Annotated in this window: 93 protein-coding genes and 12 tRNA genes (2 of these 105 only partly in view); 81 read left to right on the forward strand and 24 right to left on the reverse strand. The window is 65.1% G+C overall.

Annotated elements, in window-relative coordinates:
• Window positions 1-176 carry the 3' end of a DEAD/DEAH box helicase gene (locus CHB99_RS15865; RefSeq protein ID WP_042122350.1) on the forward strand. The gene continues 1,492 nt to the left of window position 1, outside the view, so 176 of the gene's 1,668 nt are visible here — the last part of the coding sequence; the start codon falls outside the window, past its left edge; the stop codon is at window positions 174-176.
• 88 nt (window positions 177-264) lie between these two features.
• Here CHB99_RS15865 and CHB99_RS15870 read toward each other — a convergent pair whose 3' ends face one another.
• Window positions 265-1,032 carry a DODA-type extradiol aromatic ring-opening family dioxygenase gene (locus CHB99_RS15870; protein ID WP_042122558.1) on the reverse strand — a complete coding sequence of 256 codons (768 nt, stop codon included), beginning with the start codon at window positions 1,030-1,032 and terminating at the stop codon, window positions 265-267.
• A gap of 104 nt (window positions 1,033-1,136) precedes the next feature.
• On the opposite strand from CHB99_RS15870, the gene CHB99_RS15875 reads away from it, so the two are divergent.
• Window positions 1,137-1,790, forward strand: a complete 654-nt coding sequence (locus CHB99_RS15875) for a thiopurine S-methyltransferase (RefSeq protein ID WP_042122556.1) — start codon at window positions 1,137-1,139, stop codon at window positions 1,788-1,790.
• A gap of 78 nt (window positions 1,791-1,868) precedes the next feature.
• On the opposite strand, the gene htpX is transcribed toward CHB99_RS15875, so the two are convergent.
• Window positions 1,869-2,756, reverse strand: coding sequence for a protease HtpX (gene htpX, locus CHB99_RS15880; RefSeq protein ID WP_042122348.1), 888 nt, complete (start codon window positions 2,754-2,756; stop codon window positions 1,869-1,871).
• 213 nt (window positions 2,757-2,969) lie between these two features.
• Window positions 2,970-4,181, reverse strand: a complete 1,212-nt coding sequence (locus CHB99_RS15885) for a pyridoxal phosphate-dependent aminotransferase (protein WP_042122346.1) — start codon at window positions 4,179-4,181, stop codon at window positions 2,970-2,972.
• A 167-nt stretch (window positions 4,182-4,348) separates the two neighbouring features.
• On the opposite strand from CHB99_RS15885, the gene msrB reads away from it, so the two are divergent.
• Complete coding sequence (msrB, locus tag CHB99_RS15890) at window positions 4,349-4,741, forward strand: peptide-methionine (R)-S-oxide reductase MsrB (RefSeq protein WP_042122342.1); 393 nt, start codon at window positions 4,349-4,351, stop codon at window positions 4,739-4,741.
• A 32-nt stretch (window positions 4,742-4,773) separates the two neighbouring features.
• A complete protein-coding gene (locus CHB99_RS15895; RefSeq protein WP_042122340.1) occupies window positions 4,774-5,262 on the forward strand; it encodes a glutathione peroxidase in 489 nt (162 codons plus the stop codon).
• On the opposite strand, the gene CHB99_RS15900 is transcribed toward CHB99_RS15895, so the two are convergent.
• The gene (locus CHB99_RS15900) at window positions 5,252-7,570 is read right to left on the reverse strand and encodes a response regulator (RefSeq protein ID WP_042122338.1); all 2,319 of its coding nucleotides are present in this window, start codon (window positions 7,568-7,570) and stop codon (window positions 5,252-5,254) included. The genes CHB99_RS15895 and CHB99_RS15900 overlap by 11 nt on opposite strands.
• Before the next feature lie 124 nt (window positions 7,571-7,694).
• Between CHB99_RS15900 and CHB99_RS15905 the strand changes: the two genes are divergently transcribed.
• Entirely contained in the window at window positions 7,695-8,585 is an 891-nt protein-coding gene (locus tag CHB99_RS15905; RefSeq protein ID WP_042122337.1) for an ATP-binding protein, read from the forward strand.
• Window positions 8,582-9,064 (forward strand): GAF domain-containing protein, encoded by a 483-nt coding sequence (locus CHB99_RS15910; RefSeq protein WP_042122335.1) that lies wholly within the window; start codon window positions 8,582-8,584, stop codon window positions 9,062-9,064. Before CHB99_RS15905 ends, CHB99_RS15910 begins: the two co-directional genes overlap by 4 nt.
• Before the next feature lie 135 nt (window positions 9,065-9,199).
• On the opposite strand, the gene CHB99_RS15915 is transcribed toward CHB99_RS15910, so the two are convergent.
• Window positions 9,200-9,967, reverse strand: a complete 768-nt coding sequence (locus tag CHB99_RS15915) for a hypothetical protein (protein ID WP_042122333.1) — start codon at window positions 9,965-9,967, stop codon at window positions 9,200-9,202.
• Window positions 9,968-10,300: 333 nt separating this feature from the next.
• Here CHB99_RS15915 and CHB99_RS15920 point away from each other — a divergent pair.
• The 4 genes from CHB99_RS15920 to CHB99_RS15935 all read left to right on the forward strand — a co-directional run bounded on the left by CHB99_RS15920 (window position 10,301) and on the right by CHB99_RS15935 (window position 10,715).
• Window positions 10,301-10,376, forward strand: a tRNA-Glu gene (locus tag CHB99_RS15920).
• Window positions 10,377-10,378: 2 nt separating this feature from the next.
• Window positions 10,379-10,454 (forward strand) — tRNA-Gly (locus CHB99_RS15925).
• A gap of 105 nt (window positions 10,455-10,559) precedes the next feature.
• Window positions 10,560-10,635 (forward strand) — tRNA-Glu (locus CHB99_RS15930).
• A 4-nt stretch (window positions 10,636-10,639) separates the two neighbouring features.
• Window positions 10,640-10,715: transfer RNA gene (locus CHB99_RS15935), tRNA-Gly, on the forward strand.
• A gap of 126 nt (window positions 10,716-10,841) precedes the next feature.
• Here the strand turns inward: CHB99_RS15935 and CHB99_RS15940 are convergent.
• Entirely contained in the window at window positions 10,842-11,252 is a 411-nt protein-coding gene (locus CHB99_RS15940; RefSeq protein ID WP_042122331.1) for a PA2817 family protein, read from the reverse strand.
• Window positions 11,253-11,326: 74 nt separating this feature from the next.
• Window positions 11,327-13,774, reverse strand: coding sequence for an acyl-CoA dehydrogenase (locus tag CHB99_RS15945; protein WP_042122329.1), 2,448 nt, complete (start codon window positions 13,772-13,774; stop codon window positions 11,327-11,329).
• Between the two features lie 176 nt (window positions 13,775-13,950).
• Between CHB99_RS15945 and CHB99_RS15950 the strand changes: the two genes are divergently transcribed.
• From CHB99_RS15950 to CHB99_RS15960, 3 genes are all read left to right on the forward strand, one after another.
• On the forward strand, window positions 13,951-14,574 hold the full coding sequence (locus CHB99_RS15950) for a glutathione S-transferase family protein (protein WP_042122327.1): 624 nt from the start codon (window positions 13,951-13,953) through the stop codon (window positions 14,572-14,574).
• Between the two features lie 145 nt (window positions 14,575-14,719).
• Window positions 14,720-15,652, forward strand: a complete 933-nt coding sequence (locus CHB99_RS15955; protein WP_042122325.1) for an ABC transporter ATP-binding protein — start codon at window positions 14,720-14,722, stop codon at window positions 15,650-15,652.
• The gene (locus CHB99_RS15960; protein ID WP_042122323.1) at window positions 15,649-16,428 is read left to right on the forward strand and encodes an ABC transporter permease; all 780 of its coding nucleotides are present in this window, start codon (window positions 15,649-15,651) and stop codon (window positions 16,426-16,428) included. Before CHB99_RS15955 ends, CHB99_RS15960 begins: the two co-directional genes overlap by 4 nt.
• On the opposite strand, the gene CHB99_RS15965 is transcribed toward CHB99_RS15960, so the two are convergent.
• On the reverse strand, window positions 16,396-16,935 hold the full coding sequence (locus tag CHB99_RS15965) for a DUF2062 domain-containing protein (protein ID WP_042122320.1): 540 nt from the start codon (window positions 16,933-16,935) through the stop codon (window positions 16,396-16,398). The genes CHB99_RS15960 and CHB99_RS15965 overlap by 33 nt on opposite strands.
• A gap of 156 nt (window positions 16,936-17,091) precedes the next feature.
• Here CHB99_RS15965 and CHB99_RS15970 point away from each other — a divergent pair, with 156 nt between their 5' ends.
• The 8 genes from CHB99_RS15970 (at window position 17,092) to murB (ending at window position 23,897) form a co-directional block, all read left to right on the forward strand.
• A complete protein-coding gene (locus CHB99_RS15970) occupies window positions 17,092-19,293 on the forward strand; it encodes a DNA internalization-related competence protein ComEC/Rec2 (protein ID WP_084702580.1) in 2,202 nt (733 codons plus the stop codon).
• A 63-nt stretch (window positions 19,294-19,356) separates the two neighbouring features.
• Window positions 19,357-19,992 (forward strand): MotA/TolQ/ExbB proton channel family protein, encoded by a 636-nt coding sequence (locus CHB99_RS15975; protein WP_042122316.1) that lies wholly within the window; start codon window positions 19,357-19,359, stop codon window positions 19,990-19,992.
• The gene (locus CHB99_RS15980) at window positions 19,989-20,420 is read left to right on the forward strand and encodes an ExbD/TolR family protein (RefSeq protein WP_042122314.1); all 432 of its coding nucleotides are present in this window, start codon (window positions 19,989-19,991) and stop codon (window positions 20,418-20,420) included. Before CHB99_RS15975 ends, CHB99_RS15980 begins: the two co-directional genes overlap by 4 nt.
• Complete coding sequence (lpxK, locus tag CHB99_RS15985; RefSeq protein ID WP_042122312.1) at window positions 20,420-21,430, forward strand: tetraacyldisaccharide 4'-kinase; 1,011 nt, start codon at window positions 20,420-20,422, stop codon at window positions 21,428-21,430. The genes CHB99_RS15980 and lpxK overlap by 1 nt, the downstream gene beginning before the upstream one ends.
• 40 nt (window positions 21,431-21,470) lie before the next feature.
• Entirely contained in the window at window positions 21,471-21,656 is a 186-nt protein-coding gene (locus CHB99_RS15990) for a Trm112 family protein (protein ID WP_003247142.1), read from the forward strand.
• Window positions 21,653-22,417, forward strand: coding sequence for a 3-deoxy-manno-octulosonate cytidylyltransferase (gene kdsB / locus CHB99_RS15995; protein ID WP_042122311.1), 765 nt, complete (start codon window positions 21,653-21,655; stop codon window positions 22,415-22,417). Before CHB99_RS15990 ends, kdsB begins: the two co-directional genes overlap by 4 nt.
• On the forward strand, window positions 22,417-22,881 hold the full coding sequence (locus CHB99_RS16000; protein WP_042122309.1) for a low molecular weight protein-tyrosine-phosphatase: 465 nt from the start codon (window positions 22,417-22,419) through the stop codon (window positions 22,879-22,881). The genes kdsB and CHB99_RS16000 overlap by 1 nt, the downstream gene beginning before the upstream one ends.
• The gene (gene murB, locus CHB99_RS16005; RefSeq protein WP_042122308.1) at window positions 22,878-23,897 is read left to right on the forward strand and encodes a UDP-N-acetylmuramate dehydrogenase; all 1,020 of its coding nucleotides are present in this window, start codon (window positions 22,878-22,880) and stop codon (window positions 23,895-23,897) included. Before CHB99_RS16000 ends, murB begins: the two co-directional genes overlap by 4 nt.
• Before the next feature lie 80 nt (window positions 23,898-23,977).
• Here the strand turns inward: murB and rne are convergent, their stop codons facing one another.
• On the reverse strand, window positions 23,978-27,145 hold the full coding sequence (rne, locus tag CHB99_RS16010) for a ribonuclease E (RefSeq protein ID WP_084702574.1): 3,168 nt from the start codon (window positions 27,143-27,145) through the stop codon (window positions 23,978-23,980).
• A gap of 745 nt (window positions 27,146-27,890) precedes the next feature.
• Here rne and rluC point away from each other — a divergent pair.
• The 3 genes from rluC to CHB99_RS16030 are packed head-to-tail and all read left to right on the forward strand — an operon-like array spanning window position 27,891 to window position 30,505.
• Window positions 27,891-28,847 carry a 23S rRNA pseudouridine(955/2504/2580) synthase RluC gene (rluC, locus tag CHB99_RS16020; protein WP_042122304.1) on the forward strand — a complete coding sequence of 319 codons (957 nt, stop codon included), beginning with the start codon at window positions 27,891-27,893 and terminating at the stop codon, window positions 28,845-28,847.
• Window positions 28,837-29,514: an HAD-IA family hydrolase gene (locus tag CHB99_RS16025; protein ID WP_042122302.1), complete on the forward strand. Its 678-nt coding sequence runs from the start codon at window positions 28,837-28,839 to the stop codon at window positions 29,512-29,514. The genes rluC and CHB99_RS16025 overlap by 11 nt, the downstream gene beginning before the upstream one ends.
• A 7-nt stretch (window positions 29,515-29,521) precedes the next feature.
• Entirely contained in the window at window positions 29,522-30,505 is a 984-nt protein-coding gene (locus CHB99_RS16030) for a S49 family peptidase (protein ID WP_042122300.1), read from the forward strand.
• A gap of 58 nt (window positions 30,506-30,563) precedes the next feature.
• Here CHB99_RS16030 and CHB99_RS16035 read toward each other — a convergent pair whose 3' ends face one another.
• Complete coding sequence (locus tag CHB99_RS16035) at window positions 30,564-31,142, reverse strand: Maf family protein (RefSeq protein WP_042122298.1); 579 nt, start codon at window positions 31,140-31,142, stop codon at window positions 30,564-30,566.
• A gap of 96 nt (window positions 31,143-31,238) precedes the next feature.
• On the opposite strand from CHB99_RS16035, the gene CHB99_RS16040 reads away from it, so the two are divergent.
• The 16 genes from CHB99_RS16040 to CHB99_RS16115 all read left to right on the forward strand — a co-directional run bounded on the left by CHB99_RS16040 (window position 31,239) and on the right by CHB99_RS16115 (window position 44,366).
• On the forward strand, window positions 31,239-31,766 hold the full coding sequence (locus CHB99_RS16040; protein WP_042122296.1) for a YceD family protein: 528 nt from the start codon (window positions 31,239-31,241) through the stop codon (window positions 31,764-31,766).
• A 13-nt stretch (window positions 31,767-31,779) separates the two neighbouring features.
• Complete coding sequence (gene rpmF, locus CHB99_RS16045) at window positions 31,780-31,962, forward strand: 50S ribosomal protein L32 (RefSeq protein ID WP_009406838.1); 183 nt, start codon at window positions 31,780-31,782, stop codon at window positions 31,960-31,962.
• Between the two features lie 3 nt (window positions 31,963-31,965).
• A complete protein-coding gene (gene plsX, locus CHB99_RS16050; RefSeq protein WP_084702571.1) occupies window positions 31,966-32,976 on the forward strand; it encodes a phosphate acyltransferase PlsX in 1,011 nt (336 codons plus the stop codon).
• Window positions 32,977-33,104: 128 nt separating this feature from the next.
• A complete protein-coding gene (fabD, locus tag CHB99_RS16055) occupies window positions 33,105-34,043 on the forward strand; it encodes an ACP S-malonyltransferase (protein WP_042122293.1) in 939 nt (312 codons plus the stop codon).
• 14 nt (window positions 34,044-34,057) lie between these two features.
• Window positions 34,058-34,798 carry a 3-oxoacyl-ACP reductase FabG gene (gene fabG / locus CHB99_RS16060; RefSeq protein ID WP_042122291.1) on the forward strand — a complete coding sequence of 247 codons (741 nt, stop codon included), beginning with the start codon at window positions 34,058-34,060 and terminating at the stop codon, window positions 34,796-34,798.
• Window positions 34,799-34,993: 195 nt separating this feature from the next.
• Window positions 34,994-35,230: an acyl carrier protein gene (acpP, locus tag CHB99_RS16065; RefSeq protein WP_011532887.1), complete on the forward strand. Its 237-nt coding sequence runs from the start codon at window positions 34,994-34,996 to the stop codon at window positions 35,228-35,230.
• Between the two features lie 104 nt (window positions 35,231-35,334).
• Complete coding sequence (gene fabF, locus CHB99_RS16070; protein WP_042122288.1) at window positions 35,335-36,579, forward strand: beta-ketoacyl-ACP synthase II; 1,245 nt, start codon at window positions 35,335-35,337, stop codon at window positions 36,577-36,579.
• Window positions 36,579-37,394 carry an aminodeoxychorismate lyase gene (gene pabC / locus CHB99_RS16075; RefSeq protein ID WP_042122286.1) on the forward strand — a complete coding sequence of 272 codons (816 nt, stop codon included), beginning with the start codon at window positions 36,579-36,581 and terminating at the stop codon, window positions 37,392-37,394. Before fabF ends, pabC begins: the two co-directional genes overlap by 1 nt.
• 4 nt (window positions 37,395-37,398) lie before the next feature.
• Entirely contained in the window at window positions 37,399-38,559 is a 1,161-nt protein-coding gene (gene mltG / locus CHB99_RS16080; RefSeq protein WP_042122284.1) for an endolytic transglycosylase MltG, read from the forward strand.
• Between the two features lie 19 nt (window positions 38,560-38,578).
• On the forward strand, window positions 38,579-39,211 hold the full coding sequence (gene tmk, locus CHB99_RS16085; RefSeq protein WP_042122282.1) for a dTMP kinase: 633 nt from the start codon (window positions 38,579-38,581) through the stop codon (window positions 39,209-39,211).
• Window positions 39,204-40,190, forward strand: a complete 987-nt coding sequence (locus CHB99_RS16090) for a DNA polymerase III subunit delta' (RefSeq protein WP_042122280.1) — start codon at window positions 39,204-39,206, stop codon at window positions 40,188-40,190. Before tmk ends, CHB99_RS16090 begins: the two co-directional genes overlap by 8 nt.
• 41 nt (window positions 40,191-40,231) lie before the next feature.
• Window positions 40,232-41,020 carry a TatD family hydrolase gene (locus CHB99_RS16095; protein WP_042122276.1) on the forward strand — a complete coding sequence of 263 codons (789 nt, stop codon included), beginning with the start codon at window positions 40,232-40,234 and terminating at the stop codon, window positions 41,018-41,020.
• Window positions 41,021-41,383: 363 nt separating this feature from the next.
• Complete coding sequence (locus CHB99_RS16100) at window positions 41,384-42,022, forward strand: TetR/AcrR family transcriptional regulator (RefSeq protein ID WP_042122274.1); 639 nt, start codon at window positions 41,384-41,386, stop codon at window positions 42,020-42,022.
• 126 nt (window positions 42,023-42,148) lie between these two features.
• Window positions 42,149-43,117 (forward strand): GTP 3',8-cyclase MoaA, encoded by a 969-nt coding sequence (locus CHB99_RS16105; RefSeq protein WP_042122272.1) that lies wholly within the window; start codon window positions 42,149-42,151, stop codon window positions 43,115-43,117.
• Between the two features lie 73 nt (window positions 43,118-43,190).
• Window positions 43,191-43,793, forward strand: a complete 603-nt coding sequence (locus CHB99_RS16110; RefSeq protein WP_042122270.1) for a DUF4823 domain-containing protein — start codon at window positions 43,191-43,193, stop codon at window positions 43,791-43,793.
• Window positions 43,794-43,805: 12 nt separating this feature from the next.
• Entirely contained in the window at window positions 43,806-44,366 is a 561-nt protein-coding gene (locus tag CHB99_RS16115) for a DUF1285 domain-containing protein (RefSeq protein WP_042122269.1), read from the forward strand.
• Window positions 44,367-44,473: 107 nt separating this feature from the next.
• On the opposite strand, the gene CHB99_RS16120 is transcribed toward CHB99_RS16115, so the two are convergent.
• Together CHB99_RS16120 and CHB99_RS16125 are read right to left on the reverse strand one after the other, a co-directional pair.
• Window positions 44,474-44,549, reverse strand: a tRNA-Asn gene (locus CHB99_RS16120).
• Window positions 44,550-44,609: 60 nt separating this feature from the next.
• Entirely contained in the window at window positions 44,610-45,806 is a 1,197-nt protein-coding gene (locus CHB99_RS16125; protein ID WP_042122267.1) for an amino acid aminotransferase, read from the reverse strand.
• Between the two features lie 294 nt (window positions 45,807-46,100).
• Here CHB99_RS16125 and uvrB point away from each other — a divergent pair, with 294 nt between their 5' ends.
• Window positions 46,101-48,116, forward strand: a complete 2,016-nt coding sequence (gene uvrB / locus CHB99_RS16130; protein ID WP_042122265.1) for an excinuclease ABC subunit UvrB — start codon at window positions 46,101-46,103, stop codon at window positions 48,114-48,116.
• A gap of 125 nt (window positions 48,117-48,241) precedes the next feature.
• Here the strand turns inward: uvrB and CHB99_RS16135 are convergent, their stop codons facing one another.
• Window positions 48,242-49,792 (reverse strand): MDR family MFS transporter, encoded by a 1,551-nt coding sequence (locus CHB99_RS16135; protein WP_042122263.1) that lies wholly within the window; start codon window positions 49,790-49,792, stop codon window positions 48,242-48,244.
• Window positions 49,782-50,822: an HlyD family secretion protein gene (locus tag CHB99_RS16140; protein WP_042122261.1), complete on the reverse strand. Its 1,041-nt coding sequence runs from the start codon at window positions 50,820-50,822 to the stop codon at window positions 49,782-49,784. The genes CHB99_RS16135 and CHB99_RS16140 overlap by 11 nt, the downstream gene beginning before the upstream one ends.
• Before the next feature lie 143 nt (window positions 50,823-50,965).
• Here CHB99_RS16140 and gltX point away from each other — a divergent pair, with 143 nt between their 5' ends.
• The 11 genes from gltX to CHB99_RS16195 all read left to right on the forward strand — a co-directional run bounded on the left by gltX (window position 50,966) and on the right by CHB99_RS16195 (window position 57,315).
• The gene (gene gltX / locus CHB99_RS16145) at window positions 50,966-52,447 is read left to right on the forward strand and encodes a glutamate--tRNA ligase (RefSeq protein WP_042122259.1); all 1,482 of its coding nucleotides are present in this window, start codon (window positions 50,966-50,968) and stop codon (window positions 52,445-52,447) included.
• 300 nt (window positions 52,448-52,747) lie between these two features.
• Window positions 52,748-52,823, forward strand: a tRNA-Ala gene (locus CHB99_RS16150).
• Between the two features lie 76 nt (window positions 52,824-52,899).
• Window positions 52,900-52,975 (forward strand) — tRNA-Glu (locus CHB99_RS16155).
• Between the two features lie 53 nt (window positions 52,976-53,028).
• Window positions 53,029-53,104, forward strand: a tRNA-Ala gene (locus CHB99_RS16160).
• A gap of 44 nt (window positions 53,105-53,148) precedes the next feature.
• Window positions 53,149-53,224, forward strand: a tRNA-Glu gene (locus tag CHB99_RS16165).
• Window positions 53,225-53,389: 165 nt separating this feature from the next.
• Window positions 53,390-53,929, forward strand: coding sequence for a TetR/AcrR family transcriptional regulator (locus tag CHB99_RS16170; RefSeq protein WP_042122257.1), 540 nt, complete (start codon window positions 53,390-53,392; stop codon window positions 53,927-53,929).
• A gap of 22 nt (window positions 53,930-53,951) precedes the next feature.
• Window positions 53,952-54,785 (forward strand): alpha/beta fold hydrolase, encoded by an 834-nt coding sequence (locus CHB99_RS16175; RefSeq protein WP_042122255.1) that lies wholly within the window; start codon window positions 53,952-53,954, stop codon window positions 54,783-54,785.
• Window positions 54,786-54,829: 44 nt separating this feature from the next.
• Complete coding sequence (locus CHB99_RS16180) at window positions 54,830-55,270, forward strand: acyl-CoA thioesterase (protein WP_042122253.1); 441 nt, start codon at window positions 54,830-54,832, stop codon at window positions 55,268-55,270.
• The gene (locus tag CHB99_RS16185) at window positions 55,267-55,710 is read left to right on the forward strand and encodes a GNAT family N-acetyltransferase (RefSeq protein WP_042122251.1); all 444 of its coding nucleotides are present in this window, start codon (window positions 55,267-55,269) and stop codon (window positions 55,708-55,710) included. Before CHB99_RS16180 ends, CHB99_RS16185 begins: the two co-directional genes overlap by 4 nt.
• Before the next feature lie 83 nt (window positions 55,711-55,793).
• The gene (locus CHB99_RS16190; RefSeq protein WP_042122249.1) at window positions 55,794-56,780 is read left to right on the forward strand and encodes a tRNA dihydrouridine synthase; all 987 of its coding nucleotides are present in this window, start codon (window positions 55,794-55,796) and stop codon (window positions 56,778-56,780) included.
• Window positions 56,781-56,871: 91 nt separating this feature from the next.
• Window positions 56,872-57,315, forward strand: coding sequence for an Hsp20 family protein (locus CHB99_RS16195; protein ID WP_042122247.1), 444 nt, complete (start codon window positions 56,872-56,874; stop codon window positions 57,313-57,315).
• A 92-nt stretch (window positions 57,316-57,407) separates the two neighbouring features.
• On the opposite strand, the gene CHB99_RS16200 is transcribed toward CHB99_RS16195, so the two are convergent.
• Together CHB99_RS16200 and CHB99_RS16205 are read right to left on the reverse strand one after the other, a co-directional pair.
• Window positions 57,408-60,704, reverse strand: a complete 3,297-nt coding sequence (locus CHB99_RS16200) for a sensor domain-containing protein (RefSeq protein WP_042122245.1) — start codon at window positions 60,702-60,704, stop codon at window positions 57,408-57,410.
• Window positions 60,705-60,767: 63 nt separating this feature from the next.
• The gene (locus tag CHB99_RS16205; protein WP_042122243.1) at window positions 60,768-61,646 is read right to left on the reverse strand and encodes a LysR family transcriptional regulator; all 879 of its coding nucleotides are present in this window, start codon (window positions 61,644-61,646) and stop codon (window positions 60,768-60,770) included.
• Window positions 61,647-61,776: 130 nt separating this feature from the next.
• Between CHB99_RS16205 and leuC the strand changes: the two genes are divergently transcribed.
• The 22 genes from leuC (at window position 61,777) to CHB99_RS16315 (ending at window position 85,186) form a co-directional block, all read left to right on the forward strand.
• On the forward strand, window positions 61,777-63,210 hold the full coding sequence (leuC, locus tag CHB99_RS16210) for a 3-isopropylmalate dehydratase large subunit (protein WP_042122241.1): 1,434 nt from the start codon (window positions 61,777-61,779) through the stop codon (window positions 63,208-63,210).
• The gene (leuD, locus tag CHB99_RS16215) at window positions 63,207-63,854 is read left to right on the forward strand and encodes a 3-isopropylmalate dehydratase small subunit (protein ID WP_042122239.1); all 648 of its coding nucleotides are present in this window, start codon (window positions 63,207-63,209) and stop codon (window positions 63,852-63,854) included. The genes leuC and leuD overlap by 4 nt, the downstream gene beginning before the upstream one ends.
• 106 nt (window positions 63,855-63,960) lie before the next feature.
• Window positions 63,961-64,725: a class I SAM-dependent methyltransferase gene (locus CHB99_RS16220; protein WP_042122238.1), complete on the forward strand. Its 765-nt coding sequence runs from the start codon at window positions 63,961-63,963 to the stop codon at window positions 64,723-64,725.
• A 54-nt stretch (window positions 64,726-64,779) separates the two neighbouring features.
• On the forward strand, window positions 64,780-65,862 hold the full coding sequence (gene leuB / locus CHB99_RS16225) for a 3-isopropylmalate dehydrogenase (RefSeq protein ID WP_042122236.1): 1,083 nt from the start codon (window positions 64,780-64,782) through the stop codon (window positions 65,860-65,862).
• A gap of 67 nt (window positions 65,863-65,929) precedes the next feature.
• Window positions 65,930-67,042 (forward strand): aspartate-semialdehyde dehydrogenase, encoded by a 1,113-nt coding sequence (asd, locus tag CHB99_RS16230; protein ID WP_042122234.1) that lies wholly within the window; start codon window positions 65,930-65,932, stop codon window positions 67,040-67,042.
• Between the two features lie 200 nt (window positions 67,043-67,242).
• Window positions 67,243-68,253: an aspartate-semialdehyde dehydrogenase gene (locus CHB99_RS16235; RefSeq protein ID WP_042122232.1), complete on the forward strand. Its 1,011-nt coding sequence runs from the start codon at window positions 67,243-67,245 to the stop codon at window positions 68,251-68,253.
• 170 nt (window positions 68,254-68,423) lie between these two features.
• Window positions 68,424-71,516: a motility hub landmark protein FimV gene (locus CHB99_RS16240; protein WP_042122229.1), complete on the forward strand. Its 3,093-nt coding sequence runs from the start codon at window positions 68,424-68,426 to the stop codon at window positions 71,514-71,516.
• A 261-nt stretch (window positions 71,517-71,777) separates the two neighbouring features.
• A complete protein-coding gene (gene truA, locus CHB99_RS16245; RefSeq protein WP_084702566.1) occupies window positions 71,778-72,650 on the forward strand; it encodes a tRNA pseudouridine(38-40) synthase TruA in 873 nt (290 codons plus the stop codon).
• A gap of 37 nt (window positions 72,651-72,687) precedes the next feature.
• Complete coding sequence (locus CHB99_RS16250) at window positions 72,688-73,308, forward strand: phosphoribosylanthranilate isomerase (RefSeq protein ID WP_042122227.1); 621 nt, start codon at window positions 72,688-72,690, stop codon at window positions 73,306-73,308.
• A gap of 277 nt (window positions 73,309-73,585) precedes the next feature.
• The gene (gene accD / locus CHB99_RS16255; protein WP_042122226.1) at window positions 73,586-74,506 is read left to right on the forward strand and encodes an acetyl-CoA carboxylase, carboxyltransferase subunit beta; all 921 of its coding nucleotides are present in this window, start codon (window positions 73,586-73,588) and stop codon (window positions 74,504-74,506) included.
• Window positions 74,503-75,789, forward strand: a complete 1,287-nt coding sequence (folC, locus tag CHB99_RS16260; RefSeq protein ID WP_042122223.1) for a bifunctional tetrahydrofolate synthase/dihydrofolate synthase — start codon at window positions 74,503-74,505, stop codon at window positions 75,787-75,789. The genes accD and folC overlap by 4 nt, the downstream gene beginning before the upstream one ends.
• Window positions 75,790-75,793: 4 nt before the next feature.
• Window positions 75,794-76,492, forward strand: coding sequence for an SPOR domain-containing protein (locus CHB99_RS16265; RefSeq protein ID WP_042122222.1), 699 nt, complete (start codon window positions 75,794-75,796; stop codon window positions 76,490-76,492).
• A gap of 98 nt (window positions 76,493-76,590) precedes the next feature.
• Window positions 76,591-77,145 carry a CvpA family protein gene (locus tag CHB99_RS16270; protein WP_042122220.1) on the forward strand — a complete coding sequence of 185 codons (555 nt, stop codon included), beginning with the start codon at window positions 76,591-76,593 and terminating at the stop codon, window positions 77,143-77,145.
• Between the two features lie 41 nt (window positions 77,146-77,186).
• A complete protein-coding gene (gene purF, locus CHB99_RS16275; RefSeq protein WP_042122218.1) occupies window positions 77,187-78,692 on the forward strand; it encodes an amidophosphoribosyltransferase in 1,506 nt (501 codons plus the stop codon).
• A gap of 16 nt (window positions 78,693-78,708) precedes the next feature.
• Window positions 78,709-79,920 carry an O-succinylhomoserine sulfhydrylase gene (locus CHB99_RS16280; protein ID WP_042122216.1) on the forward strand — a complete coding sequence of 404 codons (1,212 nt, stop codon included), beginning with the start codon at window positions 78,709-78,711 and terminating at the stop codon, window positions 79,918-79,920.
• Window positions 79,917-80,690: an SDR family oxidoreductase gene (locus CHB99_RS16285; protein ID WP_042122215.1), complete on the forward strand. Its 774-nt coding sequence runs from the start codon at window positions 79,917-79,919 to the stop codon at window positions 80,688-80,690. Before CHB99_RS16280 ends, CHB99_RS16285 begins: the two co-directional genes overlap by 4 nt.
• 224 nt (window positions 80,691-80,914) lie before the next feature.
• Window positions 80,915-80,990: transfer RNA gene (locus CHB99_RS16290), tRNA-Val, on the forward strand.
• A gap of 79 nt (window positions 80,991-81,069) precedes the next feature.
• A tRNA-Asp gene (locus CHB99_RS16295) sits at window positions 81,070-81,146 on the forward strand.
• Between the two features lie 98 nt (window positions 81,147-81,244).
• Window positions 81,245-81,321, forward strand: a tRNA-Asp gene (locus tag CHB99_RS16300).
• A 279-nt stretch (window positions 81,322-81,600) separates the two neighbouring features.
• The gene (locus tag CHB99_RS16305) at window positions 81,601-83,169 is read left to right on the forward strand and encodes an MFS transporter (protein WP_042122214.1); all 1,569 of its coding nucleotides are present in this window, start codon (window positions 81,601-81,603) and stop codon (window positions 83,167-83,169) included.
• A 33-nt stretch (window positions 83,170-83,202) separates the two neighbouring features.
• Window positions 83,203-84,006, forward strand: a complete 804-nt coding sequence (locus CHB99_RS16310) for an SDR family NAD(P)-dependent oxidoreductase (RefSeq protein WP_042122213.1) — start codon at window positions 83,203-83,205, stop codon at window positions 84,004-84,006.
• Window positions 84,007-84,058: 52 nt separating this feature from the next.
• Complete coding sequence (locus CHB99_RS16315) at window positions 84,059-85,186, forward strand: NADH:flavin oxidoreductase (RefSeq protein WP_042122211.1); 1,128 nt, start codon at window positions 84,059-84,061, stop codon at window positions 85,184-85,186.
• A gap of 66 nt (window positions 85,187-85,252) precedes the next feature.
• Here CHB99_RS16315 and CHB99_RS16320 read toward each other — a convergent pair whose 3' ends face one another.
• Complete coding sequence (locus tag CHB99_RS16320; RefSeq protein WP_042122210.1) at window positions 85,253-86,632, reverse strand: class II 3-deoxy-7-phosphoheptulonate synthase; 1,380 nt, start codon at window positions 86,630-86,632, stop codon at window positions 85,253-85,255.
• A gap of 39 nt (window positions 86,633-86,671) precedes the next feature.
• A complete protein-coding gene (locus CHB99_RS16325; protein WP_042122209.1) occupies window positions 86,672-87,721 on the reverse strand; it encodes an EthD domain-containing protein in 1,050 nt (349 codons plus the stop codon).
• A gap of 423 nt (window positions 87,722-88,144) precedes the next feature.
• On the opposite strand from CHB99_RS16325, the gene CHB99_RS16330 reads away from it, so the two are divergent.
• The 3 genes from CHB99_RS16330 to CHB99_RS16340 are packed head-to-tail and all read left to right on the forward strand — an operon-like array spanning window position 88,145 to window position 93,578.
• Complete coding sequence (locus CHB99_RS16330) at window positions 88,145-89,809, forward strand: FAD-dependent monooxygenase (RefSeq protein WP_042122206.1); 1,665 nt, start codon at window positions 88,145-88,147, stop codon at window positions 89,807-89,809.
• Window positions 89,806-90,084, forward strand: a complete 279-nt coding sequence (locus tag CHB99_RS16335) for a DUF2783 domain-containing protein (RefSeq protein ID WP_042122205.1) — start codon at window positions 89,806-89,808, stop codon at window positions 90,082-90,084. Before CHB99_RS16330 ends, CHB99_RS16335 begins: the two co-directional genes overlap by 4 nt.
• Window positions 90,081-93,578, forward strand: coding sequence for an indolepyruvate ferredoxin oxidoreductase family protein (locus tag CHB99_RS16340; protein ID WP_042122204.1), 3,498 nt, complete (start codon window positions 90,081-90,083; stop codon window positions 93,576-93,578). The genes CHB99_RS16335 and CHB99_RS16340 overlap by 4 nt, the downstream gene beginning before the upstream one ends.
• 174 nt (window positions 93,579-93,752) lie before the next feature.
• On the opposite strand, the gene CHB99_RS16345 is transcribed toward CHB99_RS16340, so the two are convergent.
• The 6 genes from CHB99_RS16345 to CHB99_RS16370 form a co-directional block, all read right to left on the reverse strand.
• The gene (locus CHB99_RS16345; RefSeq protein ID WP_042122202.1) at window positions 93,753-95,147 is read right to left on the reverse strand and encodes an MmgE/PrpD family protein; all 1,395 of its coding nucleotides are present in this window, start codon (window positions 95,145-95,147) and stop codon (window positions 93,753-93,755) included.
• Window positions 95,148-95,190: 43 nt separating this feature from the next.
• Window positions 95,191-95,754 carry an acyl-CoA carboxylase biotin carboxyl carrier protein subunit gene (locus CHB99_RS16350; RefSeq protein ID WP_167335842.1) on the reverse strand — a complete coding sequence of 188 codons (564 nt, stop codon included), beginning with the start codon at window positions 95,752-95,754 and terminating at the stop codon, window positions 95,191-95,193.
• Between the two features lie 23 nt (window positions 95,755-95,777).
• Window positions 95,778-97,256, reverse strand: coding sequence for an acetyl-CoA carboxylase biotin carboxylase subunit (locus CHB99_RS16355; protein WP_042122200.1), 1,479 nt, complete (start codon window positions 97,254-97,256; stop codon window positions 95,778-95,780).
• Between the two features lie 2 nt (window positions 97,257-97,258).
• Complete coding sequence (locus CHB99_RS16360) at window positions 97,259-98,485, reverse strand: hydroxymethylglutaryl-CoA reductase (protein ID WP_042122199.1); 1,227 nt, start codon at window positions 98,483-98,485, stop codon at window positions 97,259-97,261.
• Window positions 98,486-98,497: 12 nt separating this feature from the next.
• Complete coding sequence (locus CHB99_RS16365; protein WP_042122198.1) at window positions 98,498-100,006, reverse strand: acyl-CoA carboxylase subunit beta; 1,509 nt, start codon at window positions 100,004-100,006, stop codon at window positions 98,498-98,500.
• 225 nt (window positions 100,007-100,231) lie between these two features.
• The gene (locus CHB99_RS16370; protein WP_212555913.1) at window positions 100,232-100,582 is read right to left on the reverse strand and encodes a MarR family winged helix-turn-helix transcriptional regulator; all 351 of its coding nucleotides are present in this window, start codon (window positions 100,580-100,582) and stop codon (window positions 100,232-100,234) included.
• A 482-nt stretch (window positions 100,583-101,064) separates the two neighbouring features.
• Here CHB99_RS16370 and CHB99_RS16375 point away from each other — a divergent pair, with 482 nt between their 5' ends.
• The 4 genes from CHB99_RS16375 to CHB99_RS16390 all read left to right on the forward strand — a co-directional run.
• Complete coding sequence (locus CHB99_RS16375; protein ID WP_052419377.1) at window positions 101,065-101,931, forward strand: prephenate dehydrogenase; 867 nt, start codon at window positions 101,065-101,067, stop codon at window positions 101,929-101,931.
• 20 nt (window positions 101,932-101,951) lie between these two features.
• Window positions 101,952-102,233 (forward strand): chorismate mutase, encoded by a 282-nt coding sequence (locus CHB99_RS16380; RefSeq protein WP_212555914.1) that lies wholly within the window; start codon window positions 101,952-101,954, stop codon window positions 102,231-102,233.
• Window positions 102,234-102,351: 118 nt separating this feature from the next.
• Window positions 102,352-103,122 (forward strand): thioesterase II family protein, encoded by a 771-nt coding sequence (locus CHB99_RS16385; protein WP_042122196.1) that lies wholly within the window; start codon window positions 102,352-102,354, stop codon window positions 103,120-103,122.
• Between the two features lie 92 nt (window positions 103,123-103,214).
• Window positions 103,215-115,343, forward strand: the beginning of a protein-coding gene (locus CHB99_RS16390) for a non-ribosomal peptide synthetase (RefSeq protein WP_084702560.1). The gene runs 12,900 nt beyond the window's last position; 12,129 of the gene's 25,029 nt are visible here — the first part of the coding sequence; its start codon is at window positions 103,215-103,217; its stop codon lies beyond the right edge, outside the window.

Genomic DNA, 115,343 nt, shown 5'->3' on the forward strand with positions numbered 1-115,343 from the left:
GCGCCATCCTCAACGAAGGCGGCCTGGCCCGCGAAGCGATCGGTCGCATCCAGGTGCGTGACAGCTTCAGCCTGGTCGAGCTGCCGGAAGAAGGTCTGGACCGTCTGCTGGCCAAGCTCAAGGACACCCGCGTTGCCGGCAAGCAGCTGAAGCTGCGCCGTTATCGCGAAGATTGATCCGCGAGCGATGAAAAAATCCCCGACTGGTTCGGGGATTTTTTTTGCCTGTTCGGACCTCATCGCGGGCAATGCCCGCGATGAGGCCTTAATCGAAGCGATAGATGTCCATCCCCAGGGCTCCCAGGGTAAACCCCTGGTGCTCGATCCCGAATCGTTCCCCAGCACCCCGGGCGAAATACAGCGGCAGCAGGTGCTCATCGCTCGGATGGTTGCGCACCGCGAACGGTGCCTGGCGGCGATAGTCGAGGAGGGCGGCGCTGTCGTTGGCGGCGAGCTTTTCCACCACCCAGTCACGGAAGGCCAGGGCCCAGGGCGCGGCGTCATCACCCGTGGCGCGCCAGTCCAGCTCACCGAGGTTGTGGGTGATGCTGCCCGAGCCGATCAACAGGATGCCTTCCTCGCGCAGCGATGCCAGCGCGCGTCCCACCCGCTCCTGGAATGCCGGGCCAAGCAGGCTCGGCAGGGAGACCTGCACCACCGGGATATCGGCCTGTGGATACATCAGCGACAGCGGCACCCAGGCACCGTGGTCGAAGGGCCGTTTCGGGTCCAGGTCGGCCCGTATTCCGCCATCCTCGAGCAGGCTGGCTACCCGTTCGGCCAGCGCCGGCTCGCCGGGCGCCGGGTACTGCACGGCGAACAGCGCCGGCGGGAAGCCGCCGAAGTCGTGCCAGGTGGCCGGACGTGGTGTGCTGGCCACCCGCAGGTCATGGCTCTCCCAGTGCGCCGAAACCACGACGATGGCCTTCGGTCGCGGCAGGCTTGCGGCCAGGTGGGCCAGGGCCGGACCGCTTTCGCCCGGTTCCAGGGCCAGCATCGGTGATCCATGGGAAATGAACAGGCTGGGGAGCATCTTGGAAGTCCTGAAGGTTATGATGGCCACCATCTTCAGGCAGATCATTGATCTAATTCCAATATAAGTTTTCGCAGTATTTGATCGAAATTTTCGAGGTTGGCATGCAAGCGGATTTTTGGCACAAGCGCTGGGAGCGCAACCAGATCGGTTTCCACCAGAATCAGGTGAACCCGTACCTGACGAGGTACTGGCCGACGCTGGGCATCGAGCCCGGCAGTCGGGTGCTGGTGCCGCTGTGCGGCAAGAGTCTGGATCTGGCCTGGCTGGCGGGGCAGGGGCTGCGGGTGCTGGGTGTGGAGTTGTCGCAGCGGGCGGTCGAGGACTTCTTCGTCGAGCAGCAATTGCAGCCGGAGCGCTACCAGCACGGCGCGTTCACCTGTTATCGCAGCGAGGGCGTGGAAATCTGGTGTGGCGACTTCTTTCAACTGCGTGCCGAGGACCTGGCCGATTGCGTGGGGCTGTACGACCGCGCCGCGCTGATCGCGCTTCCGCCGCAGATGCGCCAGCGCTATGCGGCGCAGCTGAATGCCTTGCTGCCACAGGGTTGCCGTGGCGTGCTGGTGACCATGGATTACGACCAGGCGCAACTGGACGGTCCGCCGTTCTCGGTGCCGGATGGCGAGGTGCGGGCACTGTTCGGTGAGCGCTGGCAGGTGAGCGAGGAAGCGGCGCAGGACATTCTCGGCGAGAGCTGGAAGTTCGTGCAGGCCGGCGTCGACAGCCTGGTGGAGCGGGTCTACATCCTGCGAGGCTGAACAACCATCGAAAGTGCGATGCGGATTCTCATGCACGAAAAAGCCCGCCGAAGCGGGCTTTTTCATTGACGGTGCAGCTTAGCCGCGGCGGCGCAGCGCTTCGATGCGCTCTTCCAGCGGCGGGTGGCTCATCAGCAGACCAGCCAGGCCCTGCTTGAGACCGCCGTTGATGCCGAAGGCGTTCAGCGTGCTCGGCATCTGCACCGGTACGCCCTGTTCCGAACGCAGGCGCTGCAGCGCGCTGATCATCGCTCCGGTACCGGCCAGGCGGGCGCCGGCGTCGTCCGCGCGGTATTCGCGTTTGCGCGAGAACCACATGACGATGATGCTGGCCAAGATGCCCAGGATCAGTTCGGCGACGATGGTCGCGACGTAGTAGGCGATACCCTGGCCTTCCTCGTTCTTGAAGATGACCTTGTCGACGAAGTTGCCGATGATCCGCGCGAAGAACATCACGAAGGTGTTCACCACGCCCTGGACCAGCGCCAGGGTGACCATGTCGCCGTTGGCGACGTGACCGATCTCGTGGGCCAGCACGGCCCGCACTTCATCGGGGGAAAAGCGTTCCAGCAGACCCTGGCTCACCGCGACCAGCGCGTCGTTGCGGTTCCAGCCGGTGGCGAAGGCGTTGGCCTCGTAGGCCGGGAAGATGCCCACTTCCGGCATCTTGATGCCGGCTTCGCGGGACAGCTCTTCGACGGTCTGCAGCAGCCATTGCTCGTGACGGGTGCGCGGCTGGCTGATGATCTGGGTGCCGGTGCTCATCTTCGCCATCCACTTGGAGATGAACAGCGAAATCAGCGAGCCGGCGAAGCCGAAGACGGCACAGTACACCAGCAACGAATCGAGCTTGAGGTCAACCCCGTTTGCCGCCATGAACCCGTTGAAGCCGAACAGGCTCAGGGTGATGCTGGCAACCAGCACGACCGCAAGGTTGGTGGCCACAAACAGCAAAATGCGCATCATGGTTGTTACGTTCTCCTGACGGATAGATATGTAGCGTATGCGGGTATATAAGGTGCGCGCCTTGGTGATTCAACTGGCCGACTATTTCAAACTGTGTACTGATCTGACAGACAGGCACACCAATCCAACCCGCGGTTCAGAGCCGCGGGTAGGAAAGTGCGAAAGGGGTGGTGTCGATACCTGCGACTTTTCAGACACAGGTATGACTGTAGGCTACTGCCGATAGGTCTTCAGGAAATTTCCGATGCGTCCGATGGCCTGCTCGAGGTCGTCGACCCGCGGCAGCGTGACCACGCGGAAGTGGTCCGGCGATGGCCAGTTGAACGCGGTGCCCTGGACGATCAGCAGTTTTTCCGAGAGCAGCAGGTCGAGGACGAACTTTTCGTCGTTGTAGATCGGGCAGACCTTCGGATCGATCTTCGGGAAGGCATACAGCGCACCCATCGGCTTGACGCAGCTGACGCCGGGAATGTCATTGAGCAGTTCCCAGGTACGGTTGCGCTGTTCCAGCAGGCGACCCGGCGGCAGCACCAGGTCGTTGATGCTCTGGTAGCCGCCGAGGGCGGTCTGGATCGCATGCTGCGATGGCACGTTGGCGCACAGGCGCATGTTGGCCAGGATATCGAGGCCCTCGATATAGCTCTGGGCGTGGTGCTTGGGGCCGGAGATGATCAGCCAGCCGGAGCGGAAACCGGCCACGCGGTAGGACTTGGACAGGCCGTTGAAGGTCAGGCAGAGCAGGTCCGGGGCCAGCGAGGCGCTGCTGACATGCACGGCGCCATCGTAGAGGATCTTGTCGTAGATCTCGTCGGAGAACACCACCAGGTTGTGTTGACGGGCGATCTCCAGCATGCCCAGCAGCACTTCGCGGGAGTACACCGAACCGGTCGGGTTGTTCGGGTTGATGATCACCATGGCCTTGGTGTTCGGGGTGATCTTGGCCTTGATGTCTTCCAGGTCGGGGAACCAGTCGGCCTGCTCGTCGCACAGGTAGTGCACGGCCTTGCCGCCGGCCAGGCTCACCGCGGCGGTCCACAGCGGGTAGTCGGGCGCCGGGATCAGCACTTCGTCGCTATTGTTGAGCAGGGCCTGCATCGACATGACGATCAGTTCGGACACACCGTTGCCCAGGTAGATGTCCTCGATGCCGACACCTTCGATCTGTTTCTGCTGGCAGTACTGCATGACCGCCTTGCGCGCGCTGAACAGGCCCTTGGAGTCGCTGTAGCCCTGGGCGGTCGGCAGGTTGCGGATCACATCCTGGAGAATTTCCTCCGGTGCTTCGAAACCAAAGGGCGCCGGGTTGCCGATGTTCAGCTTGAGGACGCGGTGGCCTTCCTCTTCCAGGCGCTTGGCGTGCTTGAGCACCGGGCCGCGAATGTCGTAGCAGACATTGGCGAGCTTGTTCGATTTGCTGACCTGCATGATGTGATCCCGATAATGAAAGATCGCCGCGTAGCGCGCCGTGAAAAGGTTTGAAATACGGGTAACGCGGGTGCCAGACTGATGTCTGAATTGAGGCGCAATAATACGTCTCGCCCGTGCCGACGAAAAGAAGCAGCACGGGCTTTTTGATTTGCCGAGGCCTGCCGATGGAAAAGATTGAGAAAACCCTTGAAGAATGGCGTGAGATGCTCGATCCCGCGCAATATCAGGTATGCCGGCTGAAGGGCACCGAGCGGCCGTTCAGCGGAAAGTACAACTCGACGAAGACCGACGGCATCTACCACTGCATCTGTTGCGACGCGCCGCTGTTCGATTCCGCTGCCAAGTTCGATTCCGGCTGTGGCTGGCCGAGCTTCTACGAGCCGATCGAGGACAGCGCGATGATCGAGATCCGCGACACCTCCCATGGCATGATCCGCACCGAAGTCACCTGTGCCCACTGCGACGCGCACCTGGGCCACGTATTCCCCGACGGGCCGCCGCCAACCGGTCTTCGTTACTGCATCAATTCGGTCTGTCTGGACCTGAAACCGCGCTGAGCCGCGCACTCGATCAACAAGGAGCGCAATCCATGGCTGGACCATTGCTGGAGACTCCCTGCACCACCATCAAGGGCGAACAGACGACCCTGGCGGACTTTCCGGCCAAGGCCGTGCTGATCGTCAACACCGCCAGCCAGTGCGGTTTCACCCCCCAGTACAAGGGGCTGGAGGCGTTGTGGCAGCGTTATCGCGACCAGGGCCTGGTGATTCTCGGTTTCCCCTGCAACCAGTTCGGCAAGCAGGAACCGGGCGACGAAGCGGCGATTTCGCACTTCTGCGAGCTGAATTTCGGCGTCAGTTTCCCGCTGTTTCGCAAGATCGATGTCAACGGGCCGGCGGCTCATCCCTTGTTCGTCGAACTGAAAAAACGCGCTCCCGGCCTGCTCGGCTCCCAGGGCATCAAGTGGAATTTCACCAAGTTCCTGGTCGATCCGAAGACCGGCAGCGTCAGTCGCTATGCTCCCTCCACCAAGCCGGAGGCCCTGAGCGCGAGCATTGAGGCGCTGCTCAGGTCATGACCGGCGGTACCCAGTGGTCGATCAGCGCCAGCAGCTCTTCGCGCCGGAACGGCTTGGCCAGGTAGTCGTTCATGCCGGCGGCGCGGCAGCGTTCGCGCTCTTCCGGCATGGCGTTGGCGGTCAGGGCGACGATCGGCAGGTTCGGCCAGCGCCCGCTCTGGCGAATCCTGCGACTGGCCTCGTAGCCATCCATCACCGGCATGTTGCAGTCCATCAGCACCAGGTCGAAGCGGGCGTCCTCCAGTTGTTCCAGCGCCTCGGCGCCGTGGGTCGCCACGCTGACTTCGCAGCCGAGCTTGCCCAGCATGCCCTTGGCCACCAGTTGATTGACCGGGTTGTCCTCGACCAGCAGGATGCGGGCCCGTCGTGCGCTGGCAGTGCTGTCCGCCTGTTCCTCGGGTACACCGTCGTCGACCCGTGCCAGCACCCGGCGCAACGCCTGGTACAGCGCCCCGCGGGCCAGCGGGCGGGCCTGTTGCTGCAAGGGGGTGAGGCTGGCCGCCTGTTCTCCGGGGAGAAAGTTGCCGTACGCGGTAATCAGCAGGATCGGTGCCTTGACTTCAGGGCGTAACGCCAGCAGGCAATCCAGGTCATCGGTGATCACCAGGTCCGGCGGGTTGCCGGTCAGTCTTTCCAGGCCGTCGAGGCGTCGGTAGTCCAGGCCCCAGCGCGGCAGCAGGCTCTGCAGCAGTTCAGCCAGACCGCTCTTGGCGTTGCTGATGGCGACCACATGGCCGCGCAGCGGCTCCGGCATGACCGCGGCGGTGTGGCTGGGCAACGGCAGTTCGGCGCTGAACTGGCTGCCGAAGCCGGTTTCGGAACTGATGCTCAGGCGTCCGTGCATGGCCTCGCAGAGGTTGTTGGTCAGGGTCAGGCCCAATCCGGTGCCGCCGTACTGCCGGGTGATGCCGGCACCGGCCTGGGTGAAGGGCTGGAAGATGCGCGTCTGTGCCTCCGGGGCGATGCCGATGCCGGTGTCGCAGACATCGATGCGTACCCCGCCATTCTGGGCGCTCAGCCGCACGTCGACGCGGCCGAAGCGGGTGAACTTGAGCGCGTTGGACAGCAGGTTGCTGACGATCTGTCGGACCCGGGTCGGGTCGCCGAGGACCAGGGCGGGGAATTTCGGATCGATCAGGCAGGTCAGCTCGACGTTCGGCGCGGTGTTCTGCGACAGCAGGTTGGCGGTGTCTTCCACCAGCGTCCCGAGGTCGAAGGGAATGCGCTCCAGTTCCAGCTGGCCGGCATCGAACTTGGACAGGTCGAGAATATCGTTGAGCAGCTCCACCAGGACTTTGCCCGAATCGTGGGCGATCGACAGTTGCTGGCGCTGCTCGGCGTTCAGCGGACTGTCCAGGGACAGGGCGATCATGCCCAGCAGGCCATTGAGCGGGGTGCGGATCTCGTGGCTCATGTTGGCGAGAAACGCGGCGCGGGCCTGGGCCATGTCCAGGGCGCGGCGGCGCGCCTCTTCCAGTTCCTGGTTGGACTGGCTGAGGCGGTCGTTGCTGGACTTGAGTTCGTTGGTCCGCGCCGAGACGATGTTTTCCAGTTCGTTGAGGTAGTCGGTCAGGCGGTTTTCCGCGGTGCGCCGTTGCTGGATCTCCGTGGCCATGGTGACGAACTGCTGGTTGGCGACCTTCACCAGCACCCCGATCTCGTCATGTTCGTGGCCGACCGGGAACGGTAGCTTGCCCTGGTTGGCGTTGCGCGGATCGCTCTGGCTCAGGGCGGCGATCACCCGCACCAGCGGTTTGGTCAGCATTATGTAGAACAGCGCCAGGAGAATGCCGGTCAGCACCAGGCTGCGCACGAAGCCGTTGAGCAGGGTCACCTCGGCGCGCTTGAGGAAGCGGCTGCCGAAGGCAAAGGTGTCGACATCCAGGTACAGGGTGCCCAGCTTCTCCTCGGGCATATGGCTGAGAAACAGGATATTGCGGAACTCGCGGTTGTTGCCGAACAGGAAATCGCTGAGGACCCGGTAGGCGCTCTCCTGGCGTGGTCGCTGCATGTCGGCGAGCACTGTGTCGTTGTTGTCGATCAGCCGGGCGCGAATGATCGCCGGCGATTGCAGCAGGCCCAGGGTCAGTTCCTGGGCCAGTTCCGAGTCGATGTTGTAGGCGATGCGTGAAGCGGTGTTGTGGCTGATGTCCAGCAATGCCTGCATCTCGCGGTTGATGGACGCGTCTTCGCTGGCATAATCGATCCCTATCTGGATGAGACTGAGCAAGGTTCCCAGGATGAAGCCGACGAGGACGGTCAACCGGGCTTGCTTGTACGACAGGCGATTGGTGAACTTGATATCCATGGTCCCGAGCCAGTTCCACATTCCATGCGCTGCGCAAGCATAGCCGATCAACCCCGGCTGCTGGCATGTACTGTCACACATTCAGTTCGCTCCTTTTTGCCTGGATCTGACTGAGGAATTTCCCGTGGACTCTCGTTTGAATGCTTTTCTCGAGCGCGCCGAAAGCGTACTGGCTCGACTCGAACCCCTGTTGCCGGCGCCGCGTCCGGACATCGACTGGAACCGCTGTCTGGCGGCGCGCTGGCAGCGTGATGGCCGCAGCGGTTTCCTGCAGCCTCTGGAAGTGAGCCTGGACATTCGCCTGTCCGACCTGATCGGTGTCGATAAGCAACGCGAACAATTGGGCCGCAACACCCGCCAGTTCCTCGACGGCATGCCGGCCAATCACGCGTTGCTGTGGGGATCGCGGGGCACCGGAAAGTCTTCGCTGGTGCGTGCGCTGCTGGCCGAGCATGCCGCCGCGGGCCTGCGCCTGATCGAAATCGAGCGTGATCACCTGGCCGACCTGCCGCGCGTGGTGGAACAACTGCACGCGTTGCCACAACGTTTCGTGCTGTTCTGCGACGATCTCTCGTTCGAGGCCGGGGAGGGCGACTACCGGGTGCTGAAGAGCGTGCTCGACGGTTCCCTCGAACAGGCGCCGGAAAACGTGCTGCTGTACGCCACGTCGAACCGTCGCCACCTGGTGCCGGAGAAGCAGAGCGACAACGAGAACTGGAAGATGGTCGACGGTGAACTGCATCCCAGCGAGGCGGTGGAGGACAAGATCGCGCTGTCGGACCGCTTCGGCTTGTGGTTGTCGTTCTACCCGTTCACCCAGGAGCATTTCCTCGATGTCGTCGAGCACTGGATCGGCCAGTTGGCCAAGGCCCCGGGCCTGGTCTGGGAGCGCGACGACGAACTGGACAAGGCCGCGATCCGCTGGGCAACCGGCCGCGGCAATCGTAATGGCCGCTGTGCCTATCAGTTCGCCCGGTACTGGGTCGGACTCAAACTGTTGGAGCAACCTACATGATCGATCTGAATGCGGCGGGCACCGGCCTTGGTGGCTACGACCTGCTGGCGGCGCAACTGGAGGCTCTGCTCTCCGGCGAGCGTGATTTCATCGCCAATGCCGCGCAGTTTTCCGCGTTTCTCTATAACCAGGTCGATGACCTGAACTGGGCGGGCTTCTATCTCAACCGGGATGGCGAACTGCTGCTGGGGCCGTTCCAGGGCCAGGTGGCCTGTGTACGCATCCCGTTCGGGCGTGGTGTGTGCGGGGCGGCGGCGGCAAGTCTGCAGACCCAGAGGGTCGAGGATGTGCATGCGTTTCCCGGGCATATCGCCTGCGACAGTGCCTCGAACAGCGAACTGGTGATTCCTCTGCTCAAGGACGGACGGCTGATTGGCGTGCTCGATCTGGACAGTCCGAAGCTGGCACGCTTCGGCGTCGAGGATCAGGTGGGGCTGGAGCGTCTGGCGGGGATCTTCCTGCGGGCGACCGACTGCTGATCGTTCTGGGCCGGAACAATTTGGGGCTGCTTTGCAGCCCTTCGCGAGCGAGCTCGCTCCCACAAGGTTTGTTTGGTCCCGTGGGAGCGAGCTCGCTCGCGAAGGGCCGCAAAGCGGCCCCAGTCTTGAGAAAAGTCAGTCGTAGATGACTTTCTTCTTCCAGTTCTCTTCTTCGTCGGTCTTCAGGCCCTCGGTCAGGGCGTTGACGTCATTCGCAGTCGGCTCGATGGTGTCCAGCACCATGGCATTGGCACGGGCGAGCAGTTTCTCCATGTATTCCAGCTGTTCGCGGTACTGTCCCGGCTCCGGCTGCTTGCGCAGGTATTGCACGCCGCGCTCGAAGGCGAGGCGGGCATGACCGGGCTGGTTCTGCTGCAGGGCGGCCTGGCCCAGGTTGTTGAAGAACTCGATATGCAGCACCACGAGGATATGGCGGATTTCCTTGACCCAGTACTTGGCTTCGTTGGTGGCCAGGAAGCCTTCCTGGCTCGCGCGAACTACTTGGCTGTGCATGGCTTCCAGGAGAAAGCGCACGTCCTTGGCCTTGGCTTCGGTCTGGATCGGGCTGGGCGGATTGCCCACCGGCAGCGACTCGCCCTGGGCGATCAGGGTTTCCAGCTCTTCCAGGCGTCCGCGGATATCGCCATTGTTCTTGTCCAGCGCCAGCTGGCGTTGATTGAGGTTGAGTTCGAGGCGGGTCAGCAGCAGCTTGAGGGCCGGGGTCATCAGCTGGCCGGGGAAGGTTTCGGTGATCTCGCCCACGCGCCGCAAGCGATCGGCCAGCTCGACTTTCAGTCGTGCGCGCTCCAGCTTGCTGTTCTCGACCACGTTGTTGAGGTAGCCGATCACGATCAGTAAGGCGATACCCGCCACTATAAGCAGGGTAATCATTAGTGGTGTCACCGTTCACGCCTCGTCAGTCAGGTATACCGATTGAGTGTAGTGGCTTCCCATTTACCCGGATAGGGCTGTTTGGCAGAAGCCCGCAGGGGATTGATGGCAATTTGCCCTGGGTCACAGTTGCACAATTCTCTCGCCTGCCTTTCCTGTGTCGGCCGAGGTGTTCGAAACAAGAGGACGAGCGATCGCCAGGGGAGCGGAAAACAGGTCGAAGTCATTGATTTAAATAAATTTCTATTTTGGGGTTGACGCCCCCTCAAAGCATCCATAGAATGCGCGCCACTTGCAGCGTAAAGCACACAGCGAAACGCGGCAGGGAGTGAAAAGTTGTAGCGTGTCCCCTTCGTCTAGTGGCCTAGGACACCGCCCTTTCACGGCGGTAACAGGGGTTCGAGTCCCCTAGGGGACGCCAATGCGGGAATAGCTCAGTTGGTAGAGCACGACCTTGCCAAGGTCGGGGTCGCGAGTTCGAGTCTCGTTTCCCGCTCCAGTTTACAAAGGCTTCGCTTCAGGGCGGGGCTTGTAAAAAATCCAGTGTTGAATCATCAGGTTTCGATGCTGGTCACTAAAACGTGTAAATCACGTTTTGGGCAGAGTCCCCTTCGTCTAGTGGCCTAGGACACCGCCCTTTCACGGCGGTAACAGGGGTTCGAGTCCCCTAGGGGACGCCAATGTGCGGGAATAGCTCAGTTGGTAGAGCACGACCTTGCCAAGGTCGGGGTCGCGAGTTCGAGTCTCGTTTCCCGCTCCAAATATGGTGCTTCAGGATCTTCGGGTCGTGTAGCCAAGAAACAAGGACCTTCGGGTCCTTTTTTCGTTGTCGCAAGAAAACCCTCGCGCAAAAAAAACGCCGCTTCGATGAGCGGCGTTTTTAATTTCAGTGGCGGCTGTCCCGATCGGACATGCTCAGCAGCTGCTTTTCCTGATTCCAGTCGAACGGTTCGTCGTTCTGCTCGGCTTCGTAGCGGCGTTCTTCCAGGGCCTGGTACAGGTCCAGTTCCTCGTCCGGCATGAAGTGCAGGCAATCGCCGCCGAAGAACCACAGCAGGTCGCGGGGTACCAGGTGGGCGATCTGTGGATAACGCTGGATGACCTGGCACATCAGGTCCTGGCCCAGGTACTGGCTTTCCAGTGGATCCTTCGGCAGTTGTTCCAGCAGTTCGTCGAAGCGCTCGAGAAACAGGGCGTGGCTTTCTTCCGGTACCTGTTCGGCTTCGCCAAGGGCCGCGAGGATGCTGCGCAGGTGGTTGAGCAGGACGAGATGGTAGTCCAGATGTGCATTGGCCATGCGGCAAACCTCTAAAGCAGAAACGGGCGCGGGAGTATACGGTCCCCCGCGCCCGATGTCCCGGTCGAATGTGCTCAGCGCACCTTGCCGGCGCTTGGCAGCAGTTCCTCCTTGGTGAAGGCATCGACATCGATGACTTTCCGCCGCGCCGCTTCGGCATCACGCAGTTGTTGCGCCTGTGCAGTGTCCAGGGTGCCCGCGCGCAGAGCCGCATCGATCAGCGGTTCGCCGGCCTGGGTGGTGAACTCGCCGTTCTTCAGGGCATGGCGCAACTGCTTGTGCAGCTCGCCGCTATCGCTCAGATGCTGGCGGGCGTGGTGCAGGGCGCCCACCGGATCGTCCGGATCGGTCGGCCGATAGCAGCCTTCGAGCAAGGCTTCCAGGGCCGGATCGCCGGCCCCGCGGCCGATCAGCGCGGCGATTTCCGCATCCAGTTCATCGCTCGGGCCGGTATGCCGACGACCGAAGGGGAACACGATCACCCGCAATGCACAGCCGAGCAGGCGGTTGGGGAAGTTGTCGAGCAGACGATCCAGCGCCTGTTCCGCCTGCCCCAGGCTTTCCTCCATGGCCCAGCGCAGCAAAGGCTGCAGGTGCGAAGGCGAGTTGAGGTCGTGATAGCGCTTGAGCGCCGCCGAGCCCAGGTAGAGATAGCTGAGGACATCGCCAAGACGCGCCGACAGGCGTTCGCGACGTTTCAGTTCGCCCCCCAGCAGCATCATGCACAGGTCGGCGAGCAGGGCGAAGGCCGCGGCCTGGCGGTTCAGCGCGCGGAAGTAGCCCTGGCTCAGCGGGTCACCGGGCACTTTGTCGAAGTGTCCCAGGCCCAGACCCAGTGCCAGGGTGCTGGCGGCGTTGCCGACGGCGAAGCCGATGTGCTGCAGCAACAGGCTGTCGAACTCGCGCAATGCCTGGTCATGGTCTTCGCGCCCGGCCAGGGCCATTTCCTTGAGCACGAACGGATGGCAGCGGATCGCACCCTGGCCGAAGATCATCAGGTTGCGCGAGAGAATGTTGGCACCCTCCACCGTGATGAAGATCGGCGCGCCCTGCCAGTTGCGTCCCAGGTAGTTGTTCGGGCCCATGATGATGCCTTTGCCGCCGTGGATATCCATGGCGTGCTGGATGCATTCGCGACCGCGTTCGGTGAGGTGGTACTTGAGGATCGCGGACAGCACCGAGGGTTTTTCGCCGAGGTCCACCGCTTTGGCGGTCAGCAGTCGAGCACTGTCCATCAGCCAGGCATTGCCGCCGATGCGCGCGAGGGATTCCTGGATGCCTTCGAATGCCGCCAGCGGCACATTGAACTGCTCGCGGATCTGCGCGTACTGGCCGCTGACCAGGCTGGTGAACTTGGCCGCGCCGGTGCCCACGGCCGGCAGGGAAATCGAGCGGCCCACCGACAGACAGTTCATCAGCATCATCCAGCCCTTGCCGAGCATGGCCTGGCCGCCGATGAGGAAGTCCAGCGGGACGAATACGTCCTTGCCCGAGTTGGGGCCGTTCATGAAGGCCGCGCCCAGCGGCAGATGGCGCCTGCCGATCTCGACACCGGGGATGTCCGTCGGGATCAGCGCCAGGCTGATACCCAGTTCCTCGTCGTCGCCCAGCAGGTGCTCGGGATCGTAGGCCTTGAAGGCCAGGCCGAGGAGGGTAGCGACCGGTCCGAGGGTGATGTAGCGCTTTTCCCAGGTCAGGCGCAGGCCGATGACCTCCTCGCCGTTCCACTGCCCCCGGCAGACGATGCCGGTGTCCGGCATGGCCCCGGCGTCGGAGCCGGCCAGCGGGCCGGTGAGGGCGAAGCAGGGGATTTCCTCGCCACGGGCCAGGCGCGGCAGGTAATGCTTGCGCTGCTCGTCGGTGCCGTAGTGCAGCAGCAGTTCGGCGGGGCCGAGGGAGTTGGGCACCATCACCGTGGAAGCCAGGTCGCCGCTGCGGGTCGCCAGTTTCATCGCTACCTGGGAATGGGCGTAGGCGGAGAAGCCCTTGCCGCCATATTCCCTGGGAATGATCAGGGCGAAGAAGCCATGCTCCTTGATGTGTTGCCAGGCTTGCGCGGGCAGGTCCATGTCCTGGCCGATCTGCCAGTCGCTGACCATGGCGCAGAGTGCCTCGGTGGGGCCGTCGATGAACGCCTGTTCTTCCGCGGTCAGTTCGGGTTTCGCGTAGCCCAGCAGGGTGTTCCAGTCCGGGCGCCCGCTGAACAGCTCGCCGTCCCACCACACGGTACCGGCGTCGATGGCTTCGCGTTCGGTACTGGACATCGGTGGCAGGGTGCGCTGGAACCAGCCGAACAGCGGTGCGCTGAGCAGTCTGCGGCGCAGGTCGGGGAGCAGCAGGGGCAGGGCGATGGCGGCGATCGCCAGCAACAGCAGGAAGGTCAGCCAGCCCGGTGCCCGCGAAAACGTGCCCATCGCGATGACGTATACGGCGACCAGCGCCAGGGCCGGCAAGGCCGGCGTCCGTCGATACGCCAGCCAGACCGAGCCCAGCACGAGCACCACTAACCACAGCAGCAACATAGTCTTTCCTCCTGGAAGCCTTTCATGTGTCGGTACGTCCATCAGAGCGTAGACCGGCTCTGCCGAACGGTCTTGTCTGAACAATGACAGGTGCTGGTCGCTGGAGTTCGCCGGCGATTGCCTGGGCCTCGTGCTGGAGTAGACTGGGCCTCCCTTGCAGATGACAGGATGTGGACATGCTCAAGATCTGGGGTCGGAAGAATTCCAGCAACGTGCGCAAAGTGCTGTGGTGCGCCGAAGAGCTGGGGTTGGATTACCAGGCGCTGGATGCCGGTGGCGCTTTCGGCGTGGTCAACGAGCCGCACTATCGCGCGCTCAATCCCAACGGCCTGGTGCCGATGATCGAGGACGATGACCTGGTGCTCTGGGAGTCCAATGCCATCGTGCGTTACCTGGGGGCAAGGTATGCGCCGGGTACGTCGTGGTACCCGGAGGATCCGGTGGCGCGGGCCAGGGCGGACAAATGGATGGACTGGACCACCTCGTCCCTCGCCACGCCGTTCCGGCCGTTGTTCTGGGGCATTCTGCGCACGCCGGCGGATCAGCAGGACTGGGTGTCGATCAACGCCGCGCACAAGACCTGCGCGCAATTGCTGTCGATCGCCGACCAGGCACTGGCCTCGCAGCCGTTCCTGTCCGGGCAGGAGCCGGGCATGGGCGACATTCCCCTGGGCTGCTTCGCCTACGCCTGGTTCGAGATGCCCATCGAGCGTCCGGAGATGCGTCACCTGCGTGCCTGGTACGAGCGTCTGCGCGAGCGTCCGGCCTATCAGGCCGCGGTGATGACTGCGCTGACCTGATCGTTTCGCTCAATGCGATAGTTATTATCGATAGGCTTGACTGTACTTGTGTGGCCGGGGCTTGCACCATGGCCACATCCATCCTGATCGGAACGCCCGGTCACAGCCTGATTCACCAACAATTCGAACGGTGCACAGACCCGCTATGAGTTCAGCCCTGTCCATTCGGCAGCTAACCAAGACCTACGGCAATGGCTTCCAGGCCCTCAAGGGTATCGACCTGGATGTCGCCGAAGGTGACTTCTTCGCCTTGCTCGGCCCCAACGGCGCTGGCAAATCCACGACCATCGGCATCCTTTCGACCCTGGTGAACAAGACCAGCGGCAGCGTCAGCGTCTTCGGTCATGACCTCGACCGCCAGCCCGCCGCGCTCAAGCGCAGCATCGGCGTGGTGCCGCAGGAGTTCAATTTCAACCAGTTCGAGAAGACCTTCGACATCGTCGTCACGCAGGCGGGCTACTACGGCATTCCGGCCAAGGTCGCCAACGAGCGCGCCGAGCAGTACCTGACCCAGCTGGGTCTGTGGGACAAGCGCGATGTACCGTCGCGCTCCCTGTCCGGCGGCATGAAGCGTCGTCTGATGATCGCTCGCGCACTCATCCATCAGCCGCGCCTGCTGATTCTCGACGAGCCGACCGCGGGCGTGGACATCGAACTGCGTCGCTCGATGTGGAGCTTCCTCACCGAGCTCAACCAGCAGGGCATCACCATCATCCTGACGACCCACTACCTCGAGGAAGCGGAGCAGTTGTGCCGCAATATCGGCATCATCGACCATGGCACCATCGTCGAGAACACCAGCATGCGCCAGTTGCTGGGCAAGCTGCATGTCGAGACCTTCGTCCTCGATCTCAGGCATGACCTGGCCCAGGCGCCGCAACTGGCCGGTTATCCGTGCCGGTTGATCAATCCGCATACCCTGGAGGTCCAGGTGGACAAGGAAGTGGGCATCACCGCGCTGTTCGGCCAGTTGGCCCTGCAGAACATCGAGGTGTCGAGCCTGCGCAACAAGACCAATCGTCTCGAGGAGCTGTTCGTGTCCCTGGTTGAAAAGAATCTGTCCAAGGTGGCGGTATGAGTTCGGAGCTGCGCGCCAACCTGGTCGCCCTCAATACCATCGTCTACCGCGAAGTACGCCGCTTCACCCGGATCTGGCCGCAGACCCTGCTGCCGCCGGCGATCACCATGGTTCTGTACTTCGTCATCTTCGGTAACCTGATCGGCCGGCAGATCGGCGACATGGGTGGCTTCACCTACATGGAGTACATCGTTCCGGGCCTGATCATGATGGCGGTGATCACCAACTCCTACGGCAACGTGGTCTCCAGTTTCTTCGGCAGCAAGTTCCAGCGTTCCATCGAGGAACTGATGGTCTCGCCGGTGTCGCCGCACACCATCCTCATCGGCTACACCCTCGGCGGTGTGCTGCGCGGGCTGGCGGTGGGCGTGATCGTGACCCTGCTGTCGCTGTTCTTCACCCACCTGCAGGTGCATCACCTGGGCGTGACGATTCTCGTGGTGCTGCTGACCGCGACCATCTTCTCGCTGTTGGGCTTCATCAATGCGGTGTTCGCGCGCAACTTCGACGATATCTCGATCATCCCGACCTTCGTCCTGACGCCGTTGACCTATCTGGGAGGGGTGTTCTACTCGATCAATCTGCTGCCGCCCTTCTGGCAGACCGTGTCCATGGCCAACCCGGTGCTGCACATGGTCAACTCGTTCCGCTACGGCATCCTCGGCGTGTCCGATATCCGTATCGGCGTCGCCATCAGCTTCATGCTGATCGCCACCGCCGTGCTGTATTTCGGCTGTGTGCGTCTACTGGTCAGCGGGCGCGGAATGCGCAGCTGATTTCGCCTTGCGCCGGCGCCACTGCCTGCCCACCCACCAGCGCCAATAGAGCATGGTCAGGCAGTAGGCGAGGGCGCCAAGCAGCAGTCCACAGACCACCGAACCGAGCAGGAAGGGCTGCCACAGGGTCGACAACTGCTCGGTGATCCAGTCGAAGGTGATTTCTTCCGGCAGGGTCCGCGGTGGAATCCCCATCAGCCAGGCACCCATCTGATAGGTGCAATAGAACACCGGCGGCATGGTAATGGGATTGGTCAGCCAGACCAGGCTGACCGCGATCGGCATGTTGCCGCGAACCATGACCGCCAGGCTGGCGGCCAGCAGCATCTGCAGCGGAATCGGAATGAACGCCGCGAACAACCCCACCGCCATGGCCCGTGCCACCGAGTGCCGATTCAGGTGCCAGAGGTTGGCGTCATGCAGCAGCCGACCGAGAAATCGTAAGGACTTGTGTTCCCGGATGACCGTCGGATCGGGCATGTAGCGTTTGAAAAGTCGACGCGGCATGTGGGGTCTCGGCGTGCAGAAGGTGGCAAGTATGCACGTATTACAACGGGTGCCTATTCAGACTTTGTGACAATTAATAAGTGAGCCCGGCCTCGCGATGAACTAAGCCTGCGAGGTCGTTTCGTTTTATCCGGGGCTCAGATGACGCGTACAAGGATGTTGGCGCTCGTTCTCGGACTCTTGTGTCCGATATTTCTGCCGCAGTTGCCATCCGTCGGCACGCTGCTGGTGTTCGCTTCGCTGGGGCTCGTTTGCCTGTGGCGGCGGCTTTTCCCGCTGGTGTTCTTCGTCGCGGGCCTGTGCTGGGCCAGTCTGTCGGCGCAGAGCGCGCTGGATGATCGCCTGGATCCGGTCCTCGATGGCCGCACCTTGTGGCTGGAGGGGCGGGTGATCGGGTTGCCGGAGCGAGACGAGCGGATGGTTCGTTTCGAACTGGATCAGGCGCAGTCGCGCCGCGCCGAACTGCCACAGCGCCTGCGCCTGACCTGGCTGGACGCTCCGCCGATCGAGGCTGGCGAACGCTGGCGACTGGCGGTCAAGCTGAAGCGTCCTTCGGGTCTGCTCAATCCTCACGGCGCGGACTCCGAAGCGGCGATGCTGGCACGGCGCACGGGTGCCCTGGGTTCGGTGAAGGATGGCGAGCGCCTGGCCACCACCAGCGGTGCCTGGCGCGACGCTATCCGCCAGCGCCTGCACGCGGTGGATGCCAATGGCCGGGAGGGCGCTCTCGCGGCGTTGGTGCTCGGTGATGGCGGCGGGCTGGCGCGAGAGGATTGGGAGGTGCTGCAGGCGACCGGCACCGTTCATCTGCTGGTGATTTCCGGCCAGCATATCGGCCTGCTGGCCGGGTTGGTCTATGGCCTGGTGGTCGGCCTGTTCCGCCTCGGCTGGTGGCCGCAACGCCTGCCCTGGCTGCCCTGGGCCTGCGGCCTGGCCTTCGCCGCTGCCCTCGGCTATGGCTTGCTGGCCGGTTTCCAGGTACCGGTGCAGCGTGCCTGCGTCATGCTCGCGGTGGTCCTGCTCTGGCGCCTGCGCTTTCGTCACCTGGGCATCGCCTGGCCGCTGCTGATCGCGCTGAGCGGCGTGCTGCTGTTCGAGCCACTGGCCAGCCTGTTGCCCGGATTCTGGCTGTCCTTCGCCGCAGTCGCGGTGCTGGTACTGGTGTTCAGCGGTCGCCTGGGCGCCTGGTCGATGTGGCGGGCCTGGGGCAGGGCGCAATGCTGCATGGCCATCGGCCTGTTGCCGGCGCTGCTGGTGCTGGGGCTGCCGGTCAGTCTCAGTGCACCGCTGGCGAATCTGTTCGCGGTGCCCTGGTTGAGCGTCGCGATATTGCCGTTGGCGCTGCTGGGTACCGTGCTCCTGCCGCTGCCATTTCTCGGGGAGGCGCTGCTGAGGCTGGCCGGCGGCATGCTTGGCCTGCTCTTCGATCTGCTGGGGTGGATGGCGATCTGGCGCCCCGCCTGGATTCCCCCGGCGCTGCCGCTGTGGAGTTGGTTGCTGGTCTGTCTGGGGGCCGTGCTTCTCTTGTTGCCCGCGGGTCTGCCCATGCGTGTGCTGGGCTGGCCCCTGCTGCTGCTGGCCGGCTTCACGCCGCGCGAGGCGATTCCGCCGGGGCAGGTGGACATCTGGCAACTGGATGTGGGGCAGGGCCTGGCCTTCGTCTTACGCACCCGCGAGCATGCGCTGCTCTACGATGCCGGTCCGGCCCGCGAGGATCTGGACCTGGGCGAGCGCGTGGTGCTGCCGAGCCTGCGCAAGCTGGGAATCGATGCGCTGGACCTGATGCTGATCAGCCATGCCCATGCCGACCATGCCGGTGGCGCCCCGGCGGTTCAGCGTGGCCTGCCCGTGCGCCGGGTGATCGCCGGCGAGCCAGGCGAGGCATTGCCGGCGCAGCCCTGCGGCGGCGGTGAAAACTGGGAGTGGGACGGTGTGCGCTTCTCGCTCTGGCAGTGGCAGGGCGCTGCTGACAGCAACCAGCATTCCTGTGTGCTGAAGGTCGAGGCGTCAGGTGAAACCCTGCTGCTCGCCGGCGATATCGATCGCCTCGCCGAGGAGGCCTGGCTGCAGGGCCCGCAAGCCGGCCCGGTGGATTGGCTGCAGGCACCGCACCATGGCAGTCGCACCTCTTCCAGCGCGCGTTTCCTGGAGGCCCTCAAACCACGCGGCGCCTTCATTTCCCGTGGTCGCCACAACGGGTTCGGTCATCCGTCGCCGATCGTCATGGCCCGTTACGCGGCGCGGCAAATCGCCACCTATGACAGCGCGCTGCTTGGCGCCGTGCATCTGCGCCTCGGCAGTTTCGGTGAACCGCGCGGATTGCGCGAACGACGGCGATTCTGGCGCGAACCGACATGACAGCCTTCGGCAGTCACGGCCCCTATGGTAGAGTGCAGAACTTTTTCCGAGGGGATCCTTACTGTGTGGGAATTGGTCAAGTCCGGTGGTTGGATGATGCTGCCGATCATTCTGAGTTCCATCGCTGCCATGGCTATCGTCGCTGAGCGCCTGTGGACCCTGCGTGCCAGCCGCGTGACACCGCCGCACCTGCTGGGCCAGGTCTGGCGCTGGATCAAGGACAAGCAACTCAATACCGAGAAACTCAAGGCGCTGCGCGCCGATTCGCCGCTGGGCGAGATTCTTGCCGCGGGCCTGGCCAATTCCCGCCATGGCCGCGAGATCATGAAGGAGTGCATCGAGGAGGCCGCCGCCCGGGTCATCCACGAACTCGAACGCTACATCAACGCGCTCGGCACCATCGCCGCCATGGCGCCGCTGCTGGGTCTGCTCGGTACCGTACTGGGCATGATCGACATCTTCAGCTCGTTCATGGGCTCGGGCATGACCGCCAACGCCGCGGTGCTCGCCGGCGGTATCTCCAAGGCGCTGATCACCACCGCCGCGGGCCTGATGGTGGGTATCCCGTCGGTGTTCTTCCACCGTTTCCTGCAACGCCGCATCGACGAGCTGGTGGTCGGCATGGAGCAGGAGGCGATCAAGCTGGTCGAAGTGCTGCAGGGTGACCGTGACGTCGATCTGTCCGAGGGCAAGGCGTGAAATTCCGGCGCAAGCAACGCGAGAACGTTGACATCAATCTGGCGTCGTTGATCGATGTGGTCTTCATCCTGTTGCTGTTCTTCGTGGTCACCACCACCTTCACCCGCGAAACCCAATTGCGCGTCGAGCTGCCGGAAGCCGCCAGCGCCACGCCGCCGGAGGATTCCGAGCAGAAGCTGGTGGAAATCACCATCAGCGCCGAGGGCGTCTATTCGGTGAACAACCACCTGCTGCCCAAGAGCGACCTGGCGACCCTGACCGAGGCGCTGCAAAAGGAATCCGCGGGTGACAACAAGCTGCCGCTGGCGATCAGCGCCGACGGCAAGACGCCGCACCAGGCCGTGGTGACCGCAATGGACGCGGCCGGCAAGCTCGGCTTCAGCCATCTGCGCATGACCACGGTCGAGGCCGCGCCGGGGACCCCTTGATGGCTTTCGCCGATCGTCTGCTGGAGGCGTGGTACAAGGGCCATCCGCTGCTCGCGCTGCTTTCGCCGCTGGAAGCCCTGTACCGCAAGGTGGTGCGTGGCAAGCGCGAGCGCTTCCTGGCCGGGGAGGGCAACATCTACCACGCCCCGGTGCCGGTGCTGGTGGTGGGCAACATCACCGTCGGTGGCACCGGCAAGACGCCGCTGATCCTCTTTCTCATCGAGCACTGTCGCCAGCGCGGCCTGCGGGTCGGCGTGGTCAGTCGTGGCTATGGGGCAACGCCGCCGCAACTGCCCTGGCGAGTACGCGCCGAGCAGTCGGCCGAGCATGCCGGTGACGAACCCCTGCTGATCGTGCAGCGCAGCGGCGTGCCGCTGATGATCGACCCGGATCGCTCGCAGGCGGTTCGCGCGTTGCTCGACGCCGAGCCGCTGGACCTGATCCTGTGCGACGACGGGCTGCAGCATTACCGTCTGGCCCGCGACCTGGAGCTGGTGCTGATCGATGCGGCCCGCGGCCTCGGCAATCGCCGTTGCCTGCCGGCCGGTCCGCTGCGCGAGCCGGTGGAGCGTCTGCGCGAAGTCGATGCGCTGCTGTACAACGGTGCTGCCGCCGATCGCGACGATGGTTTTGCCTTCAGTCTGAAACCCACCGCGCTGGTCAACCTGCGTAGCGGTGAGCGGCGCCCGTTGGATCACTTTCCCGTCGGTCAGGCCCTGCATGCCGTCGCCGGTATCGGCAACCCGCAACGCTTCTTCAACACCCTGCGCGGGCTAGACTGGAAGCCAGTGGAGCATCCTTTCGCCGATCATGCCGTGTTCAGCGCCGAAGCCCTGGGCTTCAGCCCGGCGCTGCCGCTGGTGATGACCGAGAAGGATGCCGTGAAGTGTCGCGGCTTCGCCGCGGAAGACTGGTGGTACCTTGCCGTCGACGCGCAACCGTCGCCGGCGTTCGTGCGCTGGCTCGACGAGCAACTGGCACGCTTGCTGCCGAATACCCGGCAGCCCTGATTCTTTTCTGTTTCCGGCCACAGGCCTGAGGAATGACCCCATGGACACCAAACTGCTCGATATCCTCGCTTGCCCGATCACCAAGGGCCCGCTCAAGCTCAGCGCCGACAAGACCGAGCTGATCAGCAAGGGCGCAGGCCTCGCCTACCCGATTCGCGATGGCATTCCGGTGATGCTGGAAAGCGAGGCACGCACCCTGACCGACGACGAGCGCCTGGACAAATGAGCCTGGTCTTCACCGTCGTGATCCCGGCCCGTCTGCGCTCCACGCGCCTGCCGGGCAAACCGTTGCTGCCGATCGCCGGCAAGCCGATGATCCAGCATGTCTGGGAACAGGCCCGCAAGAGCAGCGCCAGCCGTGTGGTGATCGCTACCGACGATGCGAGCATCGTCGAGGCGTGCAAGGCCTTTGGCGCGGAGGTCCTGCTGACCCGTGACGACCATGAGTCCGGCACCGACCGTCTGGCCGAAGTCGCCGCGGCCCTGCAACTGCCCGCCGATGCCATCGTGGTCAACGTGCAGGGCGACGAGCCGCTGATCCCGCCGTCGATCATCGACCAGGTGGCCGCCAACCTGGCGGCCCACCCGGAAGCGGGCATCGCCACCCTCGGCGAGCCGCTCGAGGACGTCGAGGCGCTGTTCAACCCCAACGTGGTCAAGGTGGTCGCCGACTGCAACGGCCTGGCCCTGACGTTCAGTCGCGCGCCGTTGCCCTGGGCCCGCGATGCGCTGGCGCAGAGCCGCGAGCGTCTGCCGGAAGGCGTGCCCTACCGCCGTCACATCGGCATGTACGCCTACCGCGCCGGCTTCCTCCAGGACTTCGTCGGCTGGGGGCCGTGCTGGCTGGAGCGCACCGAAGCGCTGGAGCAACTTCGTGCGCTCTGGCACGGCGTGCGCATTCATGTCGCCGACGCTCTGCAAGCGCCGCCGGTGGGTGTCGATACGCCAGAAGACCTGGAGCGCGTCCGGCGCTTGCTGGAGGCCTGATGCGCGTCCTGTTCGTATGCCTGGGCAACATCTGCCGTTCACCGACCGCGGAAGGGGTGTTGCGCCATCAATTGATCGAGGCCGGTCTGGCCGATGCCATCCAGGTGGCGTCGGCGGGAACCGGCGACTGGCATGTCGGCAAGCCGCCGGACAGCCGCACCCGACGCGCCGCGCAGTTGCGCGGCTATGACCTGTCGGCGCAGCGCGCGCAGCAGGTCAGCCGCGAGGATTTCAGCCGCTACGACCTGATCCTGGCGATGGACAAGAGCAACCTGGCGCATCTGCAGGCCATGCGTCCGGGGCATGCCAGTGCCGAGCTGGACCTGTTCCTGCGCCGCTACGAAGGCGCGCTGGACGAGGTACCGGACCCTTACTACGGCGGCGAGCAGGGCTTCGAGCATGTCCTCGACCTGATCGAAGCGGCCTGCCGCGGCCTGGTCATCGAACTGAAAGGACGGTTATGAGCGCCAAGGTCGAATCGAATGTTTCCCTCAAGCCTTACAACAGCTTCGGCATCGAGGCGACGGCGCGCCATTTCGCCCAGGCCACCAGTGATGACGAGGTCCGGCAACTGCTGGCCTATGCCGCAACCGAGGACCTGCCGGCGCTGGTGATTGGTGGCGGCAGCAACCTGTTGCTGACCCAGGATGTCACCGCACTGGTAATCCGCATGAGCAGCAGCGGTATTCGCCTGCTGTCCGACGACGGCCAGCGTGTCGTGGTCGAGGCCGAGGCGGGCGAACCCTGGCATCCCTTCGTGCAGTGGACCCTGGAGCAAGGCCTGGTCGGTCTCGAGAACCTCAGCCTGATTCCTGGCACCGTCGGCGCGGCGCCGATGCAGAACATTGGTGCCTATGGCGTAGAGATCAAGGACATCTTCGCCGGCCTCACCGCGCTGGACCGCCAAACCGGTGACCTGCGCGACTTCAGCCTGGAAGAGTGCGGCTTCGCCTACCGTGACAGCCACTTCAAGCGCAATCCGGGACGCTGGATCATCCTGCGGGTGCGTTTTGTCCTCAGTCGCGTGGCGCCGCTGCATCTGGACTACGGTCCGGTGCGTCAGCGCCTGGCGGAGCGGGGTATCGAGCAGCCGACGGCAAAGGATGTCAGTGAGACGATCTGCAGCATTCGCCGGGAAAAGCTCCCCGACCCGGCCGAATTGGGCAATGCCGGCAGCTTCTTCAAGAACCCGGTGATCAGCGCCGTGCTGGCCGATCGCATTCGCGAGCAGCATCCCGGGTTGGTGGCTTATCCACAGCTCGATGGCGAGATGAAGCTGGCCGCGGGCTGGCTGATCGAGCAGGCGGGCTGGAAGGGCTATCGTGACGGCGATGCTGGTGTGCATCGGCTGCAGGCGCTGGTGCTGGTGAATTACGGTCAGGCGACTGGCGAGCAGTTGCACGCACTGGCACGGAAGATCCAGGACGACATCCTCGAGCGCTTCGGGGTCGAGCTGGAGATGGAGCCGAATCTTTACTGAGAGGCTTCGGGTCGCCAGCCCTGAGGAATAAAAAAGCCCCGCCAGTTTTCACTGGCGGGGCTTTTTTTCAGCCTTTGGAATCAGAAGTGCGGTTTGTGCTCTTCAGTGGTTTCCAGGGCCTTTGGCGCTTCCTCAACTGCTTCAGACGCGGTGTCTTCTGCGGCAGGTGCTTCGCTGACCTGGGCCTCGGCGGCTGCCGCTGCGGCGGCCGCGGCAGCAGCGGCTGCTTCGGCTTCACGCTTGCGGCGGCGAACTTCGCGCGGGTCGTTCGGGGCGCGGCCATTCGACGGAGTCGCCGCTGGCGCTTCAGTGGTCGCAGGCTCCGCCGCGGCTTCTTCGGCTACAGGGGCTGGCGCTTCCACGACGGCCGGGGCTTCCTCTGGCGCAGGCTCGGCTTGTGGCTGAGCTTCCACCACCGGCTCCAGGGCTTCAGGCTGTGCGGCAACTACTGGCTCGGCTGGTGCTTCAACGGCAGGCACGGGCTCTTCGGCAGGTTGCTCGACAGGCGCTGGAGTGACCTCGATCACAGGGGCGACGCTCGGCTCGACAGCTTCAACGACGCTGGCAGGCTGCTCGACGACGGGTGCGATGTCGGCTTGCGGTGCTTCCTCGGCAGGCTTCACGGCCTCGGCGACTTCAGCGATTTCAGCGGCCTGGGAATCCACGGGAGCAGGCTCGACCTGCGCTGCGTTTTCCTCGACGGTAGCAGTGGCGCGTTCGGCCTGGGCGTGAGCCTCGGCTTCGGCGTCGGCGCTGATGGCGCTGGAAGCGACCGCGGCAGTCACAGCCAGGCCGGCAGCCAGTTCGGCGCCGTTTGGCTCCTGACCATCTTCGCTGCCGTCTTCGCTGCCTTCGACCAGGTTGCCGTTGGCGTCGCGTTGACGTTCACGACGGTTGCTGCGACGACGCTGACCACGGGAGCGACGACGTGGACGTTCGCCTTCGGCGCCCTCCTGGTTGTCATCCAGCAGTTCTTCGTTCGGCAGTTGCTCCTCGGCAGCCTCGGCGGCCTGCTCGGCAGGGCGTGGCTGACGCTCTTCACGCGGCGGACGCGGTTGACGCTCTTCGCGTGGCTGGCGTTCTTCACGAGGGGCGCGCTCTTCGCGCGGAGCACGTTCCTCACGCGGTGCGCGTTCTTCACGCGGGGCACGTTCTTCGCGAGGTTGACGCTCTTCACGCGGGGTGCGCTCCGGGCGTTCTTCACGAACGGCCGGTGCGGCGTCCAGCGGCTCGCGCAGTTCGCGGACCGGGCGCTCTTCGCGGGAGCGACGCTCCTCGCGCGGGGCGCGTGGTTGACGCTCTTCACGCGGTGGACGCGGTGCGCGTTCCTCGCGTGGCTGAGCTTCCTCGCGTGGCTGACGCTCTTCCCGTGGCGCGCGCTCGGCACGCTCTTCACGCGGCTTGCGGTCTTCCTCGCGACGGCCATTGCGGTTGCGGCTCTGCTGACGACCGTTGCGACGCTCCTCGTTGCGCTGCGGGCGCTCGGCGGCGGCAGGCTTCTCGGCGGCGGCCGGGGCGGCAGGCTCTTCCTTGTTGCCGGCGAACAGGCTCACCAGCGACTTGACCAGGCCCTTGAACAGGCTTGGCTCAGGCGCGACGTGAACCGGGGCGACGGGGGCCGGTTGCTCGACGGCGGTCGGCACTGGCGCGTTGGCACGGGCCGGGGCGGTCTTCACCGCGGCTTCCTGGCGAACCAGGGTGCGGGTGGCGGCGGCTTGCGGCGCTTCCTCGACTTCGGTGGCGGCGATTTCGTAGCTGGACTGGCCGCTCAGGGCTTCCGGATTGTCGTCGCGCAGACGCTGGACTTCGAAGTGCGGCGTCTCCAGGTGATCGTTCGGCAGGATGACGATGCGTGCGCGGGTGCGCAGTTCGATCTTGGTGATCGAGTTGCGCTTTTCGTTGAGCAGGAACGCAGCGACCGGGATCGGTACCTGGGCACGGACTTCGGCGGTGCGGTCCTTGAGGGCTTCTTCCTCGATCAGGCGCAGGATCGCCAGCGACAGCGACTCGACGTCACGGATGATGCCGGTGCCGCTGCAGCGCGGGCAGACGATGCCGCTGCTTTCGCCCAGGGATGGACGCAGGCGCTGACGAGACATTTCCAGCAGGCCGAAGCGCGAGATGCGGCCAACCTGGACGCGGGCGCGGTCGGCTTCCAGGCACTCGCGGACTTTCTCTTCCACGGCGCGTTGGTTCTTGGCTGGGGTCATGTCGATGAAGTCGATGACGATCAGGCCGCCGATGTCGCGCAGACGCAGTTGACGGGCGATTTCCTCGGCCGCCTCCAGGTTGGTCTGCAGGGCGGTTTCCTCGATGTCGCTACCCTTGGTGGCGCGCGCCGAGTTGATGTCGATGGAAACCAGGGCTTCGGTCGGGTCGATCACGATCGAGCCACCGGACGGCAGGTCGACGACGCGCTGGAAGGCGGTCTCGATCTGGCTTTCGATCTGGAAGCGGTTGAACAGCGGGACGCTGTCTTCGTACAGCTTGACCTTGCTGGCGTACTGGGGCATCACCTGACGGATGAAGGTCAGGGCTTCTTCCTGGGCGTCGATGCTGTCGATCAGCACTTCGCCGATGTCCTGGCGCAGGTAGTCACGGATGGCGCGGATGATGACGTTGCTTTCCTGGTAGATCAGGAAAGGCGCGGCGCGGTCCAGGGAGGCTTCCTTGATCGCGGTCCAGAGTTGCAGCAGGTAGTCGAGGTCCCACTGCATCTCTTCGCTGCTGCGGCCCAGGCCGGCGGTGCGCACGATCAGGCCCATGTCGGCAGGGGCGACCAGGCCGTTGAGGGCCTCGCGCAGTTCGTTGCGCTCTTCGCCTTCGATGCGGCGGGAGATGCCACCGGCACGCGGGTTGTTCGGCATCAGCACCAGGTAACGACCGGCCAGGCTGATGAAGGTGGTCAGGGCGGCGCCCTTGTTGCCACGTTCTTCCTTCTCGACCTGGACGATGACTTCCTGGCCTTCGCTCAGTACTTCCTTGATGTTGACCCGACCTTCGGGGGCCTTCTTGAAGTATTCGCGGGAGATTTCCTTGAGTGGCAGGAAGCCATGGCGTTCGGAGCCGAAGTCGACGAAGGCGGCTTCGAGGCTGGGTTCGATGCGGGTGATCCGGCCTTTGTAGATGTTGGCCTTCTTCTGCTCGCGCGCACCGGATTCGATGTCCAGGTCGTAGAGGCGCTGGCCGTCTACCAGAGCAACACGCAACTCTTCGGGTTGAGTCGCGTTAATCAGCATTCTTTTCATGTAATACCGTCGGTTTCCGGGCTGCCGGAAACGGCGTGCGGCACACACGACTTCTCACGGTCGGTGTCAGGTGCGTCAGGGGTGGCGGGGCCATCCCGTGTCCAGCGGGGTTCGGCTGACTGGTGACCAGTGCTGCCGAAGCCGCGACGACGCGTCCTGCTTGCTGTTGTGTCAAATGCACGTCAGTCAGGAGGAGGAATCAGCCTTCGTCCGTGGACGCCCGGGGGGCATCCTTGATCGAGAACGGGTCCGGTCGCTGGCCTGTGGCCGCGGGCTGGACGCAGTACTACACGGTCCGACGGTTGTGCATCTCCACCCTACACGTATCCCTGATAATCGGGTGCTGCCGCGCGCTGAATCCGCAACGGGTTGCATTTAGCGCCGGCTCGGTTCGGGAGCCCGCGCAGTTTTATGGCTGAGGCAGGTATTTCCGAAGTATTCGCCATGACTGCGTGAAAGCGCTGGCACTGGCAAAGAGTGGCATCGAAAAAAAACGGGGTGGGAGGGTCAAAAGCCGCTCTTGTTGTTTTTTATCGGTCTTCTCTCATCGGCGCTGGTGGCGATTCCAGGCAATTCTGTAAACTGGCGAAAACCCCGTCGGACGGCCTCGCGTCCTCGAGATTTGCGTAGGTCAGGACCGGCTTGAAGCCACTGGTCCGCTGGCCAGCCGCTTTTGGCGGCGTTCGCGACTATAGCAGCAATCATTAAGTGCTTCAAATCCATAAAAAATTGTTATGATTCGCAAATGACGACCAATACCCCTCCGACTTCCAGTGTCCAACTGATCGAAGTCCCGCCGGAACTTGCCGGCCAGCGTATCGACAACTTCCTTGTCAATGTCCTCAAGGGTGTTCCCAAGGCCTTGATTTATCGCATTTTGCGCAAGGGTGAAGTGCGGGTTAACAAAGGCCGTATCAAACCCGAGTACAAGATCCAGGCCGGCGACGTTGTGCGCGTCCCGCCCGTTCGTCTACCTGAACGCGACGAACCGGTTCCGGTGGCCCAGGGGCTGTTGCAGCGCCTGGAAGCGGCGATTGTCTACGAAGACAAGGCGCTCATCGTGCTGAACAAGCCGGCGGGTATCGCGGTGCACGGCGGCAGCGGCCTGAGCTTTGGCGTGATCGAGGCGTTTCGCCAGTTGCGTCCGGACGCGAAGGAGCTGGAGCTGGTGCATCGCCTCGATCGCGACACCTCCGGTCTGCTGATGATCGCCAAGAAGCGCAGCATGCTCCGTCACCTGCACACCGCCCTGCGTGGTGATGGTGTCGACAAGCGCTACATGGCACTGGTTCGTGGGCACTGGGCGACCGCCAAGAAGCAGATCAACGCGCCGCTGCTCAAGAGCAACCTGCGCTCCGGCGAGCGCATGGTCGAGGTCAACGACGAGGGCAAGGAGGCGCTGACGGTGTTCCGCGTGCTGCGTCGCTTCGGTGATTTCGCCACCATGGTCGAGGCTCGCCCGATCACCGGACGTACCCACCAGATTCGTGTGCATGCCCTGCACGCCGGGCATTCCATTGCCGGCGACAGCAAGTACGGTGACGAGGATTTCACTCGCGAGATTCGCGAGTTGGGCGGCAAGCGTCTGTTCCTGCACGCCTATGCCCTGACCGTGCCGCTGCCGGATGGCGGTGAGCTGAAGCTCGAGGCACCGGTCGATGAAATGTGGGCCCAGACCGTGGAGCGCCTGAGTGCAACGTGATTACGATCTGCTGATCTTCGATTGGGACGGCACCCTGGCCGATTCCATCGGTCGCATCGTCGAGGCGATGCACGGTGCGTCCGAGCGTGCCGGTTACCCGCTGTGCAGTGAAGATGCGGTCAAGGGCATCATCGGGCTGGCCCTGCCGGAAGCGATCAGCGTGTTGTATCCGCGGTTGGACGAAGCCGAAGTCATGGCCTTCCGCCAACACTACGCCGATATCTACATGGCCCTGGACGACCAGCCTTCGCCGCTGTTCCCGGGTGTGTTCGAGGCGCTGGACGCCTTCCGTGCCGAGGGCTACCGTCTGGCGGTGGCCACCGGCAAGGCCCGGCGTGGGCTGGATCGTGTGCTGCGCGCCAATGGCTGGGAAAACTTCTTCGATATCACCCGTGCTGCCGACGAAAGCCGCGGCAAGCCGCATCCGCTGATGCTGGAGGAAATTCTCGCGCACTGTCAGGTACCAGCCTCGCGGGCGCTGATGGTGGGTGATTCGGCGTTCGACCTGATCATGGCGAACAACGCCGGGATGCATTCGGTGGCGGTGGGTTATGGTGCGATGTCGCTGGAGGCGTTGAGCGTTCATCGGCCACGGTTGTCTATCGATCACTTTTCACAGTTGCAGGCCTGGCTCGAACGGGCGGCTGCACCGGTATTTCCAGGGTAGGTAAAACATGGTCGATGAGTGGAAGGCGCCCCGCGAAGAGAAGAACGAAGAGCAGAAGAGCTGGCAATTGCTGGAAAAGACCCTGCTGGCCAGTGTCCAGGAGCAGCGTCGGGCGCGGCGCTGGGGGATCTTCTTCAAGCTGCTGACGTTCTTCTATCTGTTCGGCATCCTGTTCCTGTTCTCGCCGTTGGCGAAGATGGAGGCGGGTGCGGTCGGCGGGAGCGGGCACACGGCCCTGGTCGAGGTCCGCGGCGTGATCGCCGACAAGGAAGAGGCCAGTGCCGACAACATCATCGGCAGCATGCGTGCGGCGTTCAAGGATCCCAAGACCAAGGCCGTGGTCCTGCGCATCAACAGTCCTGGCGGCAGTCCGGTCCAGGCGGGTTATGTGTATGACGAGATCCGCCGCCTGCGCGCTGAGTATCCGGAGATCAAGCTGTACGCGGTGATTACCGATCTCGGTGCGTCCGGTGCCTACTACATCGCCAGCGCGGCGGACCGGATCTATGCCGACAAGGCCAGTCTGGTGGGTTCCATCGGCGTCACTGCGGCGGGTTACGGCTTTGTCGGCACCATGGAGAAGCTGGGTGTCGAGCGCCGCAGCTATACGGCGGGTGAGCACAAGTCCTTCCTTGATCCCTTCCAGCCGGAGAAGCCGGAAGAAACCCGCTTCTGGCAGCAGGTGCTGGAAACCACCCACAAGCAGTTCATCGCCAGCGTGAAGCAGGGGCGTGGCGAGCGGCTGAAGGACAAGGAGCATCCCGAGCTGTTCAGCGGGTTGATCTGGTCTGGCGAGCAGGCTGTCGACCTGGGGTTGGTGGATGCCCTGGGTAGCGCCGGTTACGTGGCGCGGGAAGTGGTGGGCGAGAAAGATCTGGTGGACTTCACTATCGAGGAGTCGCCGTTCGATCGCTTCTCCAAGCGCCTTGGTGCCAGTGTCGCCGAGCATCTGGCGATGTGGATGGGCTTCCAGGGGCCGACCCTGCGCTGATAGTCGTTGTCACTGGGAAAGCCGACCTCGTGGGTCGGCTTTTTTGTTGGCGTTGGGCTCAGGGAACGCTGATGCCTTCCTTTATTAGCATGTCCACCAGGCGGATCAGTGGCAGGCCGATCAGGCTGGTGGCGTCGCAGCCATGGGTGCTCTGGAACAGGCTGACGCCGAGGCCTTCGCATTTGAAGCTGCCGGCGCAGTCGTAGGGTTGTTCGAGGTGCAGGTAGCGCTCGATGCGTGGCAGGTCGAGATCGCGCATGTGCACGCTGAATGGCACGCAATCCACCTGGCATTCACCCGTCGCGCTGTTGAGCAGGGCGACGCCGGTGAGGAAGGTGACGTGATTGCCGCTGGCGGCCAGCAGTTGCTCGCAGGCCTTGGCGAAGGTGTGCGGCTTGCCGAGTATCTGCTCGCCGAGCACTGCGACCTGGTCGGAGCCAATGATCAGGTGGGCGGGATAGCGATCCGCCAGGGCGAGGGCTTTTCCCCGGGCCAGGCGCTTGACCAGGTCGATCGCGGGCTCGTCGACCAGGCGCCGTTCGTCGATATCCGGCGAAGCCCAATCGAATGGCAGGTGCAGGCGCGTCAGCAGTTCGCGCCGGTAGGGGGAGCTGGAAGCCAGGATCAGCGGTAGCATGAGGTACTCCAGTGCAGGTTCGTCGATTCTAACATGCTGGATCTCGGCGGAATTTCCTTTGACAGAGGCGGGGGGCATCCCTAGAATGCTGCGCCTATGTTGAATGACCCGATTCCACCTCACGTTGACCCGCGCAAATTGGCCGATCGTGGCGTTTCCATCGAAGGAAGCGTACCGCTCGCCGATTTGGAGAGACTCTGCGACCCGCTTTCCGACAATGTCGGTACGGTGCAGGCCAAATTCGATTTTGAACGAGACGAGCAAGGTACGGTGGTTTTCCACACCGATCTGAATGTCGACGTCAAGATGGTTTGCCAGCGTTGTCTTGAGCTGGTCACCCTGCCGATCCATAGCGAATGTACTTACGCCGTGGTGAAGGAGGGTGCGAATACCCAGTCGTTACCGAAAGGTTATGACGTGCTGGAACTGGGCGAGGATCCTTTGGATCTGCAGGCATTGGTCGAGGAGGAGCTGTTGCTCGCCTTGCCCATCGTGCCTGCTCATCATCCGGAAGAATGCCAGCAGCCGGCGGGCGCCGATGAGCCCGAACCGAGCGAGGACGAGGTAAAGCGGTCCAACCCGTTCAGTGTATTGGCGCAGTTAAAGCGTGACCCAAACGTTTAGGAGTTAATCAATTATGGCTGTTCAGCAGAACAAAAAATCCCGCTCTGCCCGTGACATGCGCCGTTCGCACGATGCCCTCGAAGCCAACGCCCTGTCCGTAGAGAAAACCACCGGTGAAGTTCACCTGCGTCACCACGTTTCGCCAGAAGGCGTATACCGTGGCCGTAAAGTGATCGACAAGGGCGCCGACGAGTAATCCTTGTCCGCTCAGATCATTGCGATCGACGCAATGGGCGGGGACTTCGGTCCCCGCAGCATTGTCCAGGCAAGCCTTGCTTGTCTCTCGGCTACTCCCTCGCTTCACCTGACCCTCGTCGGTCAATCCTCCCTCCTTGAAGATCTGATCGCTGGCCAGTCGGCTGCGGATCGCGCACGCCTGCAGATCGTTGCGGCGAGCGAAGTGATCGGCATGGACGAGAGGCCGTCCCAGGCGTTGCGTGGCAAGCCCGATTCGTCGATGCGCGTGGCGCTCGAATTATTGCGTGATGGCAAGGTTCAGGCCTGTGTCAGTGCCGGCAACACCGGCGCGCTGATGGCGTTGTCTCGTTACGTGCTCAAGACCCTGCCTGGCATCGATCGTCCGGCGATGGTGGCGGCGATCCCGACCCAGCGCGGTTACTGCCAGTTGCTCGATCTCGGCGCCAATGTCGATTGCAGTGCCGAGCATCTGTACCAGTTCGCCGTGATGGGCTCGGTGGCGGCCCAGGCCCTGGGGATTTCCCGGCCGCGGGTGGCATTGCTCAACGTCGGTACCGAAGACATCAAGGGCAACCAGCAGGTCAAGCTGGCGGCCAGTCTGTTGCAGCAGGCCCGCGGCCTCAACTATATCGGCTTTGTCGAGGGCGACGGCCTGTACCGCGGCGAAGCGGACGTGGTGGTGTGCGACGGTTTTGTTGGCAACATCCTGCTCAAGTCCAGTGAAGGCCTGGCCACCATGATCGGTGCCCGCATCGAGGCGCTGTTCCGTAGCAGTGTCGCTTCGCGCCTGGTCGGCGCGATGGCCATGCCGCTGCTGCGGCGCCTGCAGGCCGATCTGGCGCCGGCGCGACACAATGGCGCGAGTTTCCTCGGCCTGCAGGGTATCGTCATAAAGAGCCACGGTTCCGCCGGGGTGCAGGGCTTCCAGAGTGCGATTCAGCGTGCGCTCATCGAAATCCAGGAAAACCTCCCCGAGCGTTTGCACGGCCGGCTGGAGGATCTGTTGCTTTAGGCATATTCGCCAGGAAATGGTTAAATGTGACCGCTTGGTTTTCGTGACCATCCAAACTTTCGGTTTTCTTGTGTCCAGCTGCGGCTGGACACTCATTTTCGACGACAAGATCACTAGGGGCTTGTTCAATGTCTGCATCCCTCGCATTCGTCTTTCCTGGTCAAGGTTCGCAGTCTCTCGGCATGCTCGCCGAGCTGGGCACCCAGCATCAGCTGGTCATCGACACCTTCAGCGAGGCCTCCGAGGCTCTGGGCTACGACCTCTGGGCGCTGATCCAGAACGGTCCGGAAGAGCAACTCAACCAGACCGACAAAACCCAGCCTGCCATCCTCACCGCCTCGATCGCCCTGTGGCGCCTGTGGCTGGCCGAAGGTGGCGCGCGTCCGGCATTCGTTTCCGGGCATAGCCTGGGCGAGTACAGCGCGCTGGTCGCTGCCGGCAGCCTGAGCCTGGCTGACGCGGTCAAGCTGGTCGAGCGTCGTGGCCAACTGATGCAGGAAGCCGTGCCGGCCGGTCAGGGCGCCATGGCGGCCATCCTTGGCCTGGACGATGCCGATGTCGTCGCCATTTGTGCCGAAGCGGCACAGGGCGATGTGGTCAGCGCGGTCAACTTCAACTCTCCGGGCCAGGTGGTCATTGCCGGCGCCAAGGCCGCGGTCGAACGCGCCATCGAAGGTTGCAAGGCCCGTGGTGCCAAGCGTGCCCTGCCGTTGCCAGTCAGTGTTCCATCGCACTGCGAACTGATGCGTCCGGCCGCCGAGCGTTTTGCTGATTCGGTCAATGCCATCGAGTGGAAGGCTCCGGAAATCCCGGTGGTACAGAATGTCAGCGCAGCGGTGCCCGCCGATCTGGATACCCTCAAGCGCGACCTGCTGGAGCAGCTGTACAAGCCGGTTCGCTGGGTCGAGTGCGTGCAGGCCCTGGCTGCCCAGGGCGCGGTGCAACTGGTCGAGTGCGGTCCGGGCAAGGTCCTGGCCGGTCTGAACAAGCGTTGTGCCGATGGCGTGACCACCTACAATCTCAACACCCCGGATGCCGTCGCCGCCGCGCGCGCGGCGTTGGCTTAATTAGGAGAGCTTGCATGAGTCTGCAAGGTAAAGTTGCACTGGTCACCGGCGCCAGCCGTGGCATCGGTCAGGCCATTGCCCTGGAGCTGGGTCGTCTGGGCGCGACCGTGATCGGTACCGCCACATCCGCTTCGGGCGCCGAGCGTATCGCCGCGACCCTGAAGGAGCATGGTATCGCCGGTACCGGCCTGGAACTGAACGTGACCAGCGACGAGTCGGTGACCGCGGTGCTGGCTGCCATTCAGGAGCAATTCGGTGCGCCGGCGATCCTGGTCAACAACGCCGGCATCACGCGTGACACCCTGATGATGCGCATGAAGGATGATGAGTGGTTCGATGTCATCGACACCAACCTCAACAGCCTCTACCGTCTGTCCAAGGGTGTGCTGCGCGGCATGACCAAGGCACGCTGGGGCCGTATCATCAGCATCGGCTCGGTGGTCGGTGCCATGGGTAACGCGGGTCAGGTCAACTACGCCGCCGCCAAGGCCGGTCTGGAAGGTTTCAGTCGCGCACTGGCCCGTGAAGTGGGCTCCCGTGCCATTACGGTGAACGCGGTCGCTCCAGGTTTTATCGACACCGATATGACCCGCGAGCTGCCTGAAGCGCATCGTGAATCGCTGCAGACGCAAATTCCGCTGGGCCGTCTGGGTCAGGCCGATGAGATCGCGAAAGTGGTCGCATTCCTGGCATCCGACGGTGCGGCATACGTAACCGGCGCCACCATTCCGGTCAACGGCGGGATGTACATGTAGTCAAATGTGACGGATTGTTTTAAAAAAATGTCATACGTGCTGACTAAAATCCGTTATAAAGCTGCAATCTAATTCCAGGGGAGTCGGCGGGTGCTGTGGGGAAGGATGCGTTGAGCTTGAAATGCAGACGCCTTTCTATAAACTTACACACCGGCCAGCTGCCTGACATATGTCCATTAGGAGTGAAAACAAGGTATGAGCACCATCGAAGAACGCGTCAAGAAAATCGTTGCCGAGCAACTGGGCGTCAAGGAAGAAGAAGTGAAGAACGAGTCTTCGTTCGTTGACGATCTGGGTGCCGATTCCCTTGACACCGTTGAGCTGGTGATGGCTCTGGAAGAGGAATTCGAAACCGAGATTCCTGACGAAGAAGCCGAGAAGATCACTACTGTTCAAGCTGCTATCGACTACGTCAACGCCCACCAGGGCTAAGACTTCATAGTCGTCGCTTCTTGTCAGGGAAAAACCGCACTGCCTTTGCCGGCGTGCGGTTTTTCTTTGCAAGAGATGTAGACATATAGAATAAGGAGAGCGCTGTGTCGCGTAGACGCGTCGTGGTCACCGGTATGGGTATGCTGTCGCCACTGGGTACCGATGTGCCGAGTAGTTGGCAGGGCATTCTGGCTGGCCGCAGTGGCATCGGTCTGATCGAGCATACGGACCTTTCTGCCTACTCCACCCGTTTTGGCGGCTCGGTCAAGGGCTTCGAGGTCGAGCAGTATCTGTCGGTCAAGGAAGCTCGCAAGCTCGATTTGTTCATCCAGTACGGCCTGGCGGCCGGTTTTCAGGCGGTGCGCAATGCCGGCCTGGAAGTCACCGATGCCAACCGCGAGCGTATCGGCGTTGCCATGGGCTCGGGTATTGGCGGCCTGACCAATATCGAAGAAACCAGCCGTACCCTTCACGAGCAGGGGCCGCGGCGTATTTCGCCGTTCTTCGTGCCAGGTTCGATCATCAACATGATTTCCGGTTTCCTGTCCATCCACCTGGGCGTACAGGGACCGAACTATGCCATCGCCACCGCCTGTACCACCGGTACCCACTGTATCGGTATGGCGGCGCGCAACATTGCTTTCGGCGAAGCCGACGTGATGATCGCCGGCGGTGCGGAAATGGCCGCCTGTGGTCTGGGCATGGGTGGTTTCGGCGCATCCCGCGCGCTGTCGACCCGCAATGACGACCCGACCCGTGCCAGTCGTCCATGGGACAAGGGGCGTGATGGCTTCGTGCTGTCCGACGGCTCCGGTGCCCTGGTCCTGGAAGAGTTGGAGCACGCCAAGGCTCGTGGCGCGACCATCTATGCCGAACTGGTCGGTTTCGGCATGAGTGGAGATGCCTATCACATGACCTCGCCTCCCGAGGATGGTGCCGGCGCAGCGCGCTGCATGGCCAATGCCTTGCGTGACGCGAAGATCGACCCGAGTCAGGTGAGCTACATCAACGCTCATGGCACCTCGACCCCGGCGGGTGACCTGGCGGAAGTTGCCGCGGTCAAGTCGGTGTTCGGCGAGCATGCCTACAAGCTGGCGGTCAGTTCGACCAAGTCCATGACCGGTCACCTGCTGGGTGCGGCAGGCGCGGTGGAGGCGATCTTCAGCGTCCTGGCGATCAACAGTCAGGTGGCGCCACCCACCATCAACCTCGACGAACCCGATGTTGGCTGTGATCTGGACTTCGTCGCTCATGAGGCGCGCAACATGCCGATCGATGTCGTACTGTCGAACTCGTTCGGCTTCGGCGGCACCAACGGTTCGCTGGTGTTCCGTCGGTTCGTCGGCTGATGCAGGCCTGGGTCGACGGGCAGGGCGCCGACTCCCTGGCGCTGCAGAACCGCGGCCTGGCTTATGGCGATGGTCTGTTCGAGACCATTGCCGTCAAGGCGGGGCGCCTGTCCCTGCCTGACTATCACCTCGATCGTCTGGCGCTGGGTTGCAAGCGCCTGGCGATCGAGGCCGATCTCCTGTTGATTGAAGATGAGCTGAACCGCTATGCCGCGTTGCTGGGGGATGGCGTGCTCAAGCTGATTCTCACCCGTGGCGACAGCCAGCGCGGTTACGCCGCGGCGGCCGGTGTCGCGCCGCGCAGGATCCTCCAGGGCAATCCCGCTCCCGCTTATCCCGCCGAAAATGCCGAGCAGGGTGTGCGCCTGTTTCCTTGCCGGACTCGACTGGCCGAGCAACCGTTGCTGGCTGGGCTCAAGCACCTCAATCGCCTCGAGCAGGTGCTGGCCCGCGCCGAGTGGCAGGGCGCCGAGTACGCCGAAGGATTGATGCTGGATATGTCCGGCCGGGTGATCGAAGGGGTTTACAGCAACCTGTTCCTGGTCCGTGACCGGCAGTTGTTCACCGCCGACCTGAGTCGTTGCGGTGTGGCCGGGGTCATGCGTGCCGCGCTGCTGGACGCCGCGGCGGATGAAGGTATCCCGACCCGCGTTGGCGACCTGTCCCTGAGCGATCTCGAGCAGGCCGATGAATTGTTTCTCTGCAACAGTGTCTACGGTGTCTGGCCGGTGCGTTCATTTGCATCGCTGAACTGGTCGCCGGGGCCTCTCACCCGTAAACTGCAGGCCATTGCCCGTACGCTACTGGATGCCTGATTTCGTGAGACGTAAATTGCTGTTATTGCTGGAGATCGGTCTGATCCTGGCCGGCCTGGTGCTTGGCTATTCCGCCTGGAAAGTCAGCTCGTCGGTGGAGCAGTCGCTGCATCTTTCTGGCGAGGAACTGCTGGACGTCCCCACTGGCACCAACCCCAATCGCATGTTCTACCGGATGGAGAGCGATGGCCTGATCGAGGATGCGTTCTGGTTGCGCATCTACTGGCGTTTCAACATGGCTGGAGTGCCGCTGCACACCGGCGAATATCGCATGACCCCCGGCATGACCGTGCGCGACCTGTTCGAAGACTGGCGCCGTGGCGATGTGGTGCAGTACAACCTGACCCTGGTCGAGGGCTGGACCTTCCGCCAGGTCCGTGGGGCCCTGGCCAAACATGAAAAGATCAAGCAGACCCTGACCGGCCTCAGTGACGCCGAGGTCATGGACAAGCTGGGTCACCCCGCGGTCTTCCCCGAGGGGCGTTTCTTCCCCGACACCTACAAGTTCGTCCGCGGCATGACCGATGTCGAGTTGCTGCAGCAGGCTTACGCGCGCCTGGAGGAAGTGCTGGCGAAGGAGTGGGCCGATCGCCCCGCCGAGCTGCCGTACCGGGATCCCTACCAGGCGCTGATCATGGCCTCGCTGGTGGAGAAGGAAACCGGCGTGCCGCAGGAGCGCGGGCAGATTGCCGGCGTGTTCGTTCGCCGCATGCAGATCGGCATGCTGCTGCAGACCGATCCCACGGTCATCTATGGCATGGGCGAGCGCTACAACGGAAAGATCACTCGCGCCGACCTGCGCGAGTCCACCCCTTACAACACCTACGTGATTTCCGGTCTGCCGCCGACGCCGATCGCCATGGTCGGGCGCGAGGCGATTCACGCGGCGCTCAACCCGACACCGGGCAGCAGCCTGTATTTCGTCGCCCGTGGCGATGGCAGCCATGTCTTCTCCGACGATCTCGATGCGCACAACTCCGCGGTTCGCGAGTATCAGTTGAAGCGGCGCGCGGATTATCGTTCCAGCCCGGCACCCATGCCCAACGGCAGCGGCCAGTCGCTGCCGAGCGCTCCCGCGGATCAGGAGACGCCAGTCGAACCCCCTGTCGTCGCCCCCGCAGAGGTACCTGAAGCGCCGGGCGGCGGTGAGTCCACCACGCAATGACTTTTTTCGAGGATGCCGAGTGAGCGGTTTGTTTATCACCCTGGAAGGTCCGGAAGGCGCGGGCAAGAGTACCAACCGTGACTACCTGGCCGGGCACCTGCGCGATCGCGGCCTGGATGTGCTGCTCACCCGCGAGCCTGGCGGTACGCCGCTGGCCGAACGCATTCGCGAGCTGCTGCTGGCACCCAGCGACGAGAAGATGGATGCCGACACCGAACTGCTGCTGGTCTTCGCCGCCCGTGCCCAGCACCTGGCCGAGGTCATCCGTCCGGCCCTGGCCCGTGGCGCAGTGGTGCTGTGCGACCGTTTCACCGATGCCACCTATGCCTACCAGGGTGGTGGCCGTGGTCTCGGCGTCGAGCGCATCGCTACCCTGGAGCGCTTCGTCCAGGGCGGGCTGCAGCCGGACTTGACCCTGTTGTTCGACCTGCCGGTGGAAGTCGGGTTGTCCCGCGCCGCCGCCCGCGGTCGCCTGGACCGTTTCGAGCAGGAAGGCCAGGCCTTCTTCGAGGCGGTGCGTCAGGCCTATCTCGACCGGGCCAAGGCCGATCCGCAGCGCTATCGCCTGATTGACGCGGCGCAGCCGCTGGTCGCGGTGCAGCAGTCGCTGGACGGGCTGGTCGCGCAGATCGTGGAGCGCGTTCGTGGCTGAGGCCTATCCCTGGCAGGCGACGCTCTGGCAGCAACTGGTCGGACGCGCCCGTCATGCGCACGCCTACCTGCTGCACGGGCCGCAAGGTATCGGCAAGCGTGCCCTGGCCGAGCGTCTCATGGCCTTGCTCCTGTGCCAGCGTCCCGCCGCCCTGCAGGCCTGCGGGCAGTGCAAATCGTGCATGCTCCTGGCGGCCGGCAGTCATCCTGACAACTACATGCTGGAGCCGGAAGAAGCCGACAAGCCGATCAAGGTCGACCAGGTCCGCGACCTGGTCGGCTTCGTCACCCAGACCGCCCAGCTCGGCGGGCGCAAGGTGGTACTGATCGAGCCGGTGGAGGCGATGAACGTCAATGCCGCCAACGCCTTGCTCAAAAGCCTTGAAGAGCCCTCCGGCGATACCGTGCTGCTGTTGGTCAGCCATCAGCCGAGCCGCTTGCTGCCGACCATCAAGAGTCGCTGCCAGCAGATTGCCTGCCCGCAGCCCCAGGAGGCACAGAGCCTGACCTGGCTCGCTTCGGCATTGCCGGATTGCGAGGAGCGGGAACGCAGCGAACTGCTGAGCCTGGCCGCCGGTTCGCCATTGCTGGCGCTGAGCTTGCAGCAGCAGGGCATCCGCGAGCAGCGTGCGCAGGTGGTCGATGGCGTGAAGAAACTGCTCAAGCAGCAGCAATCACCCACCCAGCTCGCCGAATCCTGGAATGCCATCTCCCTGCTGCACCTGTTCGACTGGTTCTGCGACTGGTCCAACCTGATCCTGCGTTATCAGTTGACCCAGGACGAAGAGGGCCTCGGTCTGGCCGACATGCGCAAGGTGGTGCAGTACCTGGCGCAGAAAAGCCCGCAGGGCAAGGTGCTGGAAATCCAGGACTGGATTCTCGCCCAGCGCCAGAAGGTGCTTGGCAAGGCCAACCTCAACCGCGTGCTGCTGCTCGAAGCCCTGCTGGCTTCCTGGGCCATGTTGCCGGGCCAGCGCTGAGTCGCCGGCATTTCAATTTTCTTTGCAGATCGTATTTCGCCATGCTCGTAGATTCCCATTGCCACCTCGACCGTCTTGATCTTGCCGCCCACGACGGCTCCCTCGATGCCGCCCTGGGTGCTGCGCGCGCCAGAGGGGTCGGGCACTTCCTGTGCATCGGCGTCAGCGCCGACAACGCCGCGCAGGTCAAGGCGCTGGCCGAGCGATATGCGGACGTCGACTGCTCGGTGGGCGTTCACCCGCTGGACCTGGCCCCCGGCGCCGAGCCGGCGCTGGACTGGCTGCTGCAGGAACTGAATCACCCCCATGTGGTGGCTATCGGTGAAACCGGCCTGGATTATCACTACGAGCCGGAGGCGGCCGAGCTGCAGCAGGCGTCGTTCCGCCTGCATCTGGATGCCGCGCGGATCACCGGCAAGCCGGTGGTGATCCATACGCGCGCGGCGCGGGCCGATACGCTGGCGTTGCTGCGCGAGGCGGCGTTGCCCCAGGCGGGCGTGTTGCACTGTTTCACCGAGGACTGGGAGATGGCCAGGGCGGCCCTCGACCTCGGCTACTACATTTCCCTGTCGGGCATCGTCACGTTCCGCAATGCCGATGCCCTTCGTGATGTGGCGCGGCAGGTGCCGGCCGACCGCCTGCTGGTGGAAACCGACTCGCCGTACCTGGCGCCGATTCCCCATCGCGGCAAGCCGAACCTGCCGGAGTACGTACGTGACGTGGCCGAATTCATCGCTCTGGTACGCGGTGAGCGCTACGAGCAGTTGGCGGAGCAGACCACCGCGAACTTCCGCCGCCTGTTCCCGCTGGCCCGGGTGGGGCACGCCTGAGCCCGCCAGGCGGGCAAAAAAAACCCGGGTTCTGGGGGGGGGAATCCGGGTTAAGACCATTAGGAGTAAAACAAAGGCGAACACTCCCTGATCACCTTTATCGGCGCGACACTTGGGGGGTGTGCCTCGCCAACACTTCAAGTATTAATCAGGATTGAAGGGCTTCCAGCGCTCACTGCTCGTTTTTTAAACAGATTTGGAATACGACTGTCGCTGCTGAGCACTCATCGCTACCCGTGAACGGGCGAAAGCGGCATGGGCTGGGTCTCGCGAGCCGGGAGCCTGTTCGAACTCTTCATGATCCGTGCATTTTGCTGCAAGTTAGGCATAATACTTGGCTTCGATTTTGATCCAGACCTTCTTATGCAGAAAGAACCTCGCAAGGTCCGTGAATTTCGTCGCCGTGAGCAGGAAATTCTCGATACCGCACTCAAGCTGTTTCTCGAACAGGGTGAAGACAGCGTCACCGTCGAGATGATCGCTGATGCTGTGGGTATCGGCAAAGGCACGATCTACAAGCATTTCAAGTCCAAGGCGGAGATCTACCTGCGCCTGATGCTCGACTACGAGCGGGATTTGAACCAGTTGCTGCACTCCGCCGATGTCGACCGTGACAAGGAAGCCCTGTCGCGCGCCTACTTCGAATTCCGCATGCGCGACCCGCAGCGTTACCGGCTGTTCGACCGTCTGGAAGAGAAGGTGGTCAAGGGGCATCAGGTGCCGGACATGGTCGAGGAGCTGCACAAGATCCGTGCCTCGAACTTCGATCGCCTGACCCTGCTGATCAAGGGCCGCATCAGCGAAGGCAAGCTCGAGGACGTGCCGCCGTACTTCCACTACTGCGCCGCCTGGGCGCTGGTGCATGGCGCCGTGGCGCTGTATCACTCGCCGTTCTGGAGCAATGTTCTCGAGGATCAGGAAGGCTTCTTCCAGTTCCTGATGGACATCGGCGTGCGCATGGGCAACAAGCGCAAGCGTGATCCGGAGCCGTCCGCCAGCTGATATTCGCGGGCGACACCGGTGCTACTAGGCGCGACAGCTCAGGAATATACTTGGATACAAGGCTTGCAAAAACCTGATTTTTGAGTCAGGTTTTGCGAGCCCGATTCATCCATGCCGGAGTTTTCCATGATCGTCGACCGTCAAGGCAGGCGTTTTCGCAACTTGCGTGTCAGCCTTACCGCCGCCTGCAACTACGCGTGCACCTATTGCGTGCCCGACGGCAAACGACTGGTCGCCGCGCAGGATGAGTTGTCCGCCGAGGCTCTGGCGCGTGGTGTGGCCTATCTGATCGAGGCCGCTGGCATCGAACGGCTGCGGGTTACTGGCGGTGAACCGCTGGTCAGTCCCAAGCTGGAAACCTTCCTGAAAACCGTGGCCGGTTTCGGTCTCGATGACATCAGTCTCACCACCAACGGCCAGTTGTTGGCGCGCAAGCTGCCGCTGCTGGTGGATGTCGGCATCCGCCGCCTCAACGTCTCCCTGGATACCCTCGATGCCCAGGCCTTCCGCGGCATTGCCCGTGGTGGCGATCTGGCCAGCGTGCTCGATGGCATGGCGCAGGCAGCCGCGGCGGGGATGAAGATCAAGGTCAACATGGTGCCGCTGCGCGGGCAGAACCTCGATCAGGTCCTGCCGCTGCTGGATTACTGCCTGGAGCACGGCTACGAGCTGCGTTTCATCGAGCTGATGCGCATGGGGCATCTGGCCCGTGACAACAACCAGTTCCTGCAGCAATTCGTCGGCCTTGAACAGCTTCTGCAAGTGATCGGCGAACACTTCGAATACGCCCAGGCGGATGCGCCGGTGGATGCCACGGCATTGCGCTACCGAATTCCGGGGCGGGGCTGCTTCGGTGTGATCGCCAACGAAAGCGTGCCGTTCTGTCGTACCTGCTCGCGCCTGCGCCTGTCTTCCACCGGTTGGCTGCACGGCTGCCTGTCGTCGAGCAATCGGCACTATATCGGCGATCTGCTCGACCTCCCGCGTCATCAGGCGTTGCCTGCCCTCCAGGGTTTGCTGGTCAAGGCCCTGGGCGACAAGCAGAGCGTGGCCTTCTCCGGTGGCGCCACGGTGATGAAGATCATCGGCGGCTGACCTGGCAAGCTGGCGCAGAACCTGCATTAGCGGGCTGTTCGCCGGTTTTCCGTCGCCGGCCTCTGGAGGAAAGATGCGTAGCCTGGTTCTGCTGCTGGCGTTCATCGCGCTGGGTGGCTGCATGAATGTCAGCGACATGGGCGAAGGTGCCCGCTATCACATGAGCGATTCGGGTCTGCTGGACCACAGCGATACCCAGCGCTCGATATCGCTGCGTCTGCAACCCGACTCGTTCATTTTCATCGCCCAGGGTGCTTTCGTGCCGCCCGGCGGCGCTTACCCGCGGCCCAACGTGGTGGCGGAAGAGGCGTTCAAGGGTTTCGTCGAATATTTCCCGCTGGTACGTCGCGCGGAAGGGCCGGTCGGCCTGGAGGAAGCGCTGGTCCAGGCGCGCTCGGTGGGGGCTCACTACCTGCTGTATACCCGCTTCGCCAAGGCGGACAACCGTATCGGCAACGGCGACGAATGGTATGACGAGCAGGCGGTCGACCGTCTGGGGATCGATACCGGGGTGGTGCAGATGATGCTGATCGAGACCAATACCCGCTACCTCATCGACACCGCCCGGATTCGCAGTCGCGGCGGTTTGCTGACGTTCCACGACAACAAGCCGGAAGATTTGCTCGGCCCACCCCTGGAAGATTACGCTCGAACCCTTCTGGGCATGAGTCGCTGAGGACACGGGAATATGGTCGATACAGGCAAGGCCAACGATCTGCTGGCACAGATCCCCAAGGCGGAAAAGGGCCTGCCGCCCGTCCATCTGTGGAATCCGGACTTCTGTGGCGATATCGACATGCGTATCGCCCGCGATGGCACCTGGTACTACCTGGGCACGCCGATCGGGCGCAAGCCCATGGTGCGCCTGTTCTCCACCATCATTCGCCGGGATGGCGACGATTACTTCCTGATCACACCGGTTGAGAAGGTCGGGATCAAGGTCGATGACGCGCCCTTCGTGGCGGTGAGTGTGGAAGTCGAGGGCGAGGGTGAGCAGCAGACCCTGTTCTTCACCAGCAACGTCGAGGATCGGGTCCAGGCCGGTGCCGAGCATCCGCTGCGTTTCGTCATCGATCCGCTGACCCAGGAGCCTTCACCCTACGTGCATATGCGCGCCAACCTGGAGGCGCTGATTCACCGCAATGTGTTCTATCAGCTGGTGGATCTGGCGGTCTCGCGGGAAATTGCCGGCGAATCCTGGCTGGGGGTGTGGAGTTCGGGAGAGTTCTACCCTATCGGGCGGGAGTGAGTGCTGCGCCGGTGCCCGTGAAGGCGGGCATCGAAAGGGGAGAAGTGTATTTCCGCACCAGAATGAAAAAACCTCCAGTGCTTGCGCATCTGGAGGTTTTCAGTATTTGGCTCCGCGACCTGGACTCGAACCAGGGACCCAATGATTAACAGTCATTTGCTCTACCGACTGAGCTATCGCGGAATCTGGGGCGTATCTTACTGATTCCCAAGGGGAAGTCAAGCTCCCCTTGGGAATTGTCGCTTACAGCACTTCGACGATGGCTTTGGTGACCACGTGGATGTTGCTCTGGTTCAGGGTGGCCACGCAGATGCGGCCGGTATCCAGGGCGTAGATACCGAATTCGTTCTTCAGGCGGGCTACCTGCTCAACGCTCAGGCCCGAGTAGGAGAACATGCCGCGCTGGCGACCGACGAAGCTGAAATCGCGCTTGGCGCCGTATTCGGCCAGGAGATCGACCATCTGCTTGCGCATGCCGTGGATGCGGCCACGCATTTCGCCCAGCTCGGTTTCCCACATCTGACGCAGCTCGGGGCTGTTCAGCACGGCGGCAACGATGCTGGCGCCGTGGGTCGGCGGGTTGGAGTAGGTGGTGCGGATCACGCGCTTGACCTGGGACAGCACGCGAGTGCTTTCTTCCTTGGTGTTGGTGACGATCGACAGGGCTCCGACGCGCTCGCCATACAGCGAGAACGACTTGGAGAACGAGCTGGAGACGAAGAAGTTCAGGCCCGACTCGGCGAACAGGCGCACGGCGAAGGCGTCCTCGGCGATACCGTCACCGAAGCCCTGGTAGGCCATGTCGAGGAACGGCACATGGCCCTTGGCCCTGACCACTTCCAGCACGTTTTTCCAGTCGGCCAGGCTCAGGTCGACGCCGGTCGGGTTGTGGCAGCAGGCGTGCAGGACGATGATCGAACCCGATGGCAGGTTGTTCAGGTCTTCCAGCATGCCGGCGCGGTTCACGTCGTTGCTCGGCGCGTCGTAGTAGCGGTAGTTCTGCACCGGGAAACCGGCGGTTTCGAACAGGGCGCGATGGTTTTCCCAGCTCGGATCGCTGATGGCGACGACGGCGTTCGGCGACAGCTGCTTGAGGAAGTCGGCACCGATCTTCAGGGCGCCGGTACCGCCGACGGCCTGGACGGTGACCACACGGCCTTCGGCCAGCAGTGGCGACTCGGCACCGAACAGCAGTTTCTGCACGGCCTGGTCATAGGCGGCGATACCGTCGATCGGCAGGTAGCCGCGGGAAGCGTGCTGTGCGGCACGTTGGGTTTCGGCTTCGATGACCGCACGCAGCAGTGGGATACGTCCTTCTTCGTTGCAGTAAACGCCTACGCCGAGGTTGACTTTCTCGGTGCGGGTGTCGGCGTTGAATGCTTCGTTGAGGCCCAGAATGGGATCGCGTGGTGCCAGCTCGACAGCGGAAAACAGGCTCATTATTACCTTGGCTCTGAATGGAGGGTGATAGGGTCCGCACGCTCCAGCCGAATGCACTAGAGCGGTGCACAAACGGGGAGTCAGTATAGTGATACCGATCGGTCACGGCGACAGTCTGCCGCAGCTTTTCCCGCTGTTTCAGGGAATATTTTTCGACCGTTAGTCGAATCCCCCGGTCAACAGTGGGAAATCCGTCGAGCGTTCGGTTGAAACTGGCGCAGGACGGCTTTAATTGGGTATAACTACTGGCTAAAAATACAGTTGCCTGTATCCGCACTTGCGCAGAGGTCCGTCATGTCCGAGTTTCAGCTCGTCACCCGTTTCCAGCCGGCCGGCGACCAGCCGGAAGCCATCCGCCTGATGGTCGAAGGCATCGAGGCGGGGCTGGCGCACCAGACCCTGCTCGGTGTGACCGGCTCGGGCAAGACCTTCAGCATCGCCAACGTGATCGCCCAGGTGCAGCGTCCGACCCTGGTGCTGGCGCCGAACAAGACCCTGGCCGCGCAGCTGTACGGCGAGTTCAAGGCGTTCTTTCCGAACAACGCGGTGGAGTATTTCGTTTCCTACTACGACTACTACCAGCCCGAGGCCTACGTGCCGTCGTCCGACACCTTCATCGAGAAGGACGCCTCGATCAACGACCACATCGAGCAGATGCGTCTGTCGGCGACCAAGGCGCTGCTTGAGCGGCGCGATGCGATCATCGTCACCACGGTGTCGTGCATCTACGGCCTGGGCAGTCCCGAGACCTACCTGAAGATGGTCTTGCACGTGGATCGCGGCGACAAGCTCGACCAGCGCGCCCTGTTGCGGCGCCTGGCCGACCTGCAGTACACCCGCAACGAGATGGATTTCGCCCGCGCCACCTTCCGCGTGCGCGGTGATGTGATCGACGTGTTCCCGGCGGAGTCCGACCTCGAGGCGATCCGCATCGAGCTGTTCGACGACGAAGTGGAAAACCTCGCTGCCTTCGATCCGCTGACCGGAGAGGTGATCCGCAAGCTGCCGCGCTTCACCTTCTATCCCAAGAGCCACTACGTCACCCCGCGGGAAACCCTGCTGGAGGCGGTGGACGGGATCAAGGACGAGCTCAAGGAGCGCCTGGAGTACCTGCACAAGGCCAACAAACTGGTCGAGGCGCAACGCCTGGAGCAGCGCACCCGCTTCGACCTGGAGATGATCCTCGAACTGGGCTACTGCAACGGCATCGAAAACTACTCGCGCTACCTCTCCGGCCGGCCGGCCGGGGCGCCGCCGCCCACGCTGTACGACTACCTGCCGCCGGACTCACTGTTGGTGATCGACGAATCCCACGTCAGCGTTCCGCAGGTCGGGGCGATGTACAAGGGCGACCGCTCGCGCAAGGAAACCCTGGTGGAGTACGGCTTCCGTCTGCCTTCCGCGCTGGACAACCGGCCCATGCGCTTCGACGAGTGGGAGAGCGTCAGCCCGCAGACCATCTTCGTTTCCGCCACTCCCGGGGCGTATGAAGCGGAACACGCCGGGCGGGTCGTCGAGCAGGTGGTGCGCCCGACGGGGCTGGTCGACCCGGAGGTGGAGATCCGTCCGGCGCTGACCCAGGTCGACGACCTGCTTTCGGAAATCCGCAAGCGCGTGGCCATGGAGGAGCGGGTGCTGGTCACCACCCTGACCAAGCGCATGGCCGAAGACCTCACCGACTATCTCGCCGATCACGATGTGCGGGTGCGCTACCTGCATTCGGATATCGACACGGTGGAGCGGGTCGAGATCATCCGCGACCTGCGTCTCGGTACCTTCGACGTGCTGGTGGGGATCAACCTGCTGCGCGAAGGCCTGGACATGCCCGAGGTGTCGCTGGTGGCGATCCTCGATGCGGACAAGGAGGGGTTCCTGCGTTCCGAGCGTTCGCTGATCCAGACCATCGGCCGCGCCGCGCGCAACCTCAATGGCCGGGCGATCCTCTACGCCGACCAGATCACCGGCTCGATGCAGCGGGCGATCGACGAGACCGAACGCCGCCGCGACAAGCAGATCGCCTTCAACGCAGCCAATGGCATCGTGCCCAAGGGCGTGGTCAAGGACATCACCGACATCCTGGAAGGCGCCAACGTGCCCGGTTCGCGCAGCAAGAAGCGCAAGGGCATGGCCAAGGCGGCGGAGGAGAGCGCGCGCTACGAGGCCGAGCTGCGTTCGCCGGCGGAGATCACCAAGCGCATCAAGCAGCTTGAAGAGAAGATGTTCCAGCTGGCGCGGGATCTGGAGTTCGAGGCGGCGGCGCAGATGCGCGACGAGATTGCCAAGTTGCGCGAGAAGCTGATTACCGCCTGAGGTTCTTTATCGCTCTTTCGGGCCTCATCGCCGGCAACGCCGGCTTCCCACAGGTTTTGTGGCGAGCCGGTGTCTCGTGACCGGCAGAGATCATTGTGGGAGCGGGCGTTGCCCGCGATGAGGCCCTAATGGGCTTCTCCTGCCTTGAGTCCCTGCGGCAACTTCCGGGTCAACAAGACCGCAACCATGCTGATCGCCAAGCCGATCCCGACAAAGTGGAAGGCATCGTTGTAGGCCATGATCATCGCCTGCTGGTGGGTGATCTCGCTCAGCTTGCCCAGCGCGGCATTGTCGCTGCCCAGTCGCTCCGCCAACTGCGCAAGGCGCTCCGCCACCGCCGGGTTGCTCGGCACCACCGACTCGCGCAGGTAATCGAAGTAGACCTTGGCCCGGGCATCCAGCAGGGTCGCCAGCAGGGCGATGCCGATCGCACCGCCAAGGTTGCGCAGGATGTTGAACAGGCTCGACGCCGATCCCGCGTCCTGCGGCTGGATATAGGCGGTGGCGATCAGCGAGATGGTCACCATGATCATCGGCTGGCCGAGGGCGCGAATGATCTGGATGTGGTTGAACTGGCTTCCGGCGAAGTCGGGGTTGAGCACTCCGGAGCCGAAGCTGGCCAGACCGAACAGGCTGAAGCCCACCGCGCAGAGAATCTTCGGTGAAATCACCTTCATCAACTGCGGTACCAGCGGAATCAGGAACAGTTGCGGCACGCCCATCCACATGATCACTTCGCCGATCTGCAGGGCGTTGTAGTTCTGGATCTGTGCCAGATACAGCGGCAGCAGATAGATCGAACCGTACAAGCCAACCCCCAGGCCCAGGCTGGCGATGCTCGACAGACCGAAATTGCGGTTTCTGAGAATGCGCAGGTTGATCAGCGGGTTGGGTCTGGAGAACTGGATGATGACGAAGGCGATCAGGCTGACCAGGGCAATGCTGCCCAGACCGACGATCAGGCCCGATTCCAGCCAGTCCTTGCGATGGCCCTCTTCGAGAAACACCTGTAGGCAGCCGAGTCCGATACCGAGGGTGACGATGCCGGCGTAGTCGGTGCTTTTCAGCAGTTCCCAGTGCGCTTCCTTCTTCTCCAGCCCGTACATCAAACCGGCGATCATGATCAGGCCGGGCGGGATGTTGATATAGAAGATGTACTCCCAGCCCCAGTTTTCCGTGAGCCAGCCACCCAGGGTCGGGCCGATGGACGGGGCGAAGGTAGCCGTCATGGCAAACATCGCCATGCCTTTGGCGCGGTGGTGCTCCGGCAGTTTGATCAGGGTCAGGGTGAACGCCAGGGGGATCAGTGCGCCACCGGTGAAGCCCTGCATGGCCCGGAACACGATCATGCTTTCCAGGTTCCAGGCCATGGAGCAGAGCAGCGAGGAAGCCAGGAAACCCAGCGACACCCACACCGCCAGGCGCCGCGCCGAGAGCAACTGCACCAGCCAGGCGGTCAGCGGGATCATGATGATCTCGGCCACCAGGTAGGAGGTGGAAATCCACGAACCCTCTTCCAGGGTTGCTGACAGCGCACCCTGGATGTCCTTGAGCGAGGAGTTGGTGATCTGGATGTCGAGCACGGCCATGAAGGCGCCGAGCATCACGCTCATCACCGCGATCCAGTCACGCCGGCTCGGTTCGCCGACGGGACGGATCAGTTGATCACCGGCCATCGTCGCGCAGATCGACAGTGGCGGTGACCGACATGCCCGGGCGGATGCGGCCTTGCAGCGGGTTGTCAGCGCTGAAGGTGAGCTTTACCGGAATCCGTTGTACGACCTTGGTGAAGTTGCCGGTGGCGTTGTCCGGCGGCAGCAGACTGAACTGCGCGCCGGAGGCGGCGAACAGGCTGTCCACGCGACCCTCGATGGGAGTGTCCGGATAGCTGTCGAAGACCAGCTCGGCACGCTGGCCAGGTTGCATCTTGCCGATCTGGGTTTCCTTGAAGTTGGCCTGCACCCAGATGTCCTGGTCGGGAACGATGGACAGCAGGTAGGCGCCGTTCTGCACGTATTGGCCATCGCGGGCGCTGCGCTGGCCGATCATGCCGCTGATCGGCGCGTGGATTTCGCTGCGGGTCAGGTTGAGTTCGGCCTGGGCCAGGTCGGTGCGGGCGGTGGCGATCTGCGCGTCGAGGCGTTTGAGTTCGGCCTCCAGGGCGCTGACCTGCTGGCGCTGGCCCTGCAGGTCGGCCTGGGCCTTGCTGACCTGGGAGCGGGCGACATTGTTTTCCGCGGAAAGGGTGGTGACCCGTTCCTCGGAGACGAAGCCCGGCTTGCGCAGGGCCTGGGCGCGATTCAGGTCCAGTTGCGCGCGGCCGAGGGTGGCCTGGCTGGCGGCGACCTGGGCCTGACCGGCGGCGATCAGGCTCGATTGCTGGGTCAGGCGGCTTTCCGCTTGCAGGCGCTCTGCCTCGCGGGTGTCGAGGGTGGCGCGGGCGCGTTCCACGGCGAAGCGGAAGTCGTCGGCTTCCAGGCGCACCAGCAAGTCACCCTTGTTCACATGCTGGTTGTCCTGCACCAGAACCGCATCGATACGCGCGCTCAGCTGGCTGGAGACCCGGGTGATCTCGCCCTGCACGTAGGCATTGTCGGTGCTTTCGTAGAAACGACCTTTCAGGTACCAGTGAGCGAGGAAGCCAAGGGACACCAGGAGAACCAGGAAGAGAAAAATCAGCAGGCGACGCTTGAGTTGGGCAGGCATGGGGGAGATCGTTCCAGAAATGTAAGCAAATTTAACAAAGATTGGATCCAGCGGTGCAAGTGACGATCGCGCCCATTACTGGAGCCCGGCGCCCGCTCCCTGTTAACATCCCGGCTTTGTTTCACCTCTTGTTCGAGACTCTCATGACCACCGTTCGCACGCGCATCGCGCCTTCGCCTACCGGCGATCCCCACGTCGGCACCGCTTATATCGCCCTGTTCAACTACTGCTTTGCCAAGCAGCACGGCGGCGAGTTCATCTTGCGTATCGAAGATACCGACCAGTTGCGTTCGACCCGCGAATCCGAACAACAGATCTTCGATGCCCTGCGCTGGCTCGGCATCGAATGGGCCGAAGGCCCGGATGTCGGCGGTCCGCACGGTCCGTATCGGCAGAGCGAGCGGGGTGAGATCTACAAGCAATATGCACAGCAACTGGTGGATGCGGGCCATGCGTTCCCGTGCTTCTGCACCGCCGAGGAGCTGGAGCAGATGCGTGCCGAGCAGATGGCCCGCGGTGAGACCCCGCGTTACGACGGTCGCGCGCTGCTGCTGTCGGCCGAGGAAGTGCAGCGTCGCCTGGCCGCCGGCGAGCCCCACGTGATCCGCATGAAAGTGCCGAGCGAAGGCGTCTGCGTGGTGCCGGACATGCTGCGTGGCGATGTCGAGATCCCGTGGGACCGCATGGACATGCAGGTGCTGATGAAGACCGATGGCCTGCCGACCTACTTCCTCGCCAACGTGGTCGATGACCACCTGATGGGCATCACCCACGTTCTGCGTGGCGAAGAGTGGCTGCCCTCGGCGCCGAAGCTGATCAAGCTCTACGAATACTTCGGCTGGGAGCAGCCGAAGCTGTGCTACATGCCGCTGCTGCGCAACCCGGACAAGAGCAAGCTGTCCAAACGCAAGAACCCGACCTCGGTGACCTTCTACGAGCGCATGGGCTTCATGCCGGAAGCCATGCTCAACTACCTGGGGCGCATGGGCTGGTCGATGCCGGACGAGCGCGAGAAGTTCTCCCTGGACGAGATGGTCGAGCACTTCGACCTGTCCCGCGTATCCCTGGGCGGGCCGATCTTCGATATCGAGAAGCTGTCCTGGCTCAATGGCCAGTGGCTGCGCGAGCTGCCGGTGGAAGAGTTCGCCGCGCGCGTGCAGAAGTGGGCGTTCAACAGCGACTACATGATGAAGATCGCCCCGCACGTGCAGGGCCGGGTGGAAACCTTCAGCCAGATCGCGCCGCTGGGCGGCTTCTTCTTCGAAGGTGCGCTGAAGCTGGATGCGAAACTGTTCGAGCACAAGAAACTGTCCGCCGATCAGGTGCGCCAGGTCATGCAACTGATCCTGTGGAAACTGGAAGGCCTGCGGCAGTGGGAGAAGGAGCGCATCACCGGGTGCATCCAGGCGGTGGTCGAGGCGCTGGAGCTCAAGCTGCGTGATGCCATGCCACTGATGTTCGCCGCGATCAGCGGCCAGGCCAGTTCGGTCTCGGTGCTCGACGCCATGGAAATCCTCGGCCCGGACCTGACCCGCTATCGCCTGCGTCAGGCCCTGGACCTGCTGGGTGGCGTTTCGAAGAAAGAAAACAAGGAATGGGAGAAGCTGCTGGGCACCATCGCCTGATTGCAGTTGCCTGTTTTTTCGCGGGGCGAATCCGCTGCCTGGGGCTTTGTGCCGGGGCAGGGGGGTTCGCCCCGCGGCGTTTGCGCAGCCTGTCGCACAGCGTCAATCCCCCGCAAATACGGGAGCTTTCCCGGGGGAGGGCGGTAAGTGATTGTTATCTGGGAAAAAATTTTTGAATTTTGTTGAAAATATATTTGACAGGTCTGCAATCCGATCTTAATATGCGCCCCGTCCACAGCGATGAACGAAAACGAAACGCGAAGCACCCAGCCAAGCGGATCAAGTTCAAAGCGACATTGTGGGGCTATAGCTCAGCTGGGAGAGCGCCTGCATGGCATGCAGGAGGTCAGCGGTTCGATCCCGCTTAGCTCCACCAATTTCCAGATCTGCAGTCAATTCCAGCGACTGCGATCAGATCGGTTCGAAGAACCGGTCAATGGTAGAAGGGTTGCGTCCCCTTCGTCTAGTGGCCTAGGACACCGCCCTTTCACGGCGGTAACAGGGGTTCGAGTCCCCTAGGGGACGCCAGTTTTGCACAAGCGATGTCGCAAGAGGTCGCTGGGCCGAGAGGCTAGAAATCCGGGGCTATAGCTCAGCTGGGAGAGCGCCTGCATGGCATGCAGGAGGTCAGCGGTTCGATCCCGCTTAGCTCCACCAATTCCGCCAGGATTCGTGAAAACGGATCTGCACGAAGGTTACAAGTCCCCTTCGTCTAGTGGCCTAGGACACCGCCCTTTCACGGCGGTAACAGGGGTTCGAGTCCCCTAGGGGACGCCACTTTATCCGCTATGCGGAATTTCAAGGCTCATTCGATTATTGAATGAGCCTTTTGTTTTTTCCCTCGAAAAAATCTTGTCCCGGCCAACAAATAGCCGGGTCAGGGTCTTGCCTTTAAATATTATGAGCATAATATTACCAGCATAATATTTTCGGTGCCCTGCCATGAACGACAAGAAAGCCAAGACCCGCGAACGCATTCTCGATGCCGCACGTTGCGCGCTGATCCAGCGGGGCCCCGCGGATTCCAGCGTGAATCAGGTGATGAGTGCTGCCGGCCTTACCGTAGGTGGTTTCTACGCCCATTTCGAGAGCAAGGAAGCACTGATGCTGGAAGCCTTCCGCGAATTGCTCGGCGAGCGCCGTGCCTTGCTGGCGCAGGTCGACCCCGCGCTGGATGGGCAGTCCCGTCGGGCCCTGGTCGCGGCGTTCTATCTGTCACGCAAGCACCGTGATTCCACCGAAGACGCCTGTCCGCTGCCCAATGCCCTGAGTGAAATGCCCCGTCTGCCCGATGCCTTCCGCGAAGTCCTGGCCGAGCATATCGAGCTGATGGCGGCGAAATTGGTGGACAGCCCGGAAGAAACCGACAAGTTTTTCGCCGACCTCGCTCTGATGGTCGGCGGTCTTGTCCTGGCTCGTGCCCTGGGTACCGACGAGCTGTCCGACCGTATTCTGCGTGCCGCCAAAACGGCGGTGATCTGAACCTCCCCACTGGAGCGAAGCGATGAACACCTTGAGCTGGATTCGTGGCGTGAACGGCACCCTGGGGCGGCTGATCCCGGGGCATATCGCCAGCAAGATGCACCGGGCGTTCACCACGCCCTACACCCAGCCGCCGCGTGACTGGGAGTTGCCGGTGCTGGCGCGGGCCGAACGCATCACCCTGCGCTTCGGGCTTTCCGCGCTGCGTTGGGGGCAGGGGCCGACCGTGCTGTTGATGCACGGCTGGGAAGGGCGGCCAACGCAGTTCGCGCGGCTGATCGACGCCCTGGTCGAGGCGGGCTACACCGCCGTGGCTCTGGATGGCCCGGGACACGGGCGTTCGCCAGGGGATGAGGCGCATGTCGGCCTGTTTGCCCGGGCGATGCTGGAGGCTGCCGCGGAATTGCCGCCGCTGAAAGCGGTGATCGGTCATTCCATGGGGGGCGCCAGTGTTCTGCTCGCCTTGCAGTGGGGCCTGCGGGCCGAAGCGGTGGTCAGCATCGCCGCGCCGTCCCGCCTGCTGGGGGTGGTGCGCGGCTTCGCCCGGCGCCTGAACATGCCGCCGCGAGCGCGGGCGGCGTTCATCCGCAAGGTCGAGCGGGATGTGGGCGTGGCGATCGATCGCCTCGACGTCAGCAGCTATCAGCTGGACCTGCCCGGTCTCGTGGTGCACGCGATGGATGATCAACTGGTACCCGCCGGCGAAGCGCAACTGATCCACGACGCCTGGTTCGACAGTCGCCTGCTGATGCTGGAGGAGGGCGGCCACCAGCGCGTCCTGGCCGATCCGCGGGTGGTGGCCGGGGTTCTCGATCTGCTGCAGCGCAGCGTCATGTCGGTGCGCCAATCGGCGTAATCATCCGTTACACTCATGCCCGTTCATCACAAACGGGAGCGGGCATGAGCTGGGATCTGGCAACGCCATTCGTCATCGACCTGCGGGTCGCTGCCGAAGATATCGACGGACTGGGGCACGCCAACAACGCGGTCTACGTCACCTGGCTGGAGCGCTGCGCCTGGCGCCACTCCCAGCGCCTGGGCCTGGACCTGGCCGAGTACCGGCGCCTGGACCGTGCCATGGCGGTGGTCCGGCATGAAATCGACTACCTCGCCAGTGCCTACGAAGACGACGAGCTGCAGTTGGCGACCTGGATCGTCGACTGGGACCAGCGCCTGAAAATGACCCGGCATTTCCAATTGGTCCGCCCGAGCGACGGCACCACGCTGTTGCGTGCGCAGACCACGTTCGTCTGCATCGAGTTGTCCACAGGCAAGCCCAAGCGCATGCCGCAGGAGTTTCTCGACGGTTACGGCCAGGCGCTGCTGGAGAAGCAGGCGTGATTCGCCAGGCGCGGATCGAGGACGACGCGTGCGTCGTCGCTGTGGTCCGGGCCGCCTACCTGCCTTATGTCGACAGCATCGGCATCCGCCCGGGGCCACTCGATGACGACTACGCCGACATGATCCGCCAGCAGCAGGTCTGGCTGCTGGAGCAGGGCGACGCCATCCGTGCCGTGCTGGTGCTCAGCCCCGAGCCGCGGGCGATGTTGCTGGTCAATGTCGCGGTCGATCCGGCGTACCAGGGGCATGGCCACGGACGGCAACTGATCGATTTCGCCGAGGCCCGTACCCGCGCGCTCGGCTTGCCGCTGATCCGCCTCTACACCAACGCCGCCATGCAGGCGAACGTGATCCTCTATCAACGCCTGGGGTACCGCGAAACCCATCGCGGCGTGGAGCACGGCTTCAACCGGGTGTTCATGGAGAAGGCGCTGGACTGACCGATCATCCGACGTCCCGCGCAGCCCTTCCGTTTGCGCCAAACCCGTTTACCATGTGCGCAATTTTTCCGAGGTCTTTCCCCATGCAAATTGCCCTGGCCCCGATGGAGGGGCTGGTCGACGACGTCATGCGCGACGTTCTCACCCGTGTCGGTGGCATCGACTGGTGCGTTACCGAGTTCATCCGTGTCTGCGACCGCGTCCTTCCCGAAGCCACCTTCCGCAAGTTGGCGCCGGAACTGGAGCAGGGGGCGCGGACGGCCGCCGGGGTGCCGATGCGCGTGCAGCTGCTGGGTTCCGATCCCGTCTGTCTGGCCGATAACGCGGCGCTGGCCTGTGAATTGGGCGCGCCGGTGATCGACCTGAATTTCGGCTGCCCGGCCAAGACCGTGAACAAGTCCCGTGGCGGTGCGGTGCTGCTCAAGGAGCCGGAGTTGCTGTTCCAGATCGTCAGCGAGGTGCGCAAGGCGGTGCCGGCGCATATCCCGGTGACCTCGAAGATGCGCCTGGGCTTCGACAGTCCGGACGGTGCCCTGGATTGCGGCCGCGCCCTGGCTGAAGGCGGCTCGGCGCACCTGGTGGTGCATGCGCGGACCAAGGTCGAGGGCTACAAGCCGCCGGCGCATTGGGAATGGGTGGCCAGGGTGCAGGATGTGGTCAAGGTCCCGGTGTTCGCCAATGGTGAGATCTGGACCCTGGACGATTGGCGGCGCTGCCGTGAGGTCAGCGGGGTCGAGGACATCATGCTCGGGCGCGGTCTGGTCTCGCGTCCGGACCTGGCCCGGCAGATCACCGCGGTACGCGACGGTGTCGAGTTCGTGCCGATGGACTGGCAGGCGCTGCTGCCGCTGATCCAGGCCTTCTGGCGGAGGGTACGCGTCGAGCTGACCCCGCGCTCCGCGCCGGGGCGCCTGAAGCAGTGGGTGGCGATGCTGACCCGCACCTACCCGGAAGCGACCGCGCTGTTCGGCGAACTGCGCCGGGAAACCGACTGCGATCGCGTCGGCCTGCTGCTCGGTGTCGCACCGCCTGTCGGCGCCGTGCAGGAAAATTTTCATACTGGCGCTTGAAATCGTTTCGGTGGTCCGCATCTAGGGATTACGCGATGCCGAAGTCGGGTCGCGTAATAACCCAACTCGCTGATTTTCAGGAGATGTACCCATGACTACCGCTTTTTCCCTGGCTCCACTGTTCCGCCATTCCGTTGGTTTCGACCGTTTCAACGACCTGTTCGAATCCGCGGCGCGCAATGAGGCGGGTAGCAGCTACCCACCCTATAACGTTGAAAAACATGGCGATGACCACTATCGAATCGTCGTTGCCGCGGCCGGTTTCCAGGAGCAGGACCTCGACCTGCAAGTGGAAAAGGGCGTGCTGACCGTCACTGGCGGCAAGCGCGACAGCAGCAACGCCAGCGTCACCTACCTGCACCAGGGCATTGCCCAGCGTGCGTTCAAGCTGTCCTTCCGTCTGGCCGACCACATCGAAGTCAAGTCGGCTGGCCTGGCCAACGGCCTGCTCAGCATCGATCTGCTGCGCGTAGTGCCCGAAGAGGCGAAGGCCAAGCGGATCCCGATCAACGGGGACAAGCCTGCGCTGAACTGATTCGCGGGTGATGCAAAAAGAAGGGCGCCGGATGGCGCCCTTTTTTTGTTGATGAGATCCACCCCCGCAGGAGCGTGGGCGCAACGCCGGCTTCAGTAATCAGCCGGTGCCTCCAGCAACAGCGCCCGAAATGCATTCAACGGCAACGGCCGGCTATGCAGATACCCCTGGTACAGATGGCAACCCTGCCGCTCCAGGAAATCCAGTTGCTCCGACAACTCCACCCCCTCGGCGATCACCGCCAGGTCCAGGCTGCGGGCCATGGCGACGATGGCACGGACGATTTCCGCGTCGTTGGGATCCACCGGCGCATCGCGAACGAAGGACTGGTCGATCTTCAACGCATCCACCGGCAGGCGCTTGAGGTAGGTCAGCGAGGAGTAGCCGGTACCGAAGTCATCCATGGCGAAGCTGACGCCCAGTGCCTTCAGCTCACGCATCTTGCTGATGGTGTCCTCCAGGTTCTGGATGACGATACCTTCGGTGATCTCCAGCTTGAGCATGCGGTAGGGCAGGCGATAGTCGTCGAGGCTGCGCCGCACCCGTTCGACGAAGTCGTTCTGGCGGAACTGCCGCGGGCTGATATTGACGCACAGGCTGAAGTCCTCGGCGTCGATCAGGTTGTCCTGGAGCATTCGCGAACAGGCATCGCAGGCTTCGTCGAGGATCCAGTTGCCCACTTCGAGGATCAGCCCGCTTTCCTCCAGCACCTGGATGAACTGCGCCGGTGGCTGCTGGCCAAGCAGCGGATGGTGCCAGCGCAACAGCACTTCGGCGCCGACGATACGGTTGTCGCGGGCATCCACCTGGGGCTGGAAGTGCAGGGCCAGTTCGCCGCGGGTCAGGGCCATGCGCAGGTCGCTCTCCATGCGCAGCCGCTCGCTGGCGGCCTTCTGCATGGTGGTGTGGAACAGCTGGGTGGTATTGCGTCCGGAATCCTTGGCCCGGTACAGGGCGATGTCGGCGCGCTTGAGCAGGTCGGCCGGGGTCGAGCCGTGGTCGGGAATCAACGCCACGCCGATGCTCGGCGTCACCTGCAGGCGCTGGCCATCCAGTGACATGGGTTCGGCCAGCAGTTCGCGCAGGGTGTCGGCCAGCTCGCGGACCTTGTCCGTCACCTCCTCGCGGCTGCCTTCCAGGCCGCTGAGCAGCACCACGAATTCGTCGCCGCCCAGGCGCGCCACGGTGTCCTCCATGCGCACGCTGGCTTCCAGACGCGCGGTGATGATCTTCAGCACCGTATCGCCCACCGGGTGGCCGAGGGAGTCGTTGATGTGCTTGAAGTGGTCGAGATCGAGGAACAGCAGGGCGCCGCGCAGGTTGTGGCGCTTGAGCAGGGCAATCTGCTGGCTCAGGCGGTCCATCAGCAGGGCGCGGTTGGGTAGGTTGGTCAGCGGATCGTGGTAGGCCAGGTGGCGAATCTGCGCCTGGGCGTTCTTCAACTGGCTGACATCGCGGGCGGTCAGCAGCAGGCAGTCGGTTTCGTTGAGGGTGATCGGCTCCACCGAGACTTCCAGGGTCAGCAGGTCGCCGTTCTTGCCGCGCCCGAGCATCTCCCGATGGTTGACCCGGCCGCGTTCGCGGATTTCCGCTTCGAGCATGTCGTGCTGCTTGTCGTCGGCCCAAACGCCGACCTGGTTGGCGGTGCGCCCCAGCGCTTCGGCGGCGGCGTAACCGGTCAGGCGACAGAAGCCGTCGTTGACCTCGACATAGCGCCCGGTGTCGCGCTCGCTGATGGTGATGGCGTCGGGGCTGGAGTGGAAGGCCTTGGCGAACTTCTCCTCGCTGGCCTTCAAGGCCGCTTCGGCGCGCTGCTGCTGGGTGATGTCGCGCAGGGTGGTGACGCTGCAGGTCTGCTGGTCGACCTTGATCAGGCGGCTGGAGATCACGCAGGTCAGGGCCTGGCCGTCCTTGTGGTTGACCACCACGGCAACGTTGTTCAGCGCCTGGTCGCGAATGACCTGTTCGATGCGCCGGGCGCGCTCCGCCGATTCCGCCCACAGGCCGATTTCCTCGGCGCTGTGGCCCAGCACCTGGTCGGCGTTCCAGCCGAAGGTCTGGGTGAAGGCCGGGTTGATCTCGATGAACTGGCCGTTGTCCTGGCGGGTGACGCAGATCGGGTCGGGGCTGACCTGGAACAGGCTGGAGAACTTCTCTTCCGACGCGATCAGGCGCTGTTCCCGCTCCACCTGGTCGGTGATGTCCAGCAGGGTGCCGGCCATGCGCAGCGGATTGCCCTGCTCGTCGCGGTACAGCCGCGCGCGGCTTTCCAGGTAGCGCGAACTGCCGTTCTCCAACTGGATACGGTAGGTGATCTGGTAATTGCCCGCGGGGCCTTCGCGCAGGCTGCGGTAGGCCTGGCGCATGCTGCTGCGTTCGGCTTCCGGCACGCCTTCGAAGAACGCCTCGAAGGATTCGTGGAACGGCACCGGATCCAGCCCGTGCAACTGCGCGGCGCGGGCCGAGCCGTAGAGCATGCCGCTGGGGATGTGCCAGTCCCAGGTGCCCAGTTGGGCCGAGTCCAGGGCCAGGTCGAGGCGCTCCTGGCTGTCCTTGAGGGCCTGTTCGGCACGTTTGCGCTCGCTGGTGTCGATGAAGGTGCTGAGCAGGTAGGCCACGCCCTCCAGTTCGATGGTCTGGGTGGAGAGAATGCCGTCATGGACCTGGCCGCCGCGGGCGCGGAACTGCACTTCGAGGATCACCGGGCCGGCATTGCTGTCGCGGGTGGCGTCCAGCACCTGCTGGCGGTGCTGCGGATTGGCCCAGAGGCCGATTTCCGTGGTGGTCTTGCCGATGACCTCGCGCGCGGGCCAGTCGAGGCTCTTTTCGAAGTGTTCGTTGACCTCGTGGATCAGCCCGTCGGAGCGGCGACTGAGCAGCACCACGTTGGGACTGAGCTGGAACAGCGTGGCAAAGCGCTTTTCCGAGTTGATCAGGGCGGTTTCCCGCTCGCGTTGCGCGGTGATCTCACGGATCACCCCGATCATCTGCGGGCGGCCTTGCCGGTCCTGGGTCAGGCTGCCGTTGATTTCCAGCCAGTGCAGGCTGCCGTCGGGCCAGCGGATGCGATGGCGCATCGCTTGTTCCTGCGGTTCGCCGGCGAGCACGGCGTGGAATGCCTGCAGGGTGCGGGTGCGGTCCTCCGGTGGCAGCAGGTCGAGGTAGTCCAGGTCCTGCGGCAGGGGCTGGCGCGGGTCGTAGCCGAACAGCGCCTGTGTGCCGCGGGACCAGTTGATCCGGCCGCTCTCGACATCCCAGAACCAGGCACCGAGGCGTGCGCCGTTGAGGGCTGCCAGCAACTGCGGGGCGTTGTCCCAGGTCTGCTCCGACTCCTGAGGGTCGGCCGCGTGAATACGGGGAAGACGCGGAAAACGTGTTGATTTGGGCATCGATACCAGACCTTTGGCGAATACGCTTCCTTGGTACAGGCCTTCCCGGAGCGACCGGCGGCCTCAGGCTTTTCTCGCATGGCTGTCGAGCAGCGCCATAAAGGCTCTGGCTGCGTTCGATAATGTTCGTTCCGTATGAAGTATGTAGCCTAGCTGGCGAGTCAGCTGTATGCCCGGCAAGGTGATGGAAGCCACCTGTTCGTCGAGCATCGTGCGTGGCAGCACGCTCCAGGCCAGGCCGATGGAGACCATCATCTTGATGGTTTCCAGATAGTTGGTGCTCATGGCGATGTTCGGCGTCAGGCCCTGGGCCTCGAACAGGCGCCGGACGATATGGTGGGTAAAGGTGTTGCCACCGGGGAAAACCGCCGGATGGTGGGCGATATCCTCCAGGCCGGCGGCTGCCTTGCGTGCCAGCGGGTGCTCCGGGGCCACCACGAAATCCAGCGGGTCGTCCCAGACCGGTACCGCGCGGACCAGGCTGTGGGGCTCCGGGGCCAGGGTGATCACGGCGATCTCGGCGCGGCCGTGGAGGATTTCCTCGTAGGCGACCTCCGAATCGAGAAACTGAATGTCCAGGGCGACCGCCGGATACTGCCGGGTAAAGGCCCGCAGCAGCGGCGGCAGGCGGTGCAGGCCGATATGGTGGCTGGTGGCCAGAGTCAGGCGTCCGCTGACCTCGCCGGTGAGGTTGGTCAGGGCGCGGCGGGTATCGTCCAGTACGTTGATGATCTGGTAGGCCCGCGGCAGCAGGGCGCGGCCGGCCTCGGTCAGACTGACCTCGCGGCCGAGGCGGTCGAACAGGCGCACGTCGAGCTGCTGTTCGAGTCCGGCGATGCGTTTGCTGATGGCCGGCTGGGTCAGATGCAGGCGTTCGCCGGCGCCGGAAAAGCTGCCGGTTTCGGCGATGGCGATGAAGGCATTGAGATTGGCCAGATCCACGGTTTCGGATTCCCTCTGGTTATCCAAAGCATAAAAATTATGAATTTGAGTTATCCAATCTATCGCCATACCATCAGCCGCACAAGCCAAGTGGTTATTGGCATAGAAAGACGCTGATGAGGAACGCCTGATGGCTGGCAAAACGCTCTACGACAAGCTCTGGGATTCGCATTTGGTCAAGCAGCGCGACGATGGTTCGGCGCTGATCTACATCGACCGCCACATCATCCACGAAGTGACCTCGCCGCAAGCCTTCGAAGGCCTGCGCCTGGCGGATCGCAAACCGTGGCGCATCGATGCCAACATCGCCACCCCGGACCACAACGTACCGACCACGCCGGAGCGCAAGGGCGGCATCGACGCCATCGTCGACCAGGTGTCGCGCCTGCAGGTGCAGACCCTCGACGAAAACTGCGACGAGTATGGCATCACCGAATTCAAGATGAATGACGTGCGTCAGGGCATCGTCCACGTCATCAGCCCGGAGCAGGGCGCCACCCTGCCGGGCATGACCGTGGTCTGCGGCGACTCGCACACCTCGACCCACGGCGCCTTCGGTGCGCTGGCCCACGGCATCGGCACCTCCGAGGTGGAGCACGTGCTCGCCACCCAGTGCCTGGTCGCCAAGAAAATGAAGAACATGCTGGTGCGCGTCGAAGGCCAGTTGCCTGTTGGTGTCACCGCCAAGGACATCGTTCTCGCCGTGATCGGCAAGATCGGCACCGCCGGCGGTAACGGCCATGCCATGGAATTCGCCGGCAGCGCCATCCGCGAGCTGTCCATCGAAGGCCGCATGACCATCTGCAACATGTCCATCGAAGCCGGCGCCCGCGTCGGCCTGGTGGCCACCGATGCCAAGACCGTCGAATACGTCAAGGGCCGCCCGTACGCGCCGAAAGGCGAACAGTGGGACCTGGCCGTCGAGGCCTGGAAAGACCTGGTGTCCGACGCCGACGCGGTGTTCGACACCGTGGTCGAGCTGGACGCCGCGCAGATCAAGCCGCAGGTCAGCTGGGGCACTTCCCCGGAAATGGTCCTGGCGGTCGACCAGCGTGTGCCGGATCCGGCTGCCGAGGCCGACCTGGTCAAGCGTGGCTCCATCGAGCGCGCCTTGAAATACATGGGCCTGAGCGCCAACCAGGCGATCACCGACATCCAGCTGGACCGCGTGTTCATCGGCTCCTGCACCAACTCGCGGATCGAAGACCTGCGCGCCGCCGCGGAAATCGCCAAGGGCCGCAAGGTCGCCGCGACCATCAAGCAGGCAATCGTGGTCCCGGGCTCCGGCCTGGTGAAAGCCCAGGCCGAGAAGGAAGGCCTGGACAAGATCTTCCTCGAAGCCGGCTTCGAATGGCGTGAACCGGGCTGCTCCATGTGCCTGGCGATGAACCCGGACCGCCTGGAGAGCGGCGAGCACTGCGCGTCCACCTCCAACCGCAACTTCGAAGGGCGCCAGGGCGCCGGTGGTCGTACCCACCTGGTCAGCCCGGCCATGGCCGCCGCCGCCGCCGTCACCGGCCGTTTCATCGATGTACGCGAGTTGATCCAAGGGAGCGCAGCATGAAAGCCTTCAACCAACACACCGGCCTCGTCGCCCCGCTGGACCGTGCCAACGTCGACACCGACCAGATCATTCCCAAGCAGTTCCTGAAGTCGATCAAGCGCACCGGTTTCGGTCCGAACCTGTTCGACGAATGGCGCTACCTGGATGTCGGCCAGCCTTACCAGGACAACAGCAAGCGCCCGCAGAACCCGGACTTCGTCCTCAACCACGACCGCTACCAGGGCGCCAGCGTGCTCCTGGCCCGCGAGAACTTCGGTTGCGGTTCCAGCCGTGAACACGCACCGTGGGCCCTGGAAGAGTACGGTTTCCGCAGCATCATCGCGCCGAGCTACGCCGACATCTTCTTCAACAACAGCTTCAAGAACGGCCTGTTGCCGATCATCCTCAGCGACGAGGAAGTCGACGAGCTGTTCAAGCAGGTCGAGGCCAATCCGGGCTACCAGCTGACCATCGACCTGCAGGCGCAGACCGTGACCCGTCCCGACGGCAAGGTGCTGGGCTTCGAGATCGATGCGTTCCGCAAGCACTGCCTGCTCAACGGCCTGGACGACATCGGCCTGACCCTGCAGGACCGCGATGCCATCGGTGCTTTCGAAACCCGCCACCGCGCCAGCCAGCCATGGTTGTTCCGCGACGCCAAATGATGTGTTGAACCCATCGCGGGCAACGCCCGCTCCCACAAGGGGCTGTGGTGTACACAAAACCTGTGGGAGCGGGCATTGCCCGCGATGAGGCCCCGGAGACGAGAAGATGACCAACAGCAGCCACAAAGACGTCGTCCAGCGCCAGTTCGGCGAACAGGCCAGCGCCTACCTGAGCAGTGCCGTGCACGCCCAGGGCAGCGAGTTTGCCTTGCTTCAGGCCGAACTGGCCGGGCATGAAGGCGCGCGGGTGCTCGACCTGGGCTGCGGCGCCGGCCATGTCAGCTTCCATGTCGCGCCGCTGGTCGCCGAAGTGGTGGCCTACGATCTGTCGCAGCAGATGCTCGACGTGGTCGCCGCCAGCGCCGCCGAGCGTGGCCTGGACAACATCGTCACCGAGCGTGGCGCGGCGGAACGTCTGCCGTTCGCCGACGCTTCCTTCGACTTCGTCTTCAGCCGTTACTCCGCGCACCACTGGAGTGACCTCGGCCTGGCCCTGCGCGAAGTGCGCCGGGTGCTCAAGCCGGGGGGCGTGGCCGCCTTCGTCGACGTGATGTCGCCGGGCAGCCCGCTGCTGGATACCTACCTGCAAAGCGTCGAAGTCCTGCGCGACACCAGCCATGTGCGCGACTATTGCGCCGCCGAATGGCTGCGCCAGGTCAGCGAGGCCGGGTTGTTCGTGCGCAGCCATGCGCGTCAGCGTCTGCGCCTGGAGTACCGTTCCTGGGTGGAGCGCATGCGTACCCCCGAGCCGATGCGCGCCGCCATCCTCCAATTGCAGCAGGCGATGGGCGAAGAAGTACGGCAGTATTACCAGATCGAAACCGACGGCTCGTTCAGTACCGATGTCCTGGTGCTGTGGGCCGAGCGCTGAGTTTTTTCCGGCACGCCATCGCGGCGCGCCGCTTGAATTGAGATAGAGGAAAGCATGAGCAAGCAGATTCTGATTCTCCCGGGTGACGGTATCGGTCCGGAAATCATGGCCGAGGCGGTCAAGGTGCTGGAACTGGCCAACGACAGGTTCCAACTCGGTTTCGCCCTGGAGCATGACGTCATCGGTGGTGCCGCCATCGACAAGCACGGCGTGCCGCTGGCCGACGAGACCCTGGAGCGCGCGCGCAAGGCCGATGCCGTGCTGCTGGGCGCCGTGGGCGGACCGAAGTGGGACAAGATCGAGCGTGACATCCGTCCCGAGCGCGGCCTGCTGAAGATCCGTTCGCAACTGGGCCTGTTCGCCAACCTGCGCCCGGCGATCCTCTACCCGCAACTGGCCGACGCCTCGTCGCTGAAGCGCGAAATCGTCTCCGGCCTGGACATCCTGATCGTTCGTGAACTGACCGGCGGCATCTACTTCGGCGCGCCACGCGGCACCCGCGAGCTGGAAGGCGGCGAGCGCCAGTCCTACGACACCCTGCCGTACAGCGAAAGCGAAATCCGTCGCATCGCCCGGGTCGGCTTCGACATGGCTCGCGTGCGCGGCAAGAAACTCTGCTCGGTGGACAAGGCCAACGTTCTGGCCTCCAGCCAGCTGTGGCGCGAAGTGGTCGAGGAAGTGGCCAAGGACTACCCGGACGTCGAACTCAGCCACATGTACGTCGACAACGCCGCCATGCAGCTGGTCCGCGCGCCGAAGCAGTTCGACGTGATGGTCACCGACAACATGTTCGGCGACATCCTGTCGGATGAGGCTTCCATGCTCACCGGTTCCATCGGCATGCTGCCTTCTGCCTCGCTGGACGCGAACAACAAGGGCATGTACGAGCCTTGCCACGGTTCCGCGCCGGACATCGCCGGCCAGGGCATCGCCAACCCGCTGGCGACCATCCTCTCGGTGTCGATGATGCTGCGTTACAGCTTCAACCAGCAGGCCGCCGCCGAGGCGATCGAGAAGGCCGTCAGCGTCGTGCTGGACCAGGGACTGCGTACCGGAGACATCTGGTCCGACGGTTGCACCAAAGTAGGCACGCAGGAAATGGGCGACGCAGTAGTCGCAGCGCTGCGGAATCTGTAATCTCTCTGGCCCGCCGCCCAAAACACAACCAGGGCGGCGGCCCACTTTTAGCGAAGGTGTAGTTGCGATGAAACGTGTAGGTCTGATCGGTTGGCGTGGAATGGTCGGTTCCGTGCTCATGCAGCGGATGCTCGAAGAGCAGGATTTCGATCTTATCGAGCCAGTGTTCTTCACTACCTCCAACGTTGGTGGCCAGGGCCCTGCGGTGGGCAAGGACATTGCTCCGCTGAAGGATGCCTACAGCATCGACGAACTCAAGACCCTGGACGTGATCCTGACCTGCCAGGGCGGCGACTACACCAACGAAGTATTCCCCAAGCTGCGCGAAGCCGGCTGGCAGGGTTACTGGATCGATGCCGCTTCCTCCCTGCGCATGCAGGATGACGCGGTCATCGTCCTCGATCCGGTCAACCGCAAGGTCATCGACCAGCAGCTGGATGCCGGCACCAAGAACTACATCGGCGGCAACTGCACCGTCAGCCTGATGCTGATGGGCCTGGGCGGCCTGTTCGAAGCCGGTCTGGTCGAGTGGATGAGCGCCATGACCTACCAGGCCGCTTCCGGCGCCGGCGCGCAGAACATGCGCGAGCTGATCCGCCAGATGGGCGCGACTCACGCCGCCGTGGCCGATGAACTGGCCAATCCGGCCAGCGCCATCCTCGACATCGACCGCAAGGTCGCCGAGGCCATGCGCAGCGACGCCTACCCGACCGAGAACTTCGGTGTACCGCTGGCTGGCAGCCTGATCCCGTGGATCGACAAGGAACTGCCGAACGGCCAGAGCCGCGAAGAGTGGAAAGGCCAGGCCGAGACCAACAAGATCCTCGGTCGCTTCAAGAGCCCGATCCCGGTGGACGGCATCTGCGTGCGCATCGGCGCCATGCGCTGCCACAGCCAGGCGCTGACCATCAAGCTGAACAAGGACGTGCCGCTGGCCGATATCGAAGGCATGATCAGCCAGCACAACCCTTGGGTGAAACTGGTGCCGAACCAGCGCGACATCAGCATGCAGGAGCTCAGCCCGACCAACGTCACCGGCACCCTGAACATTCCGGTGGGTCGTCTGCGCAAGCTGAACATGGGTTCCCAGTACCTGGGCGCCTTCACCGTCGGCGACCAGCTGTTGTGGGGCGCCGCCGAACCGTTGCGGCGCATGCTGCGGATCCTGCTGGAGCGTTGATCGCTTCGCGGTGAACTCGAAAAACCCGTGCTGGCGACAGCGCGGGTTTTTTGTTTTTCGCGTAAAGTGCGCTCCCCCCAGAATTCGCGGGGCTCCAATCGCGGGCAATGCCCGCTCCCACAGGTTTTGTGTGCACCGCCGAACCTTGTGGGAGCGGGTGTTGCCCGCGATGACGCCCTCAAGGCCAGAGGAACATCCAGATGACCCAGCCCCTCGACATCGCCGTGATCGGCGCCACCGGCACCGTCGGCGAAACCCTCGTGCAGATCCTCGAAGAGCGGGATTTCCCGGTGGGCACCCTGTACCTGCTGGCCAGCAGCGAATCCGCCGGCAGCGCGGTGACCTTCCGCGGCAAGAACCTGCGCACCCGCGATGTCGACGAATTCGACTTCGCCAAGGTCCGCCTGGCCTTCTTCGCCGCGGGGCCCGCGGTTACCCTGAGCTTCGCCGCGCGGGCCACGGCCGCCGGCTGCACGGTGATCGACCTGGCCGGTGCGCTGCCTGCCGAGCAGGCCCCGGCGGTCGTTCCGGAGGCCAACCCTCAGGTGCTCGCCGCGCTGCCGACACCGGCGGTCATCCACAGCCCGAGTGCCGCCGCGGTGGCCCTGGCCGTGGCGCTGGCGCCGCTGAAAGACCTGCTGACCCCGCTGCACGTCAATGTCACCGCCTGCCTGGCCGTTTCCGCCCAGGGCCGCGAGGCGGTCAGCGAGCTGGCCCGGCAGACCGCCGAACTGCTCAATGCCCGTCCGCTGGAGCCGCGCTTCTTCGACCGGCAGATGGCCTTCAACCTGCTGGCCCAGGTCGGCGCCAGCGACGAACAGGGTCATGGCTTGCTGGAGCGTCGCCTGGTGCGCGAGTTGCGCGAACTGCTCGGCATGCCTTTACTCAGCATTTCAGTCACCTGCGTTCAAGTCCCGGTGTTTTTTGGCGATAGCTACACTGTGACGCTGAATACCAGCGAAGCGGTGGATCTGCTCGCGGTGAATGCGGCGCTGGAAGCGGCCGACGGCGTAGAGTTGGTGGAGGCGGGGGATTATCCGACACCGGTCGGCGATGCCGTGGGGCAGGACGTGGTGTATGTCGGGCGGGTGCGCGGCGGTATCGACGAATCGCGCCAGCTCAATCTCTGGCTGACCACCGACAATGTGCGCAAAGGCGCGGGTTTGAACGCCGTGCAGTTGGCTGAATTGTTGATAAAAGACCTTGTGTAAAAGATACTTGGCAACACTTTGCCCACTGACCGTTAAATGCCGCCGGCAACTTGCCCGCGGCCAATAATGGCAGTTTGAACATGACTGCGATCATGTCGTTTTTATTAGCCTCACGGCGGTTCTTCACTTCTTCTCGTGTGCCGGGGAAGTTTCAAACAAAGGATGAGGTCATGCTTCGAATTCGCAAACTGGTGTTAGCAATAGCCGCCGCGTCGGCGCTGTCTTCCGGTATGGCGCATGCCCTCGGCCTGGGCGAGCTGACCCTCAAGTCGGCCCAGAACCAGCCACTCAATGCTGAAATCGAACTGCTCGACGTGCGCGACCTGAGTCCCGCCGACCTCAAGCCGAGCCTCGCGCCGGCGGAAGAGTTCGCCAAGGCCGGCGTCGAGCGCCCTCCGTTTCTCAATGACCTGACCTTCACCCCGGTGATCAACCCGGCCGGCAAGAGCGTGCTCAAGGTGACCTCCAGCCAGGCGCTGCCGGAGCCGATGGTCAAGTTCCTGGTCCAGGTCATGTGGCCGCAGGGCCGCCTGCTGCGCGACTACAGCGTGCTGCTGGATGCCTCCAAGTTCTCCCCGGAAACCGCCCAGGCCGCCTCCGGCGTGACCCCGGCGGCCACTGCCCCGACCAACTACACCACCGTGCGCCGCGACACCCTCTGGGAAATCGCCTCGCGCTCGCGTCAGGGCGGCTCGGTGCAGCAGACCATGCTGGCGATCCAGGCGCTCAACCCGGATGCCTTCATCAACGGCAACATCAACCAGTTGAAGACCGGCCAGGTCCTGCGCATGCCGGACCAGCAACAGATCCAGAGCGTCCCGCAGGCCCAGGCGGTGAAAGAGGTCAACGAGCAGTACGCCGCCTGGCGCCAGGGGCGTCGCCTCGGTCCGCAGGCGCGCCAGCTCGATGCCACGCGCCGCGACGCCGCCCAGGCCGCGCCGGCGCGCATCGCCGAGCAGGACAACCTCAAGCTGGTCGCTCCCGGTGGCAAGGGCCAGGGCAGCGACAAGGCGCTGAGCGACAAGCTGGCGATGACCCAGGAAAACCTCGACAGCAGCCGCCGTGAAGGCGACGAACTGAAAAGCCGCGTGGCCGATCTGCAAAGCCAGCTGGACAAGCTGCAGCGCCTGATCGAGCTGAAGAACGATCAACTGGCCCGCCTCGAAGCGCAGAGCAACGCCCCGGCCGCTCCGGTCGCCAGTGCGCCGGTGATCGACGCGCAGTTGCAGGCCAATCCGGCGCCGGCCGCCGAGCCGGTGGTGCCAGCGCCGGCCGCGGTCGATACCGAGCCGCAGCAGGTCACCCCCCCGGCAGCGCCTGAAAGCGCCGCCGCGCCAGCTGTGGAGGAGGGCGAGAACAAGGGCCTCGACGGCATTCTCGGCAACCCGCAGATGCTTGCGCTGATCGCCGGCTCCGCGCTGCTGGCCCTGCTTCTGCTGATCCTGCTCCTGGTGCGCAAGCGCAAGGCCCAGCAGGAAGCGGAAAAACACATGCGCATGGCTCGCGCGCTGGCTGAAGAAAGCGAGCTGGGTCCAGACCTGGACCTGCCGCCGAGCAGCTTCGACGGTCTCGACATGGCACCGCCGACGGTCAAGCTGGCGCCCGCCGTGGTGGCCGCCTCCGCCGCCGCGGCCACCGCTGCCGAGCAGGTCAGCGAGCCGCGCGCCGCCGAGCCGAAAATCGATCCGTTCATGGCCGAGATCGACGATTGCATTGCCCACGGGCGCCTGATGCAGGCCTCCAACCTGCTGGAGCCGGCGGTGGAGAAATTCCCGCAGCGCAGCGACCTGCGTCTGAAACTGATGGAAGTCTACGCACGCCAGGGCGATCGCGACGGATTCGTCAGCCAGGAGCGCCAACTGCAGGCCAATCCGCACAACCTTGCCGAAGTCGACTCGCTGAAGAGCCGTTTCCCGACCATGGTCGCCCTGGCGGCCGCGGCTGCCGGCGCCGCCGTGGCCTCTGGCCTGGACGAGAAATTCGTCGAGGAACTGATGTCCGACGAGCCGCAGGCGCAGGCGGATGCCGACCTGCCCGCCGATGATGAGCTGGACAGCGCCTTCGACCTGAGCCTCGACGACCTCGATGGCCTGGAACTGGAAGCGCCGGCCGACCAGGCCGCGGTCGAGGCCAGCAGCCAGGCCCCGGCCGAGCCGTCGCTGGACGATCTGGATTTCGACACGCTGCTGCAGGACAACCCGGAAGCACCGCAGGCCGAACCACCACAACTGGAGCCTGAGCCAGCCGGCCTTGCCGACGACCTGGACTTCGACAGCCTGCTGCAGGAACACACCGCGGCCCAGGCTGCCGAGCCGGCGCCGCAGGTCGAGCCCGAGCCGCCGGTGGTCGACGACCTGGACTTCGACAGCCTGCTGGAGGAGCACACCGCGGCCCAGGCCAGCGAACCGCAAGCGCCTGTCGAGCCTGCCGCGGTCGACGACGACCTGGACTTCGACAGCCTGCTGGAGGAGCACACCGCGGCCCAGGCCAGCGAGCCGCAAGCGCCTGTCGAGCCCGCCGCGGTCGACGACGATCTGGACTTCGACAGCCTGCTGCAGGAGCACACCGCGGCCCAGGCCAGCGAACCGCAAGCGCCTGTCGAGCCCGCCGCGGTCGAGGACGATCTGGACTTCGACAGTCTGCTGCAGGAACACACCGCCGCCCAGGCGCAGCCAGAGCCGGAGCCGGAGCTGTCGGCGCTCGATGACGACCTGGACTTCGATGCCCTGCTCGACGAGCACACCAAGGTGCAATCCACCGCCACCGACGACCTGGCCGACTTCGACCTGAGCGTTCCCGACGAGGCGCCGAGCGTCACCACGGAAAACCGTCCGCCGCTGGATATCGAAGCGGAGCTGGCGGCCTTCGACAACGACCTGGGCCTGGAAGCCGACCTGCCGGACCTGGAGCTGCCCGACGATTTCGACCTGTCCCTGCCGGGCGAGGACGACGCCGCGTCGAAGCACTTCGCCGCCGAACTGGACAACGTCAACGCCGAGCTGGACAAGCTCTCCGCCAGTCTGGAGACCCCGTCGCTGGAGCCGCACTTCACCGCCGAGGACGCGGCCAGCCTGGCGCCGGAAGACGAGGAGTTCGATTACCTGTCCGGCACCGATGAAGTCGCCACCAAGCTCGATCTGGCCCGTGCCTACATCGATATGGGTGACCACGATGGCGCCCGCGACATCCTCGACGAGGTCTACAAGGAAGGCGACCAGGACCAGCGTCGCGAGGCCAACGAGCTGCGCTCCAAGCTGTCCTGACGCGGCCGCTTCACGCGGACCTCGTAGGAGCGTGGCTTGCCCGCGAAAGGACCGCAACGCGGTCCTATCCTGGCGAACATTTCCGGGACCGCTGTGCGGTCCTTTCGCAGGCAAGCCAGCTCCTACAGGTCCTTTCGCGGGCAAGCCGCGCTCCTACAGTTGGTTCGCGGGCTAGCCCATTCATGCATCGCGCACAGGCCCCCGCGGCTGTCGTTGTCGTTATAATCGCCGCCATTGCGTAACCGACAGGCTCTAAATCCCTTGGAAATCATCGAAAACCCCGCCGAAGTCGCGGCCGAAGGCTATTCCCGCATCGCCCTGGGCGTCGAATACAAAGGCACCCGCTACCGTGGCTGGCAGCGTCAGGGCGACGGCGTGATCAGTGTCCAGCAGACCCTCGAGGAGGCCCTGTCGAAAGTGGCCGCCGAGACGATCACCGTGCAGTGCGCCGGACGCACCGATGCCGGGGTTCATGCCAGCGGCCAGGTGGTGCATTTCGATACCTGCGCCGTGCGCAACCCCAAGGCCTGGACCATGGGCGCCAACAGCCATCTGCCCCATGACATCAGCGTGGCCTGGGCCGAGCAGATGCCGGCGCACTTCCATGCCCGCTTCAAGGCGTTCGCCCGGCGTTATCGCTATGTGATCTACAACGACCAGATCCGTCCGGCGCACCTCGGTGACCAGGTCACCTGGAACCACCGGCCGCTGGACGTGGAGCGCATGGCCGCCGCGGCCGCGTATCTCATCGGTACCCATGACTTCAGCGCCTTCCGCGCCGGGCAGTGCCAGGCCAAGTCGCCGATCAAGACCATCCACCACCTGCGGGTCACCCGCCACGGCAAGATGATCGTCCTCGATATCCGCGCCAGCGCCTTCCTCCACCACATGGTGCGCAACATCGCCGGGGTACTGATGACCATCGGTGCTGGCGAGCGGCCGATCGAGTGGGTGGGCGAGGTACTGGCCAGCCTCGACCGGCGTGCCGGCGCGCCGACCGCGCATCCTTTCGGCCTGTATCTGGTGCAGGTCGAATACCCCGAGGAGTTCGCGCTGCCCCGGCGTTTCATCGGGCCACACTTCCTCACGGGTTTCGATGCCCTGACGGCTGACGACCCTGTGGTCATTTGCTAACATCCGGGACTTTCGCTTCGTTGGAGATTCCCTGGCCATGTCTGCCGTTCGCAGCAAGATCTGCGGTATTACTCGCGTGGAAGACGCGCTGGCCGCGGCCGAGGCGGGGGCTGACGCCATCGGGCTGGTGTTCTACGCCAAGAGCCCGCGGGCGGTGAATGTGCAGCAGGCGCGGGAAATAATCGCCGCCCTGCCACCGTTCGTGACCACCGTGGGTCTGTTCGTCAACGCCAGTCGCTGCGAACTGAACGAGATCCTCGAAGCCGTACCGCTGGACCTCCTGCAATTCCATGGCGACGAAACCCCCGCCGATTGCGAAGGCTTCAACCGGCCGTGGATCAAGGCCCTGCGGGTGCGCCCCGGCGATGACCTGGAAGCGGCCTGCAAGCTGTACGCGCGGGCCAGCGGCATTCTGCTCGACACCTATGTGGCCGGCGTTCCCGGCGGTACCGGCGAAGCGTTCGACTGGGCGCTGGTGCCGGAGCACCTGAGCAAGCCGATCATCCTCGCCGGCGGTCTCTCGCCCGCCAACGTCGGCGCGGCCATCGCTCAGGTCCGTCCCTGGGCCGTGGACGTCAGCGGCGGGGTGGAGCAGGCCAAGGGCATCAAGGACCCGGCGCGCATCCAGGCGTTCCTCGCCGCGGTGCGCCAGGCGTGATGCGTGTCGATGTGACGGCGGCCGGCAAGGCATCGTCCATAGCTTTCGCAGCCCGTTGCTGCCTGGTCAGGCCCGCGGGCCGGCCGAATTTCACGGTCGGCGCCGCTGGCGTCGCCCATACAGGTTGACGATGAGTCGCATTCCGCAGGATCTGGCGCCCAGGGCGCGGCGGCGGTTGCGGCTGATCTTCGCGACATACACGAATTTTCAAGCTCAAGGGCATACGCGCGACCCGGCATCCATTGCCTGCCGGCCGCCGCTACTGGAGAAATAAAGCATGAGCAACTGGTTAGTAGACAAACTGATCCCATCGATCATGCGTTCCGAGGTGAAGAAGAGTTCGGTTCCCGAGGGCCTGTGGCACAAGTGCCCGTCCTGCGAGGCCGTGCTGTACCGTCCGGAACTGGAAAAGACCCTGGACGTCTGCCCCAAGTGCAACCACCACATGCGTATCGGCGCCCGCGCGCGCCTGAACATCTTCCTCGATCCGGACGGCCGTAACGAGCTGGGCGCCGAGCTGGAACCGGTGGACCGCCTGAAGTTCCGCGACGGCAAGAAGTACAAGGACCGCCTGGTCGCCGCGCAGAAGTCGATCGGCGAGAAGGACGCGCTGATCTCCATGAGCGGTACCCTGATGGGCATGCCGATCGTGGTCAGCGCCTTCGAATTCTCCTTCATGGGCGGCTCCATGGGCGCCGTGGTCGGCGAGCGCTTCGTCCGGGCCGCCAACTACGCCCTGGAAAACCGTTGCCCGATGGTCTGCTTCTCCGCTTCCGGCGGCGCGCGCATGCAGGAAGCGCTGATCTCGCTGATGCAGATGGCCAAGACCTCCGCCGCCCTGGCGCGCCTGCGCGAAGAAGGCATTCCGTTCATCTCCGTGCTGACCGACCCGGTCTACGGCGGCGTTTCCGCCAGCCTGGCGATGCTCGGCGACGTCATCGTCGGTGAGCCGAAGGCCCTGATCGGCTTCGCCGGCCCGCGGGTGATCGAGCAGACCGTGCGCGAGAAACTGCCGGAAGGCTTCCAGCGCAGCGAGTTCCTGCTGGAGCACGGCGCCATCGACATGATCATCCACCGCGCCGAGCTGCGTTCGCGCCTGGCCACGATCCTGGCGCAGATGACCGGCAAGCCGACGCCGAAGCACGTGCCATCGGCCGTCGACGCCGTGGTCGTACCGCCGGCGCCTGCCACCGTATGACCCAGCGCACCCTTGGCGACTGGCTCGCCTATCTGGAGCAACTGCACCCGTCGGCCATCGACATGGGCCTGGATCGCTCCCGAGAGGTGGCGACCCGGCTCGGGCTGGGCAAGCCGGCGCCACGGGTGATCACCGTCACGGGGACCAACGGCAAGGGTTCGACCTGCGCCTTCATCGCCGCGCTGCTCAAGGCGCAGGGGCTGAAGGTCGGGGTCTACAGTTCGCCGCACCTGCTGCGCTACAACGAACGGGTGCAGATCGACGAACGCGAAGTCGACGACCAGCAGCTCTGCGAGGCCTTCGCCGCGGTCGAGGCCGCCCGTGGCGAAATCTCCCTGACCTACTTCGAAATGGGCACCCTGGCGGCCTTCTGGCTGTTCAGCCGCTCGGCGCTGGACGCCGTGGTTCTCGAAGTCGGTCTGGGCGGGCGCCTGGATGCGGTCAACCTGGTGGACGCCGACCTGGCCGTGGTCACCAGCATCGGTGTCGACCATGCCGACTGGCTGGGCAATACCCGTGAGTCGGTGGCCTTCGAGAAGGCCGGCATCTTCCGCCAGGGCAAGCCTGCCTTGTGCGGTGACCTCAACCCGCCACAGCCTTTGCTGGACAAGGCGCGCGAGCTGTCCTGCGGATTCTTCCTGCGCGGACGCGATTTCGACCTGGCCTACACCGAGCAGCGCTGGCAGTGGCGCGGCGTCGATGCGCGTGGTGCCGAGGTCGAGCTGCGCGACCTGCCGCTGCTCGACCTGCCGATGGAAAACGCCGCCCTGGCCCTGCAGGCCTATCTGCTGCTGGATCTGCCGTGGGACGCCGGGCGGATCACCCAGGCCCTGCAGGATGCGCGGATCGTAGGGCGCCTGGACCGCCGCCAGTTCGTCTGGCAGGGCAAGCGCCTGAATATTCTCCTGGATGTGGGGCACAACCCGCATGCCGCGGACTACCTGGCCGAGCGTCTGGCCGCGCGGCCGGTGGCCGGCCAGCGCCTGGCGGTGTTCGGCCTGCTGGCGGACAAGGACCTGGACGGGGTGATCCGGCCGCTGTTGCCGCACGTCGGCAACTGGGCGGTGGCTACACTGGAGACTGCGCGCAGTCGTCCGGCGACGGAGCTGCAGGCCGCGCTGGAGAACCTTGGCGCTTCGGTGCAGTCTTACTCCTGCGTCGCGCAGGCCCTGGAAGGGCAGTGCGCGCGGGCGACGGCGGATGACGAAATCCTGCTGTTCGGATCATTTTTCTGTGTCGGCGAGGCCTTGCAGTGGCTGAGCCGGCAGGCCATGGAGGACTGAGTCAATGGCGGGGCTGGACAAGGTGATCAAGCAACGGATGGTCGGTGCGCTGGTGCTGGTGGCGCTGGCGGTGATTTTCCTGCCGATGCTGTTCACCAAGGAAGACGAACTGCGTCAGGTCCAGGTCGAAGCGCCGCAGGCGCCGGCGGCCCCGACCTTGCCGCAGGTCCAGGTGGAACCGGTGCAGGTGCCGGAGCCCCAGGTCATTCCCGACGCCAGTGTGGCCAGCCAGCCGCAGACGGCACCGAGCACGCCGATCGCTCCGGCGCCGTCCGCGCCGGTGGCCTCGGCACCCGTTCAGGAGGCACCGAAGCCGAGCACGCCGGTTCCGACGCCAGCGCCAGCCACCAAACCGGCGCCTGCCCCGGCGGTTGCCGCCGCGCCAGCCAAACCTGCCGCTCCCGTGGCCGCCCCGGCACCGGCGCCGACCCAGGCCTCGGCCAACAAGGTCGACCCCAATGGCCTGCCGGTCAGCTGGTCGGTGCAACTGGCCAGCCTGTCCAACCGCGCCAGCGCCGACAGCCTGCAGAAAACCCTGCGCAGCCAGGGCTACAACGCCTATATCCGCTCCGCGGACGGGATGAACCGGGTGTTCGTCGGGCCGGTCATCGAGCGCGCCGAGGCCGAGCGCCTGCGCGATGTCATCAGTCGCCAGCAGAAACTCAAGGGTTTTGTGGTGCGCTTCCAGCCCGAGCGTGGCTGAAACCTGCCGTCCAGCCCGCGCCGGACGGCAAATCACCGCTTACCCATAGTCCCTCGCTCTGGTAAAATGCGCGGCCTCAACCGTTTGCAGGCAACACCGTGGCATTTACCTGGGTCGACTGGGCGATTCTCGCGATCGTCGCCATTTCTTCGCTGATCAGTCTCAAGCGCGGCTTCGTCAAGGAAGCCCTGTCGCTGCTCACCTGGATCGTCGCCGGTGCGATGGCGTGGATGTTCGGCGGCTCCGCCGCGCAGTATCTGGACAGTTACATACAGACGCCATCGGCCCGGGTCATCGGCGGATGCGCCATCGTCTTCGTCGCCACCCTGCTGGTGGGGGCGATGATCAATTTTCTTCTTGGCGAGCTGATTCGCGTCACCGGGCTGTCCGGGACCGATCGCTTTCTCGGCATGGCCTTCGGCGCCGCCCGCGGCGCCTTGCTGGTGGTGGTGGCCGTCGGGCTGCTGAGCCTGGGGCCGGTACAACAGGATCCGTGGTGGCAGGAGTCGCGACTCTTGCCACAATTTCTATTGGTGGCTGACTGGTCGAAGAACCTCATCCTGGGGTTGACCAGCCAGTGGCTAGCCAGCGGGATCAGCGCTCCGGTTGATCTCCCGTTCAAGGAACAGCTCCTGGGGCCAAAAGCTCCGTGAGCACCGTTCAATCCAGTTTCATTAAGTAGGGGTTGCGTCGCATGTGTGGCATCGTCGGTATCGTCGGTAAGTCGAACGTCAATCAGGCGCTGTATGACGCGCTAACCGTCCTCCAGCACCGCGGCCAGGACGCTGCCGGTATTGTGACCAGCCATGATGGCCGGTTATTCCTGCGCAAGGACAACGGCCTGGTCCGTGACGTCTTCCAGCAGCGCCATATGCAGCGCCTGGTCGGCCACATGGGCATCGGCCACGTGCGCTATCCAACCGCGGGCAGCTCGACCTCGGCCGAAGCCCAGCCGTTCTACGTCAACTCGCCGTATGGCATCACCCTGGCGCACAACGGCAACCTGACCAACGTCGAGCAGTTGGCCAAGGAGATCTACGAGTCCGACCTGCGCCACGTCAACACCAACTCCGACTCGGAAGTCCTGCTCAACGTCTTCGCCCATGAGCTGGCGGTGCGCGGCAAGCTGCAACCGACCGAGGAAGACGTGTTCGCCGCGGTCGCCGATGTGCACAACCGCTGCGTCGGCGGCTATGCCGTGGTGGCGATGATCACCGGCTACGGCATCGTCGGCTTCCGCGACCCCAACGGTATCCGCCCGATCGTCTTCGGCCAGCGTCACACCGACGAAGGCGTCGAGTACATGATCGCTTCCGAAAGCGTGTCCCTGGACGTCCTCGGCTTCACCCTGATCCGCGACCTGGCGCCGGGCGAAGCGGTGTACATCACCGAGGAAGGCAAGCTGCACACCCGTCAGTGCGCGACCAACCCGAAACTCTCGCCGTGCATCTTCGAGCACGTCTACCTGGCCCGTCCCGACTCGATCATCGACGGCGTCTCGGTGTACAAGGCGCGTCTGCGCATGGGCGAGAAGCTGGCCGAGAAGATCCAGCGCGAGCGTCCGGACCACGACATCGACGTGGTCATCCCGATCCCGGACACCAGCCGCACCGCGGCCCTGGAACTGGCCAACCACCTGGGCGTGAAGTTCCGCGAAGGCTTCGTCAAGAACCGCTACATCGGCCGTACCTTCATCATGCCGGGCCAGGCCGCGCGGAAGAAATCCGTGCGCCAGAAGCTCAACGCCATCGAGCTGGAATTCCGCGGCAAGAACGTGATGCTGGTGGACGACTCCATCGTCCGCGGCACCACCTGCAAGCAGATCATCCAGATGGCCCGTGAAGCCGGCGCGAAGAACGTGTACTTCTGCTCGGCCGCTCCGGCCGTGCGCTTCCCCAACGTCTACGGCATCGACATGCCGAGCGCCCACGAGCTCATCGCGCACAACCGCAGCACCCAGGATGTCGCCGACCTGATCGGCGCCGACTGGCTGGTCTACCAGGACCTGCCGGACCTGATCGAAGCGGTTGGCGGCGGCAAGATCAAGATCGAGCACTTCGACTGCGCGGTATTCGACGGCCAGTACGTCACCGGCGACGTCGACGCTGCCTACCTGGAGCGCATCGAGCGAGCGCGCAACGACCTCGCCAAGGCCAAGAACCAGGCGGTCAGCGCGATCATCGACCTACACAACAACTGATAAAGGGAGCAGCGGCATGACACAGGAATGGGATGCCGGGCGCCTGGACAGCGACCTCGAAGGGGTCGCTTTCGATACGCTGGCGGTACGCGCCGGCCAGCATCGCACGCCGGAAGGTGAGCACAGCGATCCGCTGTTCTTCACCTCCAGCTACGTGTTCCGTACCGCGGCCGATGCCGCGGCGCGGTTCGCCGGCGAGGTTCCAGGCAACGTCTATTCACGCTACACCAACCCCACCGTGCGGGCTTTCGAGGAGCGCATCGCCGCCCTGGAGGGCGCCGAGCAGGCGGTGGCGACTTCCACCGGCATGGCCGCGATCCTCGCCACGGTCATGGCCCTGTGCAGCGCTGGCGACCATGTGCTGGTCTCGCAGAGCGTGTTCGGTTCGACCATCAGCCTGTTCGAGAAGTACTTCAAGCGCTTCGGCGTGCAGGTCGACTACGTGCCGCTGGCCGATCTGAACGCCTGGGAGCAGGCGATCAAGGCCAATACCAAGCTGCTGTTCGTCGAGTCGCCGTCCAATCCGCTGGCCGAACTGGTGGACATCGCCGCGCTGGCGGAAATCGCCCACGCCAAGGGCGCCCAGCTGGTGGTGGACAACTGCTTCAGCACCCCGGCCCTGCAGCAGCCGCTGCAACTGGGCGCGGACATCGTCGTGCACTCGGCGACCAAGTTCATCGACGGCCAGGGCCGTTGCATGGGTGGCGTGGTCGCCGGTCGCAGCGAGCAGATGAAGGAAGTGGTCGGCTTCATCCGTACCGCCGGTCCGTCGCTGAGCCCGTTCAACGCCTGGGTCTTCCTCAAGGGTCTGGAGACGCTGAACCTGCGCATGCGCGCGCACTGCGCCAATGCCCAGGAACTGGCCGAGTGGCTGGAGCAGCAGGACGGCATCGAGAAGGTTCACTACGCCGGGCTGGAAAGCCATCCGCAGCACGACCTGGCCAAGCGCCAGATGAAGGGCTTCGGCGCGGTGGTGAGCTTCGAGGTCAAGGGTGGCAAGGAGGGCGCGTGGCGCTTCATCGACGCCACCCGGCTGATCTCGATCACCGCCAACCTGGGTGACAGCAAGACCACCATCACCCACCCGGGCACCACCTCCCACGGCCGTCTGTCGCCGCAGGAGCGTGAAGCCGCCGGCATCCGCGACAGCCTGATCCGCGTTGCCGTGGGTCTGGAAGACGTGGCCGACCTCAAGGCCGACCTCGCTCGCGGGCTGGCCGCGCTGTGATCGACTGGTCGGTTGCCGAGAGCAGCCATAACGGCCGCGTGGCGCTGGTCACCGGCGCCGCTCGCGGCATCGGCCTGGGCATCGCCGCCTGGTTGATCGCCGAGGGCTGGCAGGTGGTGCTGACCGACCTTGACCGCGTGCGCGGAAGCAAGGTCGCCAAGGTGCTGGGCGACAACGCCTGGTTCGTCGGCATGGATGTCTCCGACGAGGTCCAGGTGACCCTCGGCGTGGCCGAAGTCCTCGGCCAGTTCGGTCGCCTCGATGCACTGGTGTGCAACGCGGCGATCGCCGATCCGCACAACACCACCCTGGAAAGCCTCAGCCTGCAGCACTGGAATCGCGTGCTGGCGGTCAACCTGGGCGGACCGATGCTCCTGGCCAAGCATTGCGCGCCTTACCTGCGCGCGCATTGCGGGGCCATCGTCAACCTGACCTCGACCCGTGCGGGTCAGTCCGAACCGGATACCGAGGCCTACGCGGCGAGCAAGGGCGGCCTGCTGGCGCTGACCCATGCCCTGGCCATGAGCCTGGGCCCGGAGATCCGGGTCAATGCGGTCAGTCCCGGCTGGATCGATGCCCGTGATCCTTCCGTACGGCGTGCCGAACCCCTCAGCGAGGCCGACCATGCCCAGCATCCGGCGGGCAGGGTAGGGACGGTGGAAGACGTGGCGGCGGCGGTGTCCTGGTTGCTGTCGAAGAATGCCGGGTTCGTCACCGGCCAGGAGTTCGTCGTCGACGGCGGCATGACCAAGAAGATGATCTACCAGTAACCGCCGGAGTTTCTGGCGGTTCGTGGTTGTGAAACGGCAAGTTTGTGCTACCGCTCGCGGTCGAGAGGGATACGGGGAAAACGCTTTTTTTGCCCTTTTTGAAAAAAACTTCAATGGGGGTATTGACTTAGGTTCGTTACCTGCGTAAATTTCGCGGCCTCAGCGAAGCAAACGAAACAAAGCGAAACAGCAACAACGTGACGCGATGGGACGTAAGTTACGAAGGGTGATTAGCTCAGCCGGGAGAGCATCTGCCTTACAAGCAGAGGGTCGGCGGTTCGATCCCGTCATCACCCACCACTTCCTGAGATTGTTCCTGACCCGGATCGCTTCGAAAGAAACGGTCTACCAGAGAGGAACAGGACGCAAGTCCACATGCGCAGCGGTAGTTCAGTCGGTTAGAATACCGGCCTGTCACGCCGGGGGTCGCGGGTTCGAGTCCCGTCCGCTGCGCCACTTTTCTCCAGATCGCTCGATGAGCGGTTTGAGGTCCGAAGGCACCGAAGCCTTCAGGCCAGATCCCAGTTTCAAACGAACGCAAGTTCGTGCGATACGCAGCGGTAGTTCAGTCGGTTAGAATACCGGCCTGTCACGCCGGGGGTCGCGGGTTCGAGTCCCGTCCGCTGCGCCATATCGAGCTTCCAGGGCCCACTGAACACCCGGAAGCTACAAAGAAAGCGGCCATTGGCCGCTTTTTTTGTTTCCGCATTTCCTTCGCCAAACTTTCCCGAGACTCATGTCTGCGCGCCCAGCGGCGTCGTTATGCCGTGCCTATTGCTTCGATTATTTAGGTTGCATGCGATCTATCAGCGTGAGAGCATAAAAATCCGCTTCTTTCTGGTGTACCGACCAGCGACCGGGATGACCGGCAGGGGTCGAGAGGATTTTTTTGAGTCGAGGGCATGACTAAATGGGCATTTCGCAAGAGCTCCATGAAGAACACATTCACCCAGTCCTGAAGAACCGCTACTCCGTGCTCCTCCCGCTGTGCGCAGCCGGCATCATCATCCCCATCGTCTTCACCGGCCCGGCAATCGCCACGCCGATGATCGCCCGTGACCTGGGTGGCTCGCTGCTGGAGCTGGGCGGGGTGGTCAATGCCTACAACGTCGCCTTCGGCAGTTGCGTGATGGCGGGCGGGGCGCTGGCGGACCGATTCGGTCGCAAGCGATGCTTCATCTCGGGTCTGCTGCTGTTTTTCCTCACCTCGCTGTTGATCGGCCTTGCTCCGAGCATCGGCGTTCTCAATGTGCTGCGCGGTATCGAAGGGATTGCCGGGGCGCTGACGCTGACCTCGGCCTCGGCGCTGATCGCCCAGGAGTTCGACGATCACCTGCGTTTGCGCGCCTTCAGTTTCCTCGGCACCTCATTCGGCATCGGCCTGGCATTCGGGCCGATGCTGGTTGGCGTGCTGATTGCCCACCTGGGCTGGCGCTCGCTGTTCTTCGGGATCGCCCTGGCGTCGCTGCTGGTCTTCCTGTTCAGTTTCCAGAAGGTCAACGAGTCCCGCGATACCAACGCCAAGGGCATCGACTGGTGGGGCATCGCGTTGTTCACCCTGGCCCTCGGCGCGCTGACCCTCGGGATCGTCTCGGGGCCGGAAAAGGGCTGGGAGCACCCGCTGGTGATCGGCCTGCTGCTGGGCAGCGCCGGGCTGCTGGCGCTGTTCGTCCTGGTCGAGCTCAAGTCCCGCGCGGCCATGCTCGATCTCAGCCTGTTCCGCTACCCGCGCTTTATCGGGGTGCAGCTGCTGCCCATCTCCACCGGGTTCTGCTTTGTCGCCTTGCTGGTGTACCTGCCGATCTGGTTCATCGGCATCCAGGGCTACGACGAGACCCGGGTCGGCCTGGCCATCCTGCCGCTGACCGCGCCCATGCTGATCGTGCCGTTGCTGGCGGGCGCCCTGTCGCGCCACATCGCCCCCGGCCACCTGTGCGGTGCCGGTCTGCTCCTGGCCGCGCTGGGCGAGTGCTGGCTGGCGTTCACCCTGGAGGCGGGCGCGGATGTCTGGAGCGTCGTCCCGGCGATGCTGGTCATCGGCATCGGCAGCGGCTTGCCGTGGGGATTGATGGACGGCCTGTCCATGAGCGTTGTGCCCAAGGAGCGCGCCGGGATGGCCGCGGGGATCTTCACCACCATGCGCGTGGCCGGCGAAGCCGTCGCCATCGCCATCATCGGTGCCTTGCTGGTGGGCTACACAGCGTCCGGCCTGCGCCAACTGGCCAGCGAGCAGGCCCTGCTCGACCCGGCGCGGCTCGGCGAGTGGGCCGGCCAGGTCGCCAGCGGTCAACTGGGTTCGCTGCTGGAGCAGGCCGCCAGCGCCGACAGGCAAGTCCTGGGGCAACTGCTGTCGGCGGTCTATCAACAGTCGTTCAGTGCGGTGCTGTTGTTGATCGCCGCGCTGACGGCGCTGTGTGCGTTGCTGTGCGCGCTGACGGTGAAGGTCGACAGCAGTGGCGGGGCGCCTGTGCACAACTGAAATCGTGGGACTACCAATCGTCGAGGTGAATAAATGGATTTGCAACTGGCGGGTAAACGAGCGTTGGTCACCGGCAGCAACAGCGGCATCGGCAGGGCGATTGCCCTGACGCTGGCCGCCGAAGGGGTCGAGGTGGTGGTGCATGGTCGGCGACGGCCGGAGAGTGAGGCCGTGGTGAGCGCCATCCGCGAGGCCGGCGGCAAGGCCGCACTGGCCTGTGGCGACCTGGTCAGCGACGAGCAGGCGCGCGATGTGGCCGAGGTGGCGCTGGCGGCCTTCGGTGGCATCGATATCCTGGTCGCCAATGCCGGCGCGTTTCCCCCCACACCGGTGCTGGACAGCGAGGCCAACGACTGGCTGAAGCTGTATGACCAGAACGTCGGCTCGGCGATCCGCCTGGTGCGCTTGCTGGCGCCGGCCATGATCGATCGCGGCTGGGGCCGGATCATCACCCTGGGCAGCATCGCCGCGACCCGTCCGTTCGCCAACTTCGGTGCCTACGCGGCGACCAAGGCCGCCTGCGTGAGCCTGGCGGTCACCTTCGCCAAGGAGTTCGGCGGCACGGGCGTCACCTCCAACTGCATCAGCCCTGGCGATGTGCTGACCCCGGCCGCGGAGCAGCACTGGCAGTCGGTGGCGCAGAAAAATGCCTGGGAAGGGGACTGGCAGGCGATCGAGAGCAAGATCGCCACGGAGATTTCGCCGACCCTGGTGGGGCGCCTGGGACGCCCCCATGAAGTGGCCGACCTGGTCGCTTTCGTGTCCAGCCCGAAGGCGGCCTATATCAATGGCGCGAACCTGCGTATCGATGGCGGATTCCTGGCCAGCACCGCGTGAGCGGCCACTTGCGGTGCCGTTTCATTCCCGCGAATCCGTTCAGGAGCAGATCATGAGTCAAGCGCACGACCCTCAGCACCAGGTGCTGTTCAACCCCATCGCCTTCGGCGCGCATACCCTGAGAAACCGCATCGTCATGTCACCCATGACCCGCCAGCGTTCACCCGGGGGCATACCCGGCGAGCAATCGGTCGCCTATTACCGGCGCCGGGCCGAAGGCGGCGTGGGGCTGATCGTCACCGAAGGGACCTGCATCGGCCATCCGGCCGCCCATGGCTACAACCATGTGCCCGACCTGTTCGGCGACCAGGCCCTGGAGGGCTGGAAATCGGTGGTGGCCGCGGTGCACAAGGCGGGCGCGCGGATCGTCCCGCAGTTGTGGCACGTCGGGCCGATTCGTCGCCTGGGCATGGCGCCGGCGCCCCAGGTGCCGGGCTATGGCCCGATGGAGATCAGGGAAGGCGGCGAAGTGGTGGTCAAGGCGATGACCCTGGCGGATATCGACGAGGTGGTCGAGGCCTACGCCCAGGCGGCCCGGGACGCCCAGGCCATCGGCTTCGACGGCGTGGAGATCCACGGCGCCCACGAGTACCTGATCGACAGTTTCATCTGGCAGCGGAGCAACCAGCGCGACGATGAGTACGGCGGCTCGCTGGCCAACCGCACCCGGCTTGCCGCGCGCATCGTGCGGGCGGTGCGCGAGGCGACGGGCCCCGGCTTCCCGATCCTGTTCCGTTTCTCCCAGTGGAAGATCAGCGACTACGATGCCCGGATCGTCGAGGACGCCGAGCAGTTGAAGGTGTTTCTGCAGATCCTGGTGGACGCCGGTGTCGATATCTTCGATGTCAGTACCCGACGTTGCTGGGAGCCGGCCTTCGCCGGCAGCAGCGACAGCCTGGCGGCCTGGACCCGGCGTCTGAGCGGCAAGCCGGTGGTGATGGTGGGCAGTGTCGGGCTGGACAAGGTGTACTCGATCGCCCAGCTGCGCGGCAACGAAAGCGCGGACGCCGGGCAGGGGGACCTGACGCCGGTGCTCGGTCAGCTGCAGTCCGGCGCGGTGGACCTGGTGGCCCTGGGGCGGATGTTGCTGGCGGATCCGCAATGGCCCAACAAGGTGCTGGAAAATCGTCTGGCGGAGATTCGCCGTTTCGACCGCGAGGCCATGCTCACGGAGGTCTGAGCGGGGTATTGAAAAGCCCATCCGACGGGCGTCGGATGGGCTTTTTTGTTGCCGGCGGGCGCGTCGCTAGAGAGCCAGTTCCAGGTTGGGTCGGGCGGGCTGCTCGACCTTCAGTTTCTCGGCGATCAGGAACGCCAGCTCCAGGGCCTGGGTTGCGTTCAGGCGCGGGTCGCAGTGGGTGTGGTAGCGGTTGCTCAGGTCGTCGTCGCAGATGCGCTGGCCGCCGCCGGTGCACTCGGTGACGTCGGCGCCGGTCATTTCCAGGTGCACGCCGCCGGCATGGGTGCCTTCGGCGTGGTGCACATCGAAGAAGCGCTCGACTTCAGTGATCACCGAGGCGAAGCGCCGGGTCTTGTAGCCGCTGCTGGACTTGATGGTATTGGCGTGCATCGGGTCGACCGACCAGATCACGTCGTGGCCTTCGCGTTTGACCGCGCGCACCAGTTGCGGCAGGCGTTCGGCGAGGACATCGGCGCCCATGCGCACGATCAGGGTCAAGCGCCCGGCCTCGTTCTGCGGGTTCAGTGCGTCGATCAGGCGCAGCAGGTCCTGTTCCTGCAGGGTGGGGCCGCACTTGAGGCCGACCGGGTTCTGCACACCCTTGAGGAACTCCACATGGGCATCGTCGATGCCCCGCGTGCGTTCGCCGATCCACAGCATGTGCGCCGAGCAGTCGTACCATTCGTCGCTGGTGTAGTCGAGGCGGGTGAAGGCTTCCTCGTAGTTCAGCAGCAGTGCGTCGTGGCTGGTGAACAGTTCGGTTTCGCGCAGGGCCTGGACCGATTCCGGCGAGACCCCGCAGGCGTTCATGAAGGCCAGGGCTTCCTCGATGCGCCGGCCGATCACCTGGTAGCGCCGTCCCTCCGGCGCACCGGCAATGAAGCGGGTGTTCCACTGCTGCACGTGGCGCATGTCTGAAAAACCGCTGCGGCCCAGGGCGCGCAGCAGGTTCATGGTCGCGTTGGCCTGATGGTAGGCCTGCAGGATCCGCTCGGGATCGGGGCGGCGCGCCTGCTCGGTGAACTCGATCGAGTTGATGATATCGCCGAGGTAGCTGGGCAAGGTCACGCCATCGATGGTTTCCACCGGGGAGCTGCGCGGCTTGGCGAACTGCCCGGCGATACGCCCGACCTTGACCACCGGCACCCCGGTGCTGAAGGCCAGCACCGTGGACATCTGCAGGAACACCCGGAACAGGTCGCGCACGCCCCCCGGGCTGAATTCGGCGAAGGATTCGGCGCAGTCGCCGCCTTGCAGGAGAAACGCCTTGCCCCGCGCGACCTGGGCGAGGCGCGACTTCAGCGAGCGGATCTCCGAGGCCAGGACCAGCGGCACGCTGTCGCTCAGTTGCGCCTCGACGGCGGCGAGGCGCTCGGGGTCGGCGTATTCGGGCAAATGCAGGGCATTCTTTTCACGCCAGGAGGAAGGTGACCATTCATTGGGCATGGGTGCATCTCCACTTGTTCCATAAGGGGATGGGGGCGATCAGCTGGCTGCTTCAGCGTGTGCCTCGGCGGCCTGGCGGGCAGGGCCGGGGGTGGCGGTGCGGGTTTCCGCGGGCAGTTGATTGACCACCTGGAAGGCCAGGGCGGTCCAGTACTCATGCTGCTGTGGGTCGATCAGTTGCGCCTGGTCGTGGAGCAGCGCGGCGATCTGCGGGTCGCCGAGGAACTCCTCCAGGTCGGTGATGGTGGCGAAGGCGGTGATGGCGACGCCGTCGATGTCCTTGCCCACCTCGTGGTACAGCGGCTGGTCGGCGTCCACCGGACCGATGTTGTGCAACTGCACGTAGCGTCGTACCAGGCGCTGGGTCGCGGGCTGGGCCAGCAGGCGAGGCGCGTAGTCGTGCAGCCAGCGCTGCTGGAACTGTTCGCGGCCCAGCGCGGGTGCGCGGCGCACCAGGCTGATCAGCAGGATCGATTCCCTCGACGTCGGGTTGGGGATGACGATGTGCTGCCGGCAGAGGATCGGGCACAGCTCGCGGAAGATCACCTGGTCCTCGGGCAGGATCGCCCGGGTGATTTCCTCATGACCGAAGGTGACCTGCAGGGCATCGGTGTTGGCGAAGCCGAGGTAGGCGATGCCGTCCCATTCCGGGCGCTCGTGCTCGGGCACATGGCCGATCACCGTGTCGAACAGCCGGCCGTCCGCGTCCAGCGGCGGCAGGTACGGCAGCGGGCGCAGGCTGGACGGGCCGGCGCTGACCCGGTGGATCTGGTCATAGCGCAGCAGCGGGTGGCGGCCGTCGGCCTGGATCGGCAGCGCATGGGTGAAGCGCGGGCCGTGGGTCTTGCGCCAGTATTCGGTCCATTTCTCGAAGTTGAGGTTGGGCTGTGCTTCGAAGGCATTGGGGGTGCTGGCCGGATCGCCGAGCACTTCGCCATACAGGTCGAGCATCTGCAGCGGGCCTTTGCGCCGCTGGTGCAGGGGGGTGTTGTCGGCGCGCGAGAGCAGGGTGCAGAGCACCGTCAGCGGTTCATCGCCAACGCGCTGAAGCGGGGCGGGCGCGGTGCTTTCCTGGGTGATGTCGAGCATGTCTTCTCCTGAAATCTCAATGCCGTTGCCGTTCCATGGGCGGTGGCTGCGACGGCCGGGTGGGGTCCGTGACGCTCAACATGGGTGTTGCCAGGAAACAAAGTAGTTCACGAATAGATCGCTTGCAACATTGTTTTCCTGGCTCTTTTCAGCGTTGTGATGCAGGTCCCGCGTGGTCTTCTCCATACGTGTTATTTGCCGATTATCACCGTGTTTTTATTGATTTTTTGCCAATTGTGGCGATGCTTCGTTCTGGCCGGTCGCGACGAAAGACGCTGAATAAATCGCGATAACACTAGTTTGATCCGCTATATACCTTCGGTTTTGGCGTTCTTGCGAACTAAGCGCAAGAGAGCTAACTTCCTTCGGCGGACCCTGTTTGCGTTTCTCAACGCAGCACTTTGCCATCGGAGGCGACGAACCATGCATCAGCCGTCCAGCTTGACCTATGCCACCCCCCCGGAGCTTCGGCTCGGTACGCTGCGCAAGGTGCCTATCGCGATTGTCGGTGCCGGCCTGGTAGGCCTGACCCTGGCCCTCGACCTTGCCCGCCGTGGTGTGGCGAGCGTGGTGGTGGAGGCGCGGCAGACCTTGATCGAAGGTTCCCGCGCGATTGTCTTCGCCCAGCGCAGCCTGGAAATCCTCGGTCGTCTCGGCCTGCCGGAGGCGCTGCGGGAAAAAGGCGTCGACTGGCAGCTCGGCCGGGTCTTCCACAAGGACCAGGAAGTGTTCAGTTTCGACTTCCAGCCGGAGCCCGGCTTTCGCAGCCCCGCCTTCCTCAACATCCAGCAGACCTACATCGAGGAGTGGCTGGTGCAGGCCTGCCTGGCTACCGGCCTGGTCGACCTGCGTTGCCTGAGCCGGGTGGTCGGCGTCGAACAGCAGCCCCTCGGCGCGACCCTGAGCATCGAATGCCCGGACGGCGCCTACCGCTTGCAGTGCGACTGGCTGGTCGCCTGCGACGGCGCGCGCTCGACGGTGCGCACGGCGCTGGACCTGCCGTTCATCGGCAAGGTGTTCGACGACCACTTCCTGATCGTCGACGTGGAAATGAAGCCGGACTTTCCCGCCGAGCGGCGTTTCTGGTTCGACCCGCCGTTTCACCCCAACCATTCGGTGCTGCTGCACAAGCAGCCGGATGACCTGTGGCGCGTCGATTTCCAGCTGGGGCCGGAGGCCGACCCGGCCGTCGAGCGCGAACCGCAGCGGGTCGCCGCGCGGTTGCGGGCGATGTTCGGTGAGGGGACGCCGCTGCGCATCGACTGGATCAGCGTCTACACCTTCCGCTGCCGGCGTCTGGAAAGCTTCGTCCACTCGCGGGTGATCTTCGCGGGTGACAGCGCGCACCAGGTCAGCCCGTTCGGCGGGCGTGGCGGCAACGGCGGGATCCAGGATGCCGACAACCTCGCCTGGCGCCTGGCCGGCATTCTCCTGCACGGGGCGTCGCCGTCGCTGCTGCATTCCTATGACGAGGAGCGGGTGTTCGCCGCCGACGAAAACATCCTCAACTCCACCCGCAGCGCCGATTTCATCACCCCGCCGAGCCGCGCCGCCCACGTTCTGCGCGAAGCGGCGCTGGCCCTGGCCGGCACCACCTCGTGGGGGCGGGCGCTGATCAACTCCGGGCGGTTGTCCCGGCCCGCGCGCCTGGAAGGGGTGGGCCAGTTCGATCAGTTCGCCCACCCCGGCGGTGCCCGGATCGCCCCTGGCACGGCCGCGCCGGACGCCCCGGTCACGGTCGGCGGCGAACCCGCATGGCTGCTCGACCACCTGGGGCGGCGCGGCTTCACTGTGCTGTTCTACGAGCCGGCGCCAGGCCGCGTGCCGGCGACGATCGCCTCGGCCTATCCGGTCGACCTGCTGGTGGTGAGCGCCGGCGAGCCCGCGCCGGGGCAGGACCTGGTGTGGGATCACCGCGGCCTGGTCGCCGCGCGCTACGGCCTGCAGCCGGGAGACGTGCTGATCGTGCGTCCGGACCAGCATGTGCTGACCCTCCTGGCGTTCCCCGATCCAGCGGCCATCGCGCGTTCGATTGCCCTCGCGGCGGCCACCGGGCTGCCGGTCCACGCACAGGAGTACGTGTCATGAGCCGATCCGCCACTTCACCGGGCGCTGGCCTGGCCACGCAATGCCGCCTGGGCAACCCGGACCGCACCTACCAGTTGCTGACGGACGCCTGCCAGGACCTCGACGCCGCGACCGGGCACCTGCTCCACGCCCAGTTGGTGTTGCTGCTGATGAACCACATCGGCGACGACGACGTGCTGCAGGAGGCGATCCAGATCGCCCGGCAAGGCCTGAAACGCCTGGCCGTCACGCCCTCCCATTCACCTCGCGCGCACATCGAAGGGGCTCGGTCATGACTCTGGACTCGGCGTATCGGCTGGACTCCCGTTACCTGCGCGGCCTGGAAGAGCCGCCTGGCAAGATCTTCCTCAGCGGCCAGCAGGCGCTGGTCCGCCTGTTGCTGGCCCAGGCCGCGGCGGACCGCGCGGCGGGGATCAATTCGGCGGGCTTCGTCAGCGGCTACCGCGGCTCTCCCCTCGGCGGCCTGGACCAGGAGCTGTGGCGGGTCAGGCCGCTGCTGGAAAAAGCCAATGTGCGCTTCCAGCCGGCGATCAACGAAGACCTGGCGGCGACCGCGCTGATCGGCACGCAGCGCGTGGAAAGCGACCCGGCGCGCCTGCACGATGGGGTCTTCGCCATGTGGTACGGCAAGGGCCCCGGTGTCGACCGCTCCGGTGATGCCCTGAAGCACGGCAATGCCTACGGTGCGTCGCCCCATGGCGGCGTGCTGGTGGTCACCGGTGACGACCATGGCTGCGTCTCGTCGTCGATGTCCCATCAGTCGGACCAGGCCCTGATCGCCTGGGGGTTGCCGGTGATCCATCCGGTCGGGCTCGACGACTATGAATACTGCGGTCTGTGGGGCTGGGCGCTGTCGCGGTGTTCCGGGTTGTGGGTCGGCTTCAAGGCCATCACCGAAACCGTCGAGGCCTCGCGCTCGGTCGAGACCCTGGCGGCGCCCGAGTTCACCCAGCCGGAGGTCGATCCCGGCCCGGACGGGCTGCACTGGCGCTGGCCGGACCTGCCGGGCATGCAGATCGAGCGGCGTTTTCCGCACAAGCTGGAGGCGGCGCGGCGCTTCATCCGCGCCAATCCCCTGGACCGGGTGGAAACCGCGCCGGCCTTCCCGCGGCTGCTGATCGCCGCCGTCGGCAAAGCCTACGGCGACGTGCGCGAGGCCCTGGAGCAGGGCGGCGTATCGCTGGAGGCGCTGGAGAAGGCCGGGATCGCCCTGCTCAGCATCCGCGTCGTGCATCCCTTGTCGCCGGTCCTGGAGGCCTGGGCCAGGCGCTGCGAGCGGGTGCTGATCATCGAGGAGAAGCAAGGCATCGTCGAGGACCAGCTCAAGCGCAGCCTGTTCAATGCCCGCCCGGAAAACCGCCCGTTGATCATCGGCAAGCTGGATGAGCGCGGGCAGCCGCTGCTGTCGGTGGTCGAAGAGCTGCGGCCGTCGCGCATCCTCTGGGTCCTGGCGAGGCGCCTGGCGCCGTTCGGTCTGGACATCGACGTGCCGCGCTACTGGATCGAGGGACCGGTCTCGCGGGACTTCCACTGGCTCAAGCGCACCCCGTACCTGTGCTCGGGCTGCCCGCACAACACCTCGACCCAACTGCCCGAGGGCAGCGAGGCGCGGCTCGGCATCGGTTGTCACGCCCTCGCGGCGCGCATGCCCGAGCGCGTCACCAGCGGCAGCGTGCAGATGGGCGGCGAGGGCGTGGACTGGCTCGGGCAGATGGCCTTTGTGGCGACCCCGCACATCTTCCAGAACATGGGCGACGGCACGTTCTTCCACTCCGGCTACCTGGCGATCCGCCAGGCCATCGCGGCCAACGCCAACATCACCTACAAGGTGCTGTACAACGACGCGGTGGCGATGACCGGCGGCCAACCGGTGGACGGCACCCTGAGCGTGCGCCAGGTGGTCGAGCTGGTGCGCGGCGAAGGGGTGCGCGAGGTGGTCGTGGTGGCGGACGACCCGAGCCGCTACAAGGCCCGCGACAGTCTGCCGGAGGGCGTCCAGGTCTATCACCGCGACAGCCTCGACAGCGTCCAGCGGCGTCTGCGCGAGGTACGCGGGGTCAGCGTGCTGGTCTTCGACCAGGTCTGCGCCACCGAAGCCCGCCGCCGGCGCAAGCGCGCGCCGCCGGCCAAGGTGCGCTCGCGGGTGGTGATCAACCAGCAGGTCTGCGAAGGCTGCGGCGATTGCCAGACCAAATCCAACTGCCTGTCGGTGGTGCCGGTGGACACCGCGTTCGGCCGCAAGCGCAGCATCGACGCCGACTCCTGCAACCTCGACCAGTCCTGCGTCAAGGGTTTCTGCCCGAGCTTCGTCACGGTCACCGGCACCCCCGCCAAGCCGCGGCGGGCAGCCGTTGCCGGCGCCGATGTGCTGGTCCGCGCGGACGCCCTGACGCCACCGCGCCGCGCGGAGTTCGCGCGCACCTTCGAACTGCTGCTCACCGGCGTCGGCGGTACTGGCGTAGTGACCATGGCCGGCACCATCGCCATGGCCGCGCACCTGCAGGGGCTGGAGGTGTCGGTGCTGGACTTCACCGGCTTCGCCCAGAAAGGCGGCTCGGTGTTCAGCCATATCCGCTTCGCCCATGACTCCCGGCACCTGCATCAGCACCGCATCGACCGCGCCTGCGCCGACGTCCTGATCGCCTCCGACCTGGCCGTGGCCTCGGAAGACGAAGCCTTGAACGTGCTGCAGCGCGGCCGCTCGCGGGTGATCGCCAGCACCAGTGAAGTCCAGGCCGGCGCCATGCTCCAGGACGCCACCCTGCGCCTGGAGACGGCGGCGATCGCCAAGCGCCTGAGCGACATCGTCGGTGCCGAGCACTACCTCTCCGTGGATGCGCGGGAAGTCGCGGCGGCGGTGGTCGGGCCGATGCAGGCGAACATCCTGTTGCTCGGCTATGCCTGGCAGCAGGGCGCCGTGCCCCTGGCGTTCAGCGCCCTCGACCGGGCGCTGGAGATCCATGGCGGTGATGTCCAGGCCAACCGGCTGGCGTTCGCCTGGGGGCGCCTGCTGGCCGCCGACCCTGCGTTCGTCGATGCCCAGATCAACCCGCTGATGCCCAGCGAAGCGCCGCCGCCGCGCACCCTGGAGCAGGTCGTCGAGCAGCGCGGCGCGTTTCTCCTGGATTACCAGGATCAGCGCTATGCCGGTCGTTACCGCGAGCTCGTCGAGCAGGTGGTGCAGGCCAGCGCGAGCCTGGGCGATCTCACCCTGGCTTACGCGGTGGCGCACAACCTGTTCAAGCTGATGGCGTTCAAGGATGAATACGAGGTGGCGCGCCTGCACAGCTCGCCGGCGTTCCTGCGCAGCCTTGGCGAATCCTTCGTCGGGCGGCCCAAGGTGACCTTCCACCTGGCTCCGCCGCTGCTGGATGTGTTTCGCAAGCGGGCTGGCGAGCCGCGCAAGATCAAGGTGTCGGGCTGGATCATCCCGGTCTTCCGCGCGCTGGCCGGGCTGCGTTTTCTCCGTCACACGGCGCTCGACCCGTTCGGTCTGCTCAAGGAGCGGCGTGAAGAACGCCACTTGCTCGACGACTACCAGCGCACGCTGCTGTCCCTGCTGCCGCGCCTGAACGCCGACACCTTGCCGTTGCTGGTGAGCTGGGCGCGGGTGCCGGAGAGCATTCGCGGCTACGGGCACGTCAAGACCCGCTCGATCGTCCTGGCGCGGCAGCGTCAGCTCGACCTGATCGCGCAGATCGAGGGTGGGCCGGTGGAGCGCGGGGCGCCGAGGCGCATTGCGGTGGTGGAGGTGGACAAGGTGTCCTGAACGACAACAGGCGCCCTGGGCGCCTGATGTTGGCCAGTCAAGCCAATCGGGGCCGCTTTGCGGCCCTTCGCGAGCGAGCTCGCTCCCACAGGATTGTGTGTAGGGTCTTGTGGGAGCGAGCTCGCTCGCGAAGGGCTGCAGAGCAGCCCCAACAGGCTTATCCGGGCGCCCGTCTCAAAGCGGCGCGTGCAGGGCCTGGGCCAGCACGGTGTAGGCGGGGTTGATGCCGTCGCGGTCGAAGATCCAGTCGATCACCGTGGCCGCGTGCGCCCGGGCATGGGCCGCGTCCGAATAGCCCAGGCACTTGTCGAACTTGTGCAGCAGCTCTTCCTGGCTCATCGGGTTGCGCGGGTTGCCCTTGGCATGGTTGACCTCGCCCTGCAGGACCGTGCCGTCAGTCAGCTCGATGCGCACCTTGATCTTGCCGTGGGTACCCAGCTCGGCAATTTCGCAGGCCGGGTCATGGGCCGGGAAGACCTTGCGGCTCAAGGCGATGATCTCCGGACGCAGGATCGCCTGCTCGGTGAAGTCGTCGATGAACAGGTCGCCGCTGGCCAGGGCCGTGGCGACGTTGTAGGCCAGGCTGAAACGCGCCTCGACCACCGTGGTCGGCGCCTGCTTGCGTTCCACCGGGGCACTGACCAGGTCATGGATCTGGCGGTTGGTGCGGATGTCGATGCGCACCACCTCGGCAGCGCTCAGGCGACGCCCGCCCACCAGTTCCAGGGCCAGGGCCACGGCCGAGGTGTTCGGCCGGCAGGTGGGGTAGGGCTTGAAGGCGATCCCGTCGGTGTTGCTGAAGCTGGAACCGAGGTCGGCGTCGATGGTTTCCAGCGCCGAGCCGGGTTCGAAGGCGTTGTAGTAGCCCCAGCGACCGGTGAGGAACTGGCTGGCGCCGGTGAAGCCGTTGGCGGCAAGGACCACCGCGCGCACCGCGTTGGCCGCCACCAGGCCCTGCTGGTAGAACACCGTCGAGGCGCCATCGATCATGCACTGGGTTTCCCCCAGGGCGCTGGTGTAGGCGATGCCGAGGGCGTGCTGCAACTGGTTGCCGCGCAGGCCGTAGAGCTTGCCGGCGGCGGCCGTGGCGGCGATCACCTTGCACAGGTCGTAGCGGCCGCTCTCCAGCAGGGTTTCCCTGCGTGCCCGGGACAGGCGGATGGACAGGTCCTGGCCGAGGACGAACGCAGTGATGAACGCCTCGCGGTCGAGCGGGGCGTCGAGCAGGTCGGCGATCGCCAGCAAGGGCGGGAGGATGGCCACGCTCGGGTGGGTGCCCAGCGGGTCGGCCACATCGTCGAAATCCAGGACCCGGGCGGCGGCACCGTTGAGCAGCGCCGCCGCCGGCGCGGGCAGCGCCTGGCGGCGACCGAGGACGCGACTCTGCGGCTGGCCGCCCCAGTCTTCGACGATCCCGGCGAGAACCTTGACCCCGTCGTCACGGGCACCTGCCAGTGACACGCCGAGGGCATCGAGCAGGGAGCGGCTGGCGATCTCCACGGCCGCGGGGTCGATGGCGGCATAGGTGAGGTCGTCGCAATAGCGGATAAGGCGGGCTTCCAGTGTCATTTCAGTTCCTTTGAGATGAGAAAAACGAGCGGTTGCCGCAGGCTCAGTCCGCCTGGGCGAAGGTGATCAGCAACTGGCCGGCGAGGACGCTGTCGTCCGCCTGCACATGCAGGGCCTCGATCCGCCGGCGACCGGGCGCCGACAGGGTCATGACCATTTTCATCGCTTCGATGCGCAGCAACGGCTGGTTCTCTTCGACGAGGCTGTCGACGTCGACCAGGATCTCCAGCACGCGGGCCGGCATCGGCGCGAGCAGGCTGTTGCCGAAGTCCCGGCGGCCGCTGCTGGCGCCGGCGTTGCGGCGCCGGGCGCTGTGCCAGCTGATTTCGCGACGATTGCCGGCGTGGTCGAGGATCGCCGTGTGCGTGCCGGTGCTGGTGACGTGCACGGTCTGCCGCCGGCCTTCGACGTTCAGGGCCAGTCGGGTGGCGTGCCGGGACAGCTCGTCCTGGCGCAGCACCTCCAGCAGCAGGGTGCGGCCATCGGCGAACACCGCCTGGTAACGCTGCTCACCCAGCTCCTCGATATGGACCTGGGCCGTGCCGGCGTCGCCTTCGACGTTGCCGTCCAGGGTCGAGAGTGACGTATTGGGCGCTGATCTGCTCATGCGGGCATGCTCCTTGGGTGGCATCAGGACAACTGCCAGTGGCTGTTGCGCTGGGTCCAGGTCGAGATCGGGTTGCCCGCCGCTGGTGCGGGCGCGGTGGCTGGCTGCAGGTGGCGCGCCAGGGCCGCCACCGCCTGCAGCAACTGCGCCTCCTCGGCGGGCAGGGCATGGGCCGACGGGAAGTGGTTGCAGATCGACAGGTCATAGTGCCCCTCGACGAAGGGCGGCCAGGCCAGCAGCCAGGCGTGTACCGGCAGGTTGCTGCTGAAGCCCGCCACCAGCAGCTCGTCGAGGGCGGCGCGGGCGCGCTGCACGGCGAAGGCGCGGTTGCCGGCGCTGACGATCAGCTTCAGGCACAGGCTGTCGAACAGCGGCGACATCAGCGAGCCGATGCGAATGCCGGAGTCGACGCGAATCCCCGGCCCCTCGGGCACCCGGTAGTCGACCACCCGGCCGCCGGTGGGCAGAAAGTCGCCATGGGCGCTTTCCGCGCAGAGGCGAAACTCCAGGGCATGCCCGTGGAACCGCACCTGCTCCTGGCTGAGGGCGAGGGGCAGGCCCTGGGCCGAGCGAATCAACTGTTCGACGATGTCGACGCCGGTGATGGCCTCGGTCACCGGATGCTCGACCTGGATCCGTGCGTTCATCTCAATGAAGTAGAACTGCTCGCTGGCGTCCACCAGAAACTCCACTGTGCCGACACTGTCGTAGGCGACCTCGCGGGCCAGGGCCAGTGCCGCGTCATGCAGGCGCCGGCGCAGGTCGTCGCTGAGGTTCGGCGCGGGGGCTTCCTCGACGATCTTCTGCCGACGGCGCTGCACGCTGCACTCGCGGGTGCCCAGGTGCAGGTAATGGCCGTGCTGGTCGGCGACCACCTGGACTTCGATGTGGCGCACCGTCTCGCCGAGGAATTTCTCCAGGTAGACCTGGTCGCTGCCGAAGGCCCTGAGCGCTTCATGGCGCACTTCGGCCAGGGCTCCGGCGAAGTCCGCCGCCTGGGGCACCACGCGGATGCCACGCCCGCCGCCGCCGAGGGCGGCCTTGAGCAGCACCGGGTAGCCGATCTCGGCGGCGGCGCGGGCGCCGGCCTCGACATCGCCGTCGATGCTCCGCCCCGGCACCAGCGGGACCCGGGCCCGCTGCGCGGCGGCGCGGGCGGCGATCTTGTCGCCGGTCTGGCGCACGGCGGCGGCGTTGGGGCCAATGAACACCAGCCCGGCGGTCGCGCACGCCTCGGCGAACTGGGCATTTTCCGCCAGCGGGCCGTAGCCGGGCGCCACGGCGTCGGCGCCGTTGTCCAGCGCCGCGCCGATCACCGTCGGGATCAGGGTGGCCGGATCCCAGGCGCTGACCCGAACCGTGGCGTCGGCGGCGAGGACGAACGGCGCCTGGTCATCGTCGGCGCTGTAGATCACCACGGTTTCGAGGCCCAGCAGATGACAGGTGCGAATGAAACGGTGGGCGATTTCCCCACGACAGCAGATCAGGACACGACTGACCATGCTCATGCCTCCGTCGCTTGCACGAACCCTGCCTCGGCGTGCTGGCCGCGCCCGAGGGTGGTGTGGGCGCGGGTGAATTCGCCGGCGCTGACGGCACCGGCCACCGAGATCTCCCCGGCGAGGGCCACCGCGGCGGCGATTTCCGCCAGCTTGCGGGCATCCGTGGCGCAGCCCAGCATGCGCAGGCATTCCTGCTGGGCCGGCAGGCGGGTGCCGCCGCCGACGGTGCCGACGATCAGGTTGGGCAGGGTGACGCTGGCGAGCAGGTCGCCATTGTCCAGCACATCGAAGGTGGTGCAGGCGTTCTTGAACGACACCGTGACGAACGCCGGATCCTGGCCGCAGGCGATGAACAGGGCGGTCAGCGCATTGGCCACATGAATGTTCGGCGCGGTGGCGCCGCGCTGGGCGAGCAGGCTGTTGCAGGCCTGCAGGAAGCGCTGCATGCGTCGTGGCGTGGTGCGCAGGCGCTGTTCCACCAGGGCCTTGGTGATGCGCACGCTGGCCGACACGTAGCGGCCCTTGGCCTGGTCGGCGACGAAACGTTTGTCACCGCCCAGGGTGTTGAAGTAGCCATCCACCCACTGCGGGCATTCGCTCTTGATGAAGCGGCACACCGCCTCGTTGGCCTTGGTCGCCATGTTCAGGCCCATGGCGTCGCCGGTGGCGTAGGTGAACGCCAGGCCGACCAGGTCGCCGTGCAGCAGGGGCGACAGTTCCAGCAGGCGCGCGTGGTTGCTGGTGGCATTGGCGATGGCGACGATTTCGTTCATGTGCACCCGCAGCCAGGCGTCGAACGGCGCCGCGTCGGCGGGGCTGCGCAGGACCAGCGCGGAAATCTTGGTCAGCGCATCGCCGAGGAAGCGATAGCCCGGCTGTTCGCTGGAGGGCTGCTGGTTGTCCAGGCTGGTGACCGTGCAGCCGCCGCTGTCGGTGATCAGGTTCATGCCGCGGGAAAAGGATGCAACCAGCGCGCCCTCGGTGGTCGCCAGCGGCACGATGAAGTCGCCGCGGGCGCGTTCGCCGTCGATCCGCAGCGGGCCGGCGACCCCCAGCGGCGTGCCGACGAAACCGATGAAGTTCTCGCAGGTGCCCTTGACCTGCTCACCACTGATCGGCGCGCCGCCGATGTAGGGCAGGCCGGTGTCGGTCTGCTCGGCGACCCAGGCCAGGCGTCGGGCCACCTGGTCGTACTCATAATCGTTGGCGGGATTCCTTGGGATAGCCATGACCGTGCTCCTTCACAGTTGAATGTTCGAATGCCGACGCGCGGGGAGCCCGCTGATCTTGTCCTGCAGCAGCGCGAAGTTGGCGATCAGCGCGTTGCGCAACTGCTCGGGTTGCAGCAGGCCTTCGATGTAGGTGCGGCTGGCCGAGTACTCGGCGCTGGCGTGGGCCTGGCGGTAGTCCTCGATCAGCAGGTTGCGCCGCGCCTGGGGATCGTCGGCGGCGGCGATGTCCTTGCGGAAGATCACGTCGACGGCGCCCTCCGGACCCATCACCGAGATTTCCGCGCCGGGCAGGGCAAAGATCAGGTCGGTGGCCGAGCGGTTGGCCAGGGTGGGGTAGGCGCCGCCGTAGGCCTTGCGCAGGACCACGGCGATTTTCGGCACCGTGGCCTCGCAGTAGGCGTGCATCAGCTTGGCGCCGGCGCCGATCACGTTGGCGCGCTCCTGGTCGCGGCCGGGCAGGTAGCCGGGCACGTCGACCAGGGTCAGCACGGGCAGGCCGAAGGCATCGCACAGGCGCACGAAGCGCGCGGCCTTGGTCGACGCATCGATGTCCAGGCAACCGGCCAGCCACGACGGCTGGTTGGCCACGATGCCGATGCTCTGCCCGCCCAGGCGGGCGAAGCCGACCACGATGTTGCGCGCGAACAGGGCGTGCACTTCGAGGAACGACTGCTCGTCGACGAAGCCGTCGATCAGCTCGCGCACCTCGAACGGCAGGTTCTTTTCCGCGGGCACCAGGCTGGCGACGGCCGGGGTCGGGTAGCGCTGGCTGGCGGGGCCGTCCAGGTGCGGCGGGCGGGCGGTGTTGTTCTGCGGCAGGTAGGAGAGCAGCGTGCGGGTCAGGGCCAGGGCCTCGTCGGCGCTGTCGACGAGGAAATGCGCGAGCCCGGTTTCGCTGGCGTGCAGCAGGCCGCCGCCGATCTCTTCCTTGGTCACGTCCTCGCCGGTGGCGCGGCGGATCACCGCGGGGCCGGTGAGGAACAGCGCCGACTGGTTGTCGACCATGATGATGAAGTCGGTCAGCGCCGGGGTGTAGGCGGCGCCGCCGATGCAGTCGCCGAGGATGATGGAAATCTGCGGCACCACCCCTGACGCGCGCACGGTCTTGTAGAAGACATGGCTGAACTGCGAGTCGGCGTCGACGCCCTCGTGGATGCGCAGGCCGGACGAGTGATTGAGGGCGATCACCGGGACGCCGGTGCGCAGGGCGATGTCCAGCACCTTGCCGATCTTCAGGGCGTGGATGCGGCTGGAGCTGCCGCCGAGGAAACTGCCGTCGTGGCCGTAGACCACCACGGGGCGGCCATCGAGGGTGCCATGGCCGGTGGCGATGCCGTCGCCGGCGACCTTGCGCGCGGCGGCGCCGAAATGCACGCAGTCATGTTCGGCCTGGGCATCCAGTTCGTGAAAGCTGTGCGGGTCGAGCAGGTCGATGATCTGTTGACGGTGTGCGGCCAGGGGCGGAGCGGGAAGTGTCCGTTCACGCGTAGCGTCCCTGACTCCAGGCGAATCTGACATGACGTGGGCTCCACGGCTGGAAAAGATATGCCGACCGCCGTTCCTTGGCTGGTTCGCGCAGACGCGGTCGCTGCTCTGCGCCGACGACGATCGAGGGCGCAGGAGGGACTGTAGATCTCATGCGATCTATTCGCAAATATTGGTAGAAATGTTTTTTCGCGGGCGTCGAGGGGCAGGGGAAGGGCAAATGGCCGGACCCGCGGACGGGGTCCGGCGCGCAACGGGTCAGTCGGAAGCGGCGGTAATGATCTTGTCAAATACCCCATCGATGATGGCCAGGTGTTCGGCCGGCACGTCGTCCAGCAGCCTGGCGCGGATCTTTCGCACCACCAGCTCGGCCTGTTCGGCCAGCTTGCGCCCGGCGTCCGTCAGGTACAGCGCCTTGGCCCGACGGTCGGAAGGATCGTCGCGGCGGACCACCAGGCCGGCATTTTCCAGTTGATCCAGCAGGCGTACCAGGGACTGTCCTTCGAGTCCCATATGGTCGGCCAGGGTGCGCTGGCGCAGGCCCTCGCCCAGTTTGTTGATGAGCCAGAGCGGGGTGGTGGTGGCTTCCGACAGGTTGAGATTGCTCAACTCTTCGTCGGATACCTTGCGCCATACCCTGGCCGCTCGCTGCAGGCGCAGACAGAACGTATCGTCTGCAAGGGAACGTAGACTCGAATACATCGATAGACCTATTTTTGTAATTGATGGCCGCTTCTCCGGTAGTTGTGGCCGAAGCGACCTGCCTGCCGTTTAGCGACGGGACAGCGGCATGGCAGCGAAAACCTCGCGGCCAGTCGCAGGGTTAAAAGCGAGTACACGCGAACTGTCAGGATGTACTCGCGGTGAAATTCTAGCAGAGTATTCTTGCCGACGGCGATCGCCGGGGGCCGCGTCCTATTGTCCTTTTGCCCCGTGTTTACGGGATTTTCAGCCCTTTTGCCGATCACCCCGAGCAGCGCCGTTTGTCCGCCGGGCAGCGGGTCGGTGGTTTTTCTGTGCTTGCTTATTGATCATATGCGTACTAATTTTTCGCGGCAGCGGTAAAACGATTCGGACAAGGAGTGTCGGCGATGGAGCACATACGGCATCTGGGTATCGTGGGTCTGGGATTGCTCGGCAGCTCGATCCTGCGGGCGGTGCGGCTGAACCATCCGCATGTCCACCTGCACCCCTTCGACAGTGACCCCGGGGTTCGCGCCGAGGTCGAGGCGCTGGGCCTGGTGCCGCGCTGTGCCGAGCACCTGGCGGCGCTGCGGGACTGCGACCTGGTGGTGGTCTGCGTGCCGACCGGGGCCGTGGCCCCGGTGGTCCTGGCGCTGGCCGAGAGCATGAAGCCCGGTGCGGTACTGACCGATGTCGGCTCGACCAAGCAGACGGTGATCGATGCCCTGAGCGAGCGCTTGCCGGCGCACGTGGCGTTCGTTCCCGGCCATCCCATGGCGGGCGGCGAGCAAAGCGGGCCGGGTGCCGGGCGCGCGGACCTGTTCGTCGGCAAGAGTTGCCTGCTGATTCCGCTGGCCACCACGCCCACGCCGGCCATCGAACGGGTCGAGGGCTTCTGGCATGCCCTGGGGGCCGCCACCTGTCGGGTCGATGCCCGCCAGCACGACCGGATCGCCGCCCTGACCTCGCACCTGCCTCATCTGATTGCCTTCTCGCTGATGGACACCTTCGGCGAGCAACTGCCCCTCGATTCGCAGACCGGTTCGTTCATCGGGCGCAGCTTCTTCGAGCAGATTCGCCTGGCGTCCTCGGACGTCACGGTGTGGACCAGCATTTTCGAGAACAACAGTGCCGCGCTGCTGTCGCAGACCGAGTCGTTCATCGCCGTGCTCAATCAGTGGCGGGTCATCCTGCAGGACCGGCCGCTGGAGTTGCACGGCAGGATCCGCGATTCCTCGGGGCTGGCCAACAGGCTGCTGGGGCGTGCGCCATGATCAATGCGGGAGAAGAGGTCGTGAGCGACGTTGAACTGACCAGCCTGCGGCAAACCATCGACGAGCTGGACGAGCAACTGGTCATCCTGCTCGCCCGGCGCTTCCAGGTCACCGAGCAGGTCGGGCGGCTCAAGGCCCGGCAACGCTGGCAGGCCGTGGACCCCGAGCGCGAGGCGCGGCAGCGCCACCGCTACCTGACCCTGGCCGGCCAGCACGGCCTGGACCAGAGCCTGACGCTGCGGATTTTCCGCAGCATCATCGATGAAGTGGTACGCAACCACCGGGCGTTCATCGGCGAGTGAACCGCCCGGCGCGTCTGCCGGCAGATGCGACTAATTATTTCCAGATGCCATCCGTTCTTTTGGGAGACAAGCCCGGCCGCTGTCATGGCCGGGGCGTGCACCTACAGGAAAACGACACATGGGCATCGAACGCGACGCACCCGGCCTGACCCTGTTCTGCCTGCCTTATTCCGGCGCCAGCGCCACCTGCTACAGCCCGTGGAAGCACAAGCTGCCGTCCTGGCTGAAGCTGCGGCCGCTGGAGTTGCCCGGGCGCGGCATGCGCATGGACGAGCCGCTGCACACCGATATCGTGCAACTGGCGCATCTGCTGGCCGAGGAAATCGCCGTCGAACTGGATCGCCCGTTCGCCCTGTTCGGCCACAGCCTCGGTGGCCTGCTGGCCTTCGAACTGGCCCACGCCCTGCGCGATCGCGGTCTGCCGGCGCCGCTGGCGCTGTTCGCCTCGGCCACCGCCGGTCCTGCGCGACGCGATGTCAGCGAGTACGCCATCGCCAAGAGTGACGGCGAACTCGTCGCGCGCCTGCGCGAACTGGGCGGCACCAGTGAAAGCGTGATCGCCAACGAGGAATTGCGCGAGCTGATCCTGCCGATCCTGCGCGCCGACTTCCTCCTCTGCGGCAGTTTCGCCTACGGCCAGCGCGAGCCGCTGGCGGTGCCGATCCACGTGTTCGGCGGCAAGCGCGACACGGTCAGGGTCGAGGAACTGCTGGACTGGCAGGAGGAGACCAGCACCGGTTTCTCCCTCGACATGTTCGAAGGTCATCACTTCTACCTGATCGACGAGCAGGCCCGCCTGCTGCGTCAGGTGCGCCGCTACGCCGACCAGCACCTGGCGCGCTGGCGCAATCGCCACGCCCGGCGCCACACGGCCCGTGCCCTCGGTTGAACCCAGCGTCGTTCGCGCCGGCCACGGCAGGCGCGTTTTCTTTTCGTCACCCGACCCCTTTTTTGCCAAGCCGAATTCAGCAGGAACCCCTCATGGATGCGTTTGAACTTCCAGACACCCTGGCCCAGTCCCTTCAACGTCGTGCCGCACAGACGCCGGACAAGCTGGCGCTGCGTTTCCTCTCCGACGAGCAGGACCAGGGCATCGTGCTGACCTACGCCGACCTCGACCAGCGCGCGCGGACCATCGCCGCTGCCCTGCAGGCCCAGGCCCGTTTCGGCGACCGCGCGATCCTGCTGTTCCCCAGCGGCCCGGACTACGTCGCGGCGTTCTACGGCTGCCTGTACGCCGGCATCATCGCCGTGCCGGCCTATCCGCCGGAGTCCAACCGCCGCCATCACCAGGAGCGTCTGCTGTCGATCATCGCCGACGCCGAGCCGAGCCTGGTGCTGACCGCCTCGGCCCTGCGCGACAGCCTGCTGGAAGTCGCCGAACTCAAGGCCGAAGGCGCGCCGGCGCTGCTCTGCGTGGACACCCTCGACAGCGCCGCCGCCCAGGCTTGGCAAGCGCCGCAACTGAGTGGCGACGACATCGCCTTCCTGCAGTACACCTCCGGCTCCACCGCGCTGCCCAAGGGCGTGCAGGTCAGTCACGGCAACCTGGTGGCCAACGAAAAGCTCATCCGCCACGGCTTCGGCATCGATATCAACCCGGATGACGTGATCGTCAGCTGGCTGCCGCTGTACCACGACATGGGCCTGATTGGCGGCCTGCTGCAACCGATCTTCAGCGGCGTGCCCTGCGTGCTGATGTCGCCGGCGTACTTCCTGACCCGGCCGCTGCGCTGGCTGGAGGCGATCAGCGAATACAAGGGCACCATCAGCGGCGGTCCGGACTTCGCCTACCAGCTGTGCGCGGCACGGGTCAGCGATTCGGCCCTGGCCCGCCTCGACCTGAGCGGCTGGCGCGTGGCCTATTCCGGTTCCGAGCCGATCCGCCTGGACAGCCTGGAGGCGTTCGCCGAGAAGTTCGCCGGCTGTGGCTTCGATTCCAGCCGCTTCTTCGCCTCCTACGGCCTGGCCGAGGCGACCCTGTTCGTCGCCGGCGGCAAGCGCGGCCAGGGCATTCCGCACCTGCGCCTCGACGAGCAGGCCCTGGCGCGCAATGTCGCCGAGCCGGGGCAGGGCAGCCCGGTGATGAGCTGTGGCACCAGCCAGCCGGAACACGCCGTGCTGATCGCCGATCCGCAGAGCCTGGCAGAGCTCGGCGAAAACCAGGTCGGCGAGGTCTGGGCCAGCGGGCCGAGCATCGCCCACGGCTACTGGCGCAACCCGGAGGCCACGGCCAGGACCTTCGTCGAGCACGCCGGCCAGACCTGGCTGCGCACCGGTGACCTCGGCTTCATGCGCGACGGCGAGCTGTACATCACCGGCCGCCTGAAGGACATGCTCATCGTCCGCGGGCAGAACCTCTATCCACAGGACATCGAGCAGACCGTCGAGCGCGAAGTGGATGTGGTGCGCAAGGGCCGTGTCGCGGCGTTCGCGGTCACCCAGGACGGCGTCGAAGGCATCGGCATCGCCGCCGAGATCGGCCGCAGCGTGCAGAAGAACGTGCCGGCCGAGGAGCTGATCCGCACCCTGCGCCAGACCGTCGCCGACGCCTACCAGCAGGCCCCGGCGGTGGTGGTGCTGCTCAATCCCGGCGCCTTGCCGAAGACCTCCAGCGGCAAGCTGCAGCGCTCCGCCTGCCGCACCCGCCTGGCCGATGGCAGTCTCGACAGCTACGCGCTGTTCCCGCCGCGGGCCGGCGCTGAAAAAGCCGACGGCGCGAGCCTGGCCCAGTCCAACCTGGGCGAGCTGGTGGCGCGCAGCTGGCGCGAACACCTGCAGGTCGATGACATCGCCGCCGACGATCATTTCTTCCTGCTCGGCGGCAACTCGATCCTCGCCACCCAGGTCGTCGCCAGCCTGCGCGAAGCGCTGGGCATCGAGCTGAACCTGCGCCTGCTGTTCGAAGCACCGACCCTGCAAGGCTTCGTCGCCGCCATCGAGGGCGTGCAGTCCGGTGCCCAGGCCGAGGAGCGCATCGTGCGCCTGGCGGGCGAACAGGACCTGCCGCAATCCCTGGCGCAGAACCGCCTGTGGTTCACCTGGCAGCTGGATCCGCAGAGCAGCGCCTACAACATTCCCGCCGGCCTCAACCTGCGCGGCGAGCTGGACGAAGAAGCCCTGCGCGGCGCCTTCCAGCGCCTGGTGGAGCGTCACGAAGCGCTGCGCACGCGTTTCTACGAGAAGGACGGCGTGGCCCTGCAGCGCATCGACGCCGCCGGCCCGTTCGCCATCCAGCGCATCGACCTCAGTGATCTCGACGAGAACGAGCGCCGCGAGCGTGCCCAGGCCATCCGCGAAGAACAGGCGCGCCTGCCGTTCGACCTGGAAAATGGTCCGCTGCTGCGGGTGCAACTGGTCTGCCTCGACGAGCAGGAACATCAACTGCTGGTGACGATGCACCACATCATCGCCGACGGCTGGTCGCTGAACGTGCTGATCGACGAGTTCTCGCGCCTGTATGCCGCCGCCGTCCAGGGCCAGCCGCTGGCGCTGGAAGCCCTGCCGGTGCGTTACGCCGACTACGGCCAGTGGCAGCGCGAGTGGCTGGCCCGGGGTGAAGCCGAGCGTCAGCTGGCCTACTGGAAACAGCAACTGGGCGAGGAACAGCCGAGCCTCGACCTGGCCACCGACCACCCGCGTTCCGCCCGCCGCCAGCACAGCGCCGCGCGCTACAGCCTGCGTCTGAGCGCCGAGCTGAGCAAGGCGCTGAAGGCCGCCGCGCAGAACCATCAATCGACGCCGTTCATGCTCCTGCTGGCCGGCTTCCAGAGCCTGCTGCACCGCTACAGCGGACAGACCGATATCCGCATCGGCGTGCCTGGCGCCAACCGTCCGCGCCAGGAAACCCAGGGCCTGATCGGCTTCTTCATCAACACCCTGGTGCTGCGCGCCGAGCTGGATCCGCGCCTGCCGTTCGAGCAGTTGCTGACGCGCACCCGTCTGGCCGCGCTGGATGCCCAGGCGCATCAGGACCTGCCGTTCGACCAACTGGTCGAAGCCTTCCCGCAGGCCCGCGAGCAGGGTCTGTTCCAGGTCATGTTCAACCACCAGCAGCGCGACCTCGGTGCGCTGCGCCGCCTGCCGGGCCTGCTCGCCGACGAGCTGCCGTGGCACAGCCGCGAAGCCAAGTTCGACCTGCAACTGCACAGCGAGGAAGACCGCGGCGGGCGCATCAACCTGTCCTTCGACTACGCCGACGAGCTGTTCGAACGCGCCACCATCCAGCGTCTGGCCGCCCATTACGTGCGCCTGCTGACCCAGGTCAGCGCGCAGGCGGACATCGCCCTCGGCGACCTGCAACTGCTCGACGACGCCGAACAGGCGCGCCAGGCCGCCTGGAGCGTGGCCCCGTGCGCCGCGGCCGGGCGCTGGCTGCCGGAGCTGCTCAACGACCAGGCGCAGCGCAGCCCCGAGCGCACCGCGCTGGTGTGGGACGGCGGCAGCCTGGACTACGCCGCACTGCACACCCAGGCCAACCGCCTGGCCAACTACCTGCGCGACAAGGGCGTCGGCCCCGACGTCAAGGTGGCGATCGCCGTGGAGCGTTCGCCGCAACTGCTGATCGGCCTGCTGGCGATCGTCAAGGCTGGCGGCGCCTACGTGCCGCTGGACCCGGACTACCCGAGCGAGCGCCTGGCCTACATGCTCGCCGACAGCCGCGTGTCGCTGCTGCTGACCCAGAGCCACCTGCTCGGCGACATGCCCGGCGCCGATGGCGTCAGCGCCATCGCCCTGGACACCCTCAAGCTGGACAACTGGCCGAGCCACGCGCCGGGCCTGCACCTGGACGGCGACAACCTCGCCTATGTGATCTACACCTCCGGCTCCACCGGCCAGCCGAAAGGCGTCGGCAATACCTACGCGGCCCTGGCCGAGCGCCTGCAATGGATGCAGGCCACCTATGCCCTGGACGCCAGCGACGTGCTGATGCAGAAGGCGCCGATCAGCTTCGACGTGTCGGTGTGGGAGTGCTTCTGGCCGCTGATCACCGGCTGCAAGCTGGTCATCGCCGCGCCCGGCGAGCACCGCGATCCGCACCGCATCGCACAACTGGTGGCGGAACATGGCGTGACCACGCTGCACTTCGTGCCGCCGCTGCTGCAATTGTTCATCGACGAGCCGCTGAGCGCCAACTGCAGCAGCCTGCGCCGGGTCTTCTCCGGCGGTGAAGCGCTGCCCGCCGAGCTGCGCAATCGCGTGCTGGCGCAACTGCCCGACGCCCAGTTGCACAACCGCTACGGCCCGACCGAGACCGCAATCAACGTCACCCACTGGCACTGCCAGATCAGCGACGGCGCCCGTTCGCCGATCGGCCGGCCGCTGGGCAACGTGATCTGCCGGGTGCTGGACAGCGAACTGAATGCCCAGCCCGACGGCGTCGCCGGCGAGCTGTGCATCGGCGGCATCGGCCTGGCCCGTGGCTACCTGGGTCGCGCCGCGCTGACCGCCGAGCGCTTCGTGCCGGATGCCGGCGGCGAGCCGGGTGCGCGCCTGTACCGCACGGGCGACCGTGTGCGCTGGGCCGCCGATGGCGCCCTGGAGTATTTCGGGCGTCTCGACCACCAGGTGAAACTGCGCGGCTTCCGCGTCGAACCGCAGGAAATCGAGGCACGCCTGCTGGCCCTGGACGGCGTCGGCCAGGCTGCCGTGCTGGTCCGCGAAACCGCCGCCGGTGCGCAACTGGTCGGCTACTTCACCGCCGAGGCGGGCGAGGAGGGCGAGGCCGCGCAGATTGCCCGGCTCAAGGCCGAACTGGCCCTGGAACTGCCGGAGTACATGGTCCCGGCGCAACTGGTGCGCATGGACGTGATGCCCCTCGGCCCGAGCGGCAAGCTGGACCGTCGCGCGCTGCCCGAGCCGCAATGGCAGTCCCGCGAACATATCGAGCCGGAAACCGAGCTGCAGCGTGGCATCGCCGCGATCTGGCGCGATGTGCTGGGCGTGCCGCGGGTCGGCCTGGCCGATGATTTCTTCGACCTGGGCGGCCACTCGCTGCTGGCCACCCAGATCATTTCCCGCGTGCGCCAGAGCTGCGACGTCGAATTGCCGCTGCGGGTGCTGTTCGAGCATCGCGAACTGGGCACCTTCGCCGGCGCCGTCGCCGCATTGCAGGCCGCCGGCCAGCGCAACAGCCAGCAGGCCATCGGCAGTGTCGATCGCAGCCAGCCGGTGGCGCTGTCGTACTCGCAGCAGCGCATGTGGTTCCTCTGGCAGATGGAGCCGGACAGCCCCGCCTACAACGTCGGCGGCATGGCCCGCCTGAGTGGCGCGTTCGACATCGGCTGCTTCGAGGCGGCCCTGCAGGCGCTGATCCTGCGCCATGAAACCCTGCGCACCACCTTCCCCAGCATCGATGGCGTGGCCTGCCAGAAAGTCTCCGAGGAGACCGGCGTGGCCATGCAGTGGCTGGACATTTCCGCGCTGCCCGCCGCCGAGCGCCAGGTACGCCTGCAGGCCTTCGCCGACAGCGAGGCGCACACGCCCTTCGACCTGGAAACCGGTCCGCTGCTGCGCGCCTGCCTGGTCAAGGCCGGCGAGCAGGAGCACTACTTCGTCCTGACCCTGCACCACATCGTCACCGAAGGCTGGGCGATGGACATCTTCGCCCGCGAACTGGGCCTGCTCTACGAGGCCTTCCTCGACGGCAAGCCGTCGCCGCTGCAACCGCTGGCGGTGCAGTACCTCGACTACAGCGTGTGGCAGCGCCAGTGGCTGGAGTCCGGCGAGCGCCAGCGCCAGCTGGACTACTGGACCGCGCAACTGGGCAACGAACATCCGCTGCTGGAGCTGCCCGGCGACCGTCCGCGGCCGGCGGTGCAGAGCCACCAGGGCGAGCTGTTCCGCTTCGACCTCAGCGATGACCTGGCCGGCCGCGTGCGCGCCTTCAACGCGAAAAAGGGTCTGACCCTGTTCATGACCATGACCGCCGCCCTGGCGGTGCTGCTCTACCGCTACAGCGGCCAGACCGACCTGCGCATCGGCGCGCCGGTGGCCAACCGCATCCGCCCGGAAAGCGAAGGGCTGATCGGTGCCTTCCTCAACACCCAGGTGCTGCGCGTGCAGCTCGACGGGCAGATGAGCGTCGGCGAGCTGTTCGAGCAGGTGCGTCACACCGTGATCGAAGGCCAGTCGCACCAGGACCTGCCGTTCGACCACCTGGTGGAAGCCCTGCAACCGCCGCGCAGCGCCGCCTACAACCCGCTGTTCCAGGTAATGTGCAACGTGCAGCGCTGGGAGTTCCAGCAGAGCCGCGAGCTGGCCGGGATGACCGTGGAGTACATCGTCAACGATGCCCGCGCCACCAAGTTCGACCTCAACCTCGAAGTCACCGAACTGGACCATCGCCTGGGCTGCTGCCTGACCTACAGCACCGACCTGTTCGACGAGCCGCGCATCGCCCGCATGGCCGCGCACTGGCGCAACCTGCTGCAGGCGCTGCTGGCCGATCCGCACCAGCGTCTCGGCGAACTGCCGCTGCTGGCCGCCGACGAGCGCCAGCACCTGCTCGACAGTCTCGGCGCGGAAGCCGGCGAGCAGCGCCTCGACCAGTGCATCCACAGCCTGTTCAGCGAGCGGGTCAAGGCCAACCCCGAGGCCGGCGCGCTGACTTTCCGTGGTGAAACCCTCAGCTACGGCGAGCTGGATGCCCAGGCCAATCGCCTGGCCTGGATGCTCCGCGAGCGTGGCGTCGGCCCGCAGGTGCGGGTCGGCCTGGCCCTGGAGCGCTCGCTGGAGATGGTCGTCGGCCTGCTGGCGATCCTCAAGGCCGGCGGCGCCTACGTGCCGCTGGACCCGGAATACCCGTTGGAACGCCTGCAGTACATGATCCAGGACAGCGGCGTGCGCCTGCTGCTCAGCGACGCGAAACTGCTGGAGGCCCTCGGCGAGCTGCCCGAAGGCGTGGCGCGCTGGTGCCTGGAGGACGACCTGCCACGGCTGGCGGCCTACCCGGACAGCGAGCCGCCGTTCGTCAACCTGCCGCAGCACCAGGCCTACCTGATCTACACCTCCGGCTCCACCGGCCTGCCCAAAGGCGTGGTGGTCAGCCATGGCGAGATCGCCATGCACTGCCAGGCGGTGATCAAGCGCTTCGACATGCGCCCGGACGACTGCGAACTGCACTTCTATTCGATCAACTTCGACGCCGCCACCGAGCGCCTGCTGGTGCCGCTGCTGACCGGTGCGCGCCTGGTGCTGCGCGCCCAGGGGCAGTGGGATGCCGAAGAGATCTGCACGCTGATCCGCGAGCAGGGCGTGAATATCCTCGGTTTCACCCCGAGCTACGGCAGCCAGCTGGCGCAGTTCCTCGCCACCCAGGGGCAACAGTTGCCGGTGCGCATGTGCATCACCGGCGGTGAAGCGCTGACCGGCGAGCACCTGCAGCGCATTCGCGCGGCCTTCGCGCCGGCGCTGTTCTTCAACGCCTATGGTCCGACCGAGACCGTGGTCATGCCGCTGGCCTGCCTGTCGCCGGCCGAGCTCGACGAGGGCCAGGCCAGCGTGCCGATCGGCAGCGTGGTGGGGGCGCGGGTCGCCTATATCCTCGACACCGACCTGGCCCTGGTCCCGCAGGGCGCCACCGGTGAGCTGTATGTCGGCGGTGCCGGCCTCGCGGTCGGCTACCACGAGCGTCCGGGCCTGACCGCCGAGCGCTTCGTCGCCGATCCGTTCTCCGACGCAGGCGGGCGCCTGTACCGCACCGGCGACCTGGTGCGCCAGCGCGCCGACGGCCTGGTGGAGTACATCGGCCGGGTCGACCATCAGGTGAAGATCCGCGGTTTCCGTATCGAGCTGGGCGAGATCGAGACCCGCCTGCTCGACCACGCCGCCATCCGCGAAGCGGTGGTGCTGGCCCTGGACACCACGGCGGGCAAGCAACTGGCCGGTTACCTGGTCAGCGATGTGGCCAGCCAGGACGAAGCGCGCCAGGCGCAACTGCGCGATGAACTGAAAGCCGCGCTCAAGGCGCAGTTGCCGGACTACATGGTGCCGACCCACCTGATCCTGCTCGACGCCATGCCGCTCACCGCCAACGGCAAGCTCGACCGCCGCGCCCTGCCGGCGCCGGACCCGGAGCTCAACCGCCAGCAGTACGTGGCGCCGAGCAGCGCGCTGGAACAGAGCCTGGCGCGGATCTGGGGCGAAGTGCTCAACGTCGCCCAGGTCGGTCTCAACGACAACTTCTTCGAACTGGGCGGCGACTCGATCCTGTCGATCCAGGTGGTCAGCCGTGCCCGTGCCGCCGGTATCCACTTCAGCCCGCGCGACCTGTTCCAGCACCAGACCGTGCAGACCCTGGCCGCCGTCGCCACCACCCGCGAAGTGGTCAGCGCCGAGCAGGGCCCGCTCAGCGGCGCCTCGGCCCTGACGCCGATCCAGCACTGGTTCTTCGACACCCCGATCGCCAACCGCCAGCACTGGAACCAGGCGGTGCTGCTGGAGCCGACCCAGACCCTCGATGCCGTCCTGCTGGAGCAGGCGCTGAAGGCCGTGCAACAGCAGCACGATGCCCTGCGCCTGGCGTTCCGCGAGCGTGACGGTGCCTGGCAGGCGCAGTTCCGCGCGGCGGACGACAATCTGCTGCGGGTCGCGCAGGTCGCTGACCTGAACGACTGCGGCAACCTCTACGACGAAACCCAGCGCAGCCTCGACCTGCAACAGGGTCCGCTGCTGCGCGCCCTGCTGGTCGATGCGGGCCAGGGCCGCCAGCGCCTGCTGCTGGCGATCCATCACCTGGTGGTGGACGGCGTGTCCTGGCGCGTGCTGCTGGAAGACCTGCAGACGGTCTATCGCCAGTTGCAGACCGGCGACGCCGTGCGACTGCCAGCCAAGACCAACGCCATGCGCGACTGGGCCGAGCGCCTGTCCGCCTATGCCGGCGGCGAAGCGCTGGGCGCGGAACGCCACTGGTGGCAAGCCCAGTTGGGCGGCGCCGAGATGCCGCTGCCAGGTGTCGACCAGGCTGGCGGCCAGCAGAACCGCCATGCCCGGAGCGTCAGCGTGCGCCTGGACGCGCAGCGCACCCGCCAACTGTTGCAACAGGCGCCGAGCGCCTACCGCACCCAGGTCAATGACCTGCTGCTCACCGCCCTGGCGCGGGTGCTCTGCCAGTGGACCGAGCAGCCGTCGGCGCTGGTCCAGCTGGAAGGCCATGGCCGCGAAAGCCTGTTCGACGAGATCGACCTGACCCGCAGCGTCGGCTGGTTCACCAGCGCCTACCCGCTGCGCCTGACCCCGACCGCCGGGCTGTCCGCCTCGATCAAGGCGATCAAGGAGCAACTCCGCGCGGTACCGCACAAGGGCCTCGGCTACGGCGTGCTGCGCTACCTCGGCGACGACGCCAGCCGCGCCGCGATGCGCGCGTTGCCGGTGGCGCCGGTGACCTTCAACTACCTCGGCCAGTTCGACCAGAGCTTCGCCAGCGATGCGCTGTTCCGTCCGCTGGAAGAGTCCGCCGGTACCGCCCATGATCCCCAGGCGCCGCTGCCCAACGAGCTGAGCATCGATGCCCAGGTCTACGCCGGCGAACTGGTGCTGCGCTGGACCTTCAGCGCCGAGCGCCATCAGGCCGCGACCATCGAAGCCCTCGCCGATGCCTACCTGGCGCAGTTGCAGGCCGTGGTCGAGCACTGCGTCGCCGATGGCAGCGGTGGTCTGACCCCGTCCGACTTCCCCCTGGCCAGCCTGACCCAGGCCCAGCTCGACGCCCTGCCGGTGCCGGCGGCGCGGATCGAGGACGTGTTCCCGCTGACCCCGATGCAGGAGGGCATGCTCCTGCACACCCTGCTGGAGCCGGGCACCGGCCTGTACTACATGCAGGACCGCTACCGCATCAACAGCGACCTCGACCCCGAGCGCTTCAGCCGTGCCTGGCAGGCCGTGGTCGCCCGCCACGAAGCGCTGCGCGCCTCGTTCTGCTGGGATATCGGCGAGGGCATGCTGCAGGTTATCCACAAGCCGGGCACGACCGCGGTGGAATACCTCGACTGGCGCGACGTGCCCGCCGACCAGCAGGACCCGAAACTGCAGGCCCTGCACAAGCGCGAGCGCGAGGCCGGTTTCGATCTGCTGCACCAGGCGCCGTTCCACCTGCGCCTGATCCGCGTCGGCGAGGCCAGCTACTGGTTCATGATGAGCAACCACCACATCCTCATCGATGCCTGGTGCCGTTCTCTGCTGATGAACGACTTCTTCGACATTTACATGGCCCTCGGCGAGGGACGCGAGGCGCAACTGTCGCCGGCACCGCGCTACCGCGACTACATCGGCTGGCTGCAGCAGCGCGGCCTGGAACAGGCGCGCAACTGGTGGCGCGACAACCTGCGCGGCTTCGAGCGGCCGACGCCGATTCCGAGCGACCGTCCGTACCTGCGCGAACACGCCAGCGAGAGCGGCGGCATGGTGGTGGGCGATGTCTACACCCGCCTCGACGTGGCCGATGGCGCCCGCCTGCGCGAACTGGCGCAGCAGCACCAGCTGACCGTCAACACCTTCGCCCAGGCCGCCTGGGCCCTGACCCTGCGCCGCCTGAGCGGCGACCGCGACGTGCTGTTCGGTGTCACCGTGGCCGGGCGTCCGGTGGACATGCCGCAGATGCAGCGCACCGTCGGCCTGTTCATCAACACCATCGCCCTGCGCATCGGCCTGCCGCGTGACGGCCAGCGCCAGAGTGTGCGCCAGTGGCTGAGCGGGTTGCTCGACAGCAACATGCAGCTGCGCGAGTACGAGTACCTGCCGCTGGTGAATATCCAGGAGCTCAGCGAGTTGCCCAAGGGCATGCCGCTGTTCGACAGCCTGTTCGTGTTCGAGAACGCCCCGGTGGAAGTCTCGGTACTGGACCGCGCGCAAAGCCTGAACGCCACCTCGGATTCCGGCCGTACCCACACCAACTACCCGCTGACCGCGGTGTGCTACCCGGGCGACGACCTTGGCCTGCACCTGTCCTATGACCAACGCTATTTCGACGAAAGCACCGTGCAGGGCATGCTGGCCGAGTTCAAGCGCCTGCTGCTGGCGCTGGTCCAGGGCTTCCATGGCGATATGGCCGAGCTGCCGCTGCTGGGCGCCGACGAGCGTGCGTTCCTCACCGAAGGCTGCAACCAGAGTGCCCGCGAATATCCGCTGGAGCGTGGCTATGTGGCGCTGTTCGAAGAGCAGGTGGCCCTGCATCCGCAGCGGGTTGCCGTCAGCTATCTCGACCAGACGCACAGCTATGCCGAGCTGAACAGCGCCGCCAACCGCCTGGGCCATGCCCTGATCGCGGCGGGTGTCGGCTTCGATCAACCGATTGCACTGCTGGCCGAGCGCGGTCCGGACTTGCTGGGCATGATCGTCGGCAGCTTCAAGGCGGGCGCGGGTTACCTGCCGCTGGATCCGGCGCTGCCGAATCAACGCCTGAGCGGCGTGATCGGGCAGAGCGGGGCGCCGGTGCTGGTGTGCAGCGCCGCGTGCGAAGCGCAGGCCCGCGAACTGCTGGTCGGGCTTGAAGGCGTGCAACTGCTGGTCTGGGAACAGGTCCAGCAGGGTGGGCATTCCATCGCCAACCCAGGTCGCTACAGCGGCCCGGACAACCTGGCCTACGTGATCTTCACCTCCGGCTCCACCGGCCTGCCGAAAGGCGTGATGGTCGAGCAGCGCGGCATGCTCAACAACCAGCTGAGCAAGGTGCCGTACCTCGATCTGAGCGAGAAAGATGTGATCGCCCAGACCGCCTCGCAGAGCTTCGACATTTCCGTCTGGCAGTTCCTCGCCGCGCCGCTGTTCGGCGCCCGTGTGGATATCGTGCCGAACGACATTGCCCGCGATCCGCAGGCGCTGCTGGCGCATGTCACCCAGCAAGGCATCACCGTGCTGGAAAGCGTGCCATCGCTGATCCAGGGTCTGCTGGCCGAGGAACGGGTCAATCTGGACGGCCTGCGCTGGATGCTGCCGACCGGCGAAGCCATGCCGCCCGAGCTGGCGAAGCAGTGGTTGCAGCGTTATCCACAGATCGGGCTGGTCAATGCCTACGGTCCGGCCGAGTGCTCGGACGACGTGGCGTTCTTCCGCGTCGACCAGAAATCCACGGAAAGCACCTACCTGCCGATCGGCACGCCGACCGACAACAAC

The sequence above is a fragment of the Pseudomonas japonica genome (assembly GCF_900188455.1).
GTDB lineage: Bacteria > Pseudomonadota > Gammaproteobacteria > Pseudomonadales > Pseudomonadaceae > Aquipseudomonas > Aquipseudomonas japonica.

Bases quoted from the DNA above. Each gene is read 5' to 3' on its own strand.
- CHB99_RS15870 (WP_042122558.1), bottom strand. From the start codon at position 1,032: ATGCTCCCCAGCCTGTTCATTTCCCATGGATCACCGATGCTGGCCCTG.
- CHB99_RS15875 (WP_042122556.1), top strand. From the start codon at position 1,137: ATGCAAGCGGATTTTTGGCACAAGCGCTGGGAGCGCAACCAGATCGGT.
- htpX (WP_042122348.1), bottom strand. From the start codon at position 2,756: ATGATGCGCATTTTGCTGTTTGTGGCCACCAACCTTGCGGTCGTGCTG.
- CHB99_RS15885 (WP_042122346.1), bottom strand. From the start codon at position 4,181: ATGCAGGTCAGCAAATCGAACAAGCTCGCCAATGTCTGCTACGACATT.
- msrB (WP_042122342.1), top strand. From the start codon at position 4,349: ATGGAAAAGATTGAGAAAACCCTTGAAGAATGGCGTGAGATGCTCGAT.
- CHB99_RS15895 (WP_042122340.1), top strand. From the start codon at position 4,774: ATGGCTGGACCATTGCTGGAGACTCCCTGCACCACCATCAAGGGCGAA.
- CHB99_RS15900 (WP_042122338.1), bottom strand. From the start codon at position 7,570: ATGGATATCAAGTTCACCAATCGCCTGTCGTACAAGCAAGCCCGGTTG.
- CHB99_RS15910 (WP_042122335.1), top strand. From the start codon at position 8,582: ATGATCGATCTGAATGCGGCGGGCACCGGCCTTGGTGGCTACGACCTG.
- CHB99_RS15940 (WP_042122331.1), bottom strand. From the start codon at position 11,252: ATGGCCAATGCACATCTGGACTACCATCTCGTCCTGCTCAACCACCTG.
- CHB99_RS15945 (WP_042122329.1), bottom strand. From the start codon at position 13,774: ATGTTGCTGCTGTGGTTAGTGGTGCTCGTGCTGGGCTCGGTCTGGCTG.
- CHB99_RS15950 (WP_042122327.1), top strand. From the start codon at position 13,951: ATGCTCAAGATCTGGGGTCGGAAGAATTCCAGCAACGTGCGCAAAGTG.
- CHB99_RS15955 (WP_042122325.1), top strand. From the start codon at position 14,720: ATGAGTTCAGCCCTGTCCATTCGGCAGCTAACCAAGACCTACGGCAAT.
- CHB99_RS15960 (WP_042122323.1), top strand. From the start codon at position 15,649: ATGAGTTCGGAGCTGCGCGCCAACCTGGTCGCCCTCAATACCATCGTC.
- CHB99_RS15965 (WP_042122320.1), bottom strand. From the start codon at position 16,935: ATGCCGCGTCGACTTTTCAAACGCTACATGCCCGATCCGACGGTCATC.
- CHB99_RS15970 (WP_084702580.1), top strand. From the start codon at position 17,092: ATGTTGGCGCTCGTTCTCGGACTCTTGTGTCCGATATTTCTGCCGCAG.
- lpxK (WP_042122312.1), top strand. From the start codon at position 20,420: ATGGCTTTCGCCGATCGTCTGCTGGAGGCGTGGTACAAGGGCCATCCG.
- CHB99_RS15990 (WP_003247142.1), top strand. From the start codon at position 21,471: ATGGACACCAAACTGCTCGATATCCTCGCTTGCCCGATCACCAAGGGC.
- kdsB (WP_042122311.1), top strand. From the start codon at position 21,653: ATGAGCCTGGTCTTCACCGTCGTGATCCCGGCCCGTCTGCGCTCCACG.
- CHB99_RS16000 (WP_042122309.1), top strand. From the start codon at position 22,417: ATGCGCGTCCTGTTCGTATGCCTGGGCAACATCTGCCGTTCACCGACC.
- murB (WP_042122308.1), top strand. From the start codon at position 22,878: ATGAGCGCCAAGGTCGAATCGAATGTTTCCCTCAAGCCTTACAACAGC.
- rne (WP_084702574.1), bottom strand. From the start codon at position 27,145: ATGAAAAGAATGCTGATTAACGCGACTCAACCCGAAGAGTTGCGTGTT.
- rluC (WP_042122304.1), top strand. From the start codon at position 27,891: ATGACGACCAATACCCCTCCGACTTCCAGTGTCCAACTGATCGAAGTC.
- CHB99_RS16030 (WP_042122300.1), top strand. From the start codon at position 29,522: ATGGTCGATGAGTGGAAGGCGCCCCGCGAAGAGAAGAACGAAGAGCAG.
- CHB99_RS16035 (WP_042122298.1), bottom strand. From the start codon at position 31,142: ATGCTACCGCTGATCCTGGCTTCCAGCTCCCCCTACCGGCGCGAACTG.
- CHB99_RS16040 (WP_042122296.1), top strand. From the start codon at position 31,239: ATGTTGAATGACCCGATTCCACCTCACGTTGACCCGCGCAAATTGGCC.
- rpmF (WP_009406838.1), top strand. From the start codon at position 31,780: ATGGCTGTTCAGCAGAACAAAAAATCCCGCTCTGCCCGTGACATGCGC.
- fabD (WP_042122293.1), top strand. From the start codon at position 33,105: ATGTCTGCATCCCTCGCATTCGTCTTTCCTGGTCAAGGTTCGCAGTCT.
- fabG (WP_042122291.1), top strand. From the start codon at position 34,058: ATGAGTCTGCAAGGTAAAGTTGCACTGGTCACCGGCGCCAGCCGTGGC.
- acpP (WP_011532887.1), top strand. From the start codon at position 34,994: ATGAGCACCATCGAAGAACGCGTCAAGAAAATCGTTGCCGAGCAACTG.
- pabC (WP_042122286.1), top strand. From the start codon at position 36,579: ATGCAGGCCTGGGTCGACGGGCAGGGCGCCGACTCCCTGGCGCTGCAG.
- CHB99_RS16095 (WP_042122276.1), top strand. From the start codon at position 40,232: ATGCTCGTAGATTCCCATTGCCACCTCGACCGTCTTGATCTTGCCGCC.
- CHB99_RS16100 (WP_042122274.1), top strand. From the start codon at position 41,384: ATGCAGAAAGAACCTCGCAAGGTCCGTGAATTTCGTCGCCGTGAGCAG.
- CHB99_RS16105 (WP_042122272.1), top strand. From the start codon at position 42,149: ATGATCGTCGACCGTCAAGGCAGGCGTTTTCGCAACTTGCGTGTCAGC.
- CHB99_RS16110 (WP_042122270.1), top strand. From the start codon at position 43,191: ATGCGTAGCCTGGTTCTGCTGCTGGCGTTCATCGCGCTGGGTGGCTGC.
- CHB99_RS16115 (WP_042122269.1), top strand. From the start codon at position 43,806: ATGGTCGATACAGGCAAGGCCAACGATCTGCTGGCACAGATCCCCAAG.
- CHB99_RS16125 (WP_042122267.1), bottom strand. From the start codon at position 45,806: ATGAGCCTGTTTTCCGCTGTCGAGCTGGCACCACGCGATCCCATTCTG.
- uvrB (WP_042122265.1), top strand. From the start codon at position 46,101: ATGTCCGAGTTTCAGCTCGTCACCCGTTTCCAGCCGGCCGGCGACCAG.
- CHB99_RS16135 (WP_042122263.1), bottom strand. From the start codon at position 49,792: ATGGCCGGTGATCAACTGATCCGTCCCGTCGGCGAACCGAGCCGGCGT.
- CHB99_RS16140 (WP_042122261.1), bottom strand. From the start codon at position 50,822: ATGCCTGCCCAACTCAAGCGTCGCCTGCTGATTTTTCTCTTCCTGGTT.
- gltX (WP_042122259.1), top strand. From the start codon at position 50,966: ATGACCACCGTTCGCACGCGCATCGCGCCTTCGCCTACCGGCGATCCC.
- CHB99_RS16170 (WP_042122257.1), top strand. From the start codon at position 53,390: ATGAACGACAAGAAAGCCAAGACCCGCGAACGCATTCTCGATGCCGCA.
- CHB99_RS16175 (WP_042122255.1), top strand. From the start codon at position 53,952: ATGAACACCTTGAGCTGGATTCGTGGCGTGAACGGCACCCTGGGGCGG.
- CHB99_RS16180 (WP_042122253.1), top strand. From the start codon at position 54,830: ATGAGCTGGGATCTGGCAACGCCATTCGTCATCGACCTGCGGGTCGCT.
- CHB99_RS16190 (WP_042122249.1), top strand. From the start codon at position 55,794: ATGCAAATTGCCCTGGCCCCGATGGAGGGGCTGGTCGACGACGTCATG.
- CHB99_RS16195 (WP_042122247.1), top strand. From the start codon at position 56,872: ATGACTACCGCTTTTTCCCTGGCTCCACTGTTCCGCCATTCCGTTGGT.
- CHB99_RS16200 (WP_042122245.1), bottom strand. From the start codon at position 60,704: ATGCCCAAATCAACACGTTTTCCGCGTCTTCCCCGTATTCACGCGGCC.
- leuC (WP_042122241.1), top strand. From the start codon at position 61,777: ATGGCTGGCAAAACGCTCTACGACAAGCTCTGGGATTCGCATTTGGTC.
- leuD (WP_042122239.1), top strand. From the start codon at position 63,207: ATGAAAGCCTTCAACCAACACACCGGCCTCGTCGCCCCGCTGGACCGT.
- CHB99_RS16220 (WP_042122238.1), top strand. From the start codon at position 63,961: ATGACCAACAGCAGCCACAAAGACGTCGTCCAGCGCCAGTTCGGCGAA.
- leuB (WP_042122236.1), top strand. From the start codon at position 64,780: ATGAGCAAGCAGATTCTGATTCTCCCGGGTGACGGTATCGGTCCGGAA.
- asd (WP_042122234.1), top strand. From the start codon at position 65,930: ATGAAACGTGTAGGTCTGATCGGTTGGCGTGGAATGGTCGGTTCCGTG.
- CHB99_RS16235 (WP_042122232.1), top strand. From the start codon at position 67,243: ATGACCCAGCCCCTCGACATCGCCGTGATCGGCGCCACCGGCACCGTC.
- CHB99_RS16240 (WP_042122229.1), top strand. From the start codon at position 68,424: ATGCTTCGAATTCGCAAACTGGTGTTAGCAATAGCCGCCGCGTCGGCG.
- CHB99_RS16250 (WP_042122227.1), top strand. From the start codon at position 72,688: ATGTCTGCCGTTCGCAGCAAGATCTGCGGTATTACTCGCGTGGAAGAC.
- accD (WP_042122226.1), top strand. From the start codon at position 73,586: ATGAGCAACTGGTTAGTAGACAAACTGATCCCATCGATCATGCGTTCC.
- folC (WP_042122223.1), top strand. From the start codon at position 74,503: ATGACCCAGCGCACCCTTGGCGACTGGCTCGCCTATCTGGAGCAACTG.
- CHB99_RS16265 (WP_042122222.1), top strand. From the start codon at position 75,794: ATGGCGGGGCTGGACAAGGTGATCAAGCAACGGATGGTCGGTGCGCTG.
- purF (WP_042122218.1), top strand. From the start codon at position 77,187: ATGTGTGGCATCGTCGGTATCGTCGGTAAGTCGAACGTCAATCAGGCG.
- CHB99_RS16280 (WP_042122216.1), top strand. From the start codon at position 78,709: ATGACACAGGAATGGGATGCCGGGCGCCTGGACAGCGACCTCGAAGGG.
- CHB99_RS16305 (WP_042122214.1), top strand. From the start codon at position 81,601: ATGGGCATTTCGCAAGAGCTCCATGAAGAACACATTCACCCAGTCCTG.
- CHB99_RS16310 (WP_042122213.1), top strand. From the start codon at position 83,203: ATGGATTTGCAACTGGCGGGTAAACGAGCGTTGGTCACCGGCAGCAAC.
- CHB99_RS16315 (WP_042122211.1), top strand. From the start codon at position 84,059: ATGAGTCAAGCGCACGACCCTCAGCACCAGGTGCTGTTCAACCCCATC.
- CHB99_RS16320 (WP_042122210.1), bottom strand. From the start codon at position 86,632: ATGCCCAATGAATGGTCACCTTCCTCCTGGCGTGAAAAGAATGCCCTG.
- CHB99_RS16325 (WP_042122209.1), bottom strand. From the start codon at position 87,721: ATGCTCGACATCACCCAGGAAAGCACCGCGCCCGCCCCGCTTCAGCGC.
- CHB99_RS16330 (WP_042122206.1), top strand. From the start codon at position 88,145: ATGCATCAGCCGTCCAGCTTGACCTATGCCACCCCCCCGGAGCTTCGG.
- CHB99_RS16335 (WP_042122205.1), top strand. From the start codon at position 89,806: ATGAGCCGATCCGCCACTTCACCGGGCGCTGGCCTGGCCACGCAATGC.
- CHB99_RS16340 (WP_042122204.1), top strand. From the start codon at position 90,081: ATGACTCTGGACTCGGCGTATCGGCTGGACTCCCGTTACCTGCGCGGC.
- CHB99_RS16345 (WP_042122202.1), bottom strand. From the start codon at position 95,147: ATGACACTGGAAGCCCGCCTTATCCGCTATTGCGACGACCTCACCTAT.
- CHB99_RS16350 (WP_167335842.1), bottom strand. From the start codon at position 95,754: ATGAGCAGATCAGCGCCCAATACGTCACTCTCGACCCTGGACGGCAAC.
- CHB99_RS16355 (WP_042122200.1), bottom strand. From the start codon at position 97,256: ATGGTCAGTCGTGTCCTGATCTGCTGTCGTGGGGAAATCGCCCACCGT.
- CHB99_RS16360 (WP_042122199.1), bottom strand. From the start codon at position 98,485: ATGGCTATCCCAAGGAATCCCGCCAACGATTATGAGTACGACCAGGTG.
- CHB99_RS16365 (WP_042122198.1), bottom strand. From the start codon at position 100,006: ATGTCAGATTCGCCTGGAGTCAGGGACGCTACGCGTGAACGGACACTT.
- CHB99_RS16375 (WP_052419377.1), top strand. From the start codon at position 101,065: ATGGAGCACATACGGCATCTGGGTATCGTGGGTCTGGGATTGCTCGGC.
- CHB99_RS16385 (WP_042122196.1), top strand. From the start codon at position 102,352: ATGGGCATCGAACGCGACGCACCCGGCCTGACCCTGTTCTGCCTGCCT.